Source organism: Microbacterium profundi (assembly GCF_000763375.1).
Taxonomy (GTDB): Bacteria; Actinomycetota; Actinomycetes; order Actinomycetales; family Microbacteriaceae; genus Microbacterium; species Microbacterium profundi.
The window spans coordinates 172,396-276,471 of the sequence record NZ_JPSY01000004.1 but is presented as its reverse complement, the minus strand read 5'-3'; the positions used below and the strand labels follow the sequence as shown (position 1 = coordinate 276,471).

Annotated in this window: 98 protein-coding genes, 2 tRNA genes and 2 pseudogenes; 27 read left to right on the top strand and 75 right to left on the bottom strand. The window is 66.1% G+C overall.

What is annotated here, in order from left to right:
- Nucleotides 1-46: 46 nt before the first annotated feature.
- The 4 genes and pseudogenes from JF52_RS0116035 to JF52_RS17105 form a co-directional block, all read left to right on the top strand.
- Nucleotides 47-388 (top strand): annotated as a pseudogene (locus JF52_RS0116035) (transposase); the annotation flags it as partial.
- Nucleotides 389-459: 71 nt separating this feature from the next.
- Nucleotides 460-849, top strand: a complete 390-nt coding sequence (locus tag JF52_RS0116030) for a hypothetical protein (RefSeq protein ID WP_052167130.1) — start codon at nt 460-462, stop codon at nt 847-849.
- 29 nt (nt 850-878) lie between these two features.
- Nucleotides 879-1,046, top strand: a complete 168-nt coding sequence (locus JF52_RS17540) for a hypothetical protein (protein ID WP_157732530.1) — start codon at nt 879-881, stop codon at nt 1,044-1,046.
- Nucleotides 1,043-3,562, top strand: coding sequence for an AAA family ATPase (locus tag JF52_RS17105; protein ID WP_033107574.1), 2,520 nt, complete (start codon nt 1,043-1,045; stop codon nt 3,560-3,562). Before JF52_RS17540 ends, JF52_RS17105 begins: the two co-directional genes overlap by 4 nt.
- Nucleotides 3,563-3,641: 79 nt before the next feature.
- Here the strand turns inward: JF52_RS17105 and JF52_RS0116015 are convergent, their stop codons facing one another.
- The gene (locus JF52_RS0116015; RefSeq protein ID WP_235272490.1) at nt 3,642-3,971 is read right to left on the bottom strand and encodes a hypothetical protein; all 330 of its coding nucleotides are present in this window, start codon (nt 3,969-3,971) and stop codon (nt 3,642-3,644) included.
- Between the two features lie 641 nt (nt 3,972-4,612).
- Between JF52_RS0116015 and JF52_RS0116010 the strand changes: the two genes are divergently transcribed.
- On the top strand, nt 4,613-6,286 hold the full coding sequence (locus tag JF52_RS0116010; RefSeq protein WP_052167141.1) for a sodium:solute symporter family protein: 1,674 nt from the start codon (nt 4,613-4,615) through the stop codon (nt 6,284-6,286).
- Complete coding sequence (locus JF52_RS17905) at nt 6,286-6,417, top strand: putative transporter small subunit (protein ID WP_033107573.1); 132 nt, start codon at nt 6,286-6,288, stop codon at nt 6,415-6,417. The genes JF52_RS0116010 and JF52_RS17905 overlap by 1 nt, the downstream gene beginning before the upstream one ends.
- Nucleotides 6,418-6,478: 61 nt before the next feature.
- Here the strand turns inward: JF52_RS17905 and JF52_RS0116000 are convergent, their stop codons facing one another.
- The 3 genes from JF52_RS0116000 to JF52_RS0115990 are packed head-to-tail and all read right to left on the bottom strand — an operon-like array spanning nt 6,479 to nt 9,643.
- The gene (locus tag JF52_RS0116000) at nt 6,479-8,056 is read right to left on the bottom strand and encodes a tripartite tricarboxylate transporter permease (protein WP_052167127.1); all 1,578 of its coding nucleotides are present in this window, start codon (nt 8,054-8,056) and stop codon (nt 6,479-6,481) included.
- Complete coding sequence (locus JF52_RS0115995) at nt 8,049-8,612, bottom strand: tripartite tricarboxylate transporter TctB family protein (RefSeq protein ID WP_052167126.1); 564 nt, start codon at nt 8,610-8,612, stop codon at nt 8,049-8,051. The genes JF52_RS0116000 and JF52_RS0115995 overlap by 8 nt, the downstream gene beginning before the upstream one ends.
- Nucleotides 8,609-9,643, bottom strand: coding sequence for a Bug family tripartite tricarboxylate transporter substrate binding protein (locus tag JF52_RS0115990; protein ID WP_033107572.1), 1,035 nt, complete (start codon nt 9,641-9,643; stop codon nt 8,609-8,611). Before JF52_RS0115990 ends, JF52_RS0115995 begins: the two co-directional genes overlap by 4 nt.
- Nucleotides 9,644-9,802: 159 nt before the next feature.
- Between JF52_RS0115990 and JF52_RS0115985 the strand changes: the two genes are divergently transcribed.
- Both JF52_RS0115985 and JF52_RS0115980 read left to right on the top strand, forming a co-directional pair.
- Nucleotides 9,803-11,398, top strand: a complete 1,596-nt coding sequence (locus JF52_RS0115985) for an ATP-binding protein (protein WP_235272488.1) — start codon at nt 9,803-9,805, stop codon at nt 11,396-11,398.
- Nucleotides 11,395-12,078: a response regulator gene (locus JF52_RS0115980; RefSeq protein ID WP_033107571.1), complete on the top strand. Its 684-nt coding sequence runs from the start codon at nt 11,395-11,397 to the stop codon at nt 12,076-12,078. Before JF52_RS0115985 ends, JF52_RS0115980 begins: the two co-directional genes overlap by 4 nt.
- Nucleotides 12,079-12,087: 9 nt before the next feature.
- Here JF52_RS0115980 and JF52_RS0115975 read toward each other — a convergent pair whose 3' ends face one another.
- From JF52_RS0115975 to rplU, 10 genes are all read right to left on the bottom strand, one after another.
- The gene (locus JF52_RS0115975) at nt 12,088-12,771 is read right to left on the bottom strand and encodes an SDR family oxidoreductase (RefSeq protein ID WP_234001491.1); all 684 of its coding nucleotides are present in this window, start codon (nt 12,769-12,771) and stop codon (nt 12,088-12,090) included.
- A gap of 8 nt (nt 12,772-12,779) precedes the next feature.
- Nucleotides 12,780-13,166, bottom strand: coding sequence for a ribosome silencing factor (gene rsfS / locus JF52_RS0115970; RefSeq protein WP_033107569.1), 387 nt, complete (start codon nt 13,164-13,166; stop codon nt 12,780-12,782).
- Nucleotides 13,166-14,251, bottom strand: a complete 1,086-nt coding sequence (locus JF52_RS0115965) for a hypothetical protein (RefSeq protein WP_033107568.1) — start codon at nt 14,249-14,251, stop codon at nt 13,166-13,168. The genes rsfS and JF52_RS0115965 overlap by 1 nt, the downstream gene beginning before the upstream one ends.
- The gene (nadD, locus tag JF52_RS0115960) at nt 14,248-14,850 is read right to left on the bottom strand and encodes a nicotinate-nucleotide adenylyltransferase (protein ID WP_033107567.1); all 603 of its coding nucleotides are present in this window, start codon (nt 14,848-14,850) and stop codon (nt 14,248-14,250) included. Before nadD ends, JF52_RS0115965 begins: the two co-directional genes overlap by 4 nt.
- Nucleotides 14,851-14,855: 5 nt before the next feature.
- Nucleotides 14,856-15,080 (bottom strand): hypothetical protein, encoded by a 225-nt coding sequence (locus JF52_RS0115955; protein WP_033107566.1) that lies wholly within the window; start codon nt 15,078-15,080, stop codon nt 14,856-14,858.
- Nucleotides 15,081-15,132: 52 nt separating this feature from the next.
- Nucleotides 15,133-16,458, bottom strand: coding sequence for a glutamate-5-semialdehyde dehydrogenase (locus JF52_RS0115950; RefSeq protein WP_084595907.1), 1,326 nt, complete (start codon nt 16,456-16,458; stop codon nt 15,133-15,135).
- A 48-nt stretch (nt 16,459-16,506) separates the two neighbouring features.
- Nucleotides 16,507-17,301: a glutamate 5-kinase gene (gene proB / locus JF52_RS0115945; protein ID WP_033107565.1), complete on the bottom strand. Its 795-nt coding sequence runs from the start codon at nt 17,299-17,301 to the stop codon at nt 16,507-16,509.
- Nucleotides 17,298-18,809 (bottom strand): GTPase ObgE, encoded by a 1,512-nt coding sequence (gene obgE, locus JF52_RS0115940; RefSeq protein ID WP_033107564.1) that lies wholly within the window; start codon nt 18,807-18,809, stop codon nt 17,298-17,300. The genes proB and obgE overlap by 4 nt, the downstream gene beginning before the upstream one ends.
- A 114-nt stretch (nt 18,810-18,923) precedes the next feature.
- Nucleotides 18,924-19,184 (bottom strand): 50S ribosomal protein L27, encoded by a 261-nt coding sequence (gene rpmA / locus JF52_RS0115935; protein ID WP_033107563.1) that lies wholly within the window; start codon nt 19,182-19,184, stop codon nt 18,924-18,926.
- 20 nt (nt 19,185-19,204) lie between these two features.
- The gene (gene rplU, locus JF52_RS0115930; RefSeq protein WP_033107562.1) at nt 19,205-19,513 is read right to left on the bottom strand and encodes a 50S ribosomal protein L21; all 309 of its coding nucleotides are present in this window, start codon (nt 19,511-19,513) and stop codon (nt 19,205-19,207) included.
- Between the two features lie 215 nt (nt 19,514-19,728).
- Between rplU and JF52_RS0115925 the strand changes: the two genes are divergently transcribed.
- The gene (locus JF52_RS0115925) at nt 19,729-19,998 is read left to right on the top strand and encodes a DUF4031 domain-containing protein (RefSeq protein WP_033107561.1); all 270 of its coding nucleotides are present in this window, start codon (nt 19,729-19,731) and stop codon (nt 19,996-19,998) included.
- Here the strand turns inward: JF52_RS0115925 and JF52_RS0115920 are convergent.
- On the bottom strand, nt 19,960-22,326 hold the full coding sequence (locus JF52_RS0115920) for an Rne/Rng family ribonuclease (protein ID WP_052167125.1): 2,367 nt from the start codon (nt 22,324-22,326) through the stop codon (nt 19,960-19,962). The two genes, JF52_RS0115925 and JF52_RS0115920, sit on opposite strands and share 39 nt — an antisense overlap.
- A gap of 298 nt (nt 22,327-22,624) precedes the next feature.
- Here JF52_RS0115920 and JF52_RS0115915 point away from each other — a divergent pair, with 298 nt between their 5' ends.
- Nucleotides 22,625-23,236, top strand: coding sequence for a vitamin K epoxide reductase family protein (locus tag JF52_RS0115915; protein ID WP_033107560.1), 612 nt, complete (start codon nt 22,625-22,627; stop codon nt 23,234-23,236).
- An 83-nt stretch (nt 23,237-23,319) separates the two neighbouring features.
- On the opposite strand, the gene ndk is transcribed toward JF52_RS0115915, so the two are convergent.
- The 5 genes from ndk to JF52_RS0115890 form a co-directional block, all read right to left on the bottom strand.
- Nucleotides 23,320-23,736, bottom strand: a complete 417-nt coding sequence (gene ndk / locus JF52_RS0115910; protein WP_033107559.1) for a nucleoside-diphosphate kinase — start codon at nt 23,734-23,736, stop codon at nt 23,320-23,322.
- Between the two features lies 1 nt (nt 23,737).
- On the bottom strand, nt 23,738-24,169 hold the full coding sequence (locus JF52_RS0115905; protein WP_152594923.1) for a DUF4233 domain-containing protein: 432 nt from the start codon (nt 24,167-24,169) through the stop codon (nt 23,738-23,740).
- Nucleotides 24,166-25,518 (bottom strand): bifunctional folylpolyglutamate synthase/dihydrofolate synthase, encoded by a 1,353-nt coding sequence (locus tag JF52_RS0115900; protein WP_033107557.1) that lies wholly within the window; start codon nt 25,516-25,518, stop codon nt 24,166-24,168. The genes JF52_RS0115905 and JF52_RS0115900 overlap by 4 nt, the downstream gene beginning before the upstream one ends.
- Nucleotides 25,515-28,889, bottom strand: a complete 3,375-nt coding sequence (gene ileS, locus JF52_RS0115895) for an isoleucine--tRNA ligase (RefSeq protein ID WP_033107556.1) — start codon at nt 28,887-28,889, stop codon at nt 25,515-25,517. Before ileS ends, JF52_RS0115900 begins: the two co-directional genes overlap by 4 nt.
- A gap of 354 nt (nt 28,890-29,243) precedes the next feature.
- Nucleotides 29,244-30,089 (bottom strand): type IV toxin-antitoxin system AbiEi family antitoxin domain-containing protein, encoded by an 846-nt coding sequence (locus JF52_RS0115890; protein WP_033107555.1) that lies wholly within the window; start codon nt 30,087-30,089, stop codon nt 29,244-29,246.
- A gap of 267 nt (nt 30,090-30,356) precedes the next feature.
- On the opposite strand from JF52_RS0115890, the gene JF52_RS0115885 reads away from it, so the two are divergent.
- Complete coding sequence (locus JF52_RS0115885; RefSeq protein ID WP_033107554.1) at nt 30,357-31,007, top strand: pentapeptide repeat-containing protein; 651 nt, start codon at nt 30,357-30,359, stop codon at nt 31,005-31,007.
- On the opposite strand, the gene JF52_RS0115880 is transcribed toward JF52_RS0115885, so the two are convergent.
- The 7 genes from JF52_RS0115880 to JF52_RS0115850 form a co-directional block, all read right to left on the bottom strand.
- The gene (locus JF52_RS0115880; protein ID WP_235272486.1) at nt 30,998-32,041 is read right to left on the bottom strand and encodes an ArsA family ATPase; all 1,044 of its coding nucleotides are present in this window, start codon (nt 32,039-32,041) and stop codon (nt 30,998-31,000) included. The two genes, JF52_RS0115885 and JF52_RS0115880, sit on opposite strands and share 10 nt — an antisense overlap.
- On the bottom strand, nt 31,984-32,268 hold the full coding sequence (locus tag JF52_RS0115875) for a cory-CC-star protein (RefSeq protein ID WP_234001486.1): 285 nt from the start codon (nt 32,266-32,268) through the stop codon (nt 31,984-31,986). The genes JF52_RS0115880 and JF52_RS0115875 overlap by 58 nt, the downstream gene beginning before the upstream one ends.
- Nucleotides 32,269-32,271: 3 nt before the next feature.
- Entirely contained in the window at nt 32,272-33,999 is a 1,728-nt protein-coding gene (locus JF52_RS0115870) for a carbon starvation CstA family protein (protein ID WP_033107553.1), read from the bottom strand.
- Nucleotides 34,000-34,096: 97 nt separating this feature from the next.
- Nucleotides 34,097-35,599, bottom strand: coding sequence for a dipeptide ABC transporter ATP-binding protein (locus tag JF52_RS0115865; protein ID WP_033107552.1), 1,503 nt, complete (start codon nt 35,597-35,599; stop codon nt 34,097-34,099).
- A complete protein-coding gene (locus tag JF52_RS0115860) occupies nt 35,599-36,462 on the bottom strand; it encodes an ABC transporter permease (RefSeq protein WP_234001483.1) in 864 nt (287 codons plus the stop codon). The genes JF52_RS0115865 and JF52_RS0115860 overlap by 1 nt, the downstream gene beginning before the upstream one ends.
- The gene (locus tag JF52_RS0115855; protein ID WP_033107626.1) at nt 36,459-37,415 is read right to left on the bottom strand and encodes an ABC transporter permease; all 957 of its coding nucleotides are present in this window, start codon (nt 37,413-37,415) and stop codon (nt 36,459-36,461) included. The genes JF52_RS0115860 and JF52_RS0115855 overlap by 4 nt, the downstream gene beginning before the upstream one ends.
- Before the next feature lie 7 nt (nt 37,416-37,422).
- A complete protein-coding gene (locus JF52_RS0115850) occupies nt 37,423-39,042 on the bottom strand; it encodes an ABC transporter substrate-binding protein (protein WP_033107550.1) in 1,620 nt (539 codons plus the stop codon).
- Between the two features lie 170 nt (nt 39,043-39,212).
- Between JF52_RS0115850 and valS the strand changes: the two genes are divergently transcribed.
- The 3 genes from valS (at nt 39,213) to JF52_RS0115835 (ending at nt 44,452) form a co-directional block, all read left to right on the top strand.
- Nucleotides 39,213-41,801: a valine--tRNA ligase gene (gene valS / locus JF52_RS0115845; RefSeq protein WP_033107549.1), complete on the top strand. Its 2,589-nt coding sequence runs from the start codon at nt 39,213-39,215 to the stop codon at nt 41,799-41,801.
- Nucleotides 41,801-42,016 (top strand): hypothetical protein, encoded by a 216-nt coding sequence (locus JF52_RS0115840; RefSeq protein ID WP_033107548.1) that lies wholly within the window; start codon nt 41,801-41,803, stop codon nt 42,014-42,016. Before valS ends, JF52_RS0115840 begins: the two co-directional genes overlap by 1 nt.
- A gap of 387 nt (nt 42,017-42,403) precedes the next feature.
- On the top strand, nt 42,404-44,452 hold the full coding sequence (locus JF52_RS0115835) for a M3 family metallopeptidase (RefSeq protein WP_033107547.1): 2,049 nt from the start codon (nt 42,404-42,406) through the stop codon (nt 44,450-44,452).
- Between the two features lie 20 nt (nt 44,453-44,472).
- Here JF52_RS0115835 and JF52_RS0115830 read toward each other — a convergent pair whose 3' ends face one another.
- The 13 genes from JF52_RS0115830 to JF52_RS0115770 form a co-directional block, all read right to left on the bottom strand.
- On the bottom strand, nt 44,473-45,423 hold the full coding sequence (locus JF52_RS0115830) for an epoxide hydrolase N-terminal domain-containing protein (RefSeq protein ID WP_033107546.1): 951 nt from the start codon (nt 45,421-45,423) through the stop codon (nt 44,473-44,475).
- 34 nt (nt 45,424-45,457) lie between these two features.
- A complete protein-coding gene (locus JF52_RS0115825; RefSeq protein ID WP_152594922.1) occupies nt 45,458-45,997 on the bottom strand; it encodes an NUDIX hydrolase in 540 nt (179 codons plus the stop codon).
- Nucleotides 45,994-47,262, bottom strand: a complete 1,269-nt coding sequence (gene clpX, locus JF52_RS0115820) for an ATP-dependent Clp protease ATP-binding subunit ClpX (RefSeq protein WP_033107545.1) — start codon at nt 47,260-47,262, stop codon at nt 45,994-45,996. Before clpX ends, JF52_RS0115825 begins: the two co-directional genes overlap by 4 nt.
- Nucleotides 47,263-47,445: 183 nt before the next feature.
- Nucleotides 47,446-47,751 carry a helix-turn-helix domain-containing protein gene (locus JF52_RS0115815; protein WP_033107624.1) on the bottom strand — a complete coding sequence of 102 codons (306 nt, stop codon included), beginning with the start codon at nt 47,749-47,751 and terminating at the stop codon, nt 47,446-47,448.
- A gap of 5 nt (nt 47,752-47,756) precedes the next feature.
- A complete protein-coding gene (locus JF52_RS17690) occupies nt 47,757-47,912 on the bottom strand; it encodes a type II toxin-antitoxin system RelE/ParE family toxin (RefSeq protein ID WP_200881043.1) in 156 nt (51 codons plus the stop codon).
- 229 nt (nt 47,913-48,141) lie between these two features.
- Complete coding sequence (locus JF52_RS0115805) at nt 48,142-48,993, bottom strand: aldehyde dehydrogenase family protein (RefSeq protein WP_033107544.1); 852 nt, start codon at nt 48,991-48,993, stop codon at nt 48,142-48,144.
- A complete protein-coding gene (locus JF52_RS0115800) occupies nt 48,990-50,432 on the bottom strand; it encodes an aldehyde dehydrogenase family protein (RefSeq protein ID WP_033107543.1) in 1,443 nt (480 codons plus the stop codon). The genes JF52_RS0115805 and JF52_RS0115800 overlap by 4 nt, the downstream gene beginning before the upstream one ends.
- A gap of 79 nt (nt 50,433-50,511) precedes the next feature.
- The gene (gene deoC, locus JF52_RS0115795) at nt 50,512-51,513 is read right to left on the bottom strand and encodes a deoxyribose-phosphate aldolase (RefSeq protein ID WP_033107542.1); all 1,002 of its coding nucleotides are present in this window, start codon (nt 51,511-51,513) and stop codon (nt 50,512-50,514) included.
- Complete coding sequence (locus JF52_RS0115790) at nt 51,510-52,445, bottom strand: sugar-binding transcriptional regulator (protein ID WP_033107623.1); 936 nt, start codon at nt 52,443-52,445, stop codon at nt 51,510-51,512. The genes deoC and JF52_RS0115790 overlap by 4 nt, the downstream gene beginning before the upstream one ends.
- 282 nt (nt 52,446-52,727) lie before the next feature.
- Nucleotides 52,728-53,375 carry an ATP-dependent Clp protease proteolytic subunit gene (locus JF52_RS0115785; protein ID WP_033107541.1) on the bottom strand — a complete coding sequence of 216 codons (648 nt, stop codon included), beginning with the start codon at nt 53,373-53,375 and terminating at the stop codon, nt 52,728-52,730.
- 19 nt (nt 53,376-53,394) lie between these two features.
- Nucleotides 53,395-53,988, bottom strand: coding sequence for an ATP-dependent Clp protease proteolytic subunit (locus JF52_RS0115780; protein ID WP_033107540.1), 594 nt, complete (start codon nt 53,986-53,988; stop codon nt 53,395-53,397).
- A gap of 219 nt (nt 53,989-54,207) precedes the next feature.
- Nucleotides 54,208-55,656 carry a trigger factor gene (gene tig / locus JF52_RS0115775; RefSeq protein WP_033107539.1) on the bottom strand — a complete coding sequence of 483 codons (1,449 nt, stop codon included), beginning with the start codon at nt 55,654-55,656 and terminating at the stop codon, nt 54,208-54,210.
- Nucleotides 55,657-55,716: 60 nt separating this feature from the next.
- Nucleotides 55,717-55,793 (bottom strand) — tRNA-Pro (locus JF52_RS0115770).
- A 108-nt stretch (nt 55,794-55,901) separates the two neighbouring features.
- Here JF52_RS0115770 and JF52_RS0115765 point away from each other — a divergent pair.
- Together JF52_RS0115765 and JF52_RS0115760 are read left to right on the top strand one after the other, a co-directional pair.
- Nucleotides 55,902-55,975: transfer RNA gene (locus tag JF52_RS0115765), tRNA-Gly, on the top strand.
- A gap of 133 nt (nt 55,976-56,108) precedes the next feature.
- A complete protein-coding gene (locus tag JF52_RS0115760) occupies nt 56,109-57,206 on the top strand; it encodes a hypothetical protein (protein WP_033107538.1) in 1,098 nt (365 codons plus the stop codon).
- 78 nt (nt 57,207-57,284) lie between these two features.
- On the opposite strand, the gene JF52_RS0115755 is transcribed toward JF52_RS0115760, so the two are convergent.
- The 11 genes from JF52_RS0115755 to JF52_RS0115705 all read right to left on the bottom strand — a co-directional run bounded on the left by JF52_RS0115755 (nt 57,285) and on the right by JF52_RS0115705 (nt 69,159).
- Entirely contained in the window at nt 57,285-57,641 is a 357-nt protein-coding gene (locus JF52_RS0115755) for an RNA polymerase-binding protein RbpA (RefSeq protein WP_033107537.1), read from the bottom strand.
- Between the two features lie 2 nt (nt 57,642-57,643).
- On the bottom strand, nt 57,644-57,892 hold the full coding sequence (gene secG, locus JF52_RS0115750) for a preprotein translocase subunit SecG (protein WP_033107536.1): 249 nt from the start codon (nt 57,890-57,892) through the stop codon (nt 57,644-57,646).
- Nucleotides 57,893-57,974: 82 nt separating this feature from the next.
- Complete coding sequence (tpiA, locus tag JF52_RS0115745) at nt 57,975-58,763, bottom strand: triose-phosphate isomerase (protein ID WP_033107535.1); 789 nt, start codon at nt 58,761-58,763, stop codon at nt 57,975-57,977.
- A complete protein-coding gene (locus JF52_RS0115740; protein WP_033107534.1) occupies nt 58,754-59,968 on the bottom strand; it encodes a phosphoglycerate kinase in 1,215 nt (404 codons plus the stop codon). The genes tpiA and JF52_RS0115740 overlap by 10 nt, the downstream gene beginning before the upstream one ends.
- A 7-nt stretch (nt 59,969-59,975) precedes the next feature.
- Nucleotides 59,976-60,986 (bottom strand): type I glyceraldehyde-3-phosphate dehydrogenase, encoded by a 1,011-nt coding sequence (gene gap / locus JF52_RS0115735; RefSeq protein ID WP_033107533.1) that lies wholly within the window; start codon nt 60,984-60,986, stop codon nt 59,976-59,978.
- A gap of 101 nt (nt 60,987-61,087) precedes the next feature.
- Nucleotides 61,088-61,714: a superoxide dismutase gene (locus JF52_RS0115730; RefSeq protein WP_033107532.1), complete on the bottom strand. Its 627-nt coding sequence runs from the start codon at nt 61,712-61,714 to the stop codon at nt 61,088-61,090.
- A gap of 151 nt (nt 61,715-61,865) precedes the next feature.
- Nucleotides 61,866-62,843, bottom strand: a complete 978-nt coding sequence (gene whiA / locus JF52_RS0115725) for a DNA-binding protein WhiA (protein WP_033107531.1) — start codon at nt 62,841-62,843, stop codon at nt 61,866-61,868.
- Between the two features lie 70 nt (nt 62,844-62,913).
- Nucleotides 62,914-63,786, bottom strand: a complete 873-nt coding sequence (rapZ, locus tag JF52_RS0115720; RefSeq protein ID WP_033107530.1) for an RNase adapter RapZ — start codon at nt 63,784-63,786, stop codon at nt 62,914-62,916.
- Between the two features lie 48 nt (nt 63,787-63,834).
- Nucleotides 63,835-65,739, bottom strand: a complete 1,905-nt coding sequence (gene uvrC / locus JF52_RS0115715; RefSeq protein ID WP_033107529.1) for an excinuclease ABC subunit UvrC — start codon at nt 65,737-65,739, stop codon at nt 63,835-63,837.
- Nucleotides 65,739-68,627 (bottom strand): excinuclease ABC subunit UvrA, encoded by a 2,889-nt coding sequence (gene uvrA, locus JF52_RS0115710; protein WP_033107528.1) that lies wholly within the window; start codon nt 68,625-68,627, stop codon nt 65,739-65,741. The genes uvrC and uvrA overlap by 1 nt, the downstream gene beginning before the upstream one ends.
- A 76-nt stretch (nt 68,628-68,703) precedes the next feature.
- Nucleotides 68,704-69,159, bottom strand: a complete 456-nt coding sequence (locus JF52_RS0115705) for a MarR family winged helix-turn-helix transcriptional regulator (protein ID WP_033107527.1) — start codon at nt 69,157-69,159, stop codon at nt 68,704-68,706.
- A gap of 45 nt (nt 69,160-69,204) precedes the next feature.
- Here JF52_RS0115705 and JF52_RS0115700 point away from each other — a divergent pair, with 45 nt between their 5' ends.
- Nucleotides 69,205-69,447 (top strand): hypothetical protein, encoded by a 243-nt coding sequence (locus tag JF52_RS0115700; protein WP_033107526.1) that lies wholly within the window; start codon nt 69,205-69,207, stop codon nt 69,445-69,447.
- A 31-nt stretch (nt 69,448-69,478) separates the two neighbouring features.
- Here the strand turns inward: JF52_RS0115700 and JF52_RS0115695 are convergent, their stop codons facing one another.
- The 11 genes from JF52_RS0115695 to rpsA all read right to left on the bottom strand — a co-directional run bounded on the left by JF52_RS0115695 (nt 69,479) and on the right by rpsA (nt 82,214).
- A complete protein-coding gene (locus JF52_RS0115695) occupies nt 69,479-69,805 on the bottom strand; it encodes a TfoX/Sxy family protein (protein ID WP_033107525.1) in 327 nt (108 codons plus the stop codon).
- Nucleotides 69,806-69,822: 17 nt separating this feature from the next.
- Nucleotides 69,823-71,898, bottom strand: a complete 2,076-nt coding sequence (gene uvrB / locus JF52_RS0115690; RefSeq protein WP_033107524.1) for an excinuclease ABC subunit UvrB — start codon at nt 71,896-71,898, stop codon at nt 69,823-69,825.
- Between the two features lie 209 nt (nt 71,899-72,107).
- Nucleotides 72,108-73,355 (bottom strand): MFS transporter, encoded by a 1,248-nt coding sequence (locus JF52_RS0115685; RefSeq protein WP_234001478.1) that lies wholly within the window; start codon nt 73,353-73,355, stop codon nt 72,108-72,110.
- On the bottom strand, nt 73,331-73,930 hold the full coding sequence (coaE, locus tag JF52_RS0115680) for a dephospho-CoA kinase (RefSeq protein ID WP_033107522.1): 600 nt from the start codon (nt 73,928-73,930) through the stop codon (nt 73,331-73,333). Before coaE ends, JF52_RS0115685 begins: the two co-directional genes overlap by 25 nt.
- A 32-nt stretch (nt 73,931-73,962) precedes the next feature.
- Nucleotides 73,963-74,544 (bottom strand): CoA-binding protein, encoded by a 582-nt coding sequence (locus JF52_RS0115675; protein WP_033107521.1) that lies wholly within the window; start codon nt 74,542-74,544, stop codon nt 73,963-73,965.
- Nucleotides 74,541-75,866 (bottom strand): O-acetylhomoserine aminocarboxypropyltransferase/cysteine synthase family protein, encoded by a 1,326-nt coding sequence (locus tag JF52_RS0115670; RefSeq protein WP_033107520.1) that lies wholly within the window; start codon nt 75,864-75,866, stop codon nt 74,541-74,543. Before JF52_RS0115670 ends, JF52_RS0115675 begins: the two co-directional genes overlap by 4 nt.
- Nucleotides 75,863-77,863 (bottom strand): acetate--CoA ligase, encoded by a 2,001-nt coding sequence (gene acs, locus JF52_RS0115665; RefSeq protein WP_234001477.1) that lies wholly within the window; start codon nt 77,861-77,863, stop codon nt 75,863-75,865. The genes JF52_RS0115670 and acs overlap by 4 nt, the downstream gene beginning before the upstream one ends.
- Nucleotides 77,864-77,865: 2 nt before the next feature.
- Nucleotides 77,866-78,726, bottom strand: a complete 861-nt coding sequence (locus JF52_RS0115660; protein WP_033107519.1) for an ABC transporter permease — start codon at nt 78,724-78,726, stop codon at nt 77,866-77,868.
- Nucleotides 78,723-79,763, bottom strand: coding sequence for an aliphatic sulfonate ABC transporter substrate-binding protein (locus tag JF52_RS0115655; RefSeq protein WP_033107518.1), 1,041 nt, complete (start codon nt 79,761-79,763; stop codon nt 78,723-78,725). The genes JF52_RS0115660 and JF52_RS0115655 overlap by 4 nt, the downstream gene beginning before the upstream one ends.
- Nucleotides 79,760-80,614, bottom strand: a complete 855-nt coding sequence (locus JF52_RS0115650) for an ABC transporter ATP-binding protein (protein WP_033107517.1) — start codon at nt 80,612-80,614, stop codon at nt 79,760-79,762. The genes JF52_RS0115655 and JF52_RS0115650 overlap by 4 nt, the downstream gene beginning before the upstream one ends.
- A gap of 145 nt (nt 80,615-80,759) precedes the next feature.
- Nucleotides 80,760-82,214, bottom strand: coding sequence for a 30S ribosomal protein S1 (gene rpsA / locus JF52_RS0115645; RefSeq protein WP_033107516.1), 1,455 nt, complete (start codon nt 82,212-82,214; stop codon nt 80,760-80,762).
- A gap of 244 nt (nt 82,215-82,458) precedes the next feature.
- On the opposite strand from rpsA, the gene JF52_RS16680 reads away from it, so the two are divergent.
- The 3 genes from JF52_RS16680 to JF52_RS0115630 are packed head-to-tail and all read left to right on the top strand — an operon-like array spanning nt 82,459 to nt 84,756.
- Complete coding sequence (locus JF52_RS16680) at nt 82,459-82,962, top strand: hypothetical protein (RefSeq protein WP_052167120.1); 504 nt, start codon at nt 82,459-82,461, stop codon at nt 82,960-82,962.
- Entirely contained in the window at nt 82,956-83,798 is an 843-nt protein-coding gene (locus JF52_RS16675) for a hypothetical protein (RefSeq protein ID WP_052167119.1), read from the top strand. The genes JF52_RS16680 and JF52_RS16675 overlap by 7 nt, the downstream gene beginning before the upstream one ends.
- A gap of 37 nt (nt 83,799-83,835) precedes the next feature.
- Entirely contained in the window at nt 83,836-84,756 is a 921-nt protein-coding gene (locus tag JF52_RS0115630) for a 5'-3' exonuclease (protein WP_033107515.1), read from the top strand.
- A 22-nt stretch (nt 84,757-84,778) separates the two neighbouring features.
- Here the strand turns inward: JF52_RS0115630 and JF52_RS0115625 are convergent, their stop codons facing one another.
- From JF52_RS0115625 to trpD, 3 genes are read right to left on the bottom strand one after another with little or no spacing between them, the layout of a single operon-like run.
- The gene (locus JF52_RS0115625) at nt 84,779-86,020 is read right to left on the bottom strand and encodes an MFS transporter (protein ID WP_033107619.1); all 1,242 of its coding nucleotides are present in this window, start codon (nt 86,018-86,020) and stop codon (nt 84,779-84,781) included.
- Nucleotides 86,017-87,003, bottom strand: a complete 987-nt coding sequence (locus tag JF52_RS0115620) for a PHP domain-containing protein (RefSeq protein ID WP_033107514.1) — start codon at nt 87,001-87,003, stop codon at nt 86,017-86,019. The genes JF52_RS0115625 and JF52_RS0115620 overlap by 4 nt, the downstream gene beginning before the upstream one ends.
- A 6-nt stretch (nt 87,004-87,009) precedes the next feature.
- On the bottom strand, nt 87,010-88,074 hold the full coding sequence (gene trpD / locus JF52_RS0115615) for an anthranilate phosphoribosyltransferase (RefSeq protein ID WP_033107513.1): 1,065 nt from the start codon (nt 88,072-88,074) through the stop codon (nt 87,010-87,012).
- A gap of 142 nt (nt 88,075-88,216) precedes the next feature.
- On the opposite strand from trpD, the gene ctaE reads away from it, so the two are divergent.
- The 4 genes from ctaE to qcrB are packed head-to-tail and all read left to right on the top strand — an operon-like array spanning nt 88,217 to nt 92,684.
- Nucleotides 88,217-88,909, top strand: a complete 693-nt coding sequence (gene ctaE, locus JF52_RS0115610; protein ID WP_033107512.1) for an aa3-type cytochrome oxidase subunit III — start codon at nt 88,217-88,219, stop codon at nt 88,907-88,909.
- A gap of 20 nt (nt 88,910-88,929) precedes the next feature.
- Nucleotides 88,930-89,730 carry a cytochrome bc1 complex diheme cytochrome c subunit gene (qcrC, locus tag JF52_RS0115605; protein WP_033107511.1) on the top strand — a complete coding sequence of 267 codons (801 nt, stop codon included), beginning with the start codon at nt 88,930-88,932 and terminating at the stop codon, nt 89,728-89,730.
- Between the two features lie 36 nt (nt 89,731-89,766).
- Entirely contained in the window at nt 89,767-90,843 is a 1,077-nt protein-coding gene (qcrA, locus tag JF52_RS0115600) for a cytochrome bc1 complex Rieske iron-sulfur subunit (RefSeq protein WP_033107510.1), read from the top strand.
- The gene (gene qcrB / locus JF52_RS0115595) at nt 90,840-92,684 is read left to right on the top strand and encodes a cytochrome bc1 complex cytochrome b subunit (protein WP_052167117.1); all 1,845 of its coding nucleotides are present in this window, start codon (nt 90,840-90,842) and stop codon (nt 92,682-92,684) included. Before qcrA ends, qcrB begins: the two co-directional genes overlap by 4 nt.
- A 59-nt stretch (nt 92,685-92,743) precedes the next feature.
- On the opposite strand, the gene JF52_RS17685 is transcribed toward qcrB, so the two are convergent.
- The gene (locus tag JF52_RS17685) at nt 92,744-92,929 is read right to left on the bottom strand and encodes a hypothetical protein (RefSeq protein ID WP_200881046.1); all 186 of its coding nucleotides are present in this window, start codon (nt 92,927-92,929) and stop codon (nt 92,744-92,746) included.
- A 61-nt stretch (nt 92,930-92,990) separates the two neighbouring features.
- On the opposite strand from JF52_RS17685, the pseudogene JF52_RS0115590 reads away from it, so the two are divergent.
- Nucleotides 92,991-93,362, top strand: a pseudogene (locus JF52_RS0115590) (RidA family protein); the annotation flags it as partial.
- 205 nt (nt 93,363-93,567) lie between these two features.
- Nucleotides 93,568-93,987, top strand: a complete 420-nt coding sequence (locus JF52_RS0115585; RefSeq protein ID WP_033107509.1) for a rhodanese-like domain-containing protein — start codon at nt 93,568-93,570, stop codon at nt 93,985-93,987.
- 152 nt (nt 93,988-94,139) lie between these two features.
- Here JF52_RS0115585 and JF52_RS0115580 read toward each other — a convergent pair whose 3' ends face one another.
- From JF52_RS0115580 to JF52_RS0115560, 5 genes are all read right to left on the bottom strand, one after another.
- Nucleotides 94,140-94,574, bottom strand: coding sequence for a cytochrome c oxidase subunit 4 (locus JF52_RS0115580; protein WP_033107508.1), 435 nt, complete (start codon nt 94,572-94,574; stop codon nt 94,140-94,142).
- 3 nt (nt 94,575-94,577) lie between these two features.
- Nucleotides 94,578-96,323 (bottom strand): aa3-type cytochrome oxidase subunit I, encoded by a 1,746-nt coding sequence (ctaD, locus tag JF52_RS0115575; RefSeq protein WP_052167116.1) that lies wholly within the window; start codon nt 96,321-96,323, stop codon nt 94,578-94,580.
- Between the two features lie 4 nt (nt 96,324-96,327).
- Nucleotides 96,328-97,242, bottom strand: a complete 915-nt coding sequence (gene ctaC / locus JF52_RS0115570; RefSeq protein ID WP_033107507.1) for an aa3-type cytochrome oxidase subunit II — start codon at nt 97,240-97,242, stop codon at nt 96,328-96,330.
- A 96-nt stretch (nt 97,243-97,338) separates the two neighbouring features.
- A complete protein-coding gene (erpA, locus tag JF52_RS0115565) occupies nt 97,339-97,701 on the bottom strand; it encodes an iron-sulfur cluster insertion protein ErpA (RefSeq protein WP_033107506.1) in 363 nt (120 codons plus the stop codon).
- Nucleotides 97,702-97,796: 95 nt separating this feature from the next.
- The gene (locus JF52_RS0115560; RefSeq protein ID WP_033107505.1) at nt 97,797-99,206 is read right to left on the bottom strand and encodes a dipeptidase; all 1,410 of its coding nucleotides are present in this window, start codon (nt 99,204-99,206) and stop codon (nt 97,797-97,799) included.
- 46 nt (nt 99,207-99,252) lie between these two features.
- Between JF52_RS0115560 and JF52_RS0115555 the strand changes: the two genes are divergently transcribed.
- The gene (locus JF52_RS0115555; RefSeq protein WP_033107504.1) at nt 99,253-99,816 is read left to right on the top strand and encodes a DUF3043 domain-containing protein; all 564 of its coding nucleotides are present in this window, start codon (nt 99,253-99,255) and stop codon (nt 99,814-99,816) included.
- Nucleotides 99,817-99,895: 79 nt separating this feature from the next.
- Here JF52_RS0115555 and JF52_RS0115550 read toward each other — a convergent pair whose 3' ends face one another.
- The 4 genes from JF52_RS0115550 to JF52_RS0115535 are packed head-to-tail and all read right to left on the bottom strand — an operon-like array spanning nt 99,896 to nt 103,984.
- Nucleotides 99,896-100,915 carry a quinone-dependent dihydroorotate dehydrogenase gene (locus tag JF52_RS0115550; RefSeq protein WP_033107503.1) on the bottom strand — a complete coding sequence of 340 codons (1,020 nt, stop codon included), beginning with the start codon at nt 100,913-100,915 and terminating at the stop codon, nt 99,896-99,898.
- 10 nt (nt 100,916-100,925) lie between these two features.
- Complete coding sequence (gene nrdR / locus JF52_RS0115545) at nt 100,926-101,402, bottom strand: transcriptional regulator NrdR (RefSeq protein ID WP_033107502.1); 477 nt, start codon at nt 101,400-101,402, stop codon at nt 100,926-100,928.
- A 4-nt stretch (nt 101,403-101,406) separates the two neighbouring features.
- Nucleotides 101,407-102,684, bottom strand: coding sequence for a histidinol dehydrogenase (gene hisD, locus JF52_RS0115540; RefSeq protein WP_200881042.1), 1,278 nt, complete (start codon nt 102,682-102,684; stop codon nt 101,407-101,409).
- A gap of 46 nt (nt 102,685-102,730) precedes the next feature.
- Nucleotides 102,731-103,984, bottom strand: a complete 1,254-nt coding sequence (locus JF52_RS0115535; protein ID WP_033107500.1) for a hypothetical protein — start codon at nt 103,982-103,984, stop codon at nt 102,731-102,733.
- Nucleotides 103,985-104,076: the final 92 nt, after the last annotated feature.

The window sequence follows — 104,076 nt, the reverse complement described above, 5'->3', positions numbered from 1 at the left end:
ACGAATCCTCGGCTTAACGAAAACCTCGGCATAATCCGAGTTAAGCCGAATTCGGCTTAATAGCGACGCGGGAAGTCAATATACCGCTGTGGCATATACCGAAAGGCTCGCCCTCGACGGCATCGCGCCATCGATCGGGAGCGTCGGCGATGCGTACGATAACGCCCTCATGGAGACGATCAACGGCCTCTACAAGGCCGAGTGCGTGCGCACGACGATCTTCCACGACGGCCCGTACAAGACGATCGCGGACGTCGAATTCGCGACCGGCGGCTGGGTCGACTGGTACAACAACCGAAGGCTCCACGGTAGCCTCGGAATGGTCAGCCCCGACGAGTTCGAGGCGACCTACTACGCGGCCATCACCCGAGAGCCGCAACCCGCATAGAAGCGGCACAGAACCTGGGACGGTTCATTCTGCCTCCTCGACGGAGTAACACGTGTGACGAGAGGCCCGTCATGTTCCGCCTTATCTGGACGATCAGCGTTCGCACCCGCGACTACCTGCACCGCTACATGCCGAGCAACCGACTGCTCGCTGCCATCCGCACACGTCGCGGACTCAAGTGGGGGATACCCGCGATGCTGGTCGCGCTTCCATACATCCTGATCGCCAGCATCTGCTCTAGCTCGGCAGCCGACGGCGGCCCCGGCTGGCTCAACCTCATCGTCCTGTGGGCATGCTGGAACGCACTCAAGTTCATCATCATGGGCCCCACGAGCCTCCTCCTGTTGGTGCGCGCGAGCATCGCTGAGGCCGCCGCGCGACACGGTGGGCGGCGAGACGACGATGCGAGCCAGTCGAGGGGCCACGCCGCAGCTGGTACCGAGCCGTTGCTTCACAGGTGAGTGCGGGTCCGTTCACTACACTGTTGTGGGTGTCCGAACTGTTGCCCAACCTGGAGCCGCTGACTGCGCTGCTTGGGCATGCCACGCCCGCGAAGGCAGACGCTCACGCGCTCCTCGATGCGGTCGCGACGGCCGCGTCGGTCGATCAGTTGGATGAGGCTATCGGCACGATTGTCGAGAGCTGGCGAACCCCATGAGCAGAACCAGCATCGTCTCGATCGACGTACGCGGTTTCAGAGCTTTCGGCACGGTGCCTGCCCACTTCGAACTGGACGCGCCCCTGACGGTGGCTCACGGCGGCAACAGCCAGGGTAAGACCAGCCTGGCCGAGGCTGTGGAGTTTTTGCTGTCGGGTTATAGCAGTCGCCGGGAGCTTCTTGGTGGTGCGAAGGCTGAGTACAACGACAGCCTACGAAATGCTCATCTCCCTGAGGGCGACGATGAGGTCTTCGTGGAAGCTGTAGTGCGTACTGCTGACGGTTCGCTCCACCGTGTTCGGCGGATCTTGACCGGTGACTTTGGCCGAGGGGCGGAATGCGAGAGTCGGCTCCTCGTCGACGGGAACGAGGTCAGTGACCTGTCGAGTGTCGGGCTCATGCTGGCCGACCCGCCGGTGCGCGCTCCCGTCCTGCTGCAGCACATCCTTCGCCACGCCCTTTCGACGGAACCCAAGCAACGAGTCTCATACTTCAAGTCGCTTCTGTCCCTCAGTGACCTCGACCTGCTACGTGCACGAGTCGCCGAAGCACGCAAGCACCTGGAACAAGAGCCCGATGGACCGTGGCTCCAGAGGGTGGCGACGCTACCTACGGACCTCTCTGACGCACGGAGTCGTCTCCAAACCATCGCCAGAACCGCATCCTCCGGTGCTGGCGCGGTCACGGACGCTTTGTCCGCAGAGTTACGTGAGGCGGCCGGAGCAGCTACGGGAGAGCACTACTCAACTCTTGCCGACGCCAAGACCGGACTTGAGACCCGCGCTAGAGCCAAGGCGGAGGCGCTCTTCCCGATCGCACAGTTTGTTGCAGCGCCGTTTCCCTCAGTCGAACTCGAGGTGCCCGACACAACTTCCTACAGGGAGGCGCTTGCCTCGATTGAGGAGGAAGTCGCCCGCCTGCTGCCCATCTTCGCAGCAGTCCTGCGAGTGCATGAGTTCGCGGAGCTAACTGCTCCCGCAGACTGTCCGGTCTGCGCGACGCCGGAAGCGCTGACACCAGCGCGCATTGACACGATGAGAGCCGAGCTAGGCCACGCTTCAAATCTTGATCAGACCGCCGCCACGACACTCGCATCCATTGACCGAGCAGGCGAGACGCTCACGGCCCTCGCAGAGTTCGTGCGTGCAGGCATGCCTAGCACTGGCAGCCTGTCGGAGACCGAGCTCAACGCGCTGGCGGCGAAACTTCAGGACTGGGGCCTTCGGCCCACACTCGTCCGAGACGCCTATGCCGCTGCGACAGCTCTGACCGATTCCACGCAGGCGCTCGTCACCGCGGGGCGCGAAGTCCGTGAAGCGATCGCCACTCTGCGACTTGCGATCGAGCGACGAGAGTACCCGACTGACATTGAAGCGGCCTTCGGCGGCCTGCGTACAACTCTCGATACTGTACGCACGAAGCGCGAGTTGCACGCGGAAGCCGCCTCCGCGCTTGAAACTGCAATCGCGCCGGTCATCGAGGAACGTGCTGGGATCGCTGATCATCGGCAGTTGCTGACGCTGCTCGACGGAGTGGCGGAGCTCGCAGGTGACGTGATCAGATCATCCGAGCGGCAACGCGCATTGGCCCGGGCGAAAGCGGCCGAGAAGGCACTTCAGGATGCTTCGGTCGAGCTGCTCGACGCGCGCTTCGCCGAGATGAGCGACACCATCAAGTCTTGGTGGCTGACGATCCGTCCTGACGAGTTGGTCGACTTCGTGGGTGCGCGAACACGTGCCGGCGGCACTCGCTTCGTAAACTTGATAGCCGCACTGCACGCCGAAGCGGGAACATCGCCGGTCGTGCGCGACGCGCTCGGCGTTTACAGTGACTCACAGTTGAACGCGCTCGGCCTGTCGATCTTCCTGGCACGCATCGAACTCCTTGACTCACCGGTAGTGGTCCTCGACGATCCCATCCCTGGAAGCGACCCTGACCACCGACTTACCTTCGTTCAGAACACCATTGCGAAGCTTCTCGATGATGGTGTGCAGGTCATCTTGACTACTTACGACAGCAGACTGGCTGACTGGACAATGAGCAATCACGACCATCGTGGACTGATTGCGTATGAACTGAATCTTGTCGATCCCAGGGCCGGTACTGTGCCGACACAGACGTCCGACATGTTTAGCCGACTGATGCTGGATGCTGAGGACAATCTCAACGCACCAACTGCACGCGGCCGCAGGGCCGCGTGCGGAAGCTATCGTTCGGCGGCAGAGCGCCTTGCGAAGCAGATCATCGCTACCGGGCGTACTCAGGCCGGTGCAGCCTGCTCGGTCGCGGACGTCGATGCCGAGGCATCAATGCTGGGGCAACTCGTCCCGCTCGTCCGCGGTTTCGCTCTTGATAACGGGGAGAAGGGTCAATGGAACACCTTTGCGACGGTCCTGAATCCTGGGAACCACGACGACGACGTGCCGTCGACGGCAGAACTGAGAGTCGTCCGAGGTAACCTGCGCAAGATCGCGAAGACACACCGGGAGCACTGGCCGAACGGCTTGGTCTCGTGATCCCCGGCTAGCAACCAAGAGTTGGATAGGAGCGCGGGTCGAACAAGTCCTGATCATCGCTCTCCGCTATCGAAGCCCCCTACGCAGTGATCCGGGAACCACGGCGCCCACCAGGACGGATCATTACGCCGTGCGAAGCGAGCGCTCGCCGGACTGCCTGAGGCCCCGCCCCGACCTTCACGCCGACCTCTACCAGCGTCAACCCGCTGAGGTAGAGGTCGGCTGCTTCGTGGATGCGGGAAGGATCGAACCGTCCACGGCGGATCGTCACCTCCCGCCGGGTGAGGTGGCTGGCGACCGTGCGGCGGTTCACTCCGAACAGGGACGCCAGCTCCACGAGCGTCGCGCCCTCGCGGTACTGCGCCACCAGGTCGTCGACCTGCTCGGGCCGTAGCAGGGTTTGAGCCATCTCAAGTGATCGCACCACTCGACCCCTGGAGTCGAAGACTGTAGGCTCCGATGAGCGCTGGTCATGGTCGTACAAGCCCCGTGACCTGCGCAAAGACAAGGTTTTCAGGTGTGGGCAGGGGTTCTCAAACTCTCTACGGAGGTCCACCATGAAGAAGCCCTCGGTTCCCGAGGGCTTCTTGCGTCTGAGACGCACGCCTGATCCTTCGGCATTCACCTGATCCGCCCGAAATCGGCAGTCCCCTGGGAACTTGCTATGGTGGAAAGGATGCTCGTGCATGCATGAGCAGGGAGCGCACTGTGCGCTCTCACGCGACGCGCGCCCGACTTGCGCGCCCCGCGATCATTCGACTCCCGCTGAGGATGCGCCGGCAATCGGCGTGCCCGAACGTGGACGACCGGAAAGGAGCCGCACCCCGGGCCTCTCGTCTGTGCGCTGCCATGCGCCTCAGTGGTCCAGGTTCGTTCGCCATGCTGACAGCATCAGATCTCTCGATGTCCACCCAACCTCTGACCTCCCTCTCCCCCACTTAGCGGGCACTTTCTCCTTCGACCAGCGGCCGTGCCGCATCAAAGACGAGAAAGTGAGAACACCCGGTGGGAGACCTCCAAACACTCTCAGGACCGATCGTGGTCCTGCTCATGCTGCTTTTCTTCGGCGGCAGCTTGTACATGTCGATCCGCATCTCCCGTAAGAAGGAGAACGCCGACGGCTACATGACCGGCGGCGGCAAGATCGGCTTCGGCATATCGGCCGCATCCATGACGGCGACCTGGATCTGGGCGTCATCGATGTACGCCTCGGCCACGTCCGGCTACACCTACGGGATCTCCGGCCCCATCCACTACGGGCTCTGGGGAGCGTTGATGATCCTGCTCATCTACCCCTTCGGCCGCCGCATCCGCAAGGTGGCTCCGAAGGCGCACACGATCGCCGAGGTCATGTTCGCGCGGCACGGCCGCTCGAGTCAGCTCATGCTCGCCGGCTCCAACGTGCTGGGCAGCCTGATCAGCCTCACATCGAACCTGATCGCCGGCGGTGCGCTCATCGCGATGCTGTCGCCGTTCACGTTCACCCAGGGCATCGTCGCGATCGCGATCGGTGTTCTGGCTTACACGCTGTGGTCGGGCTTCCGTGCGTCGGTGCTCACCGACTTCGCCCAGGTGCTGGCGATGCTCGGCGCGGTGGCGATCATCATCCCGGTGATCTTCTTCGCCGCCGGCGGCCCCGACCTGTTCGTCACCGGTGCTTCCAACCTGACACCGCAGCAGGGCGATTTCTTCTCCTCCGACGCGTTCTTCAACCAGGGCGCACCGTACATCGCTGCGGTGCTCGCCTACGCGATCGGGAACCAGACGATCGCACAGCGGCTGTTCGCTGTTCGTGAGGACCTCATCAAGAAGACGTTCATCACCGCGACCGTCGGCTACGGCGCGACCATCATCGGCGTCGGAATGCTGGGCGTCATCGCGCTGTACGCCGGAGTCCAGCCGATGGACGGCGACGTCAACAACCTGATCCCGCAGATGGCCGCGACCTACCTCAGCCCGCTGCTGATCTGCGTGTTCTTCGTCATGATCATCGGCTCGCTGTCATCGACGGCGGATGCCGACATGACGGCGCTCTCGTCGATCATGATGGCCGACATCTACGGTCAGAACATCGCAGGCAAGAAGAACGCGAACCCGAAGACGATGCTCCTGGTGGGGCGACTGACCATGGTCGGTGCAACAGCGGCAGCACTCGGCTTCGCGTCGATGCAGTTCAACATCCTCGACCTGCTGGTATTCGTGGGAGCCATGTGGGGCGCGCTCGTCTTCCCGGTGATCGCGAGCTTCTACTGGAACCGCGTCACCAACGTGGCGTTCAGCGTCGCCGTCATCGCCGCCCTCGCCGCGTTCCTCCCCGTGCGCTTCGAGTGGGTCGATCTGTCAGGCGGACTCGGCATCGTCAGTGATGTGCTGTCGGTGATCGGCATCGGTGTCGTGCTGGCACTCATGTCGTTCGGGTTCTTCGGGCTGAAGGTCGCCATCGGCGTCGGAGCCGTCTCGATCGTGGCATCCGCCCCGTTCGCGATCGGTTTCCTGCACACCTATCCGGTGCTTTCCGGATCGCTCGTGGCCTATGCGGTCAGCACGATCGTGTGCGTGGCGATCACGATGCTGAACAAGACGAGACGATTCGACTTCGAACTCATCAAGCAGCGCACAGGTGAGTTCGACACCGCGGAGACCGAGATCATGATCGAGACGGAGAGCGCGATCAAGAACGCTGAAGCAGCCGGAGACGGCGCACTCGCAGGAAAGGACGCGTGATGGAACTCATTCTCATGGCTGCGTACGTGCTCGTCTGGCCCGTGATCGTCATCGGCGTACTCGCCGTGATCATCCGCGCCTTCGTGAAAGACGCTCGCGAAGCGAAGCGGGAGGGCCGACAGATCATCTGATGGCCATCGCCTGAAAGAACGGATGGGCGCCGGCGGAGACCCCGCTGCCGCCCATCCGCATTCATCGCTGCCGCAACTGCTGCGCGATCTCCTCGTCCACGGTCCGGATCGTCGCGGTGTCGATATCCGACATCGCCGCCTCGAACCGCGCCTGGCGACGCTTGAGCCAGACGCCCAGCACGATGATCAGCACCATCGCGGAGTAGATCACTATCGAGATCGGGCTGTGCACCAGGTACAGCGCGTCGCCCTGACTGATCGCCATGGCCTTGCGCAACTGCTCCTCCGCCATCGGACCGAGGATCGCTCCGACGACCATCGGCGAAACCGGATAGCCGTGCCTGCGCATGAAGAACCCGATCACGCCGAGCAGCAGCAGCACGCCGATGTCGAAGATCGTGAAGTTCGCCGCGTACGCACCGAGCCCCGCGAACACCAGGATCCCCGCGTACAGGTACGGCCGCGGGATCTGCAGCACCTTGGCCCACATGCCCACCAGAGGCAGGTTGAGGATGATCAGCACGACGTTACCGATGTACAGGCTCGCGATCAACGCCCACACCAGCGCCGGCTGGCTGTCGAACAGCAGCGGGCCGGGGCGGATTCCGTAGGTCTGGAACGCCGAGATGATGATCGCGGCGGTCGCGGTCGTCGGCAGCCCGAGCGTCAGCAGCGGTACGAGCACACCCGCCGCGGCCGCGTTGTTCGCCGCTTCCGGCCCTGCCACACCCTCGATCGCACCCTTGCCGAACTGCTGCCGGTAGGGATCCTTCGCGAGCCGCTTCTCGGTCGCGTAGGAGAGGAACGTCGCGACGTCCGCGCCGCCGGCAGGGATCGCTCCGATGGGGAATCCGATCGCGGTGCCGCGCAGCCACGGCTTCCACGAGCGCTTCCAGTCGCTCTTCTTCATCCAGGAGCGCCAGTTGCCGGAGACGGGGATGATCGGCAGAGCCCCGCTGCGCAGCCGTGAGCCGACGTAGAGCGCCTCGCCGACCGCGAACAGGCCCACCGCGACGATCACGACGTCGATCCCGTCACCCAGGTTCGGGATGCTGAAGGTGAAGCGCGCCTGCCCGGTCAGCGTGTCTGTGCCGATCAGCCCCAGGAACAGACCGATCGACAGCGACACGATGCCACGGATCGGACTCGCTCCGAGCAGAGCGCCCACGGTGAGGAACGCCACGATCATCAACGCGAAGTAGTCGGCGGGTCCCAGGGTCACTGCGAAGTCGGCGATGAACGGTGCGAACAGCGTGAGCAGGACCGTCGCGATCGTGCCGGCGATGAACGATCCGATCGCGGCGGTGGCCAGCGCGGCCGTGGCGCGGCCCATCCTGGCCATCTTGTTGCCTTCGAGCGCCGTGACGATGGATGCCGATTCCCCTGGCGTGTTCAGCAGGATCGACGTCGTCGACCCGCCGTACATGCCGCCGTAGTAGATGCCGGCGAACATGATGATCGCGCTCGTGACATCCAGCGTGTACGTCAGCGGCAGCAGCAGTGCCACAGTCATCGCCGGCCCGATGCCGGGGAGCACGCCCACCGCGGTGCCGAGAAGCACGCCGACGAACGCGAACAGCAGATACTGCGGCTGCAGCGCTGTCGCGAAGCCGTCCATGAGCAGCTGCAGGCTATCCACCGAACACCCCCGAACTCTCGATGAGGCCCGGCAGGATCGCGCCGAACGGCGGCAGGGAGAGTCCGAGCAGATTGCCGAACAGCAGCTGCGTCAGCACTCCGAGTCCGAGTCCGAGCAGGAGCGCCTTCCACCAGCTCGATGAGCCGAGTGCCATCGACGCACCGGTGAAGAGCACGACCACCGCGGCCGGCCACCCGGCGATCGGGATCACGACCATGAGCGACGCGAACGCGAGAGCGAGGAAGATCACCGTCTTCCAGGACGTCCGCGCCTCGGTGTCGACGTCTTCACCCTCATCCGGAGCGCCCACGTCGCCGCGCAGCACCGCGACGAACGCCGCGAGCGACGACAGGAGCATGAGACCGGTGACCGCGTACGGCACCACACGTGCGCCGAGAACGTTCGAGGATCCGACCGGCTCGCGGATGAAGCCCGTCATCACGAGCGCGACCACCGAGAACACGATGATCACGCCGATGAAGGCGAGCTCCCCGAGCCTGCGCGACCGGGGAGCGCCGGCGATCGCCGACGCTCCCGTTGTGATCTGGCTCGTCATTCGATCAGGCCGATCGTCTTGAGCGTCTCCTTCGTCGTGGAGATGTCGCCTTCCAGGAACGTGGAGAACTCATCGCCCACGAGGAACGCATCGGTCCAGCCGTTGGTCTCGAGGATCTCGGCCCACGCAGCACTGTCGTTCACCGACGTCACCAGGTCCTCGAGCGCCTTCTTCTCGTCGTCCGAGATGTCGCCGGGCGCGATGAGTCCTCGCCAGTTGGTGACGACCAGGTCGACGCCTTCGTCGGTGAGTGTCGGAACCTCCGGCAGCAGCAGCGCCGGTTCGCCCGACGACACGGCAAGCGCCTTCAGATCGCCTGCCTCGACCTGCTGCGAGAATTCACCCACGCCCGAGATTCCGGCCTGCACCTGACCGCCCAGCAGCATCGTGAGCGCCTCGCCGCCGCCGGAGTTGGCGATGTAGTTGAGTTTGCTCGGCACGTCCGCAGCATCCACGCCCGCGTCGGTGAGCAGCAGCGCCGCGAGGATGTGATCGATACCACCGGCGGATCCGCCGGTGACGGCCATGCCCGCGCCTTCGTCCACCCAGGCGTCGATGAAGTCCTTCAGGGTGTCGTACGGGCTGTCCTTCGGCACGACGATGACGAGCGGCTCTTCGGTGAGCTTCGCGATCGGAGTCATGTCCTCGATCCGCACGTCCGACGCGTTCGTCTCGACCGCACCGACCATCACGCTGCCGGTGATCATGAGAGTGTTCGGGTTTCCCTCGGTGGCGAGCGAGGCGAGTCCGACGGTGCCGCCGGCCCCGCCGATGTTCGACACCGGCGCAGAAGAGACCAGCGACTCGTCGCTGAGCGCCTGTCCGAAGGCACGCGCGGTCTGGTCCCACCCACCGCCAGGATCAGCCGGCGCGATCACCGCGACGCTGTCGATGCTCGACCCGCCGCCATCACCACCGGTGTCGCCACCGCCCGCGGTCGGTGTTCCGGTGCATGCGGCCAGTCCCAGTGCGACGACCCCGACGACCGCGCCGAGCGCGAGCCGAGTACGCGTGCGAGTGTGCTGTGTCATGAACTCCTCCTCGAGTCCTTCCGCCCGACGCCGATGCCGGGAGCAGGTGACGCGAGCCTAGAACCGCAGGCATCGCTGGATCGGCTTGTGTTCACAACCGTGACTTCTGGTCATTTCGTAACCGACATCGACTGTCCGCCCCTCGCTTAGCATGGGTACGTGGTGAAGGCGATGACGCTCCGCACGCAGCTCGTGCTGCTGCAGGTCGTCATCGTGCTCGCGATCGTGCTCACGGCTGGACTCGCCGCGATGCTGATGCAGGAGCGGCAGATCCGCGAGGCGTCGCAGGAGCGCATGGTCGCGGTCGCGCAGTCCGTCGCCCAACTGCCGACGATCGTCGAGGCCTACCGCTCGCCCGACCCTGCCGCGGTGATCCAGCCGATCGCCGAGCTGATCCGCGATTCGTCGAACGTGGCGTACGTCGTGGTGACGGATGATCAGGGCATCCGCTATTCGCATCCGAACCCGGATCGCATCGGAGAACCGGTCTCGACCGACCCGAGCGTCGCACTGTCCGGCGAGACGTACGTCGGCACCCAGACCGGCACACTCGGCGAGTCGTGGCGCGTGAAGGTTCCGGTGTTCGGCGCCGACAGGATCGTGATCGGTCAGGTGTCCGTCGGAATTCTGGAATCAGACATCCGTGCGGATTTCCTCGGCGACATCACCGGATTCCTCCTCGCGCTCGGCGCTGCCACGGTGATCGGAGTGATCGCGGCGACCGGAGTCGCCCGGATGGTGCGCCGTCGCATCTACGGGCTCGAACCCGAAGACATCCGCGGGCTGCTGGAGACGCGAGAGGCCACGCTGCACGGCATCCGTGAGGGCATGCTCGCCCTCGACGAGCAGGGGATGGTCTCGCTCTGCAATGACGCTGCGGCCCGGCTGCTCGGGCTCTCAGGCCCCGCAGAGGCCGTCGGCCGCCCGGCGTCGGAGCTGCTGGACGGCCTCGCCGCCCTCATCGCCGAGACCGAGGCCGAAGACGACGCCGCCCCGCAGCGCCTCGTGCTCTCCGGAGAGCGCGTGCTGGTCGCTAGAGCCGCACCCGTGCGCGTGCAGGACAGACGCGTCGGCACCGTGGTGACCCTGATGGACCGTACAGAGCTCGATCGCGCGCTGCGGGAGCTCGCCGGTGCCCAGGGCCTCGCGGAGGGCCTGCGCGCCCAGCAGCACGAATTCTCGAACACGCTGCACACGATCGGCGGACTGATCGAGCTGGGTGAGTTCGAAGCCGCCCGCCGTGTGGTCGATCGAGCCGGCGACGGCGGCGCGCTGAGCCGCCTGGATGCCCCGGACGGCGTGCAGGACATCGAGCTGGCGGCGATCCTGCTGGCCAAGCGCGCACGGGCGCGCGAGCTGGGGGTGGCGCTCACGATCTCGGACGACAGCCACCTCCCCGCCCGGCCCGGCGACGGCGATCTGGGCACGGTGGTCGGCAACCTTCTGGACAACGCTCTGGATGCCGCTGGACGCGGCGGTCACGTCATCATCTCGATCGCGCAGACCGAGGACGGCGGCATCCGCATCTGCGTCGAGGACGACGGGCCGGGCGTGCCGATGGAACGGCGCGGCGACGTCTTCCGCCTCGGTTACTCGACCAAGAGCGATGACCGACAGCGCGGGTACGGGCTGACGCTGGTGGCACGTGTCGTCGAGCGTCTCGGCGGTTCCATCGACCTCGCACCCGCCGACAGCGGTGGTGCGCGCTTCACCGTGCGGATGCCCGCCTCCGCACTCGTGGCGGCACGGGCATGAGCCGGTTGCGCACCCTCATCGTCGAAGACGACTTCGCCGTGGCGCACGTCACTCGGGGCTTCGTGGAACGGCATCCGCACTTCGAGGTCGTCGGCGTCGCACCGACCGGAGCGGATGCCCTGCGTGCACTCGAAGAACTCGAACCGGACGTCATGCTGCTGGATGTGTACCTGCCCGACATGTCGGGCATCACCGTGCTTCGGCGAGCCCGCGCCGCGGGTGCGCACGTCGAGGTCGTCGCCGTCACGGCAGCGCGCGACCTAGAGACGGTCCGCCGCGCCCGCGCCCACGGTGTGCATCACTACGTGGTGAAGCCCTTTCCCATGCGAACTCTGCATGAGCGGCTGGACGACGTGTGGCGCGTGCTCGCACGTGACGCCGAGTACACCGACACCGGCGAGCTCGATCAGGCGAGCGTCGATGCGCTCATGCGACGCGATGCGACCGCCATGGCGGGTCAGCGCAAGGGCGTCTCGCCCGTCACTCTCCGGCGTGTCGTTCAGGCGATGCAGGAGGGCCAAGACCAGATGTCCGCCAGTGAGCTCGCCGAGATTCTCGGAATGTCGCGGGTCAGCGCGCGACGTTATCTCGAACGACTGGTCGAGTCCGGGCTCGCCGTGAGCTCCCCCACCTATGGCGGGGTGGGCAGGCCGGAACTGCGGTACGCGCTGCGCGGGTGACCGCGCATCTCACCTGCCCGGTCGCACCGAGAGGTCGACGATCTGCGCGTCACGCGGCAGATCGAGGGCGGTGAGGATCGTGGTCGCCACCGAGTCAGGATCGATGAAGAGCTCAGGATCGTAGTCGCGGCCCTCCTGCTGGTGCACGCGTGCCTGCATCGGCGTCGACGTGCGACCGGGGAAGATCGACGTCACCCGCACGCCGCTGTCCGCCTCTTCTGCACGCAGCGCGTCAGCGAGCGCCTTGAGTCCGTGCTTCGAAGCGGCGTATGCGGACCAGTTGGCGTGAGCGCGCAGGCCGGCGCCGGAGTTGACGAACACCACCTGACCGCGAGAGACCCGCAGCACGGGAAGGAGCAGTCGCGTCAGCTCTGCCGGCGCGACCAGATTGACGGCCAGCTGCCGCTCCCACAGCGTCGGCGAGAGGTCTGCGACGTTCCCGAGGTCCACGACACCCGCGACGTGCACGAGCGAATCGATGCGCTCGGGGAGGTTCTGCTTCGACAGCGCCCATGACAGACGACCGGGCTGGGCGAGATCGCCGACCAGCGTCGATGCGCCGGGGAACTGCGCCGCGATCTCACGCGCACGCCCGGCGTCCCTGGCGAAGAGCACGAGCTCGTCGCCGCGGTCCAGCAGCCGGCGAGCGAGAGCCGCACCGATGCCGGATCCGGCGCCGGTGATCAGGTGCACAGCCAAAGTCAGGCGCTGTCGGTCGTCGCAGCAGTCTCGGCGACGTCGATCGGGACGACAGGGCAGTCCTTCCACAGGCGCTCCAGGCCGTAGTAGACCCGCTCCTCGCCGTGGAACACGTGCACGATCAGGTCACCGAAGTCCAACAGCACCCAGCGCGCCTCCTGACGGCCTTCGCGACGGACGCGCTTGTGACCGGCTTCGAGGAGCGTGTCTTCGATCTCGTCGGCGATCGCGGCGACGTTGCGCTCGCTGTTGCCGGTGACGATCAGGAAGATGTCCACGAGCGGCAGCGGCTCCGACACGTTCAGCGCGACGAGGTCCTCTCCGCCCTTGGACACGGCGGCGGATGCTGCGAGCTGCAGCATCTCTTCGGCATTTACAGGTGATTGCATCAAGAGAATATATTCATGGTGAATGCGACGATGAGCGCCACCGCGAGGGCGAGCGCGAGCCCACCTGCCGTGATCGCCAGCGTCAGCATGAGCTTGTTGCCCTTTTCAGGCGCCGGTGGTCGGATGACCTCGCCGGCAGGTTTGATCGTGCTGATCGCGGAGCTTGCCGCGATCGGTGTGGGAGACGACGACGGAGGCAGTTCTCCGTCGATGAGGACGGCATCCGTCTCCTTGCCGTCTGCTGCTCCGTGGGCGTGCCCCTGCGAGCCGATCCCTCGCGGAAGCTCGTAGCTGCCCGTGACGAGAATCTCGCCGGTGGACGCGACGGGCCCGGAGAGCGATCCTCCGCCCGGCGAGGGGTTGAAGATCAGTGTGTTCGGAGCAAGGTGCTGCGACCCGCCGGAATCTGCGGTGATCAACTCGTCGAACGACGGTGCGAACGACGGCACTTCACTCTTGTCTGCCAGCAGAGCGTTGCCGAAGGTCGGGCTGACGACGTGGTTCTCGCCCGTCTCGACCGGCTCGGCGACAGGGAGCTCTTCGACCTCAGATTGTTCGTCGTCGCCGTCCTCATTCTCCGTTTCTTCGACGGCCGCTGCATCGAAGTCCTCGTCATCGTCGACGCCGGCATCGGTCGCGGGCGACTGCTCCGGCGTCTGCTCTTCGTCGGCGGCGGGCTTCGCGAAAGTGGGCACGCCGGAGACGAGTTCTTCAGCGGCGGTATCGTCTGTCGCGTCCGCCTCGGATTCCTCGGGCTTCGGGGTTTCCTCGGTTTGTGCGGTCTCCTCGGTTTCCTCGGTTTCCTCGGTGGAGATCACAGGAACGGATGCTGTCCGGATGCGCTCCTGCTCGCGCGCCTGGCGACGCGTGAGCGGTGTGCCCTCAGAGTCGGCGGCCACGGGCGTCGGCGGCATGTCGATCGGTTCAGCGGGGCGGGGCACCGGAACCGCCGGTACGGGCTGCGCTTCGGCGGCGGCTGCCGCCGCCTCTTCCTCACTGATCACCGGCGTGGTGCCGGTGAGACGAATCTCCCGCAGCTGTTTGCGGGTCAGCGGCGAGTTGCCCTGCTGATCCGATGTACTCATGCCTTGCTCCGATACAGATGATGCTTCGCTATGTACTGAACGACTCCGTCGGGGACGAGATACCAGACCGGCTGATCATCGCCCACACGCTCTCGGCAAGCTGTCGATGAGATCGACAGGGCCGGAACCTCCAGTTGGCTGACGTTCTCGCTCGGCAGTCCGTCTGTGCTCAGTACATGTCCTGGACGGGATACCGCGACGAAGTGGGCCAACTCCCACAACTCATCATGGTCCCTCCAACTGAGAATTTGCGCTACGGCATCCGCTCCGGTGATGAAGAAGAGCTCGGCATCGGGCCGGTCCTGCTTCAGATCACGCAGAGTGTCGATCGTGTAGGTGGGCCCCTCGCGGTTGATGTCGACCCTGCTCACAGTGAACTGCGGGTTCGAGGCGGTGGCGATCACGGTCATCAGATACCGGTGCTCGCTGGGCGTGACGTTCGATTTCTGCCACGGGTGACCGGTCGGAACGAAGACGACCTCGTCAAGATCGAAGGAGTGCGCGACCTCGCTCGCCGCGACCAGGTGCCCGTGGTGAATCGGGTCGAACGTTCCGCCCATCACTCCGATTCGCGGGGCGCGCGTGGTCGTGGTCTCCATACGCCCTAGTGGCCGTGCCCTGCCCCGTGGCCGTCCTTGCCATGCTTCTCAGCCCAGGCCTCTGCTTTGGCGGAGTGACGGTTCGCGACGTTGCGATACGAGAAGGTCACGAGACCGAGGAGCGCGAAAAGGCCTGCCGCGATGGCGCCGAAGATGAGCGTGTCCATCGCGACGTTCCCGGTGTGCTCCGTTTCGGCCGCAGCCATCGCAATCTGTGCGACGAGGTTCATCCTGACTCCGTTTCGTGACCGGTTGCGAGAAGACGCTCACCCATCCTATCGCTCAGGCGCGTGTCTGACCTGCCCCACGCGCCAGCCACTTCGTGCTCGTCAGTTCGGTGAGTCCCATCGGGCCTCGCGTGTGCAGCTTCTGCGTCGAGATCCCCACTTCCGCGCCGAATCCGAACTCGCCCCCGTCGGTGAACCTGGTCGATGCGTTCACCATGACCACAGCGGAGTCCACCTCGGCGAGGAACCGTTCGGCGTTGCGTGTGTCGGTCGTCACGATCGACTCCGTGTGACCGGTGCTGTAGCGGCGGATGTGAGCGAGTGCGTCGTCCAGGGTGTCGACGACCTTGATCGCGATGTCGAGGCTGAGGTACTCGGTCGCCCAGTCCTCCTCAGTGGCGGGGATGACGCCTGCGACCATGCCGGCGACGATGTCGTCACCGTGGATCGCGACGCCCTCGCTCTCCAGCGCGCTGGCGATCATCGGCACGAGACGAGGCGCCGCCTGTCGCAGCACCAGCACCGTCTCCACGGCGTTGCAGACGCTGGGTCGCTGCACCTTGGCGTTCACGACGATCTCCCGCGCCCAGCCATCCGGCGCGGATTCGTCGAGGACGATGTGCACGTTCCCTGCGCCGGTCTCGATCACGGGCACGATCGATTCGGTGACGACGGTCTCGATCAGTGATGCGCTTCCGCGCGGCACGAGCACATCGACGAATCCACGGCCGCGCATGAGCGCCTTCGCTCCGTCACGACCGAAGTCGTCGACGGTCTGGATCGCTTCAGGAGTGACACCCGCACCTTCGAGCGCATCGCGCATGACGCGCACCAGCACGGTGTTGGACTCGCGGGCGGCACTGCCGCCGCGCAGCACGCTGGCATTGCCCGAACGCAGCGCGAGAGCCGCGATGTCGACGGTCACGTTGGGCCGCGCCTCGTAGATCGCCCCGACCACGCCGAAGGGAACCCGCACCTGCTGGAGCGTCACGCCGTTCGGCATCCGGTGTCCGCCGACGACCTGGCCGACGGGGTCGGCGAGTCCCGCGACATCGCGCACGGCAGAGGCGAGGGCTGCGACGCGCTTCTCATCGAGGCGCAGTCGGTCGATCAGACCCTCGCCGATGCCGCTCTCGCGACCGCGCTCGATGTCGAGGGCATTCGCCGCGATGATCAGCGCGGCGTTCGCCTCGAGCGCCTGTGCGATGGCCTCGAGCGCGTGAGCCTTCTCGTCGCTCGTCAGCCGCGCCGTGGCACGGGATGCTTCCTTGGCCCTCGTGAGACGATCCTGCGGCGTCTCAGCCGTATCGGTCGCGGCAGGCGCGTGCGCCGACGCAAGAGCGTCGGTCGCAGCAGCGGTCTCGGAGGGAGCGTCGATCATCCGGTCATTCTATCGAGCGCGTCGCGCGCGGGGACGCCGGATGACGCGTCAGAGGGCGGTCGCCTGCGCAGGCTCGAACCACGTGCCGATCTCGCGACCGGTCAACGCGTCGGAGACGAGATCGGCGCTAGTGACGAGGACGCCGATTCCGGATGCCGCGGCGAGCCGTGCCGCAGACACCTTGGTCGCCGCTCCCCCGGTTCCGACGCTGTTCACGACCGTCGATCCGAACTCGAGGCCGGAGAGGTCCTGATCCGCCGCGATCAGCTCGATCGGCTCGGCGTCCGGCTCGGTCGGCGGCTTCGTGTAGAGAGCCTCGATGTCGCTGAGCAGCACCAGTGCATCAGCTTGGATGAGCTGGGCCACGAGAGCCGCAAGGCGATCGTTGTCGCCGAAACGGATCTCCTGCGTGGCGACGGTGTCGTTCTCGTTCACGATCGGAAGAATCCGCAGGCCGAGCAGTCGCTCCATCGCACGACGGGCGTTGCTGCGCGACATGGAGTTCTCGAGATCGCCCGTCGTGAGCAGCACCTGACCGGCGACGACCTTGAACGGGCGCAGCGCCTCCTGGTAGCGGTAGACGAGGATGTTCTGCCCCACTGCAGCCGCTGCCTGCTGCGTCGCGAGGTCGGTGGGCCTGGCATCCAGATCGAGGAAGGGGATGCCCGTGGCGATGGCGCCGGACGAGACGAGCACGATCTCGCACCCGCGCGCATGGGCGGACGCCAGGGCATGGACGATCATCGGGATGCGCCACGAGGACTCACCGCTGATCGACGAGGAACCGACCTTCACGACGATGCGCTCGGCTGTCGCCAGCTCCGCACGCGTGCGTGCGGTCATGCGTCGTCTCCGTCGAAGTCCTCCTCGACCGTGACACGACGCTTCAGGTCCTGCTCGGCACGGATCGCCGCCTTCGCGTCCATCCGCTCGTAGTACTTCTCGCGTCGCTCGCTCGTGGTGCGACGGGCGTTCGGTGCAAGACGCGGGTCGGTGCCGCGAGGTGCCGTCATGAGCTCCGCAGCCGACGACATGGCCGGCTCCCAGTCGAACACCAGGCCCTCGCCCTCGCCGATGACGACGGTGGCGCCCGGCGACGCACCGAGACGGAACAGTTCGGTCTCGACCCCGAGACGCTCGAGCCTGTCGGCGAGGTAGCCGACCGCCTCTTCGTTCTGGAAATCGGTCTGCTGCACCCAGCGCACCGGCTTCTCGCCGAGGATGCGGTAGTACGTGCCGTACGAACCGCCCTCGACACGGATGGTGAACGGCTTCTCCGACCCCCTGGGACGGATGACGACGCGTTCGGCAGGAGCCGCGACAGCGGTCTCGGCACGGTGCTTCTCGACGATCTCGCCGAGTGCGAACGTGAGCGGGCGCAGTCCTTCGTGCGACACGGTCGAGATGTCGAACACGCGGAAGCCGCGCGCCTCGAGCTCGGGACGCACGAGATCGGCGAGGTCGCGCGCCTCCGGCACGTCGATCTTGTTCAGAGCGACGAGCTGCGGGCGCTCCAGCAGCGGCGTCTGCCCTTCGGGCACCTCGTACGCCGCGAGTTCGGCCAGGATGACGTCGAGATCGGAGATCGGATCACGGCCCGGCTCGAGCGTCGCGCAGTCGAGCACGTGCAGCAGCGCGGAACAGCGCTCCACGTGGCGGAGGAACTCGAGTCCGAGACCGCGCCCCTCGCTCGCACCCTCGATGAGGCCCGGAACGTCGGCGACGGTGTAGCGCGATTCGCCGGCCTGAACCACACCCAGGTTCGGATGCAGGGTGGTGAACGGGTAGTCCGCGATCTTCGGACGAGCCGCCGACACTGCGGCGATCAGGCTCGATTTGCCGGCCGACGGGTAGCCGACGAGTGCGACATCGGCGACAGTCTTGAGTTCGAGCGTGACCTCACCCTCGAAACCGGGCGTGCCGAGCAGCGCGAACCCCGGCGCCTTGCGCTTCGTGGTCGCCAGGGCGGCATTGCCGAGACCGCCACGTCCGCCCTGGGCGACGACGATGCGATCGCCGGGGACGAGGAGGTCTGCGAGCACTTCGCCGCCGGCGTTCTTCACCACCGTGCCGACCGGCACGAGAAGTTCGAGCGACTCGCCGTCGAAGCCGGAGCGATGATCGCCCATGCCGAACCCGCCATTGGCGGACTTGCGGTGCGGTGAGTGGTGATACGACAGCAGCGTGCCGGTCTGGGAATCGGCCACGAGCACGATGTCGCCGCCGTTGCCGCCATTGCCGCCGTCTGGACCACCGAGCGGCTTGAACTTCTCGCGGTGGACGGAGACACAGCCGTTGCCGCCCTTGCCGGCGCGCAATTGCAGCGTCACCGTGTCGACGAACGTGACCATGTCGTGTCCTCAGATTCTCTTGCCAACTGGTCCCTGAGCCTGTCGAATGGCCCTCGGATACGCGGACGGGGCGAGCCGAAGCCCGCCCCGAACCGGATGTGTGCTGTGCTGCGATTACTCGGCAGCAGCGGCGACGATGTTGACGACCTTGCGGCCGCCCTTCGCGCCGAATGCGACCGCGCCCGCTTCAAGAGCGAACAGCGTGTCGTCACCACCACGGCCGACGTTGACGCCGGGGTGGAAGTGGGTGCCGCGCTGACGGACGATGATCTCGCCTGCGCTGACCTGCTGGCCGCCGAAGCGCTTCACGCCGAGTCGCTGGGCGTTGGAGTCACGACCGTTGCGGGTGGAGCTTGCGCCCTTTTTATGTGCCATGTCCTGAGCCTCTTCTGTGCTTACTTGATGCCGGTGATCTTGACGCGCGTGAGGTCCTGACGATGGCCCTGGCGCTTCTTGTAGCCGGTCTTGTTCTTGAACTTCTGGATGATGATCTTCGGGCCGCGGAGGTTGCCGATGACCTCGGCGGTCACCTTGACCTTTGCGAGCTTGTCGGCGTCGGTGGTCACCGTTGCGCCGTCGACGAGGAGCACTGCTGCCAGCTCGATCTTCTCGCCCTGGGCCGCCTTGACACGGTCGAGCTGAACGATCGTGCCGACCTCGACCTTCTCCTGCCGTCCACCGGCGCGCACTACTGCGTAAACCACTTCATACCTGTTTCGTTGGGGAGCTCACGGCTCCGTAAATCTCACGGGAAGACTGTGCCTGCGTTCGTCGCAAGTCCGACGGGTGCGAGCACAAGGCTGTACCGCGCCGACCCGTGGGGACGACTCAGCTCGCGCACCAAAGGACAACTTTACCGGATTGAGGGCCGAGTCGCAAAGCGAACCAGCCCGCGTGTTCCGCGCCGTAGGATCACGGAGTGACCGTTCTGATCGATGACCCCATCTGGCCGGCGCACGGACGGCTCTGGGCGCACCTGGTCAGCGAGGACAGCCTCGAAGAACTGCACGGTTTCGCTCACGCGAACGCACTCCCTGCGCGGGCGTTCGACCTCGATCACTACGACGTCCCTGCCGACGCACTCCCCCGGCTCATCGCCGCCGGCGCTGTCCACGTCGGCGGCAAGGAGCTCACGAGGAGACTGATCGCCTCAGGACTCCGTATCCCCGCCCGCGACAGACGTCGCTGACGAGTTCACAGAGATCGGGGTTCCGGTGAGCGCTGCCGTGGTGACACGGCGACGACCTCGCCCCTGCCCTGGTGCCTTCGGCTCGGGAAGAGCATCCAGCACAGAGTCGAGAAGCTGCTCGGCCTGCGTCTTCGGGGCTGACTTGCCCCGATCCGATGGACGCTTCTTGCGAGGCTTCTTCGGCCGCTCGGACGCCACCGGCTGCTCGGCATCCGCCGTCTCATTCGTCTCGGCGACGGCATCCGATCCGGCCTCCGCGCTCGGCGCGCGCGTCGAGGCTGCGATCTGCGCGAGCGCGGACTTGGCGCCTTCGGGGATGCTGTGCGTCGCCGTGCTGGAAGGCTGAGAGTTCTGACTCTGCTGGCCGTTCCCGCCGCGCTGACGACGATTGTTCGACGAGCCACCGTTGGTGGAGCTCGTACGGTGCTTGGTCACGGGATCGTGATGCACGACGACACCACGACCGGCGCAGACCTCACAGGGCTCGCTGAAGGTCTCCAGCAGGCCGAGTCCGAGCTTCTTGCGCGTCATCTGCACGAGACCGAGCGAGGTGACCTCTGCCACCTGATGCTTCGTGCGGTCGCGACTCAGGCACTCGATGAGGCGGCGCAGCACGAGATCGCGGTTCGACTCGAGCACCATGTCGATGAAGTCGACGACGATGATGCCGCCGATGTCGCGCAGTCGGAGCTGTCGGACGATCTCCTCGGCTGCCTCGAGGTTGTTCTTGGTGACCGTCTCCTCGAGGTTTCCGCCGGAACCGACGAACTTGCCGGTGTTGACGTCGACGACCGTCATCGCCTCGGTGCGGTCGATCACGAGGGAGCCGCCGGAGGGCAGCCACACCTTGCGGTCCAGCGCCTTCTCGATCTGCTCCGTGATGCGGAACGCATCGAACGGATCGGTCTCGTCCTCGTACGGTTCGACGCGCTCGAGCAGGTCGGGCGCGACGCTCTCCAGGTATGCACGGATGGTCTGCTGAGCATCCTCGCCCTGGATCAGCATCTTCGTGAAGTCCTCGTTGAAGACGTCGCGGACGATCTTGACGAGAAGATCGGGCTCGGCGTGCAGCAGTGACGGGGCCGACTGGTTCTCGACCTGCTTGCGGATGTGCTCCCACTGAGTGGTGAGCCGCTGCACATCTCGCGTCAGCTGATCCTCGGTCGCGCCCTCTGCTGCGGTGCGCACGATGACACCGGAGGACTCTGGCAGCACCTCCTTGAGGATGCGCTTGAGGCGAGCCCGCTCGTTGTCGGGAAGCTTGCGCGAGATGCCGTTCATCGACCCGTTGGGCACGTATACGAGGTAGCGGCCGGGGAGCGAGATCTGGCTGGTGAGACGAGCGCCCTTGTGGCCCACCGGGTCCTTCGTGACCTGCACGAGGACACGATCGCCCGGCTTCAGCGCCAGCTCGATGCGGCGGGGCTGGTTGCCGGTCTCGACACCGTCCCAGTCGACCTCACCGGAGTAGAGCACCGCGTTGCGACCGCGACCGATGTCGACGAAGGCCGCCTCCATGCTCGGGAGCACGTTCTGCACGCGACCGAGGTAGACGTTGCCGATCAGCGACGCGTCCTGGTTGCGGGCGACATAGTGCTCCACGAGCACGCCGTCCTCCAGGACGCCGATCTGGGTGCGCGAGTTCTTCGAGCGCACGACCATCTTGCGGTCGACCGATTCACGACGCGCGAGGAACTCGGCCTCGGTCACGACCGGGCGACGGCGTCCGGCATCGCGGCCATCACGGCGACGCTGCTTCTTGGCCTCGAGGCGGGTCGAGCCCTTGATGGCCTTCGGCTCGGTGATGTACTCGACGGCGCGCTGGCGCTGGCGAGGCTCTTCGCGCTGCTCGTCCGCATCGTTGCCGCCACCACGACGACGACGGCCCCGGCGGGCCGACGGCGATTCGTCCTCATCGCTGTCGCGGACATCGCGATCGCGACCACCGCGGTAGTCGCCCCGCGAATCGCTGTCGCGGCGGCCGGACAGTGCCGGCAGCGGAACGATCTCAGGAGCGTAGAAGCGCAGCTGGGTCGAGACCTGCGAGACGAACACCTCGGGGATGAGCCCGAGCGCGACCGCGGTGATCGGTTCGGGCTTCTTCGGCGCAGGCGGTGCTTCCTCTGCGACCGGCTCGGCCGCATCAACCGTCTCAGCCGCATCAACCGGCTCGGCCGCATCAACCGGCTCAGCCGCATCAGCGACAGGCGCGACCGATTCGGTCTCGACGACCTGATCCGGTGCGGGTACGTTCTCCTCCGGTGCTACCGGAGCCTCCGTGTCCGCCTCGAGGGTAGGTGTGTTGTTGTCATTGTTCTCATCGGCCATCTCTGGCTAACTCCCTGCGCGGGGCAACAGGTGCTCCGCGAAATCTCATGCGACACCCGCGGGTGTCGCGAACTCACTCGGTTTGCGACCGGCTCATGGCTCTGATCGCGAGGGGCATTGGACCCCGAAGTCTGCGGCGATGCGTTTTGCGGCGGCGCCGTTCGATGCATCAGATGTCATTATCGCACCTTGTTGAGCAGTTCGCGGCATCCGCTCACTTCTGCGCGGCGGACCGCGCTCGGGTTCTCCGGCGCGGCGGGCACGGGAATCCATAGGATCCGCTGAGATAATCAATCACATGAGCGAGCAGCGCACCCGCCCCGTCGGCTTCGGAATCTGGTTGATCGTCGCCAGTGTGATCGGCTGGTGGGCAGCCTTCCAGCTCACGATCGAGAAGTTCGCGCTGCTCGAGAACCCGCAGGAGGCGCTGGGGTGCGACCTCAGCCCGTTCATCCAGTGCAGCACGAACCTGCAGTCGTGGCAGGGATCCGTCTTCGGCTTCCCGAACCCGATCATCGGCCTGACGGGCTGGATGGCGCCGCTCGTCGTGGGCGTGGCCGTTCTCGCCGGCGCCCGCTTCCCTCGATGGTTCTGGGCCCTGTTCGGTGCCGGCATCACCTTCGCGTTCGGGCTCGTCTGCTGGCTGATCGCACAGAGCCTCTACGACCTGTTCGTGCTGTGCCCCTGGTGCATGACGACCTGGGCCGTGACGATCCCGACCTTCTTCGCGACAATCGTGCATCTGCTCCGCAACGGGACCTTCAGCCGTTCGGAGAACGTGAGCGACCGCGCGGGACGCCTGATGCCGTGGGTGCCGCTCGCGACGATCCTCGCGTTCGCGCTGATCATTCTGCTGGCACAGTTGCAGGGCCTCGACTTCCTCGGCGAGATGGCGAAGATCCTGTTCTGACGCGAGTCGGATCCGACACGACGAAGCCCGCCGGTTCCTGCAGCCGGCGGGCTTCGTGGTCGATCCCTGAGCCCGTCGAAGGGTCAGTTGAACCAGATTCCCAGTTCGCGCTGAGCCGACTCGGGGCTGTCGGAGCCGTGCACGAGGTTCTGCTGCACGGCGAGGCCCCAGTCGCGGCCGAAGTCGCCGCGGATGGTTCCGGGCGCTGCGCTGGTGGGGTCGGTGGTGCCGGCGAGCGAGCGGAAGCCCTCGATCACGCGGTTGCCGGTGAGGCGGATCGCCACGGACGGACCGGACATCATGAACTCGAGAAGGGGCTCGTAGAACGGCTTTCCCTCATGTTCTGCGTAGTGCTCGGCGAGCACATCACGGTCGGGCTCGACCAGTCGGATGTCGACGAGCGCGTAGCCCTTCGCCTCGATGCGGGCGAGGATCGTGCCGGTGAGGCCGCGGGCGACGCCGTCGGGCTTGACGAGGACGAGTGTTTCTTCGGTGGCCATGTCAATCGCTCTCTGTGTGAGTGTCGGTGGTTTCTTCAGTGAGTCGGCTCGGGTCGGCAGGACTTCGTGCGTCCAGGCGGGCCCCCATGATCGTCGCATACGCCCACATGCCACCGAAAACCAGCACGACGAGCAGGACGGCCGGCACGAAGAACGCCGACAGCGCGACGATCACCTGCAGCACCCACCCGGCGGTGATCGCCCAGGGCTTCGTGATCATTCCGGCGACGGCCACCATCGCGAGTGCCACGACGACGCCTCCGATGATCGCCCACCACTGCGGCAGCCCCCACGGCAGCGACTTGAGGCCGAAGATCGTGAGGCCCACGAGGAGTACGACGATCGCCTCGAATCCGAGGACGATCGGGGCAAGTTTCTGCACGAGGGTTCGCGGGGCGCGGGCGGGATGCGGGCGGGATGCGGCGTCGCTCATGCGCGCCACCCCGCCTTCCAGTCCTCTTCCTCTGCCAGCGCGATCGCCTCTCCCGCCAGCACGATCGATCCGGCGATCACGACGGCCCGGCGATCCGAAGACGCGGCCCATTCGCGTGCCGCATCTGCGGCGTCGGCGAGCGATGGATGCACCGTGGCGCGGTGCCCCGCGGCTTCGACGAGATCCGCGATGGTGTCGGCGTCGCTCGCGCGCTCTGTCTCCGGCGCGGTCGCGAACACGTGGGATGCCGCGGGCGCGAGCTCGGCGATGATGCCGGCCGCGTCCTTGTCGGCGAGGATCCCGAGCACGAGGCCCCACTCGTCGAAGTCGAAGCTGTCGTCGAGCGACTGAGCGAGCGCCTTGGCGCCGTGCGGGTTGTGGGCCGCGTCGACGACGACGGTCGGCGCGATGCCGAGCAGCTGGAGCCGCCCCGGAGACGTCGAACCCTGCAGGCCGTCCGTGATGATGTCGCCGGCGATGTGCTGCGAACCCGCGCCGATGAGCGACTCCACAGCAACCACCGCGAGTGCGGCGTTATGGCCCTGGTGCGCGCCGTACAGCGGCAGGTACTCCTCCACGTAGGTGCCGGCGAGGCCCCGGATGGTCAGCAGTTGTCCCCCGACCGCGAGCTTCTGTTCGGCCAGACCGAACTCGTCGCCTTCGAACGCGATGGTCGCGTTCTTCTCGGCTGCGACACGGCGCAGCACCTCGGCGGCTTCCTCGGGCTGTTGTGCGGACACCACTGCGGCGCCCTCCTTGATGATGCCGGCCTTGACCTCGGCGATCGCGGCGATCGTGTCACCGAGTCGATCGGCGTGGTCGATGGCGATCGGCGCGAACACCGCGACGTCACCGTCTGCGGTGTTCGTGGAATCCCACGAGCCGCCCATGCCGACTTCCAGCACGAGCACATCCACCGGGGCATCCGATGCCGCGACGAACGCCAGCACCGTGAGCAGCTCGAAGAAGGTCAGCGAAGCATCACCGGTCTTGTCGAACTCGGCATCCACGATCGAGACGAAAGGCTCGATCTCGTCCCACGCGTCGGCGATCGCGGCGTCGTCGACGGGCTCGCCGTCGATCATGATCCGCTCCGTGAAGCGCTCGAGGTGCGGGCTCGTGAACAGGCCGGTGCGCAGGCCGTGGGCCCGCAGCAGGCTCTCGATCATCCGAGCGGTCGAGGTCTTGCCGTTGGTGCCAGTGATGTGCACGACGCGGTACGTCTTCTGCGGGTCGTCGAGGAGCTCGAGGATGCGCGCGGTGCGCTCCTTGCGAGGCTGCACCCACCGCTCCCCTGCCCGGCTCAGGAGCGTGTCGTATACGGCGTCTGCGCGTGCGCGGTCGTTCATGCGGATGCTCCTTCGATGTTGGAGTCGATGGTCACGATGATCGCGGACTTGTCAGATCCGAGCGCAGTGGCGCCGGTGCGGAACACGCCGTCGCCGGGGTTGATGACGTCCTTCACCAGCTCTTCCATCTCTTCTGTCGCCTGCACGGCGAAGGCGATCGCGAGCGTCTCCCCTGCGATCAGGTCGGCGTGCGTGCGTAACGCTTCGGCGTTCTCCGTCGAGACGTTGAGCACCAACACGATGCGATCGCTCACGTCGAGCCCGGCGTTCTTGCGTGCCTCCTGCACGACGCGGATCGCATCGCGGGCCAATCCCTCGGATTCGAGCTCCGGCGTGGTCCGCGTGTCGAGCAGCACGAAACCGCCGCTCGGCACGATCGCGAGTGCCTCGCCCTCCGGCCTGCCGGTCGTCTCGAGCGCGAGATCGTACTCGGCTGGCTCGAGGGCGATGCCGTCGACGATCACCGTGCCGTCATTCTCCTCCCAGAGCCCGGCTCTGGCGCCGGCGATCACGTGCTGCACCTGCTTGCCCAGACGCGGTCCCGCGGCACGCGCGTTCACGCTCAGGCGGTGGCTGATCCCGTACTCGGCCGCCGCGGTGTCGGTGAGCTGCACGAGTTCGACCGACTTCACGTTGAGCTCGTCGCGGAGGATGTCCTCGAACTGGCCCAGCGTGTTCGCCAGAGGCGAGACGACGCTGAAGCGCGCTAGCGGCAGGCGCACGCGCAGCTTCTCCTTCTTCCGAAGGGCGTTGCCGACGCTGGACAGCTCGCGCACGGCATCCATCGCCTCGCGGATCTCGTCCGCAGCGGGGAACACCTCGGCATCCGGCCAATCGGTCAGGTGCACGCTGCGACCGCCGGTGAGTCCCTGCCAGACCCGCTCGCTGACCAGAGGCACGAGCGGCGCCGCGACGCGGGTCAGCGTCTCGAGAACGGTGTAGAGCGTGTCGAAGGCCTCACGGCTCTTCGGATCGTCGGTCACCCCGGTCCAGAAGCGATCGCGCGAACGTCGGATGTACCAGTTCGTCAGCACCTCGGCGAAGTCACGCAGGCGAGCGGATGCCGTGGTCGAGTCGAGTCCTTCGAGATCGGCACGGACCTCACGGATGAGGTCGCCGAGGCGCGCCAGGATGTACCGGTCGAGCACATCGGTGGAGTCCGTGCGCCAAGTCGCCTCGTAGGCGTTCGACGCATTCGCGTAGGTCGCGAAGAAGTACCACGAGCTCCACAGCGGCAGCATGAACTCGCGCACGCCGGCGCGGATGCCCTCTTCCGTGACGGCGAGGTTGCCGCCGCGCAGCACCGAGCTCGACATCAGGAACCAGCGCATGGCGTCGGAGCCGTCGCGGTCGAGCACCTCGGATACGTCGGGGTAGTTGCGCAGCGATTTCGACATCTTCAGACCGTCATTGCCGAGCACGATGCCGTGGCAGCTGACGCCGGTGAACGCGGGGCGGTCGAACAGTGCGGTCGACAGCACATGCATCAGGTAGAACCAGCCGCGGGTCTGTCCGATGTACTCGACGATGAAGTCCGCCGGCGAGTGCGAGTCGAACCACTCCTGGTTCTCGAACGGGTAGTGCACCTGGGCGTACGGCATCGATCCGGAGTCGAACCAGACGTCGAAGACGTCCTCGATGCGTCGCATGGTCGACTTCCCCGTGGGGTCATCGGGGTTCGGCCTGGTGAGCTCGTCGATGTACGGGCGGTGCAGGTCGACTTCGCCCTCCGGGTTGCGCGGCAACGTGCCGAAGTCGCGCTCCAGATCCGCGAGCGAGCCGTACGCGTCGACGCGAGGGTACTCGGGGTCGTCGCTCTTCCAGATCGGGATGGGCGAGCCCCAGTAGCGGTTGCGGCTGATCGACCAGTCGCGCGCTCCCTCGAGCCACTTGCCGAACTGCCCGTGCTTGACGTTCTCGGGCACCCAGGTGATCTGCTCGTTGTTCGCGAGCATCTTGTCCTTGATGTCGGTCACTCGGACGAACCAGCTCGACACGGCCTTGTAGATCAGGGGGTTGCGGCAGCGCCAGCAGTGCGGGTAGGAGTGCTCGTAGCTGGCCTCGCGGACGAGGCGCCCCTCCTCCTTGAGAAGGCGGATGAGCGGACGGTTCGCATCCATCCACAACTCGCCCGCGACATCGGTGACGTTCGGCAGGAAGCGTCCGCCATCGTCGATCGAGATGATCGTGGGGATGCCGGCCGCACCGGCCACACGCTGGTCGTCCTCACCATAGGCGGGCGCCTGGTGGACGATGCCCGTGCCGTCAGTGGTGGTGACGTAGTCGTCGGCGAGGATGCGCCAGGCGTTCTCGGTGCCGTAGGTCTCGGTGTCGGCGTAGTAGTCGAACAGCCGGTCGTAGGTGACATCCTGCAGCTGTGCACCCGTGACTGTCGCGTCGACGGCGGCCACGGCATCCGCTGCCGACTCGTAGCCGAGGTCCTTGGCGTAGCCGGCGAGCAGGTCGCGAGCCAGCAGGTAGCGGTGAGCCGATGCCTCGACCGTCTCGCCTTCGTTGTGGATGTCCGCTGCTCCGGCGGGGCCGGCGGGAAGCACGACGTACTCGATCTCCGGACCCACGGCGAGCGCGAGGTTGGTCGGCAGCGTCCACGGCGTCGTCGTCCACGCGAGCGCGCGCACACCGGTGAGGCCTAGCGACTCGGCCTTGGCGCCGGTGAGCGGGAACGTGACAGTGACGGAGGGATCCTGACGCATCTTGTACACGTCGTCATCCATGCGCAGCTCGTGCGCGCTGAGCGGCGTCTCGTCGCGCCAGCAGTATGGCAGCACGCGGTAACCCTCGTAGGCGAGGCCCTTGTCGTACAGGGTCTTGAACGCCCAGAGCACGCTCTCCATGTAGTTCGTGTCGAGCGTCTTGTAGCCGCGCTCGAAGTCGACCCACCGCGCCTGGCGGGTGACGTAGTCCTGCCACTGATCGGTGTAGGTGAGCACCGATTCCCGGGCCTTCGCATTGAAGACGTCGATGCCCATGGCCTCGATCTCGCTCTTCTCGGTGATGCCGAGCTGCTTCATGGCTTCGAGCTCGGCGGGCAGGCCGTGGGTGTCCCAGCCGAAGACGCGGTCGACCTTCTTGCCGATCATGGTCTGGAAACGCGGGAAGAGATCCTTGGCGTACCCGGTGAGCAGGTGGCCGTAGTGCGGCAGCCCGTTGGCGAACGGCGGGCCGTCGTAGAAGACCCACTCCTCAGCGCCCTCGCGCTGCGCGATGGATGCGCGGAACGTGTCGTCCTGCTCCCAGAAGTCGAGCACCTCGCGCTCGATCTGGGGGAACTTCGGGCTGGGGGCGACGTCAGCCGCAGGGCCGAAGGATGATGCGGTCCCTGAGCTTGTCGAAGGGCGGGGGTAGGTCATGTGTGCTCGCAGTGCTCGTGGCGGATGTGCGAGGACGACCCTCACGGACCGCGGTACCACCTCACGTGCTGCGCCTCACGGCACTGCCACTCTCACTGCGGCGATGACGGGCCTGCCCCGCTCGGTTCTACTGGGCCTTTCGGCTGTTCTTCCGAGAGCTCCCCGGTGATGGCCGGATCAAAGCGTGTGCACCCATTGTACGCGGCATGGCGCGGCGTGCGTCCAGTCCCCGGGTTGTGCGCTTCGCTCGGAGCTCTCGGCGTGCGCTTCGCTCGGAGAATTGCACGTTCTTCGGAGCCATACGCGGATTCGGCTCCGAAGAAGGTGCACTTCTCCGAAGTTAGTGCGCCGAGATCAGGCCGTGAGATGCAAGCCCTGCGCCACGGCGCGCATGATCAGATCCTGCACAGCGGGCCAATCGTGCATCAGCTGCTGATAGCTGACTCGGATCACGTGGTATCCCATGAGTCGGAGCTCGGCGTCGTGGCGGATGTCCTCACTTCGCTGGGCACCCACATGATGCTTGCCGTCGATCTGCAGCACGAGCCGGCTGCCGATGAGCACGTCGACCCGGTGCCCGGCAATCCACGTTTGGATCAGCAGCCTCAGTTTCAACCACCGCAAGCGCTCTCGGATGTATGTCTCGGTGCCCGAATCGGCGAACGGATTTGCCCGCTCGAGCAGATCGCGCGCTGCGTCCTTCCAGGGAAACTCGGCGAGGCCTGGAATGGTCACCAGGCCCTTGTTGAGTGCGGATTCCCAAGTAGCCAGCGCCTGTTCGAACGGCTCACAGTCCGCGACGAGCGCGAGCACGTTCTCGATCGGATCGACCAGGGCATCCGGATGCCGCGGCAGCATCGGTATCGACCAGTGCACGTGCGCGCGCTCGGTTTTGCCTCCTGCACCATGCGGATCTGCCCCGACATGAATCTTTTCGGGCTTCTCGTGGACCCACAGCCCGAGCCTGGCAGCCTGCGAGATGCAGGTGACGACGACACCGGCACGTGCTGCGGCCACCAGCACCGGGTCCGCGTCTTTCGTCGCCACCCACCCGCGTCGGAACCGGAGAAGTTCTCCGGCGGCCACCGCGCGCTCCAGGCTCGAGCGGCTCACTCCCTTTTTCTTCAGGCGCTGCGTACGCACGACACCTCCCAACTCGATCACGAGTTCGACAGGGTCAGGGGCAGTCGGATGCAGCATCCCGCGATTCTGCACTGAAGCTCGGAGGCGTGCCCGCAGCGATCGCACGAGCAGTGGACAGGTTTCGTGGTTCAGCTTATGTGCAGAACAGGTGTGCGGCGCGCTTCGCTCGGAGAACTGCACGTTCTTCGGAGCCGTTCATCCTTTTGGCTCCGAAGAAGCTGCAGTTCTCCGAAGGTGGTGCACTGGCTAGCCGCGGTGCACTGGCTAGCCGCGGCGCACTGGCTAGCCGCGCGGCATCCGCTCGGTTGCACGTACCCTCGGGATGTGGCCCGCACCCCTGACTCCCCCGCTGCTCCCCGCGTCTCCAACCCCGATATCCCGGCTCGCCTCGGCAACGCTGTTGCTGCGCGCAGCGCAGATCTCCTCGCTGACCGGCTCGATCTTTCCGGCCGCGTCGACCTCGCCTACGCGTCGCTGGAGCAGTGCGTCGTTGCTGCAGATGCCGACAGCGTCGACCTCGTCGGCGCCACGATCCTCGATGTCGACATGACTGACGTCCGCATCGCGTCGCTGAGCCTGCGGAATGCCGGGATCCGCAGGCTCCGCATCACTGGCGGCCGCATCGGCACGCTTGACCTCAGCGGCGCCCGCATCGATGAGCTCGAGATGCGCGACGTGCGCATCGACTACCTGAATCTCGGTGGCGCGAAAGGTACTGACATGCTGATCGCCCATTCCACGATCCGTACCCTCGACATGCCTCAGGCCCAGCTCGTGCGGGTCTTGTTCGAGGATTGCCGCAGCGACGAGGTCGACCCTCGCGGGCTACGTGCCACTGACGTCGATCTGCGCGGACTCGACGCGATGTCGTACGTCGACACGAACGGGCTGAAGGGCGTCACCCTCACGGGCCACCAGGTACAGCTGCTCGCGCCCGCGCTCGCCACGGGCGTCGGCATCCGCGTTCAGGACTGAGGGGTCCTCGGCCGGACGATCTCCTGCTGCAGCAACTCTGCGAGCACGCCCAGGGCCTCGACGCCCGTGAGCTCCCCCGCCACGAGCGGTACCTCGATCACGGGGATCTCCGGCAGGGCGGCATGCACAGCTCTCAGATGCCGATCCTCCACGTCGCGGCGCGCGCGAAGCAGGTCGCCGGCATCGTTCGGTGACCGTCGATTCGCGATCAGCGCGGCGACGTCGACGTGCATGCCGTTCAGCGACTCGACCACCTCGAGAGTCTCGGCCACCGGCAGAGCCTCGGCGGTGAACACCACCACGAAGCCGCAGGTCTCGGCATCCGTGATCGCGCGCTGAAGGTTCTCGAAGCGCGCGCGGCGCAGGTGCAGGGTGCGCCGCAGTTCCGCCTCGCTTGAAGAGCCCTGCTCGACCCTGCCGGTCAGCCCACGCATCGCGGCCGAGAAGCGTTCCGAGCGATCGCGATTGCGCAGCAGTGTGTCCGTCCAGCCCGCCAGCTGCCCCGGCAGCGCCAGCAACCGCAACGTGTGCCCTGACGGCGCGGTGTCGAAGATGACGAGGTCGTAGTCGCCGTCGATCAGTTCGGCCGCCTCAGCGATCCTCTCCAGCACCGCCGACTCGTGGCTGCCCGGCGCGACACGTGCACGTTCGAGATGCTCTCGCGCCTGAGCGTGCTGGCGCTCGGGCAGCATCCTGATCATGGTCTGCTCGACCGCAGCCAGGTGTCGCGCGATCGTCCGTTCGGGATCGATCTCCATCCCGTCGACGCAACCGCCGCTGCTATTTTCTGCCAGCCGCACCGGCTCATCCTCGACGTCGCGTTCCCAGAGGTGCCCGAGGTTGTGCGCAGGATCGGTCGACACGACCAGTACGCGAGCACCGCGCCGCGACCGCGCGAGCGCGATCGCCGATGCGAGCGATGTCTTGCCGACGCCGCCCTTGCCGCCCACGAACAGGATGCGCCGGCGCTCGTCCATCAGCAGCATGACATCTGATCCAGCGGTGAGCGCGGCATCCCCATCCGCCGATGCCACGCGTGGAAATCCTCGGCGAGCATGGGCATCAGCTCTGCACTGTAGTACGCGGCAGGATCCGGCACACCGAGCGCCTCACCGAGCACGACGAGAGTGAACAGGTCGTCCTCATCGCGCCTCTCGCGGGCGAGTGTCTGGCGGTACGGCCCGGCGTAGTACTCGGTCAGACCCTCCCGGAAGGCGGCCCAGCGCTCCGAGAAACGCAGGGCCGCCGTTCGATGCGTCACTGATCAGACCTCCTCGCGCACCGCCTGGATGCTGGCATCCTGATCCTCCGGTTCCGGCGGGTCGGCGGCCGCCTTGCGCATGGCGATGAAGGCCTCCACCGCCACCCAGATGCTCGCCACGATGATGATCACGTCGAGAACGAACAGCAGCCAGTCCGGCTCGGCCGGATCCGCGAACGACGCGAGTTGCTCGATCGCCGCCCAGAACGACATGACGAACACGAAGATCAGCGGCAGCAGCGCGGGCAGAGCATTGCGACGCTTCCGGATCAGCATCACCGCGAGTATCGAAAGGGTGAGGGCCGCCATCAGCTGGTTCGTCGTACCGAACAGCGGCCAGATCCGCAGGCCGCCATCTCCCGCGAACCCCTGCGAGAACGTCAGGCCGAGCCCGACGACCACGACGACGAGCGTCGCAGGGAACTTCTTGATCTTGATATGCATCGCGTCGCCGATCTCCTGCACGACGAACCGCAGCAATCGCATGCCGGTGTCCATCGTCGTCGCGGCGAACAGCACGGCCATGGTCGCGAGCACGGTGGCACTGAGGGAGGCAGGAAGCCCCAGGCCGTTCTCCATCAGCATTCCGCCGCCCTGGACGAACGCACCCACACCGCCGGCGCCGAACGAGCTGTAGACCTCTTCCCACTCGGCGACGGTGCGGAATCCGCCGATCACTGCGAGGATCGTGCCGAGCGAGAGCAGCCCCTCGCCGACCGCGCCGAAGTAGCCGACGAACCGCGCGTCCGGTTCCTTGTCGAGCTGCTTCGAACTCGTGCCGGACGAGACCATTCCGTGGAACCCTGAGATGGCACCGCAGGCGATCGTGACGAACAGGAGCGGGATCATGCTCGGCGTGCCCTCCGGCACGGACATGTTTATCATCGGCGCGACGATCTCCGGCTTGTCCGCCGCGAACAGCGTGGCGATGAGCACAGCACCGTACAGCAGGCCGAGACCGACGAACAGCTGCACGCCGTTGATATAGTCCCGCGGCTGCAACAGCACCCACACCGGCAGCAGCGAGGCGATCGCGCCGTAGATGAACAGCGCGAGGATCCAGAAGGTCGCCGGCCCCATGCCGAGGAAGTCGTCCGGCAGAGCGACGGGCACCTGGTCACCCAGCACGATCAACGCGTAGAGCGCCGCGACCCCGACGATCGTCACTGGCACGAGCGGCCAGCGCAGCCGGTAGACCGCGACGCCGACGAGCAGGGCTACGACGATCGCGCCCCACGTGGGGATGACGGCGCTCGGGGTGCTGATCAGGAGGTCCTTGATGACCACGGCGAACGCGGCGATCACCATGAGCAGCAGCAGGAAGATCACGACGAGGAACAGGTTCGCTCCGCGCTTGCCGATGTAGCGGGCCGACAGCGCGCCGATCGAGCGGCCCTTGTTGCGGGTGGATGCCCACAGCGCACCGAAGTCGTGCATTCCGGCGAAGAACACAGTGCCGAGCGTGACCCACAGGAAGGCGGGCAACCAGCCCCAGATCACGGCGATCGCGGGACCGACGATCGGCGCGGCTCCCGCGACCGAGGTGAAGTGGTGGCCCCACAGGATGAACTTGTTGGTCGGGACGTAGTCGACGCCGTCGTTCAGCTCGTGCGCCGGGGTTTTGAAAGCCGGGTCGAGCTTGTAGATCCGTTTGGCCAGGTACTTGGAATAGACGAGGTAGCCGAAGACGAACAGCGCCAAGCCTATGAACATCAACAGGACGGGACTCATGGGAGTTTCTTCCTCTCTCGCAGCGACAGCTCTGTCCCCACGTGACGACCCACCGTAGCAAAGCTGGGAGAATGCTGACAGAGGTGGGCCGGGGTGTTCAGACTCCGCCGGCTGATGCCGCGAGCAGCTCCTGAGTGAACGGATGCTGCGGAGCAGCGAACACCGCGGCGACAGGGCCCTGTTCCACGACCACTCCGTCCTGCATCACCAGCACGTCGTCTGACACCGCGGCGACGACATCGAGGTCGTGCGAGATGAAGATCATGGTCAGCTCGCGATCGTGCTGCAGGCGCCCGAGCAGCTGCAGCACCTTCTCGCGTACTGACGGGTCAAGCGCCGAGACCGGCTCGTCGAGCACCAGCACGTCGGGGTCTGCGGCGAGCGCCCGAGCGATCGCCGCGCGCTGCCGCTGACCGCCCGACAGCTCGGCGGGGCGGCGTCGAGCCAGCGCCGGTTCGAGACCCACCTCCGCCATCAGCGCCGCCACGCGCGCAGCCCGCACCGAGCGTGGCACGCCACCCGCCTCGAGCGCCTCGCGCAGCGACCGCCCGATCGTCCAACGCGGATCGAACGCACCGAGCGGATTCTGATGCACGAGCTGCACCCGGTGCGTGCCACCGCTCCAACGCAGCTCCCCCGAGTCCGGTCGCTCCACACCCACGATCATCCGCGCGAGCGTCGTCTTGCCCGAACCGGACTCCCCCACGATCCCCAGTGTCTGTCCCTGCAGCAGGGTGAACGACGCGTCATCGACGGCGGGAACCCCAGAGAACGTCTTGGACACCTCGACGGCGGTGAGCACGGCATCCCCGAGTCCGAACCGATCAGAACGCGGCTCATGCGTCGTGGCCGCGATCAATGCACGGGTGTACTCCTCCTGCGGCGCTGCGAAGACGTCGGCGACCGCTCCCTGTTCGATGACCCTGCCCGCCCTCATCACCATCACCCGGTCCGCGACCCTGCGTACCGCCGCGATGTCGTGGCTGATGAACACCACGGCGGTGCCGGCATCCGCGATCGAACGCAGCAGAGCGAGCACCCTCGCCTGCACAGTGGCATCGAGCGCCGTGGTCGGTTCATCCGCGACGAGTACGGCGGGCTGACCGGCGAGCGCCGAGGCGATCAGGGCACGTTGCCGGAGCCCGCCGGAGAGCTCGTGCGGGTATTGGCCCGCGCGGCGCGCGGCATCCGTCATCGACACCGCCTCGAGCAGCTCGATCACACGATCGCGTCGCTCGCTTCGGGAGAGCCGCGTGTGGATCGCAAGAGGCTCGGCCACCTCGGCGCCGACGCGCCGCAGCGGGTCGAGCGACACCAGGGCATCCTGCGAGACCAAGCCGACCTTGTCACCCCGCAGCTCACGCCAATCGGTCTCCGAGAAGCCCCGGGCGTCGACGCCGTCGACGCTCAGCACATCCGCGGTGACACGTGCGGCATCCGGCGTCAGCCCGAGAAGAGCGGATGCCGTGAGCGTCTTCCCTGCACCGGACTCCCCGACGATGGCCAGGCACTCCCCCGAGGCGACCTCGAACGAGACGCCGTCGACGAGCATCGTCCCCCGCATGGCCACCGAAAGGTTCTGCACGGCGAGCGCACTCATCACCCTCTCCCCTCTGCGCGAGCCCGCAGACCACGGCCGACGATGGTCGCGGACACCACGGTCAGCGTGATCGCCACCCCGGGGAACACGGCGATCCACCAGGCAGTACCGAGCACGTTGCGCCCGCCGGAGAGCATGAGACCCCACTCGGGCGATGGTTCGATCGGTCCGAGTCCGAGGAAGCTGAGGCCGGCTGCCGCGAGGATGCTGGAGCCGATCCCGATCGTCGCGAGCACGCTGAGCGAGCCGAGCACACCGGGAACCACGTGACGGACGAACGCCCGCATCCGGGGCACCCCGAGTATGCGAGCGGCCTCCACATGCTCAGCGAGCGCGAGAGATCGAGTCTGCACCCGCGCGAGTCGTACGTACACGGGTACCGCGGCGATCGTGACGGCGATCGCGACGTTCGTCGGTCCGGGTCCGAGGATCGCGACGACCACGAGCGCGACGAGGAACTCCGGGAAGGCGAGCAGCACGTCCGTGATGCGCATCGCCGTGGCATCCACCGCGCGCGGGGCGACACCCGAGAGCGCGCCGACGACGAGCCCGATAACGAGCGCGAGTCCTGTGGCGAGCAGCCCGATGCCCACCGAGCGACCCGCACCGTACACGACGCGGGAGAAGACGTCGCGTCCGCTCTGATCCGTGCCGAACAGATGCGCCGGGCTGGGCGCCTCGAGCGCCGCTCGCACATCAGTGCGCAGCGGGTCGTGAGTCGCTATCAGCGACGGAAACACGGCCATGACCGCCACGACGGCAAGCACGGCCAGCGCCGCCCACAGAAGCACCCGCCGCGACGCATTCGCCGGCCGCGAGACGCCCATGCGCCGCGCGATATCCGGACGAGCAGACGCACTCACGCACCTACCTCCCGCACGCGCCGGACGTCGATGCGGCGCAGCCGAGGGTCAAGCACTGGGTATAGCAATTCGACGATGAGATTCACGACCACGAACACCAGGGCGCTGAACAGGATGACCCCGGTGATCACCGGGAGGTCACGGTCGGTGATCGCCGACAGCGTCACGCGTCCGAGTCCTGGCCTGGCGAACACCGTCTCCACGAGCACAGCGCCGCCGAGCAGCGACCCGACCAGATAGGCGGCGAGGGTGAGAGCACCAGCGGCACCATGGCGCAGCGTGTGATGCGCGGTGAGCCGCACCTGCCCAGCGCCGCGCGCCCGAACGGTGGTCGCCCACGGCTGGCGCTCTGCCGCTTCGATGCCGTCGCGCAGCACCTGGCCGAGCAGCGCTGCGACCGGCAGCGCCAGGGTGATCGCCGGCAGGACGATCGTGGCGGGGTTGCGGGTACCGGAAACCGGGAACCAACCAAGGCCGAACGCGAACACGCTGAGCAGCAGGATGCCGATCCAGAACACCGGCGAAGACAGCACGACCAGTTCGACGCCTGCGACGATCCCACGCGACACCCGCCCGCGGGCGAACAGCGCCACGGCGAGCGCGAGCACCACCGCGATCACGAGAGCGAGCGACGTCAACTGCACGGTGGCGCCGAGCTGCCGCCCGATCACCTCGGTCACCGGCAGCCGCAGCTGATACGACTCCCCCAGGTTCCCCTGCAGCAACTGCCAGAGGTACGAGAAGTACTGCTCCAGCGGCGGGCGGTCCAGCCCCAGATCAGCCCGGATGCCGTCCTTGACCGCTTCGCTCACCTGGGCCTGCGGCCCGAGCATCACCGAGACCGGATCGCCGGGGATCACCCTGAATGCGAGGAACGCGAGCGTCGCCGCGCCCCACAGGACGATGACGACGGATGCTGCGAGCCCCGCAATCCGGATGAGAACAGGCTTCACGACCGGATCAGCGGACCGTGACCTCATAGAACAGCGGCCGGCCGTACAGGTCGTACTCGAGACCCGAGACGGTGTCGTTCACCGCAGTGATGAGCGACGGGCTGTAGAGCGGCACGATCGCAGTGTACTCAGCATTCCACTGCTGCAGCTGCTGGTAGATCGTGGCCCGCGCGTCGACGTCGCTGGTCGCGATGCCCTCTTCGAGCAGTGCATCGATCTCCGGATCGGTGACCTGCGAGGCGTTCTGGAAACCGTCGGTGTGCAGGTGGCTGCGCAGCAGATCGCCGTCGACGCCCGAGAAGCCCCAGTCGGTGAGGTCGAAGGTCTTGGGACCGTACTGTTCGTTGTAGGCGCCCGGTTCAAGCACCTCGCGCACGACCTCGAACCCGATGTCGGCGAGATCGGACTGGATGGCATTGGCCAGAGCCGCGTTGTCGTCGGACACCGGCGTGTAGGCGATCCAACGCACCGAGAGCCGCTTGCCGTCCTTCATGCGGATGCCGTCGGTGTCGCGTTCGGTCCATCCGGCCTCATCCAGCAGGCTGTTCGCCGCATCCTGATCGAACGGCCGGCCACCCTCGAGCGAGGCGTCGTATCCCGGGGTCGTCGAGCCGAGGATGCTCCAGGCGCGCGGGAACTGGCCGAAGAAGATCTCCTCGACCGCGGCGTCGACGTCGACGCCGCTGGCGAACGCCTGTCGCACCCTCTCATCGGCGAAGACGCCGTACTTCTCGTTCAGGTACAGCGAGTACGGAAGACCGGGGTACTCGTTGGCGTCGACCGTGAGCGTGTCGGGCAGCTCTACCGCGAGGTTCGGCGGGATGTTGCTGGCGAGGTCGGCCTCTCCACTCTCCACCACACCCGCGCGCACCGAGGCCTCCGGCAGGATCTCGACCCTCAGCGTCTCGAACTGCGCAGCTTCTGCGCCATCGGGGCCCCATGCATAGTCGGGGTTGCGGGTGTAGACGATCTCCTGGTCGGGCGTGTACTCGGTGAGCTCGAACGGGCCGGTGCCCACCGTGACGTCGGGTCCGCCGGCCTTGAGCTGATCGGCCGAGCTCTCCAGCACGGCCGGTGAGTAGAAGCCGAGCAGCGGAGTGCTGGCCGCCTGCAGGAACGGCGCGTACGGCTGGCTGAAGCTGACCTCGACCGTGTACTCGTCGATCACCTCTGTGCCGGCGTAGAAGTCGCCGCCGAGCATGCTGGCGGCCTGGGCGGATGCCGTCTCCGGGTCTGCGATGCGGTCGAAGTTCGCCTTCACCGCTCCTGCATCGAACGACTCGCCGTCGTGGAAGGTGACGTCATCGCGCAGATCGAACGTGTACGTCGTGCTGTCGTCAGACACCGTCCAGTCGGTGGCCAACCACGGCGAGAACGATCCATCCGATTCCTGGAACACCAGCGAGTCGAGGACGACGCGCTGAACCATGCTCGACACGTCGAGCTGGCTGGTCTGCGGATCCATGTGACCGGCCGAGAGGTTCGCGCCTTCGATGGCCCAGACCACTTCTCCACCGCCATCGCCGTCTGATGACCCTCCGGGGCCGGCGCAGGCGCTGAGCGCCAGAGCAGCGGCAGTCGCGATCGCGGTGATGGGCAGAATGCGGCGCACGAGCGGAGTGGGCATGCGAATCCTCAGGAAGAGTGAAGGGGGGTCTCTCGATTCTAGCGGGGGTTTGTTGGACTGGGTCGATCTACGTCGACGTCCGACCTCGACCGCCTTCGGTAGACTGGTTGTCACAACCCACACTCAGGCACGCTCACACAGTGCCGCATACATCGCGCAAGGAGACCTCCATGTCGGCACCCGCCCAGAACCAGATCCCCGACAAGCCCGTCCTCGAAGGTCTCGAAGCGAAGTGGGATGGTGTCTGGTCCGAGCAGGGCACCTACCTGTTCGACCGCGTCCGCGCCGCCGAGCTCGGCCGTGAGGGCGTCTACTCGATCGACACGCCCCCGCCGACGGCATCCGGATCTCTGCACATCGGTCACGTGTTCTCGTACACGCACACTGACGTCAAGGCGCGCTATGAGCGCATGCGCGGCAAGAGCGTCTTCTACCCGATCGGCTGGGACGACAACGGCCTGCCGACCGAACGCCGCGTGCAGAACTTCTACGGCGTGCGCGTCGACCCGACACTCCCCTACGACGCCGACTTCGTTCCTCCGTTCGAGGGCAATGCGAAGAGCCTGAAGGCCGCCGACCAGCAGCCCATCAGCCGGCGCAACTTCATCGAGCTGTGCGAACGCCTCACCGTCGAGGACGAGAAGCAGTTCGAAGACGTCTTCCGCCAGATGGGTCTCAGCGTCGACTGGACTCAGACCTACCGCACGATCTCCGACGAGACGATCCGGCAGAGCCAGCTCGGGTTCATCCGCAACCACGAGCGCGGCGAGGCGTACCAGGCTCTCGCGCCGACGCTGTGGGACGTCGACTTCCGCTCGGCGATCGCGCAGGCCGAGCTCGAGGATCGCGACCAGCAGGCCTCGTACCATCGCATCGCGTTCCACAAGACCGACGGCTCCGGCGACATCCACATCGAGACCACGCGGCCCGAATTGCTCGCGGCCTGTGTGGCTCTCGTGGCGCACCCCGACGATGAGCGCTACCAGCCCTACTTCGGCCAGACCGTGCGCACGCCGCTGTTCGACGTCGAGGTACCAGTGCTGGCGCACCACCTCGCCCAGCAGGACAAGGGCTCCGGCATCGCGATGGTGTGCACGTTCGGCGATGTCACCGACATGATCTGGTGGCGTGAGCTCGACCTGCCGATCCGCACGATCCTGGGTCTCGACGGCCGCGTGATCGCAGATGCCCCTGAGGCGATCGCCTCGGATGCCGGCACCGCTGCCTACGCGGAACTCGCAGGCAAGACCGTCTTCAGCGCCAAGAAGCGCGTCGTCGAGCTGCTCGAGGAGTCGGGCGAGCTGCTCGAGGTGTCGGCGCCCTTCAACCACGCAGTGAAGTTCTTCGAGAAGGGCGACCGCCCGCTCGAGATCGTCTCGACGCGCCAGTGGTATGTCCGCAACGGCGCCCGCGACGAGGCGCTGCGCGATCAGCTCATCGCGCACGGCAAGCAGCTGCAGTGGCACCCCGACTTCATGCGCGTGCGCTACGAGAACTGGGTCGGCGGTCTGACCGGCGACTGGCTCGTCTCGCGTCAGCGCTTCTTCGGCGTGCCGCTGCCGGTCTGGTACGGCCTGGATGAGAACGGCGATCGCGACTATGACCGCGTGCTGATGGCGTCGCCAGAGCAGCTGCCGATCGATCCGACCAGCGATCTCCCCACCGGTTACACCGAGGACCAGCGTGGCGTCGCAGGCGGCTTCGAGGCCGAGACCGACATCCTCGACACCTGGGCCACCTCGTCGCTGACCCCGCAGCTGGCCGGCGGCTGGCAGCGCGATGAGGAGCTGTGGAACCTCGTCGCCCCGTTCGACGTGCGTCCCCAGGCACAGGACATCATCCGCACCTGGCTGTTCTCGACCATGCTCCGCTCGACGCTCGAAGACGGCCGTTCGCCGTGGAAGCACGCGTCGATCTCCGGTTTCATCGTCGACCCCGATCGCAAGAAGATGTCGAAGTCGAAGGGCAACGTCGTGACGCCCGCCGACATCCTCGAGAAGCACGGTTCGGATGCTGTGCGCTACTGGGCGGCTTCCAGCCGCCTCGGAGTGGACGCCGCGTTCGACCCGCAGAACCCGACGCAGATGAAGATCGGCCGCCGCCTGGCGATCAAGGTGCTCAACGCCGCGAAGTTCGTGCTGTCGTTCCCGGTGCCTTCCGGAGCCGAGATCACGAATGCTCTGGATGCCTCGATGCTCGCGGCCCTCGACGAGGTCGTCCGCGAGACGACCAAGGCATTCGACGCGTTCGACCACGCTCGCGCGCTGGAGATCACCGAGTCGTTCTTCTGGGCGTTCTGCGACGACTACCTCGAGCTCGTCAAGGAACGCGCATACGACCAGACCGACGTCGGCCAGCCTTCGGCGGCGCTCGCGCTGCGGATGGCGCTGTCGACACTGCTCCGTCTGCTCGCTCCGGTGGTGTCGTTCGCCACCGAGGAGTCGTGGAGCTGGTTCGAAGAGGGCTCGATCCACACCGCATCCTGGCCGGAGCCGCTGGACGCCGAAGGCGACCCTGACGTGCTGTCTGCCGCGAGTGCGGCACTGATCGGCATCCGCCGGGCCAAGACCGAGGCGAAGGCCTCGCAGAAGACGCCGGTGTCGCGCGCAGTGATCGTCGCTCCTGCCGAGACGCTCGAGGCCGTGCGTGCCGCTGCCGACGATCTTCGTGCGGTCGGCCGCATCGCCGTGCTGGAGTTCGCGGTCGGCGACGAGCTCGCCGTCACCGAGATCGAGCTGGCTCCCGTGGAGGCGAGCTGATGCAGCTCGGCACGCGTTGGGCGACGGGTTCGGCTGTCCCGGCATCCGTTCCCGCCGCGCTGCGGCCCGCCATCGCCGAGGTCGAGGCGCAGGGCATCACCGGCATGTGGACCCTCACGTGGCTGGAGGGCCGGCCGATCGCCGAGCTGGATGCCGGATGGGAAGTGCTTCTCGCAGCATCCGGTGAGGTCATCGCCCGCCCCTTCCAGGACTGAGCCTGCCTCCGCTCAACGTCCCGCGCTGGTTCTGCTCCCGCGGATACTCCCCGCGGGTCGTTGAGCGAGCACCCCGAGACGAAACGGACCGAGCAAGCACAGCGAGACGAAACGGACTGAGCAAGCACCCCGCGGGTCGTTGAGCGAGCGCAGCGAGACGAAACGGACCGAGCAAGCACCCCGCGGGTCGTTGAGCGAGCGAAGCGAGACGAAACGGACTGAGCGAGCGCAGCGAGTCGAAGTCGCCCAGCACCGCCGTGCACCCAACTGTGCGAGCAGGTGGTCCGTAGCAAGGCGTATTGACGCGCGCTCGATCGTGGATGCGCCCCGCGATACCGGAATAGCCTGTGTGGCGGCTACTTTTTGCGTTGGCCATAGGCTCGTGAGATGACCGATGCCGCGAACCCGCTCCTGACGCCATCCGCTCTCCCCTACGCGCTCCCCGACTACGCCGCGATCCGGCCCGAGCACTACCTGCCGGCTTTCCGCGCGGCGTTCGACGAGCATCTCGCCGAGATCCGGCGCATCACGATGGTGCGGGCGATGCCGACGTTCGACAACACGATGGTGCCGCTCGAGCGGTCCGGCGCTGCCCTGGATCACGTCGCGCACGCCTTCTACACGGTGAGCTCGGCCGATGCCACGGATGAGATCCAGGCGATCGACGAGGAACTCGCTCCGTTGATGGCCGCGCACGAGGACGCCATACGCCTCGACGCGCAGTTGTACTGGAGAGTCAAGACCCTGCACGAGCAGCTCGACAACCTGGAGCTCGACGACGAGAGTCGGTACCTGGTTCAGCGGCACTTCCGTGAGATGACGCATGCCGGAGCCGCCCTCGACGACGATGCGAAATCGCGGCTCACCGCGCTCAACCAACAGCTGTCGACTCTGACCACGACGTTCGAGAAGAATCTGCTCGCCGACACCAATGAGCTCGCCGTGCTGTTCGAGAACGCCGAAGAGCTGGACGGACTCACCGACGGCGAGCTCTCGGCGTCCGCACGGGCGGCGAGCGAACGCGGTCACGAGGGCTTTCTCATCTCGCTGCCCCTGTTCACAGGGCATCCGTATCTCGCTTCGCTGACGAACCGCGAGAGCCGTCGTCTGATCATGAAGGCGTCCCGCTCCCGTGGGATGCGCGGCAACGCGAAGGACAACCGCGCCGTGCTGACGCAGATCGTCACCCTGCGTGCGGAGCGCGCCGCGCTGCTCGGCTACCCGTCGCACGCCGCATACGTGACAGCCGACGAGACCGCCGGCACGCCGGAGGCCGTGTCCGATCTACTTCACCGGCTCGCTCCGGCGGCAGCATCCAACGCCCGTGCAGAACAGGAGGCGCTCCAGGCGATCATCGACGAGACCGAGAAGGAGCCGTTCGCGCTGGAAGCACACGACTGGGCGTTCTACACCGAGAAGGTGCGCACCGCGAAGTACGCCATCGACACGGCTGCGCTTCGCCCCTGGTTCGAAGCGGAGCGCGTGCTGCAGGACGGCGTCTTCTACGCGGCAACGCAACTGTACGGCGTGACGTTCACCGAGCGCGCCGATCTGGCCGCCTACCACCCCGGCGCCCGTGTCTTCGAGGTGCACAACGCCGGTGGCGGTGCGCTCGGCCTGTACGTGCTCGACCTGTACACGCGCGACTCCAAGCGGGGCGGTGCGTGGATGAACCCGATCGTCAGCCAGTCCGCACTACGCGGCACAGCACCGGTCGTCGTGAACAACCTCAACGTGGCGCAGCCGGGTGATGGCCAGCCGACGCTGCTGACACTGGACGAGGTCACGACGTTGTTCCATGAGTTCGGGCACGCGCTGCACGGACTGTTCGCCACAGTCGACTACCCGCATTTCGCCGGCACCAACGTGTTCCGCGACTTCGTCGAGTTCCCCAGCCAGGTCAACGAGATGTGGATCCTCTGGGCCGATGTGCTCGACAACTATGCCCGTCACCATGAGACGGGCGAGGCTCTGGATGCAGGCGTGGTCGAGCGTCTGCGCGCGACCGAGTCCTTCAATCAGGGGCACGACACGAGCGAGTATCTCGCGGCCGCGTGGCTGGATCAGGCCTGGCATCGGGTGGAAGCTTCGGATGCCGTGACCGATGTCGCCGCCTTCGAGGCCGCGGCTCTCGCGGAGATCGGTCTCGACAACCCCGCGGTGCCGACGCGGTACTCGTCCACGTACTTCGCGCACGTGTTCTCGGGCGGCTACAGTGCCGGGTACTACTCGTACATCTGGAGTGAGGTGCTCGACGCCGACACTGTGGAGTGGTTCCGCGAGAACGGCGGCCTGACGCGCGAGAACGGCGACCGATTCCGGGCACGGCTGCTGGGCGTCGGCGGCTCGAAGGATCCACTGGAGGCCTACCGCGACTTCCGCGGCCGCGACGCCGAGATCACCCCGCTGCTGAAGCGCCGCGGTCTCGGTGGGTGAGAGCCGGAGCGCTTCGTTGGTCATGCGGACAGCAGCCCGAGTTCACGCGCGAAGTCGCGCATGCGCGTGGCGATGGCCTGCGGCACCTCTGCAACGGCGAAATGTCCGCCCTCCGGCATCCGATCGAACGAGCGCAGGTCGCGGTAGAAGCTCCGTGCGACGCTCTCGGGGTAGTCGTGTTCATGCCGCTGGATCGCCACCGCGGCCGGCACCTCGACGGGCGGTATCCGCTCGTCATCTTCGGAGTCGAAGTAGCGCCGGAACGACGTGGCGATGCTCTGCGTCGACCAATAGATCATCGCCTCGGTGAGGATGCGGTCACGAGAGATTCTTCGCTCGAGCATCTCGGGCTGTCCCGTCGGCGTATCCCTCCACTCCACGAGCTTCTCCACGAGCTTCTCCACAAGCTTCTCCACAAGCCACGCCAGCAATCCGGCCGGAGAGTCGTTCAACCCAGCGGCGAGAGTGTCGGGACGGGTTCCCTGGATATGGCCGTACGCACCGTCCGGCCCGCCGCTCGCCGAGAGCCGATCGAAGAACGCGCGAGCCGCCGGGTCTTCCACGCCGGCACGCTCCTCGTCGGTGCCGAAGTGGGCATGCGTGGCGAGGATGCCGTGCACGTGATCGGGGTACGTCGCCGCGATCAGATCGCTCACGTTCGCAGAGATGTCTTCGCCGTACGTGAGATACCGCTCATAGCCGAGCTCTTCGGTCATCAGCGAATGCATCAACCGGGCCATGACGGTCTCTGTCATGGTGCCGTCGTATGCGGCCGAGAACGCGAATCCCGGCCACTCCGCGCGCGCTCGCCAGTCGAACGCGCGCCACGAATCGACCAGGTCACGAAGGTATGCCGCATTCATGCCCGTCTCGGGGCGGCGCGGCGAGTCGGGCAGCAACCGTGAACGTGAGAGTCGCTCTCGCAGATCGGCGATGACGTCGTCGGGAACGGAGACTCGAAAGCTTCGCATGCGCTCACCATAGAACGCCCCTCGGACATCGACGTCAGAGGTGCGGCAATGCCTTGTACCAGGTCAGCTGGTGATAGCTCTGCGGCAGGCGCTCCCCCAGCCCGGCCATCGGAAGGACGCGAACGGTGATCAGCTCACCTTCGTCGAGCGATTGACCTGCCACGCGCGTGCAACCGACCGCGAGGAAGTGGTGGACGCGGTTCGTGTGATTGCCGAAGTTCGCCCAGGTCGCGCCGAGATCAATGACCTCCGCAGCGGCATACCCGGTCTCCTCGAGGAGTTCCCTCGTCGCAGCATCTTGCGGCTCCTCGCCGGTTTCGACAGCACCGCCGATCGTGCCCAGCGCGATGATCCCCGCACCGTGGCGGTACTCCTCCACGACGATCGCGTTGCCGTCGACATCGACTGCGAGCAGCGAGATCCATTCGCTCGGCTCGAGCACGTAGAACGGCGAGATCGTGCGCCCCGCAGCATCCACGCATTCGTCTGCACGCAGACGGATCCAACGGTCTGCGACGATCATCCGGCTGGATGTCGTCTTCCACGGCTCGGGGCTGCGCCCCGCAGCACTCACGCGCTCTTGCGCTTGCGCTCCATCACGATGGTCGGCGGTGCACCGTCATCGACGGCGGCACGCGTGACCACGACCTTCTTCACGTCTTCGGCCGACGGAATCTCGAACATGATCGGTCCGAGCACATCTTCGAGAATCGCACGGAGCCCTCGCGCACCCGTCTTTCGCTCCACCGCAAGGTCGGCGATCGACCGGAGCGCGTCTTCCTCGAACTCGAGTTCCACGCCGTCGATCTCGAACATGCGCTGGTACTGCTTGACCAAGGCATTGCGAGGTCCGGTGAGGATCTCGAACAACGCGCTCTGATCGAGCGGCGACACCGACGCCACGATCGGCAGTCGCCCGATGAACTCCGGGATGAGACCGAACTTGTGCAGGTCTTCCGGGAGCACCTCACTGAACAGGTCGAGGTCCTTCGTCTTGTCGTGCAGCGGTGCGCCGAAGCCGACACCGTGCTTGCCGACACGCGACGAGACGATGTCTTCCAGGCCCGCGAAGGCACCCGCGACGATGAACAACACGTTGGTCGTGTCGATCTGCAGAAACTCCTGGTGCGGATGCTTGCGTCCGCCCTGCGGCGGCACCGAAGCGACCGTGCCTTCGATGATCTTCAGCAGCGCCTGCTGCACGCCTTCGCCCGACACATCGCGCGTGATCGAAGGATTCTCGGCCTTGCGGGCGATCTTGTCGATCTCGTCGATGTAGATGATGCCCTGCTCGGCGCGCTTCACGTCGTAGTCGGCAGCCTGGATGAGTTTGAGGAGAATGTTCTCGACATCTTCACCGACGTAGCCGGCCTCGGTGAGCGCCGTAGCATCGGCCACAGCGAAGGGCACGTTCAATCGCTTCGCCAGCGTCTGTGCGAGGTACGTCTTGCCGCAGCCGGTCGGACCGATGAGCAGGATGTTGCTCTTGGCGATCTCGACCTCGTCGGCCTTCTGCTCTGCGAGCTGCAGCGTGCCGTGCGCGCGGACGCGCTTGTAGTGGTTGTACACCGCGACGGCCAGGGACCGCTTCGCCGGCTCCTGACCGACCACGTACTCCTCGAGGAACGAGAAGATCTCACGAGGCTTGGGCAGATCGAAATCGGCGACGCCGTCGGCGGACGATTCCGCCATGCGCTCTTCGATGATCTCGTTGCACAGCTCGACGCATTCGTCGCAGATGTACACACCGGGGCCAGCGATCAGCTGCTGCACCTGCTTCTGGCTCTTTCCGCAGAATGAGCACTTGAACAGGTCAGCGCTTTCACCGATTCGGGCCATGCGCGTCCTCCTTGGGGAGACTGAGAAACTCCTTCGAGCCTAACCTCTCCCTCAGACACTGGGCCGCATTGGCGCGGTCCGGCTCAGATCATGCTCTAAGCCGCATATCGTGCTCGGTTAGCCGACGGATAGACATTCGCCGCAAGCGAGCCACGAGAGCGAGTGGTCCGGCGGGCCAATCCTTTATGTCACCTGAAGGCGCTGGTCGCCCGAGACGTACTCGACGACGAGTTGACCACCGACAGCCTCTAGGTACTTTCGAACAGTCCCGACCTTCGCGTTGTCGAGGTCGCCGCGCTCTATCTTCGAGACCTGACGTTGGCCGACGCCGATACGCTCGGCGAGGTCCTCCTGCGTCAGCCCAAGCGCCTCGCGCAACTCGCGTAGTTGATATGCCCGGACCTCGCTGAGCATCCGCTCCTTGTGGGCGTCGACACGCTCACGGTTGACGCCGCGTTTCGCCAACATCTGCTCACGTGTCAGAGCCATCGCAATCACTTTCCTTTGGTCTTCTTCAGTTGGCGAATGTGAGCGTCGAACAGCTCGTCCGCCACCGGGATGTTTTTCTTGTACCAGCTCTTCCAGTTGCCGGCCTTGTCACCCGCCACCAGTAGCATCCCTCGCCTCTTGGGGTCGAAGGCGAACAGCACCCGCAGCTCAGATTTTCCCGACGAACCAGGTCGGCAACTCAATCGCGGCCATCACCTGCTCATATGAGTCCTCATCGAGAGACTCCAGCCACTCCTCGATCAGCCCGAGCTCGACATCCCACATGACCAAGTGTAGACCCCACAAGGTCTAGACGCAATCTGCTGACGTGCGTGGACGCAACGAAAGCCGAGCTCTCCGTCGGCGGAAAGACGCAAAAAATGACTCGTACTAGATCATGCTCTTCGGGTGCCACACCGTCTTCGTCTCGGTGAAGGCCGCGATCCGCTCCGGCGAAGCCGTCACCTCACCGGGAGTGAGCACGCGCTTGAGCGTGTCGGCCGCGGCGATCTGCAGGTCGACCCATTCGAGCGCGTCTGCACCGGCAAGATCGAGTGCGTTGACGTCCGCGTGCGAGGCCAGCCACGGCGCGATCTCCGCCGGAGAACCGGTGAGCACGTTCACGACTCCCCCTGGCACATCGCTCGTCGCGAGCACCTCGGCGAAGCTGATCGACGAGAGCGGATGCTGTTCGCTCGCGATCACGACGACGGTGTTGCCGGCAACCAATGCGGGAGCGATCACGGAGACAAGGCCCAACAACGCGGAGTTCTGCGGCGCGATGATCGCCACGACACCGGTCGGCTCCGGCACCGAGATGTTGAAGTACGGGCCGGAGACCGGGTTCGCGTTTCCTGCGACCTGCGCGTACTTGTCGCACCAACCCGCGTACCAGACCCACAGATCCACGGCCTCATCGACCTGCGCACCGGCAACGGTGGCAGAGACGCCCTCCTGGGCGACGATCTCGTCGACGAACTGGGCACGACGCCCCTCGAGAACCTCGGCGACCCGGTAGAGCACCTGACCGCGGTTGTACGCCGTCGCCCCCGACCACCCCTTCACGGCTGCACGAGCGGCGACCACGGCATCCCGAGCATCCTTGCGGGAGCCCTTGGATGCGTTCGCCAGGAACGCGCCCTTCGCCGAGAGCACCTCGTAGGTGCGTCCCGACTCGCTGCGCGGGAACTTTCCGCCGATGGCGAGCTTGTAAGTCTTCGGAACAGTCAGTCGCTTGCTCATGCCGAAGCCCCCTTCAGGTATGCGGTGAGACCATGTCGGCCGCCCTCGCGGCCGTATCCGGATTCCTTGTACCCGCCGAACGGGCTGGCGGGGTCGAACCTGTTGAAGGTGTTCGCCCACACGACACCGGCGCGCAGCTGGTCGGCGACGGCGAGGATGCGCGATCCCTTGTCGGTCCAGATGCCGGCCGAAAGGCCGTACGGCGTGTTGTTGGCCTTGGCGATGGCCTCGGCGGGCGTGCGGAACGTCAGCACCGACAGCACCGGTCCGAAGACCTCGTCGCGGGCGATGCGGTGGGACGCTTCGACACCCGTGAAGATCGTCGGAGCGAACCAGAATCCCTTGTCGGGGATGGCGCAGTCCGCCGTCCAGCGTTCCGCGCCTTCCGCCTCGCCGATGTCGCTGAGCTCGCGGATGCGTGCCAGCTGGGCGGCGGAGTTGATGGCGCCGATGTCGGTGTTCTTGTCGAGCGGGTCGCCGAGACGGAGGGTCGACAGTCGCGTCTTCAATCGGTCGATGACCTCCTCGTGGATCGATTCCTGCACGAGCAGACGGCTGCCTGCGCAGCACACATGGCCCTGGTTGAAGAAGATGCCGTTGACGATGCCCTCGACGGCCTGATCGATGGGCGCGTCGTCGAACACGATGTTCGCCGCCTTGCCGCCGAGTTCGAGCGTGACCTTCTTGCCTGTGCCTGCCACCGCGCGCGCGATGTCGCGTCCGACGCCGGTCGAACCTGTGAAGGCGACCTTGTCGACGTCAGGGTGACGCACGAGCGTCGCACCGGTCGAGCCTGCACCGGTGACGATGTTGACGACGCCGGCGGGAAGGTCGGCCTGCTGCAGGATCTCGGCGAAGATGAGCGCGGTCAGTGGCGTCGTCTCGGCGGGCTTGAGGACCACGGTGTTCCCGGCCGCGAGGGCCGGTGCGATCTTCCACGCCAGCATGAGCAGCGGGAAGTTCCAGGGGATGATCTGACCCGCCACACCGAGCGCACGCGGGTTCGCGCCGAGGCCGGCGTGATCGAGCTTGTCGGCCCAGCCGGCGTAGTAGAAGAACCAGGATGCGACGAGCGGCACGTCGACGTCGCGGCTCTCCTTGATGGGCTTGCCGTTGTCGAGGCTCTCGGCCACGGCGAGCTCGCGGGCGCGCTCCTGCACGAGACGTGCGATGCGGAAGAGGTACTTCCCGCGGTCGCGGCCGCTCATCTTCGACCAGACCTTGTCGTACGCACGGCGCGCTGCGGTGACCGCACGGTCGATGTCCTCGTCGGACGCGCCGGCGATCTCGGCGATGTGCGATTCGTCGGCCGGGGAGATCGTCGTGAAGCTCTTGCCGGAGCCGTCGACGAACTCGCCGTCGATGAACAGGCCGTAGCTGTCACGCAGGTTCAGGATCGCCTTGGATTCGGGCGCCGGGGCATATTCCAGGAATGACATATCTATCCTTATCCTTTCACCGCGAAGCGGCGTCCAACTGGTTGCTGACACTTCGACAGGCTCAGTGGTCGAAGCATCCTCAGTCGATCGTGACGTAGTCGGGGCCGGAGTAGTGGCCGGTGGTCATCTTCTGACGCTGCAGCAGCACGTCGTTGAGCAGGCTCGACGCACCGAAGCGGAACAGGTGCGGCTGGAGCCACTCCTCCCCCGCGGTCTCGGCGACTGTGACGATGTACTTGATGGCGTCCTTGGATGTGCGGATGCCGCCGGCGGGCTTCACGCCGATCTTCTCGCCGGTCGCCCGGTACCAGTCGCGCACGGTCTCGAGCATGAGCAGCGTGGTGGGCAGCGTCGCCGCGGGCTGCACCTTGCCGGTGGACGTCTTGATGAAGTCGCCGCCCGCGAGGATGCCGAGCCATGACGCACGCTTGATGTTGTCGTAGGTGTTGAGCTCGCCGGTCTCGAGGATGACCTTGAGTGAGGCATGGCTGCCGTCCTCGCGGCGGCACGCTTCCTTCACAGCGGCGATCTGGTCGAACACGAGCCCGTAGCGTCCCGAGAGGAACGCTCCGCGGTCGATCACCATGTCGATCTCGTCGGCGCCGGCCGCGACAGCCTCGGCGGTGTCCGCGAGCTTGATCGCGAGCGATGAGCGGCCGCTGGGGAACGCCGTCGCCACTGCAGCGACGGAGATCTTCCCGTCGTCAGGGTCGCCATGCAGCGCGCCGAGCGCATCGACGGCGTATCCGACCATGTCGCCGTAGACGCAGACGGCCGCGACGAGCGGAGTCGTCTGGTCACCGGCATCCGGCGTCTTCGCCTTGGCGACGAGCGAACGCACCTTGCCGGGAGTGTCAGCGCCCTCGAGAGTGGTGAGGTCGATCAGCGAGATGATCTTATCGATCGCCCACGCCTTGGACGTCGTCTTGATCGAACGCGTGCCGAGGCCTGAAGCGCGCTGCTCCAGTCCGGTCGCATCCACTCCCGGGAGTCCGTGCAGGAAGCGACGCAGCGTGGCATCGTCGGGCTCTCCGCCCAGCACATCCACCGCGGTGCGGCGGGTGAGTTCTTTGGTCGTCATCGTTCCTCCAACAATGCTCGGGCTGTGTTCTCGTCGGTCACCAGAACGCTGCACAGGCCGCTGGTCACGACTGTACGCGCGATGTCATGCTTCAGGGCACCGGCGGTGACGAAGATCGCCTGCTTCGCCGATCGCAGGCGCTCAAGACTGACGCCGACCGTTCGTGCATCGAGCTGCGAATCGACGATGTTGCCGTCCGCGTCGATGTAGCGTCCCAGCACATCGCCGACAGCGCCGCGACGAGCGAGTTCCTCGACGTCTGCGGGCGTCAGGTAGCCGTTCTCGACGTGAGCGGATGACGCGTCGGCCGGGCCGGCAGAGTACAGATAGGCCTGCGCCTCGGCAGCCTGCTCCAAGATGGCCGAGACAGTCCGATCAGCCTCGATCGCCTGCTTCGTCTCGACGCGTTCCAGGATCGCGGGGCTGGGCAGAAGTGTCGCCTGCCCGCCGGCGCGCTGAGCGATCGTCATGGCGAGGCTCGCCGCCCCACCAGAACGTCGATTGACGCTGACGCCGCCGTTGAGCTGCACGACGGTCACGCCGCTCGCCCATCCCTCCGGCAGCGCTTCGGCGACGGCGGTGAGCGTGCGGCCCCAGCTGACGCCGAGGGTGCGGGGTACCGGGCGAAGGGCCGTCAGATGATCTGCTGCGGCCTGGGCGACTCGATCGAGAGTCGTGCTCTCGTCATCCGGCATCGGCACCACGACCGCGTCAGCGAGACCGAAACGCTCGGTGATCTCACGTTCGAGATTGAGCTTGCGGGCACGCGGATGCACGATCTCGATCCGCACGATGCCCTTCTCCCGCGCCTGGGTGAGCAGTCGCCCGACCTTCCAGCGTGAGATCTTGAGGAGGGCGCCGATCTCGTCCTGCGTCTTCGCCTCGTCATAGTAGAGCTCTGCGACTCGCACGGTGAGCAGATCTTCGTCCACGGCATCCTCCCTTCCGTTTCCGAGTCTACGCATGAGCACACGGTCGCGCATGCCGCTGCTCACATGCGCATAGATCGCAACTGTGGGCGCGCATTCGCTGTCGCCATCGCGTCCTCGCCGTGCACGTGCTTCGGAGAAATGCTCGTTCTTCGGAGCGAAACCTCGGATTTCATCCGAGCCAAGCGCATTTCTCCGAACGAAGCGCACTCTACGGGTGAACCACCGCATCCGGACACGACAAAGGGCTGCAGTCCGAAGACTGCAGCCCTTTGAGGAACCGAGTTACGAGGAGATGCGCTTGCGCGTGGTGAGCACCTGGTCGACGATGCCGTACTCGAGTGCCTCGGCGGCGGAGAGGATGTTGTCGCGGTCGATGTCGCGGTTGACCTGCTCGACCGGCTTGCCGGTGTGCTTGGCCATGGTCTCTTCGAGCCAGGTGCGCATGCGGAGGATCTCCGCAGCCTGGATCTCGATGTCGGATGCCTGCCCCTGCCCAGCCTCGCCCATCGCGGGCTGGTGGATGAGGATGCGTGCGTTGGGCAGCGCAAGGCGCTTGCCGGGTGCACCAGCAGCCAGCAGTACTGACGCAGCCGAGGCTGCCTGTCCGAGTACCACGGTCTGAATGTGCGGCGCGACATACTGCATCGTGTCGTAGATCGCCGTCATCGCGGTGAACGAGCCACCGGGCGAGTTGATGTACATCGTGATGTCACGCTCAGCATCCTGGCTCTCCAGGACGAGGAGCTGCGCCATCACGTCATCTGCTGACGCATCGTCGACCTGCACGCCCAGGAAGATCACACGGTCTTCGAAGAGCTTGTTGTACGGGTCCTGACGCTTGAAGCCGTATGCCGTGCGCTCCTCGAACTGCGGAAGCACGTAGCGGCTGGAAGGCAGGTTGCCTGCGGATTGGAAAGTGGGAGTGTACATATGCGGCCTTTCGAATCCGTTACTTGGCGTCCTGGTCGGTTCCGCCGCCACCGATGACGTCGGCAGCCGATTCGCGGATGTGGTCGACGAAGCCGTACTCGAGGGCCTCGTCAGCGGTGAACCAGCGGTCGCGGTCACCGTCGGCGTTGATCTGCTCGACCGTCTTGCCGGTCTGGCCTGCCGTGATCTCCGCGAGACGCTTCTTCATCGAGAGGATCAGCTGCGCCTGCGTCTGGATGTCGCTGGACGTTCCGCCGAAGCCGCCGTGCGGCTGGTGCAGCAGCACACGCGCGTTCGGTGTGATGTAGCGCTTGCCCTTCGTGCCGGCGGTCAGCAGCAGCTGTCCCATGGACGCCGCCATGCCGATGCCGACGGTCACGATGTCGTTCGGGACGAACTGCATCGTGTCGTAGATGGCCATGCCCGCGGTGATCGAGCCACCGGGTGAGTTGATGTAGAGGAAGATGTCTTTGTCCGAGTCTTCTGCAGCAAGAAGAAGGATCTTCGCGCAGATCTCGTTGGCGTTCTCGTCACGCACCTCGGATCCAAGCCAGATGATGCGATCCTTCAGCAGTCTGTCGAAGACGCTCGTCGCGACTAGGGGTTCAGCCATTTCAGCTCCTGTTTCCGTGTTCGGTGATTCGAATCTACCGGCGCACACTCGGCGGTCAGGCCGTGTTCGCCGTCGGCATATCAAGGTGTCGCGCTCGCCGATCTCCCGAGCGTAGGCGGTCATCGAGCGATGCGGTTTTCCCACTTCTTCATGTCGTCTCCTCATACGCGAAAGGACGGATGCCGCAGCATCCGTCCTTTCGTCACGATCGGGGTGCGATCACTCGGCCTTGTCGGCAGCCTTCTTGGCCGGAGCCTTCTTGGCTGCCGGCTTCTTGGCGGCGGGCTTCTCAGCGTCGTCGTCCTTCTTGGCCGAAGCCTTCTTCGCCGCAGCCTTCTTCGCGGGCTTCTCCTCGGCGGCAGCCTCGGTCTCAACGGACTCGGCCTCGTCGTCGACGGCGACGAAGCCAGACAGGTCAACGGTTTTGCCGTTGGAGTCGACGACCTTCACCTTGCCGAGTGCGACGGCGAGAGCCTTGTTGCGGGCGACCTCTCCGGCCAGGGCGGGGAGCTGGTTCGACGACTGCAGAGCCTCGACGAACTCCTGGGGAGCCATGCCGTACTGCGCTGCGGACTGGATGATGTACTGGCTGAGCTCCTCCTGCGAGACCTGCACATCGGCCTGCTCGGCGATCGTGTCGAGCAGCACCTGCGTGCGGAACTGCTTCTCGCTCGCCTCGGTGACCTCTGCGCGGTGCACGTCGTCCTCGAGGCGGTTCTCACCCTCGAGGTGGTTGTGCACCTCGTCTTCGATGAGCTTCGGCGGCACGGGGATGTCGATCTTCTCGAGCAGCGTCTCGATGAGCTGGTCGCGAGCAGCCGAACCCTGGCCGAAGACGGCCTGCTCGCTCACGCGCTCAGCGAGGCTTGCACGCAGCTCTGCGATCGTGTCGAATTCGCTCGCGATCTGAGCGAAGTCGTCGTCGGCCTCGGGAAGCTCGCGCTCCTTGACAGCCTTGACGGAGACGGAGACCTCAGCCTCGGAGCCGGCGTGGTCGCCGCCCACGAGCTTGGAGTTGAAGGTGGTGTCCTCGCCTGCGGTGAGGGACTCGATCGCGTCGTCGATGCCTTCGAGCATCTCACCGGAGCCGACCTCGTAGGACACGCCCTCGGCGCGGTCGATCTCGGCGCCGTCGATCGTAGCGACCAGGTCGAGCTCGACGAAGTCACCCTTCGCGGCGGGGCGGTCGACGGGGATGAGTGTGCCGAAGCGTGCACGCAGCGTGTCGAGTTCCGCATCGAGCGCGGCCTCATCGGTCTCGACGGCATCGACCGTCAGGGTGATGTCGTCGAACGAGGGAACCTCGATCTCGGGACGCACGTCGACCTCGACCTCGACGATCAGATCGCCGGAGAAGTCCTTCTCGTTCGGCCACTGGGTGATGTCAGCGGAGGGACGACCGACGACGCGAAGGTTCTGCTCGTTCGCAGCCTCGCGGAAGAACTTGTCGAGGCCCTCGTTGACGGCGTGCTCGATGACCGCGCCGCGGCCGATGCGCTGGTCGATGATCGGAGCCGGGACCTTGCCCTTGCGGAAACCGGGGATCTGGACGTCCTGGGCGATGTGCTCATACGCGTGCGCGACGCTGGGCTTGAGTTCGTCCGGGGTGACCGTGATGGTGAGCTTGGCCCGGGTCGGGGTCAGCTTCTCAACGGTGCTGTTCGCCATGCTTGTGTGTTCTCCTTGTGATTTCCGCGTGATCATGCGGTCGTGAGGTATGGAGGGCCGTGGTCGGGGCGACAGGATTTGAACCTGCGACTTCCCGCTCCCAAAGCGGGCGCTCTACCAAGCTGAGCTACGCCCCGTGACCCCGCGCGCGGGAACGGCCTCGTCGAGTCTAACGGACAGGAGCTGCCTCATCGTCCGCTATGATTGTCAGGTCGGCTTCCGCGCCCTCCAGAGGGTCGGATTCCGGGGCTGTAGCTTAGTGGTAAAGCCTCTGTCTTCCAAACAGATGATGCGAGTTCGATTCTCGTCAGCCCCTCCACTTCTCCTCAGGAGGATTCGTGACCGCACCGTCAGTTCCTCCTCGAGGCGGTCACGCCCTCGGCACAGCCTTCGGCGCACCAGTCGCTGCAGTACCGGCACCCGCGCCGAGATCGCACAGAAGGCGAAGCTCTGTGATCTGGGGCGCTCTCGGCATCGTGTTGGTGGCGGGCGGATGCGCTGCCGTGCAGATCGGAGCGAACCTCGGTTACGACGACGCCCTCACCGGCTTCGAGGATGCGATCGATGACGCCGAGGACGGCGTCCGCCTTCTCGACGATGAACTGGCTGCGCTCGAAGGCACTCTCGCCGTCGCATCCGGAATCGCGGGCCATGACGCCAGCGTCCTCATGGATGCCGCCTCGAAGGAAGTGCTGATCAAAACTGTCGGCGAAGCGGAGACAGCAGTCGCGGACGGAACGGCGGTCCGAGAGCAGCAACTCCCAGCAGCCGACGAGAAACCGACCTGGGCATGGGAACTTTTCGGCGAGACTACTCAGTTGAACGCCGACCGCGATGCGACCGACGAACTCGTCGATGACTTTGACACCGCCAGCCAGTCGGCCGACGAAGCGGCACGCACGCTCGAAGACGCAGGTGTCACCGCGATCGCATCGGCCGCGGATGCTGCCTCGGGGTTCGAGGCAGCACACGTGTCGGCCCGAAACCTCGACATCATCGCGCTGCGGTCGGCTGCGGAGCGGCTGCAGCAGAGCAAGGGATCCTTCGATGAGACCGCCGCTGCGGCCTACACCGATCTCGAGACGGCCGCATCGCAGATGCTGACATCTGAGCAGGCAGAGCTCGCTGAGAAGAGCGGACCGCTCTACGAAGCACGCCTGCAGATCGAGGCCTTCGCACGTTCCCTCTCCCCAGGCGTACTGCTCGACTTCGATTGGTCCGAGCTCGTGAACGGTTACGGCTACGCCGACAGCATGGGTGGCTACGCCACCTGGTGGTATGCCGATCCTGGCTACGCGACGATCGAACTGTCGAACTCGGTCGCCGCGTACTGGCCAGGTGCGCGCAGCGAAGCGCTCGTCGCGCACGAGGTCGGTCATGCGATCAGCGTCAAGTGCGACGAAATGTACGACGACTCGGATCAGGCGAACATCGAGGCGTGGGCGACCGCCTGGGCCATCAGTATGGGCTACACCGACGTCGCCAACGGTACCTCCGCATACGGTCCTCCCCCGCAGTCGCTGATCGACACGGCGACCGGGTGCCGCTGAGCTGATTCAGCCGGGACGACGAAACCGCCGCGACGGGTGCGTCGCGACGGTCTCGTCAAGGGTTGAGGAAAAGCTGGTTCACGCCTGCCCGCGACGCTCACGCAGCTGCGTGAGAGCGTCATCGAGAAGCTGTGTCGCCTCATCGTCGGTACGACGCTCCTTCACATATGCGAGGTGCGTCTTGTACGGCTCGTTCTTCGCAAGCGACGGCGGGTTCGCCTTGTCGCGGCCGGCTGGAAGCCCGGACTGCGGGTGGTCGATCGTCTCGGGGATCTCCTCTTCAGGGAGCCCCGCAGCGAAGTGGCGGACCGTCTCGTTCCCGAGCGCATCCCAGTACGACACGGCGGTACGGTCGGCGTGGTAGCCGTGGTCCTGCTCCCCCATGGGGCCTGAGCCCACACGGGTTCCGCGGATCGCGTTTCCTCCACTGGCCATGGTCAGATCACCTCGAGCTTCGTGATGAGTCCGAGCGCGACGATGGAGATGAACCACACGAGCGCAAGGACGATGGTGAAACGGTTGAGGTTTCGCTCCGCGAGACCGGACGAGCCGACCGCAGAGGTCATCCCACCGCCGAACATGTCGGACAGACCGCCACCGCGGCCCTTGTGGAGAAGGATGAGGAGTGTCAGCAGGACGCTGGTGATGCCCAGCAGGACCTGAAGGACGAACTCAAGAATTGCCACGAAGAAGAGCCTTTCGAAGGGGCTGTTGTCTGCCCGTAAGGGTCAAGTATACGCAGTGACGGGGCCGCAGCCCCGTCACCACTTACACTCCGACGTGCTTTTCGAACCGGATGATCGCGGCGAAGTCGTCGACGACGAGACTCGCCCCGCCGACCAGTGCGCCGTCCACGTCGGGCTCACGCATGAAGCTGGCGATGTTCGCCGCCTTCACCGATCCGCCGTAGAGGATGCGGGTGCGCGCAGCGGCGTCCTCATCGAGCGACTTCGCGAGGACTCCGCGCAGCGCGGCGCAGACATCCTGCGCCTGCTGCGGGGTCGCCGCCTGGCCTGAACCGATCGCCCACACGGGCTCATAGGCGACGACGATGTCAGCGGATGCCGGAACGCCCTTCAACGCTGCCTCCAACTGGCCAGCGGGCACGGCGCTCGCGCCGAACTTCTCCAGGTCCTCTGCGGTCTCGCCGACGCAGATCACCGGTACGAGGCCGTGCTTGAGCGCCGCCTGCACCTTGCCTGCCACGACGTCGTCCGACTCTGCGTGGTACTCACGGCGCTCGGAGTGGCCGATGATGACGTATTTGGCGTCGAGCTTCGCGAGGAACGCACCCGAGACCTCACCGGTGTATGCACCGGAATCGTGCGCCGAGACATCCTGCGCACCGAGAGCGAAGGGGATCTTGTCCGCGTCGATCAGCGTCTGCACGCTGCGGATGTCGGTGAACGGCGGGAAGACCGCCACCTCGACAGAGCCGTCCTCGTGCTTGGCGTCCTTGAGCGCCCAATGCAGCTTCTGCACGAACGCGACCGCCTGCAGGTGGTCGAGATTCATCTTCCAGTTGCCCGCGATCAGCGGGGTACGGGTTATGCCCATCCGAGCACCTCCAGGCCGGGTAGCTTCTTGCCCTCGAGGAACTCGAGGCTTGCGCCTCCGCCCGTCGAGATGTGACCGAACTGGTCATCAGCGAAGCCGAGCTGACGCACGGCGGCCGCTGAGTCACCGCCACCGACGACTCCGAGGCCGTCGACCTCGGAGAGCGCCTGCGCGACGGCCTTGGTTCCTGCGGCGAACGCCGGGAACTCGAACACGCCCATCGGGCCGTTCCAGAACACGGTCTTCGAATCGCGGATCGCGTCGGCGAACGCCTTCGCGGTCGCCGGCCCGATGTCGAGTCCGATGCCGGATGCTCCGAACGCGGTCTGCTCGATGGCATCCGCCTCCGTCACCTCGTGCGCAGCATCCGCCGAGAACGACTCCGCCACGACGACGTCGGAGGGCAGAACTATCTCGACGCCGCGCTCAGCGGCCTCGGTGATGTAACCGCGCACGGTGTCGAGCTGGTCCTCCTCGAGCAGGCTGGCACCGACTGCGTGCCCCTGCGCCTTCAGGAAGGTGAACAGCATCCCTCCGCCGACGAGGATGCGATCCACGCGCGGAAGAAGGTGCGAGATCACACCGAGCTTGTCGCTGACCTTCGAACCGCCGAGGACGACCGTGTACGGCCGCTCGGGGTTCTCGGTGAGACGGTCGAGCACGTCGAGCTCGGTCGCGATCAGCAGCCCTGCCGCGGACGGCAGCAGCTCGGCGAGCTCGTACACGCTCGCCTGCTTGCGGTGCACGACGCCGAATCCGTCGGAGACCAGGGCATCGCCAAGCTCTGCGAGTTCCGATGCGAACGACTTGCGCTCCGCGTCATCCTTCGCGGTCTCCCCCGCGTTGAAACGCAGGTTCTCGAGCACGACGACGCCGCCGTCTTCGAGAGACGCCACTGCTTCCTTCGCCGACTCGCCGACGGTGTCGCGAGCGAACGCGACCGGCTTGCCGAGCAGTTCAGACAGTCGCTGTGCGACGGGCGCGAGGCTGTACTGCGGGTCGGGTGCCCCGTCGGGGCGGCCGAGGTGCGAGCACACGATGACACGTGCGCCGGCGTTGATCAGTGCATTCAGAGTCGGCAGCGAAGCGCGCACACGCCCATCGTCCGTTATGACGCCGTCCTTCAGGGGGACGTTCAGGTCACAACGGACGATGACGCGCTTGCCTTCGAGCGAACCCAGCGATTCCAGGGTGCGCAGAGTCATGACGAGCTCAGATACGCTCTGCGACGTACTCGGTGAGGTCGACGAGGCGGTTCGAGTAGCCCCACTCGTTGTCGTACCAGCTGGAGACCTTCACGAGGTTGCCGCTGACGTTGGTCAGCGTCGAGTCGAAGACCGACGAGTGCGCGTTGTGCTGGATGTCGCTGGAGACGATCGGGTCCGCGTTGAACTGCAGATAGCCGGCGAGGCTTCCGTCGGCTGCCGCCTTGCGGTAGGCCTCGTTGATCTCATCGACAGTGATGTCGGTGCGCTCGGTGACGAGCGTCAGGTCGACGATCGAGCCGGTGGGAACCGGAACGCGGTAGGAGGAGCCGCTCAGCTTGCCCTCCAGCTCCGGGAGGACCAGGCCGATGGCCTTCGCCGCACCGGTGGACGCGGGGACGATGTTGATCGCCGCAGCGCGTGCGCGGTGCAGGTCGCCGTGCGGGCCGTCCTGAAGGTTCTGGTCGGCAGTGTAGGCGTGCGCGGTCATCATGAAGCCGCGCTCGATGCCGAAGGCGTCGTTGAACACCTTGGCGAGCGGGGCGAGCGCGTTCGTCGTGCATGAGGCGTTGGAGATGATGTGGTGGTTGGCCGCGTCGTACGTCTCCTCGTTCACGCCCATGACGAACGTGCCGTCAGCACCGGTGGCCGGAGCCGAGATGAGGACCTTCTTCGCGCCTGCATCGATGTGCTTCTTGGCGAGTTCGGCCTTGGTGAAGAAGCCGGTCGACTCGATGACGATGTCGACACCCAGCTCGCCCCAGGGGAGGTTGGCAGGGTCGCGCTCGGCGAACGCCTTGATCTGCTTGCCGTTGACCGTGATGCTGTCGTCGTCGAAGCTGATGTCGGCATCCAGGACGCCGCCCACCGAGTCGTACTTCAGCAGGTGCGCAAGCGACTTGTTGTCGGTGAGGTCATTGACCGCGACGATCTCAAGGTCTGCTCCCTGCGCAAGAGCTGCGCGGAAGTAGTTGCGTCCGATACGGCCGAAGCCGTTGATGCCGATCTTTACAGACACTCAGGTCTCCTGTTTCTCGTGCGCTCTCGCGCGTTTTCATTAGAGAATTCGTGGACGACGGCGTCCCGACGGGCTGTTGTCCGTCGGGACGCCCGTCTTGATTACGACAGTACCAGCAGGCCGTTCGTCTGCTTACGGGCGGCGTCGAGGCGCTGGGCCACGTTCTCCCAGTTCGCGATGTTCCACGCGGCCTTGACGTAGTCGGCCTTCACGTTGAGGTAGTCGAGGTAGAAGGCGTGCTCCCACATGTCGAGCTGGAACAGCGGAATCGTGCCCTGTGCCGAGTTGGACTGCTGATCGAACAGCTGCTGGATGATCAGACGCTGTCCGATCGAGTCCCAGCTGAGCACTGACCAGCCAGAGCCCTGAATACCCATGGCGGTGGCGGTGAAGTGCGCCTGGAACTTCTCGAAGGAGCCGAAGAACTCGTCGATGGCGGCCTTCAGCTCGCCTTCCGGCTCGCCTCCGCCGTTCGGGGAGAGGTTGGTCCAGAAGATCGAGTGGTTCACGTGACCGCCGAGGTTGAACGCGAGGTCCTTCTCGAGCTTGTTCACGTTCGCGAGGTTGCCGCTGTCGCGGGCCTCAGCGAGTCCGTCGAGTGCCGCGTTCGCACCCGTGACGTACGCCTGGTGATGCTTGTCATGGTGCAGTTCCATGATCTTTCCGCTGATGTGCGGCTCAAGAGCTGCAAAGTCGTAGGGAAGGTCGGGGAGCGTGTAGATCGCCATGTCGCTTTCATCCAATCCGCGCCGCGCCGCGGCGCTTGTCGGTCCCCCGCACCACCCGTGTGCGGTGCGGAGCAGACGTTTTCATCCTACTGACGTCAACGGCACAGCGGTGCGGATCCTTCCTCGGATGACGAGAAAAGACGATGTCTGTTCAGGCGTCGAGCCCTGCGGGTACGGCGTCCTCCGTGCTGGGGATGCCCTCCTGCTGCGCACGCTTGTCGGCCATCGCCAGAAGGCGGCGGATGCGTCCTGCGACAGCATCCTTCGTGAGCGGCGGATCCGCGTGGTGACCGAGTTCGTCAAGGCTGGCGTCGCGGTGCGCGAGACGCAGCTCGCCCGCCACGCGCAGGTGGTCGGGCACATCCTCCGCGAGGATCTCGAGAGCACGCTCGACACGTGCGCACGCAGCGACGGCAGCCTGCGCCGAGCGACGCAGGTTCGCGTCGTCGAAGTTCACGAGTCGGTTGACTCCGGCGCGCATCTCACGGCGCTGGCGCATCTCCTCCCATGCGGCCGCGGTCTTCTGGGCACCCATCTGGCTGAGGATCGAGCGGATCGCTTCGCCCTCTCGCACGACGACGCGCGGCAGACCGCGCACCTCGCGCGCCTTGGCTGCGACGCCGAGCCGGTGCGCTGCACCGACGAGCGCCATCGCGGCCTCGGAGGTCGGGCACGAGACCTCGAGCATCGCCGAGCGGCCGGGCTCCGAAAGAGAACCGGCTGCGAGGAACGCACCGCGCCACAGACCCGCGATCTCTTCGCGGGATCCGGTGGTGAGTCTGTTGGGGAGCCCGCGCACAGGTCGGCGGCGCTGGTCGAGCAGACCGGTCTGGCGTGCGAGCGTCTCGCCTGCCGCGATCACACGGACCGCGTAGCGCGCGCCATCGTGCGAGCTCGCGGACTGCACCTGGGCGATCTCAGGACGAACCCCGTAGATCTCGGCGAGATCGCGGGCGACGCGGCGGGCCAGCAGATCAGCGTCGACCTCGGCCTCGACGGCGACACGACCGGCGATCGAGTGGAGCCCGCCGGCGAACCGGAGGATCGCGGTGACTTCCGCGACGCGAACCGTCGGGGGTGCGTTACGGATGCTGACGAGTTCAGCCTTGACGTCGGTGGTTAGTGCCACGGGACTCCTTGTAAAGCGTCATGCGCCGGATCGCGACGCAAAGGAACAGTTTACCGGGCGCCGCGCCGTTCTATTCGCGGCCGAGGTCTCGGTGACGGACATTGACCGCGACACCTGGGATCGAGGCGAGGCGCTTAGCGAGTTCCTCCGCCGTCGCCACCGACCGATGCTTGCCACCTGTACAGCCGACCGCGACGGTCGAATGCCCCTTGTTCTCGCGCTGATACCCCTCCAGCACTGGAACCAGCGCCGTGGCGTAAGCATCGAGGAACTCCGTCGCGCCTTCGCGTGAGAGCACATAGTCGCGCACCGGAGCATCCTGACCGGTGAGCCCGCGCAGTTCATCGATCCAGAAGGGGTTGGGCAGGAAGCGCATGTCAGCGACGAGGTCGACGTCCGTCGGCAGCCCGTACTTGAACCCGAAGCTCAGGATCGTCAGCCGGTGCCGCGCCGCACCCTCCTCGGAGAAGGCCTCGAACACCTGCGTCGCAAGCTGATGGATGTTCAGCTCGGACGTGTCGATGACGATGTCGGCCGCCTCGCGCACCAGCGTCAGGCGCGAACGCTCAAGCCGGATGCCGTCGAGCAGGGTGCCGTCCTCCTGCAGGGGATGCGGGCGCCTGACCGACTCGAACCGCCGCACGAGCACATCATCGGATGCGTCGAGGAAGACCACGCGCACGCTACCGCGCGAACGCAGCGCACGAGCCACCTCGGGGAAGTCGTTGAACAGATTGCGACCTCGCACATCGACGACCGCCGCGACCTTGGGCAGTGCTCCCCCACCGAGATCGGTGAGATCGAGCAACGGGCGCAGCATCTGCGGTGGGAGGTTGTCCACCACGTACCAGCCGAGGTCTTCAAGGGCGTTCGCCACGGTGGAGCGCCCCGCACCGGACATGCCGGTGACGATGAGGAACTCGTTCTTCTCCTCGACGGTCATCGACGGTTCCTCTCCATGTGTAGATCAGCTCCCGCTGTGAAGACCAGCCTATCGAGTCGCGAGGTGCGTGTGGATGCTCTGGGCGAGTGCCGGTCCGATCCCCTGCACCTGCTGGATCTCCTCCGAGCTCGCGCCGCGCAGCGCGGTCACCGACCCGAAGTGCTTCAACAGCACCTTGATGCGCGACGCACCGAGTCCGGGCACCTCTTCCAGCACCGTGGCGATGTCGCGTCTGCGGCGCTTGCGCTGATGGATGATGGCGAAGCGGTGCGCCTCGTCACGAAGACGCTGCAGAAGATAGAGCGCCTCGCTGGTGCGCGGCAGGATGACCGGGAAGTCCTCGCCGGGCAGCCACACCTCCTCCAGCCGCTTCGCGATTCCGCACAGCCCGATCTCGGTGTGGCCGGCATCGCGCAGGGCGCGTGCCGCCGCCTCGACCTGCGGCTTGCCGCCGTCGACGAGCAGAAGCTGCGGCGGGTACGAGAACCGGGGCTTCCTCCTGGGCACGGCCACGACCTCTTCGCCGTCGGAGAGCGGGTCGGCGGGAAGTTCCGCGACCGGGTCCTCCTCCGGCCTGTCGAGGTATGCCAGTCGCCGCATGAGCACCTGGTACATCGAGTCGGTGTCGTCGGTGGTCTCGGCGATGTTGAACGAGCGGTACTGGTCTTTGCGCGGCAGTCCGTCTTCGAACACCACCATCGACGCGACCACGTTCGTGCCGCCGAGATGCGAGATGTCGAAGCACTCGATGCGCAACGGGGCCGTCTCGAGATCGAGCGCCTCCTGCAGATCGGTGAGCGCCTGCGTGCGTGCGACGTAATCGCTCGTGCGACGGGTCTTGTGACGGATGAGCGCCTGCGTCGCGTTGAGCGTCGCGTTGCGCATGAGCTCCACGCGCTGACCGCGCTGGGCGACCGCGATCTCGACCTTGCGTCCGCGGCGCTCGCGCAGCCACACCTCGAGTTCTGCGGCATCGTCGGGCAGCGAGGGAACAAGGATGCGACGGGGCACATCCACGCCCTCACCGTACGTGCGTTGCAGCACCTGCTCGACGAGATCGGCTCCGGAGATGTCGATCTCCTTCTCGATCATCGTGGCGCGCACGCCGCGCACGCGCCCTCCGCGGATCACGAAGTGCTGCACGGCTGCCGCGAGCTCGTCCTCCGCGATGCCGAAGAGGTCGGCATCCTCGTCAGACGGCAGTACCAGCGAGCTCTTGCCGAGCACGGCCTCGATCGAGGCGAGCTGGTCGCGGTACTTCGCAGCGGCCTCGTAGTCCATGGCTGCGGATGCCGACAGCATCCGCTTGCTGAGTTCCTTCGTGAAGCGCTCGTCGCCCCCGGCCATGAACGCGACGAAGTCGTCGACCATCGCCCGATGCTCCTCAATCGTGACCTTCATCGAGCACGGGCCACCGCACTTGCCGATCTGGCCGGGGAAGCACGGCCGTCCCGTTGCCATCGCACGCTTGTAGCTCGCATCGCTGCAGGTGCGGATCGGGAACGCCTTGATCATCAGGTCGATGGTCTCGTGCACCGCCCACACCTTCGGGTACGGACCGAAGTACCGTGCCCGCGGGATCTTGCGGTTGCGGGTGACGAGCACACGCGGCGCCTCATCTCCCAGCGTGACCGCCATGAACGGGTACGACTTGTCGTCCTTGTAGCGCACGTTGAACGGCGGATCGTATTCCTTGATCCACATGTACTCCAGCTGCAGCGAATCGACGTCGGTCGGCACGACCGTCCATTCCACGGACGCGGCAGTTGTGACCATCCGCCTCGTGCGCTCGTGAAGGGTGCGCAGCGGCGCGAAGTAGTTCGAGAGCCGCTGGCGCAGGTTCTTCGCCTTGCCGACGTACAGCACGCGCCCCTCGGCATCCCGGAAGCGGTACACACCGGGATCGGTCGGGATCTCGCCCTGCGAGGGCTTGTACGGGAGGACGTCGGCCATCAGCCGGCCTTCCGCGCCCCGCGTCCTGCGCCGAGGATCTCACCGAGGAACATGCCGGTGTGGCTCTCCTCCACGCGCGCGATCTGCTCGGGCGTGCCCGTGGCGAGGATCTCGCCGCCGCCGGAGCCGCCCTCTGGACCCAGGTCGATCACCCAGTCAGCCGACTTGATGACGTCGAGGTTGTGCTCGATCACGATCACCGTGTTGCCCTTGTCGACCAGCCCGTTCAGCACCTCGAGGAGCTTGCGGACGTCTTCGAAGTGCAGACCGGTGGTCGGCTCGTCGAGCACGTAGATGCTGCGGCCGTTGCTGCGGCGCTGGAGCTCTGTCGCGAGCTTGACGCGCTGCGCCTCGCCACCGGACAGCGTCGTGGCCGACTGGCCGAGTCGCACGTAGCCGAGGCCGACGTCGACGAGCGTCTTCATGTACCGGTGGATCGCCTGGATCGGCTCGAAGAACTCGGCGGCCTCCACGATCGGCATCTCGAGCACCTCGGCGATGTTCTTGCCCTTGTAGTGCACCGCGAGCGTGTCGCGGTTGTACCGCTTGCCGTGGCAGACCTCGCAGTCGACGTACACGTCGGGCAGGAAGTTCATCTCGATCTTGATCGTGCCGTCGCCCGAGCATGCGTCGCAGCGGCCGCCCTTGACGTTGAAGCTGAATCGGCCCGGCTGGTAGCCGCGCACCTTCGCCTCTGGCGTCTCACTGAACAGCGTGCGGATGCGATCGAACACGCCGGTGTAGGTCGCAGGATTCGATCGTGGAGTGCGGCCGATCGGCGCCTGATCGACGTGCACCACCTTGTCGAGGTTGTCGAGTCCGGTGACGCGGGTGTGCTTGCCCGCGAGTGTGCGTGCACCGTTGAGCTTGGATGCGAGCACCCGGTAGAGGATGTCGTTGACCAGCGACGACTTGCCCGAGCCGCTCACGCCGGTGACGGCGGTGAGTACACCGAGCGGGAACTCCGCCGTGACGTTGCGCAGGTTGTTCGCGCGGGCGCCGACGACGCTCAGCATCCGCTTCTTGTCGATCTTGCGGCGCTTCTTCGGCGTCGGGATCTCGCGACGGCCGGCCAGATAGTCGGCGGTCATCGACTCGGTCTCCGTGAGGAGCGCAGAGTAAGGCCCGGAGTGCACGACGGCACCGCCGTTGACGCCGGCACCGGGTCCGATGTCGACGACCCAGTCGGCGGCCTCGATCGTCTCCTCATCGTGCTCGACGACGATCAGAGTGTTGCCGAGGTCGCGCAGAGTCTGCAGCGTCTCGATCAGACGACGGTTGTCTCTCTGATGCAGCCCGATCGACGGCTCGTCGAGCACGTAGAGCACGCCGGTGAGCCCGGAACCGATCTGGGTCGCGAGCCGGATGCGCTGAGCCTCGCCGCCGGACAGCGAGCCGGCCGCACGGCTGAGGTTCAGGTAGGCGAGTCCCACCTGCAGCAGGAAGTCGAGCCGCAGCCGGATCTCGCGCAGCACCTGCGCCGCGATCTTCGCCTCGCGCTCGGTGAGCGTGAGCGTCTCCATGAAGCCGCGGGCGTCGGCGAGGCTCAGGTGGGAGACCTCGGCGATCGAGTGACCGTGCACCTTGACGGCGAGCACCTCGGGCTTGAGGCGGTTTCCGTCGCACGCGGGGCACGGGACCTCGCGGAGGTACTCCGCCCAGCGCGCGCGCTGGTTGTCGCTCTCAGCCTGGGCGTACTGGCGCTCGATGTAGGGCACGACACCCTCGAAGCCGGATGCGTAGCGCATCTCACGGCCGTAGCGGTTCTTCCACTTGACGGTGACCTTGTAGTTGTCGCCGCGCAGAATGGCGTCCTGCACATCGACGCGCAGATCTTTCCACGGGGTGTCAAGGTCGAACTTCAGGTCGCGCGCCAGACCTTCGAGCAGCCGCTCGTAGTACTGGAAGAGCCCCTTGCCCTGCGTGGTCCACGGGATGATGGCGCCCTCGCGGATCGAGAGCTCCTCATCGTCGAGCATCAGATCCACGTCGACCGACATGCGCGTGCCGAGGCCCGAACACGTCGGGCATGCGCCGAACGGCGCGTTGAACGAGAAGGTACGGGGTTCGATCTCGGTCAGCGTGATCGGATGCCCGTTGGGGCAGGCCAGCTTTTCGGAGTACGACTGCCACGCGTCGTCGCCGTCTTCGTCCACGAAGTTGACCTGTACGACGCCGCCGGCGAGCCCGAGCGCGGTCTCGACGGAGTCGGTGACGCGACCGAGGATGTCGTCGGACGCGACGAGCCGGTCGACCACGACCGCGATGTCGTGCTTGTAGCTCTTCTTGAGAGTCGGCGGCTCGGCCAACTGGATGAGGTCTCCGTCGACGATGGCGCGCGAGTACCCCTTGGCGCCGAGTTCGCGGAACAGATCGACGAACTCGCCCTTCTTCTGGGAGACGATCGGAGCGACGATCTGGTAGCGGGTGCGCTCTGGCAGCTCCATGAGCTGATCGGCGATCTGCTGCACCGTCTGCCGCTGGATCTTCTCACCGCACTCGGGACAGTGCGGAATGCCGATGCGCGCCCACAGCAGACGCATGTAGTCGTAGATCTCGGTGATCGTGCCGACGGTCGACCGCGGGTTGCGGTTGGTCGACTTCTGGTCGATCGAGACCGCAGGGCTCAGCCCCTCGATGAAGTCGACATCAGGACGATCCACCTGACCGAGGAACTGCCGCGCGTACGCGCTCAGCGATTCGACGTAGCGACGCTGCCCTTCGGCGAAGATCGTGTCGAATGCGAGGCTCGACTTTCCGGACCCGGACAGGCCGGTGAACACGACCATCGAGTCGCGAGGGATGTCGATGTCGACGTTCTTGAGATTGTGTACGCGGGCGCCGCGGACACTGAGTTTGCTGGGGGTGGCAACGGGGACAATGGGCACCGCACAAGTCTACGAGGGGCCACAGACATCGGCTCTGTATCCGTCCTCAGGAAGCATCGCGGCTCTCCCTCAGCGGCTAGGACGTACGTACACTCTCGACCGGACTGCGACCCGCGAATGGGGACAACCCGTCGCGCAGGGTGGCTACCTGCTCGATGTCCATGTGCACAGCTGCCATCACCTGTCGCGGAACGTCGAGTGCCCGCTGCCGCAGCTGCTGCCCGATCGGGGTGAGTCGGATGTCGAGACGTCGCTCGTCCTCACTGCTGCGCTCACGCGCGATCAGCCCTTCCTTCTCGAGACGCTTGACCAGCGGCGATGCCGTCGCCGGATCCAGCGCGAGATCCGCGGCGAGATCGTTGAGCGTGCGCGGTGAACGCTCCCAGAGCGCGAGCATCACGAGGTACTGCGGATGCGTGAGCCCGAGCGGCTCGAGGATCGGGCGGTAGATCGCCACGACGTTGCGCGCCGCGGTCACGAGTGCGAAGCACAGCTGGTTCTCGAGTTTGAGGAGGTCGTCGGAATCCGTCACGACGTTGATTATACGTGTGGCCTAATCATTAGTACACTAAGTGATATGGCGAACAGTTCAGACCGGATCCCGCTCCGCACTCGCATCCGTGAGGCCGGAGGGCTGTATCGCTGGTTCAACACGAACCTGATCCGCCTCGCCGGTCCGGCCGCGGTCGGGCCGTACGAATCCACTCCCCCTCCGTCGGCTGCGCAGCGCGCCGAGCGTGCATGTCCGCTGTGCGGACATCCCATGACGGAGCACGAGATCGACCGCACCGGACCCAAGCCGCTGATGCACTGCCCCTGACAGGCGCCTTCTGCGCACGCGTCGCTCGTCGCTAAGCGCCGGCGCTCTCCCGCGCCGCGTCGATCCATGACATCAGCGCGTCGTCGTCGTCGATCGCCGTCGGTGCGACGTCCAACCAGCTCGGCCCCATCGTCTTCGCACCCATCACGGCGACTGAGACGCCCGGCTCGGTCAGCAGCGCAGCGCCCCTCTCTTCGGTGACACGCACGAGGAGCACACCCTCATTGCGCGTGCCGACGAGGATACGGCCGTGCAGCAGGAACGCACGCGTGCCGAACATCCGCTTCTCTTCGAGCCCTGGCTCGGACATCAGCAGTGCCCTGACCCGATCGGCGAGCTCAGTGGCGGCAGCATCCATACTCGACCGCACCGCCCCTACGCATGCCCTGCGCGCTCCATCGCGCGCAGTTCCTTCTTGAGATCCTGCACTTCGTCGCGAAGACGACCAGCGAGCTCGAACTTGAGCTCTGCCGCCGCGGCGAGCATCTGATCGGACAGATCCTTGATCATGTCCTCCAGCTGCTCGGCACCCTCGGCCGCGATGCCCTCACGGCGCAACTGGGGCGTCGGGCTCTTGCCGCGCCCGGACTTCGTCCTGTTCTTGCTTCGCAGCAGGTCTTCGGTGTCGGATGCCTCGCGCGCGAGAACGTCGGTGATGTCGGCGATCCGCTTGCGCAACGGCTGCGGGTCGATGCCGCGTTCCTTGTTGTACGCGACCTGCTTCTCACGACGACGATCCGTCTCCTCGATCGCCCTCGCCATGGAGTCGGTCATCCTGTCGGCATACATGTGCACCTGGCCGGAGACGTTTCGTGCAGCACGGCCGATCGTCTGGATGAGCGATGTCCCCGAGCGCAGGAAGCCCTCCTTGTCGGCATCCAGGATCGCGACCAGCGACACCTCCGGAAGGTCGAGGCCCTCGCGCAGCAGGTTGATGCCGACCAGCACGTCGTAGACGCCGGAGCGGAGTTCGCTGAGCAGCTCGACCCTTCGCAGCGTGTCGACGTCGGAGTGCAGGTATCGCACCCGCACCCCGTGCTCGCCGAGGAAGTCGGTGAGCTCTTCCGCCATCTTCTTCGTCAAAGTGGTGACGAGCACACGCTCATCCCGCCCGGCACGCAGGCGGATCTCTTCCAGCAGGTCGTCGATCTGACCCTTGGACGGCTTGACGATGATCTCGGGGTCGACGAGACCGGTCGGACGGATGATCTGCTCGACCACGCCATCGGCGATGCCCATCTCGTACTTGCCTGGGGTGGCAGAGAGATACACGGTCTGACCGATGCGGTTCTTGAACTCGTCGAATCGCAGCGGCCGGTTGTCCATCGCACTGGGCAGGCGGAAGCCGTGATCGACCAGGGTGCGCTTGCGCGACGCATCGCCCTCGTACATGGCGCCGATCTGCGGCACAGTGACGTGCGACTCGTCGATCACCATCAGGAAGTCGTCGGGGAAGAAGTCGAGCAGCGTGTGGGGCGGCTCGCCAGGAGCGCGGCCGTCCATGTGGCGTGAGTAGTTCTCGATCCCGGAACAGAAGCCGAGCTGCTGCAGCATCTCGAGGTCGAACGTGGTGCGCATGCGCAGCCGCTGCGCCTCGAGCAGCTTGCCCTGGCGCTCGAACTCCTTCAGCCGCTCTGCCAGCTCGTCTTCGATCGTGCCGATCGCCCGCTGCACGACATCGGTGCCTGCGACGTAGTGCGACGCGGGGAAGATCGGCACGGCGTCGAGCTTCTCGATGACCTCACCGGTGAGCGGATGCAGTGTGTAGAGCGCCTCGATCTCGTCGCCGAACAGCTCGATGCGGATCGCGTGCTCTTCGTAGACCGGGATGATCTCGATGGTGTCGCCGCGCACCCGGAAGTTCCCGCGCGAGAAGTCGACGTCGTTGCGGTTGTACTGCATGGCGATGAACTGGCGGATGAGGGCGTCGCGGTCGTACCGCTCCCCCACCTGCAGCGCCACCATCGCACGCAGGTACTCCTCGGGAGCGCCGAGGCCGTAGATGCATGAGACGGTCGACACCACGATCACGTCGCGTCGCGACAGGAGCGAATTGGTCGTGGAGTGACGCAGCCGTTCGACCTCGGCGTTGACCGAGGAGTCCTTCTCGATGAAGGTGTCGGTCTGCGGCACATAGGCCTCTGGCTGGTAGTAGTCGTAATACGAGACGAAGTACTCCACCGCGTTGTTCGGCATGAGCTCTCTGAACTCGTTCGCCAGCTGCGCCGCGAGGGTCTTGTTGTGCGCGAGCACCAGCGTGGGTCGCTGAACCTGCTCGACCAGCCACGCAGTCGTGGCGGACTTTCCGGTACCGGTGGCGCCGAGCAGCACGACGTCGGTCTCGCCGGCGTTGATGCGCGAGGCGAGGTCGGCGATCGCCTGCGGCTGGTCACCGGCCGGCTCGTACTCGCTGATCACCTCGAACGGACGGACGCTTCGCGTGGGTTGCATCCCTCAAGCGTATGCGGAGCCTCGGACATCGGGGTCGCCATGCGGTCGCGCAAGCACGCGGTGCGGAAGTGCCGCCCTGCAGTGGGGCCGTGATCGAGTTCCTGATCGGCTCCAGCCTCGCGGCATCGTCGTGCTCAACGCCTGATGCCGCTCTTCCTGCTGGGCCTCGCCGACCGCTTCCTTCCGGCGTCGTCGCCGATGGGAAGCAGTCAAGGACGATCAGGCCAGCGGTTCGGTCGCAGCGCCACCGTCGCGATGACTGCGGCGACGAGTCCCATGAAGATCACGGCGCCGAGGAACCAACCCCAGCCGGCCTGACCGAACACGATTCCCAGCGCCCATCCGAACAGGCTGGAGCCGGCGTAGTACGCGAAGTAGTACAGTGACGGCGCCTGCGCGCGACTCGTCGGATCGGCGAGGACAGGCGCCCAGCTCGAGGCGATCGCGTGCGCGCCGAAGAAGCCGCCGGTGAACACGACGAGGCCGATGAGGATGACGATCGGCGATGGCACGTACATCAGAGCCGCCCCGGCGATGAACAGCCCGATCGCCGCGAGCAGTACCCAGCGACGCCCGTACCTCACCGCGAGCGACCCTGCCCATGGCGACGACAGCGTACCGGCCAGGTATGCGAGGAACAGCAGCGTCACCAACCAGACGGGCAGCATGAACGGCGGCGCGATCAGGTGGAAGCCGAGATAGTTGTACACCGCGACGAACGCGCCCATGAGCAGGAAGCCCTGCGCGTAGAGCGCGAGCAGACGCGGCGAACGCAACGCGCGGATGAGACGCGCGAGCTTGCCCGGACCCGCATCCGCCCGCATCCGCCCTGGCACGAATCTCCGCGCGCGCGGCACGAGCCAGAGGAAGAGCACGGCAGCGACGGTGCACAGCACGGTGACGCTCCATACGCCGATGCGCCAGTCGAACGCCTCCGAGAGCGGGCCGGCGACCAGTCGTCCCGTGAGCCCGCCGACGGTCGTCCCCGCGGTGTAGCTTCCCGCGGCTGCGGCGACATGCCGTGCATGCACCTCCTCGCTGAGGTACGCGAGCGCGACGGCGGGTACGGCTCCGAGCGCGAGACCTTCGCCGAGGCGCAGCACCAGCAGCACGGTGATCTCGGTGCTGAGCGGTGCCGCGAGTCCGAACGAGGTGGCTGCGATGATGCCGATCGCCATCGCGGGGATCCGGCCGATCCGATCGGCGACCAGAGACCACGGGATCACAGCGACCGCGATCCCGAGCGTCGCTGCGGAGACCGTCAACGCCGCCGTCGAAGCCGCAACCTCGAGGTCACCTGCGACCTGCGGCAGAACCGCCTGCAGAGAGTACAGCTGCGCGAATGTCGCGACGCCCGCGAAGAAGAGTCCTGCGATCAGCCGTCGATACGACCGGGTCCGGGGAATGTGACCGGCGAAGACGTCGTCCTGGCTCACTCTTGCGTCAGACGCTGCCACAGCGCGTCCACCTGCTGCTGGGTCTGCGCCAGGGAACCTGCGGTGTCGATCACGACATCGGCGATCGCGAGGCGCTTCTCGTCCGGAACCTGGGCATCGATACGATTCTGCGCCTCCTGCGGCTGCATACCGCGCAGCTCGATCAGCCGTTGCAGACGCACGGCGGCGGGAGCATGCGCGACGATGATGGCGTCCCAGGGATCATCGACGCGGGCCTCCACGAGCAGCGGTACGTCGTACACGACGAGTGCTTCCGGATCCTCGGCGAACGCCGCTTCGAACCGGCGCTGCGACTCCCGCCGTACGGCGGGGTGCACGATGCTGTTCAGCCGCGCGAGCGCGTCGGGGTCGGAGAACACTCGCGAGCCGAGTGCAGCACGATCCAGCGCGCCGGATGCATCGATCACGTCATCACCGAACGCCGCGGCGATCTCGGCGAGCACTGGCGTGCCAGGAGCCTGCACGTCGCGCACGATCTGATCCGCGTCCACGACCACAGCTCCGTGTGCTTCGAGCCGACGGGCGATCGTCGATTTTCCCGAGGCGATTCCCCCGGTCAGCGCGATGAGAGGCATGTCGCCAGTCTAGGGTTCGAGCCGCCCGCGACTCAGCGCGCGAGCAGCTGCCTCTTGGAGCTGATCACGCCGGTGTCGAAGCCCGCGAGGTGCAGACCGCCGTGGAAACGCGCGTGCTCGATCTTGATGCACCGGTCCATGACGACGGCGAGCCCTGCGGATTCCGCGAGGGCAGCAGCCTCCTCGTTCCAGGATCCGAGCTGCAACCACAGGGCGTTCGCGCCCACGTCGATCGCCTCCTGCGCGACGCCGGGAAGGTCGTCGTGCTTGCGGAAAACGTCGACGATGTCCGGCACGACCGGCAGATCGGTGAGCGATGCGTACACGGGCTGACCGAGGATCTCGTTCTCACGCGGGTTGACGAGATACACGTCGTACGGCGAGCTGGAGAGCAGGTACGTCGTCACGAAGTACGAGGCGCGCGCGGGGTTGTTGGACGCCCCGACGATGGCGATCGACTTCGACCGGCGCAGCAGCGCGAAGCGCTCCTGTTGATTCGGGCCCACCCAGGCGCGCTCGGATGCGACGGCGTCGACCGCGCCGGGCAGAGCGCAGGCGACAGCATCCGTCGGCGTCGGGAGGGCGCAGGAGTCCGTGGGGATCGAAGTGCTCATCGGGTCTCTCCTGTCGCTGCGGTCAGTGCCTGATCGAGGTCCCAGATGATGTCGTCCGCGTCTTCGAGGCCGACCGAGATGCGGATCAGGTCTGGACGCACACCGGCGGCGTCGAGCTGCGATTCCGTCAGCTGGCGGTGCGTCGTGGATGCCGGGTGGATGACGAGCGTGCGCGCGTCGCCGATGTTCGCCAGATGAGAGGCGAGCTGCAGGTTCTCGATCACGGCCTCCCCCGCGGCGCGACCGTCCTCCCCCGCCGCACGTCCGTCAGGAACTGCGACGCCGAAGGCGAACACAGACCCTGGACCGAGTGGCAGGTACTTGGCGGCCCGCTCACGGTGCGGGTGGCCCTCGAGGCCCGCCCACGTGACGTACGACACCCGCGAATCAGTGGAGAGCCACTCCGCGACGATCCGTGCGTTGGCCAGATGCGCGTCGATGCGCTGCGGAAGCGTCTCGACGCCCTGCAGCAGATTGAACGCCGACTGCGGGCTCAGCGCCGGACCGATGTCACGCAGCTGCTCCGAGCGGAGTTTGGTGAGAAAGCCGTACTCGCCGAAATTGTCCCACCATTTGATGCCACCGTACGATTCCACCGGCTCGGTCATCTGCGGGAACTTCCCATTCCCCCAGTCGAACGTGCCCTTCTCGATCACGATGCCACCCAGAGTGGTGCCGTGGCCGCCGAGGAACTTCGTCACCGAGTGGATCACGATGTCAGCACCGTGCTCGAGCGGTCGTGCGAGATACGGCGTGGCCAGCGTGGCATCGACGACGAGCGGTACGCCCGCTCCGTGCGCGACCGCCGCGAGTCCCTCGATGTCGGCGATCTCACCGGAGGGATTGCCGATCATCTCGACGTAGACGACCTTGGTCTCCGGTCGGATCGCCGCGGCGTAGTCGGCCGGGTCGCTCGACGGCACGAAAGTCGTCTCGACGCCGAAGCGGCGCAGCGTCACATCCAGCTGCGTGACCGTTCCGCCGTAGAGCTGCGCGGAGGCGACGACATGGTCACCGGCGCCGACAAGAGCGGCGAACGTGATGAACTCGGCGCTCATGCCGGATGCGGTCGCCACAGCCCCGATGCCGCCTTCCAGCGACGCCAACCGTTCTTCGAGCGCAGCCACTGTGGGGTTGCCGATGCGCGAGTAGATGTTGCCGTACTTCTGCAGCGCGAAGAGGTTGCCGGCATCCGTCGCGTCGTCGAAGACGAACGAGGTCGTCTGATAGATCGGCACGGCGCGTGCGCCGGTGGATGCGTCGGGCGTGCCGCCCGCGTGGAGTGCTCGGGTGCGGAACCCGAAGCGGTGCTCTTCCGTCATGATGTCCTCGAGTAGGCCGCGGCCAGCACGTCGGCGATGCCGTCGACGGCCCACGGGTTCTGCAGTGATGTCGTGTCTCCGAGCGCCTTCGGCTCCCGGTCGGCGCGTCGATCCTGTTCAGCCTCCCATAGCTGCGCGAGCAGGCGGCGCATGATCTTGCCCGATCGCGTCTTGGGCAGATCGGGAACGACGATGATGTGCTTCGGCTTGGCGACCGGCCCGATCGCCTGCGCGACCTGATCGCGAAGAGCGGATGCCGTCACCGCCGCCGCACCGGACGGCGTCACGAAGGCGACCACCGCCTGTCCTGTGACCGGATCGGACACTCCGGCGGTACCGGCCTCCCCCACGCTCTCGTGCGCGACGAGCGCGGATTCGATCTCGATCGTGGAGAGCCGATGGCCGGAGACGTTCACGACGTCGTCGAGGCGTCCGAGGAGCCAGATGTGGCCGTCGGCATCCTTCGTCGCGCCGTCGCCGGCGACGTAGTAGCCGCCGAAGTCGCCGTGGCCGGCGAAGGTCGCCCAGTACGAGTCGCGGTAACGCTGCGGGTTGCCCCAGACAGTCCTGGCCATGCCTGGCCAGGGGCGGCGCACGACGAGCGTTCCGGAGCGTCCTGGTGCGACCTCGTCGCCGTTCTCGTCGACCACGGTCGCGTCGATGCCCGGCAGCGGCACGGTCGCGGATCCTGGCTTCAGCGTCGTGATGCCGGGCAGCGGCACGATCATCGCGGCGCCCGTCTCGGACTGCCACCAGGTGTCGACGATGGGCAGCTCGTCACGGCCGAAATTGCGGCGGAACCAGATCCACGCCTCCGGGTTGATCGCCTCACCCACCGTGCCGAGCAGACGCAGGCTGGAGAGATCATGCCCGGTCGGGAGTTCCGCGCCGAACCAGGTCATGAACGTGCGGATCAGCGTGGGCGCGGTGTAGTAGACCGTCACCCCATAGCGCTCGATGATCTCGAGGTGCCGCTCCCGATTCGGGGTGTCCGGCGTGCCCTCGTAGATGACCTGCGTCAGCCCGTTCGAGAGCGGTCCGTAGATCTCGTAGGTGTGCGCGGTGACCCATGCCAGGTCGGCGGTGCACCAGTGCACGTCGTCCGGCTTGGCGTCGAAGTGAGCCCAGTGCGCCCAGCTCGTGTGCGTCAGGTAGCCGCCGGAGGTGTGGACCAGCCCCTTCGGCTTCCCCGTGGTGCCTGAGGTGTAGATGATGAAGAGCGGATGCTCGGCGTCGAACGGCTGCGCGTCATGCGTCGACGACGCGGTGTCCACGACGTCGTGCCACCAGAGGTCGCGGCCCGCGGTCCATGGCACGTCCTGCCCCGTACGCCGCAGCACGAGGACATGCTCGAGTTCGGGCAGGTCGGCGGCCGCGGCATCCGCCGTCGACTTGACCTCGGTCGCTGCTCCTCTGCGGAACTGACCGTCGCTCGTAACAAGCAGCTTCGCACCGGTGTCCTCCAGCCGGAAGCGCACGGCCTCTGCGGAGAATCCACCGAACACGAGCGAGTGCACGGCGCCGATGCGCGCGCAGGCGAGCGTGATGACGATCGTCTCGACGAGCACAGGGAGGTAGATCACGACGCGGTCGCCCGGCTCGATGCCGAGCGAGAGCAGGGCGTTCGCCGCCTGCGAGACCCGCCTCTGCAGATCGGCGTAGGTCACTTCGGTCCGGTCCCCCGGTTCGCCTTCGAAGTGCAACGCGACCTTGTCGCCGCGGCCGGCGTCGACGTGGCGGTCGACGCAGTTGTACGCGACGTTCAGCTTTCCGCCGACGAACCAGCGTGCCGCGGGGATCGCCCCGTCTGTGGGCGGCTCCCATTCATGAGCGGTGTGCCACGGCTCGACCCAGTCGAGTCGCCGGGCCGCCTGCTCCCAGAAAGCAGTGGGATCGGCATCCGCCTCGGCATAGATCTCTGCCGTGACGTTCGCCTGCGCGGTGAATGCGGCCGGAGGTGCGTACTCGCGCGTCTCCAGCAGTCGTACTTCCGTCACTCTCAGGCCCACTTCTTGAGCAGGTACTTCTCGACAAGCGCGAGAATCCCGTTCGTGATCGTTCCGAGCAGCGCGAGCAGCACGATCGACAGCAGGATGCGGTCGACACGGCCGCTGTTCTGCGAGTCGGTGAGCAGGAACCCGAGCCCCATCGACGAGGCGATGAGCTCGGCGGCGACGAGGAACAGCCATGCCTGAGCGAGTGCGAGCCGCAGACCAGAGACGACCGAGGGCACGACGGCCGGGAGCTGCACGGTGCGGAACAGTGACCAGCCGCGCAGGCTGAATGAGCGCCCCGCTTCGACCAGCTGTGGGTCGACGTGACGCAGCGCCGAGGCGACCGTCGTGTACACGGGGAAGAAGGCACCGATCGCGATCAGCGTGACCTTGGATTCCTCACCGATCTGCAGCCAGAGGATGAGCAGCGGCACCCAGGCGAGCGACGGCACGGCGCGGAGTGCGGCGAGCGTCGGGCTGAGAAGCACATCACCGAGGCGGGACAGACCGACGAAGCCGGCGAAGGCGAGGCCGATCACGGATCCGATCGCGAAGCCCAGCAGCACGCGCTGCACCGAGATCGCGATGTGCGTCCACAGCTGGCCGGCCTCGGCCAGCTCGACTCCCGCGGTGAACACGGATGCCGGCGTGGGCAGGCGGTACGGCGGCACCAGACCGCTCGTGGTGACGACCTGCCACGCGACGAGGATGATGACGGGCAGGATCAGACCTGCCGCGACACGGACGCCGGTGCGATCCCAGAGGCCTCGCGTACCGGCATCCGCTCGTCGGCGTTTCCCCTTGGCGAAATCGAGGGCATCCCGCGAATCTGCCGGGACGACGACTCGCTGGTCGGGGATGATCATTCGCCCTTGGCCGCCTTCTCGGCGAAGGTGGCGTTGATGATCGTCTCGAGCGCCTTGTCGACCGACTCCTGGCCGCCCTGCACATCGCCGGAGTCGACGAGCACGGGAGCGATCTTCTCGAGAACCTCGAGCTGCGCGTCGCCCGGGATGCCGTTCACGTCGAGGTTGGAGCGCTCTTCGATCACGGTCGTCGCGACCTCGATGTCGATGCCCGCGACCTCGGCGAGCAGCTCGGCTGTCTCTTCCGGGTTCTCAAGAGCCCAGACGCGTGCCTGCTCGTAGGCATCGACGACGGCCTGTGCGAGGTCGGCGTGGTTGTCGATGAAGTCCTCGGTGGCGTTGAGGAAACCGTAGGTGTTGAAGTCGACGTTGCGGTAGATGAGCTGATCGCCGGACTCGACCTCGGCTGCGGCCATGATCGGATCGAGGCCCGCCCAGGCATCGACGGAACCGCCGTCGAGGGCCGCGCGGCCATCGGCGTGCTGGAGGTTCTGCACCTCGACGTCGTCGAGCGAGAGACCGCCCTCTTCGAGAGCCTGCAGCAGGAAGAAGTAGGGGTCGGTGCCCTTGGTGGCGGCGATCGAGGTGCCGGCGAGGTCCTCGAGCGACGTGATGCCGCTGTCCGGCCCCACGACGATCGCCGACCACTCGGGCTGGGAGTAGATGTCGATCACCTGGATGGGCGATCCGTTCGCGCGAGCGAGCAGCGCGGCGGATCCTGCCGTCGATCCGACATCGACCGAGCCGGAGCGCAGCAGCTCGTTGGCCTTGTTCGACCCGGCGGACTGCACCCACTCGACGTCGACGTCGTCACCGAGGATCTCTTCGAGGATGCCCTGGTCCTTGATGACGAGGCTGAGCGGGTTGTAGGTCGCGAAGTCGACGGTGAGCGTGTCGGAGGACCACTCTCCTGTTGCGGCGGAGCCGTCGGACTCGGAGGCTCCGGCGTTCTCTCCGGCGACGCAGCCGGTGGCGACGAGCATCATCGTTCCGGCGATGGCGATCGCAGGGACGATTCGGCGGGTGATGGTGCTCATCGGGTCTCCTCGGTGGAAATGCGGTGGTGGGTGTCGACGCCGAGTCCTTCGAGAAGGTCGGCGCGAAGGTCCGCGAGGCCGCGATCGGCGCGGTCACGCGGGCGGATGCCTGGCACGGTGATGGTGCGTGCGACGGATGTCGCGCCCGTGCCGGACCCGCCGACGAGCGAGCGCAGCAGCAGCACGCGGTCGGCGAGGTAGAGGGCCTCCTCGACGTCATGGGTGACGAGGAGGACAGTGGTGGGCTCGGCTTTGTGGATGTCGAGCAGGAGGTCCTGCATCCGGAGCCTGGTGAGTGCGTCCAGGGCGCCGAACGGCTCGTCGAGCAGAAGCACGCCCGGGTTCCGGGCCAGGGCCCTGGCGAGAGAGGCGCGCTGCGCCATCCCTCCTGACACCTCACGGGGATGCTGGTCGGCGGCGTGGTCGAGACCGACCAGGTGCAGCAGCTCGCGCACGCGCTCGCGTCCTTCGCGGCGGCGAGTGCTCCGGGGCAGGCCGAGTTCGACGTTCTGCGCGAGCGTGCGCCACGGGAGCAGCCGGGGTTCCTGGAACGCGATGGCGGTGCGCTCATCGGTGTCGGTGACGCCGGTGCCGTCGAGGCTGATGTCTCCACTCGTGGGAGCATCCAGCCCTCCGACGAGGCGGAGAAGTGTCGACTTGCCGCAGCCGGACGGACCGACCACTGCGACGATCTCGCCCGCAGCCAGCTCGACGTCGACGCCGCGCAGGACTTCACGACGGCCGTCCGGCATGGGGAACGAGCGCTCGATGCTCTCGAGGCGGACAGCGTTCGCCGCACCCGGGGCGACCGGCGCGGTGGTGGTGCGCGGGGCGAGGAGTGCGGAGGTCATACTCCTATCGTCGCGGAGGCGCACCCATGTTACGAAAGCGAGCGTAATCTTCCGTCACGTAACAGCATTCGGCGGTATACGCGGAACGGGCCGCCACCCGCTGCCTGTGAAGGCGGGGTGACGACCCGTTCCGTGAATGGCGTGCTTACGCGTTGCCGCCCGAGAGCTTCTCGCGCAGAGCCGCGAGAGCCTCGTCGTCAGCAAGCGTTCCGGCGCCGGAGTCGCTCGTGAAGGACTGTGCAGCGGCGAAGTCGTCGCCAGCAGCGGCCTCGGCCTCGGCTGCCTTGGCAACCGTGACCTTGTGAGCCTCCCAGCGGGTCTGGGCTGCAGCGTACTCCTGCTCCCAGGCCTCGCGTGCGGAGTCGAAGCCTTCCTTCCACGCACCGGTCTCGGGGTCGAAGCCCTCCGGGTACTTGTACTCGCCGTTCTCGTCGTACTCGGCGAGCATGCCGTACAGTGCCGGGTCGAACTCGGTGCCGTTGGGGTCGACCGACTCGTTGGCCTGCTTGAGCGACAGCGAGATGCGACGACGCTCGAGGTCGATGTCGATGACCTTGACGAAGACCTCTTCGCCGACGGACACGACCTGCTCAGCCAGCTCGACGTGCTTGCTGGAGAGCTCGGAGATGTGCACGAGGCCCTCGATGCCGTCTGCGACGCGAACGAACGCACCGAACGGAACGAGCTTGGTGACCTTGCCCGGTGCGATCTGGCCGATCGCGTGGGTGCGGGCGAAGACCTGCCACGGGTCTTCCTGCGTCGCCTTGAGCGACAGGGAGACGCGCTCGCGCTCCAGGTCGACCTCGAGGATCTCGACAGTGACTTCCTGTCCGACCTCGACGACCTCAGAGGCGTGCTCGATGTGCTTCCAGGACAGTTCGGAGACGTGCACGAGGCCGTCAACGCCACCCAGGTCGACGAACGCACCGAAGTTGACGATCGACGAGACCTGGCCCTTGCGGACCTGGCCCTTGTGCAGGTTGTTGAGGAAGTTCGAGCGCGACTCGGACTGCGTCTGCTCGAGCAGCGCGCGGCGGCTCAGCACGACGTTGTTGCGGTTCTTGTCCAGCTCGAGGATCTTCGCCTCGATCTCCTGGCCCAGGTACGGGGTCAGGTCGCGGACGCGGCGCAGCTCGATGAGCGATGCCGGCAGGAAGCCACGCAGGCCGATGTCGACGATGAGTCCACCCTTGACGACCTCGATGACCGTACCGGTGACGACGCCGTCGTCTTCCTTGATCTTCTCGACGTCGCCCCACGCACGCTCGTACTGCGCGCGCTTCTTGGACAGGATCAGACGGCCTTCCTTGTCCTCCTTCTGGAGAACAAGAGCCTCGACCTCATCGCCGACCTTGACGACCTCGTTGGGGTCGACATCGTGCTTGATGGAGAGTTCGCGCGAGGGGATGACACCCTCGGTCTTGTATCCGACGTCGAGCAGGACCTCATCGCGGTCGATCTTGACGATCGTTCCTTCGATGATGTCGCCGTCGTTGAAGAACTTCAGAGTCTTCTCGACCGCGGCCAGGAAGTCCTCAGCAGATCCGATGTCGTTGATGGCGACCTGCTTGGTGGCCGGGGCGGTCGTTGCGGTAGTCATGTAGTGGGTTGTCCTTGTGGGTGGGTACTCGGGCCACAGACGCTCATGCACGCATGAGTGATCGCCTGAAGCGAATGGATTTGGATTTTCAATCGCCCGGGCGTGCGAGTGCACGCCACGAGTGACACTTCAGATTATCAGAGAATCGTCGCGAATGCTGCTGTGGATAACTCCGGCGAGTGCCGGCGCTTCGCGTTACCGTGAACGGGTGACTCTCCCCCGATCGAAGACGAGCCGGTTCCGGATGCTGGCACTGCTCGCACTCGCAGCGTCGACGTTGAGCGCCTGCACGCCGACTCCTGAGCCTACGCCGACACCGACCGCCGCTTTCGCATCGGAAGAGGAAGCGTTCGCCGCGGCGGAGGAGGTCTATCGGGCTTACAACGACGCGGTAAATGCTCAACGCAATGGCGACAATGATGCGGATCCGTACGACTACTTGACTGGCAAGATACTCGACTCGGAACTGGCGACCGCGCAGGAGCTTGACGCCGCAGGGATTCGCATTGTGGGCGCGACAAAAATCGTTGGTTTCGACGGTCGGGTCAGTAGTCACTCACAGAGCGTTGCTCGCGTTGTGGCAAACGTGTGCCTCGATATCACGGAAGCGCGCGCCGTAGATGATCAGGGTACTGACGTTACTGCGGCCGATCGAAGTGACACTTACACGATCTCTGTCGAACTAACGGGCACCGCAGATCACCTTCTAATTAGTGAGTATGAGGTTGCTCCGGGTGAGACATGCTGACTGCGATCCTCGTTGCCGGGCTGATTCTGGCGCCTGCGGCCACCGGTTCCGCAAGTTCCGGCACGAACTGCAGCGACACAGATCTCGTGATTGGTGGATGTGGGATTGCAAATGACGGCACCGAGATCATCATCGACGGCACCCAGGACACTCCCGGCGACCCCGGCACCTCGCCGATCGGCGACTCGGATCCGGGAACCGACGGGGGCTGGACCCCACCGGCAGACTGGACGCCACCGCCGGAGTTCGACTTCGCTCAGTGCCTGAACAACTGGGATTCGTACATCCGCTGCTTCCGGGCGACTGAGGAAACCGAGGAGGAGACGCCGGAGACCACCACAGAGCCGACGATCCCGGCCATCACGATCAATGACGTCGCCCGATTCGCTCCGGCCGGTCCCGTCATCACCGGAGAGCCTGACAACGTGGGCGTCGTCGGCCTGCCGACGAACTTCGTGGCGACGGCATCCGTCCACACCGTGAACGACTCGCTCTTCGGCTTCCCGGTCACCGTACGCTTCACGCCGTCCGGCTACGACTTCCGCTTCGGCGACGGCACGACCGCCACCACCAGCACGGGCGGTCGGTCATGGGCCGACCTCGGCCAAGCGCAGTTCACCCCGACTCCGACGAGCCACACCTACAAAGAGCGCGGTATGTACTCCGCACAGGTCGACGTGCGCTACACAGCAGAGGTCGACTTCGGCGTCGGATGGTTCCCGATCGCCGGCGAGGTCACCGCTGCAGGGCCACCGCAGGAGATCCGCATCTTCGAGGCGCACACCGCACTGGTCGCGCACACCTGCCAACAGGCACCGGACTCCCCCGGCTGCTGACCCCGACGTCGTCGGCGCCCTGTGCCATGCTGATCCCATGAGCGACAGGCTGATGCTGCTGGACACCGCGTCCCTCTACTTCCGGGCGTTCTACGGCGTGCCCGACAAGGTGAAGGCTCCCGACGGGTCCCCCATCAACGCAGCGCGCGGGCTCCTCGACATGATCGCCAAACTCGTCTCCCTGTACGAGCCGACCCACATCGTCGCCTGCTGGGATGACGACTGGCGTCCGCAGTGGCGCGTCGACCTCATCCCCAGCTACAAAGCGCATCGTGTCGTCGAGATCGTGCCCGCTGGCCCCGACGTCGAAGAGGTGCCTGATCCGCTCGAGGCTCAGATCCCGCTGATCCGCGAGTCGCTGACGGTACTCGGCATCCCGATCATCGGCGTCACAGCGCACGAGGCCGACGATGTGATCGGCACCCTCGCCGCGCTCGCGACGATGCCGGTCGACATCGTCACGGGTGACCGTGACCTGTTCCAGCTCATCGACGACGAGCGCAGCATCCGTGTCATCTACACCGCCCGAGGAATGAGCAACCTCGACAATCTCACCGAGCAGAGCGTCGTGGCCAAGTACAGCGTGCTCCCCTCGCAGTACGCCGACTTCGCGACCATGCGCGGCGACGCCTCAGACGGACTCCCGGGGGTTCCCGGCGTCGGAGAGAAGACCGCGGCGACCCTCCTGCAGACGCACGGCGACCTCGCCGGCATCCGCGCGGCCGCCGAGGCCGGCGAAGGCATGAGCGCGGGTCTGCGGGCGAAGATCCTCGCGGCAACCCTCTATCTCGACGTGGCGCCCACAGTGGTCGAGGTTGCGCGCTCACTCGATATCGCGCCGCCCACAGATCCGGTGCGTGCGCTCGATCCGTCCGAGGCGGACGCCGCCATCGCGCTCGCGCAGAAGTGGAATCTCGGCTCGTCGATGGACCGCGCGATCGCTGCGCTCGGGCGCTGAACGCGACGAAACTCTCAGTGATTCAGCCGCGGCGCAGCGCGACGAACATCGCCGACACGAGTGCCGTCGAATAGACAGCCGTCGCAGCGATCACCGCGAGCATCGGCACCTGCCACCCTCCGCTGATCTCGTTCAGCGCACCCAGGAGCGGGGCGCCGAGCGCAGCGAGCACGTATCCGCCACCCTGCACGAGCGCCGACATCGTCGCCGCCTCGGCGTCGGAGCGCGACACGCGGACCATCGCCGTGAAGATCAGGACGAAGCCGCTCGAATGCGCGATCGCTCCGAACGAGGCCCACACGGCCGCCACCTCAGGGGCGAACAGCATCCCGATGACCATCGTGCCGAAGCACGCACCCATCAGCACGCCGGCCGGCACGGCGCCGAGGTACTTCAACAGCACCGGGGCGAGCAACGCCCCGACGATCGCCACGCCCTGGAAAAGCGATGCCAGTGCGCCTGCGGTCGCGGCATCCGTGCCTGTGGTGTCGATCAGCATCGTCGGCAACCAGGTCGACATGCCGTAGTAGATCGCCGACTGCATACCGAACGCGGCGAAGAGCATCCAGACGATCGGGCGGCGCACGATCGCTGCGACACGGTTGTCGACGATGACGGGCAACGGCCCCGTGATGTTCTCGCCGGTGTCGCCACTCTCCCGCTTTCCCGCCTCGCCCGATGCGCGTTCCGCACTTCGCCACGACTTCGAGCGGACGATGTGGACGATCCACAACGCGAGGCCCACGACGGTCACCGAGCTCCAGACCAGCAGAGCGAGCGGCCAGCCCATGAGTTCTGCGAGCGGCACTGTTCCCAGGGCGGTCACGAGCGATCCGACGTTCAGCGTCGCCGAATACGCTGCCGTGGCGACCGCGGTGCGCTCGGGCGGAAGGTCGCGCCGGATGATCACCGGGACGACGACGTTCCCGATCGTGATCGCGGCGCCGATGATGAACATGCCGGCCAGCATCGAGCCGTAGCCGGGCAACGCGCGCACGAACGTGCCGAAGAGCACTCCGCTGAGCGACAAGAGCAGTGCGAGCTCGGCGCCGGCCCGTCGGATCAGAAGCGCGGCAACCGGCGTGATCGCCGCGAACATGATGACGGGAGCCATCGTCAGCAGGCCGGCGGATGCTGCGCCGATACCCAGGTCGCGCACGATGTCCGGCAGCACCGGAGTCACGGCGATGATGGGCGCGCGCAGGCTGAGCGCCGCGACGAGCACGCCCGCGACGACAAGCCACGGGATCGATCGGCGGCTCACTCCGCCCACGCCCTCAGACGCTCAAGCCCCCATGTGGTCACGACCCGCTCGGCCGGTACTCCGGCCTTCTCGGCTCGCTCCGCCCCGTAGTCGAGCAGTGACAACTGCCCCGGCGCATGGGCGTCGGAATCGAGCGAGAACAGACAACCGGCATCCAGCGCGATCGCGATCAGCTCATCCGGCGGGTCCTGCCGCTCGGGTCGCGCATTGATCTCGACGGCGACTCCGTTCTCGGCGCATGCGTCGAACACCGCACGCGCGTCGAATTGCGAGGGAGCTCGCGTGCCGCGCTCGCCCTGCACGAGCCGGCCGGTGCAGTGCCCGAGCACGTTGACATGAGGACTCCTCACCGCGGCGATCATGCGGGCTGTCATCGGCCTCGATTCCATGCGCAATCTGGAATGCACGGATGCCACCACGATGTCGAGCGCACTCAGCAACTCGGCGTCCTGGTCGAGGGCGCCGTCTTCGAGGATGTCGACCTCGATCCCGGCGAACATCGTGAAGCCGTCTGTCGATTCGCCGCGCACGAGCGGCATCTGCTCACGCAGCCGTTCGGCGGACAGCCCCCGGGCGACCCGGAGGCGGGGAGAATGGTCGGTGATCGCAAGGTACTCATGCCCGAGAGCGCGTGCCGCCGCGGCCATCGTTCCGATCGAGGTCGTCCCGTCGGACCAGTCCGTGTGCGCATGGAGATCGCCTCGCAGCTTTCCGCGAAGCACCGATGCGCGTTCAGGCTCGACCTCACCACGCAGCTCCACGAGGTAGTCCGGTGTCTTCCCTGCCTGGACCTGACGTATGACCGCGAAGGTCGACTCGCCGATGCCCTTGGTGGCACGAAGACGGGTCGGATCGTTCAGCACGTCGTCGGGCAGACCCTGCACCGTGGCCGCGGCCTGACGAAACGCCTTCGCCCGGTACCGTGATGCGCGTTCCCGCTCGAGCAGAGTGGCGATCTCCAGCAGTGCGACGACGGGATCCATGATCGTTCAGGCAGAGGCGAGCTCGCGCGTCGCGCCCACCCATGCCTCCAGCTTCGCTGCAGCGCTGCCGTCGTCTACAGCCGCTTCCGCGCGTGCATAGCCGTCGCGAAGGCGGTCGAGGATCGGACGCTGCACCTGCGTCGAGTCCTGGGAGAGTTCGAATGCGACGATCCCGGCCGCCGCGTTGAGCAGGACGATGTCACGCACCGGCCCCTTGGTGCCCGCGAGCGTGTCGCGCAGCACTCCTGCATTGTGCTCGGGAGATCCGCCGATGAGGTCCGCGAGATCGGCGGTGGGGATGCCGAGATCGCGAGGGTCGAGATCGTGCTCGTGGATGTCTCCGAGGGTGACCTCCCAGATGCGGCTGTGGCCGGTGGTCGTCAGCTCGTCGAGGCCGTCGTCTCCGCGGAACACGAGGGCCGTCGCACCGCGAGTCCGGAACACGCCGGTGATGAGCGGAACGCGTTCGAGCTGCGCCACACCGACGGCATTCGCCTCGGCGCGCGCCGGGTTGCAGAGGGGGCCGAGCATGTTGAACACGGTCGGAACGCCGAGTTCCCCACGTGCCCCGCCCGCGTGCTTGAAACCGGGATGAAATGCTGCCGCCCACGCGAAGGTGATGCCCGTGCGATCCAGCACAGCAGCGACCTTGTCCGGAGCAAGCGAGAGCTCGAGGCCGAGCGCACCCAGAACGTCGGACGAACCGGAAGCCGAACTGGCGGCGCGGTTGCCGTGCTTGACGACGGGGATGCCGGTCGCGCCGATGATGATCGCCGCCGTGGTCGAGACGTTCACAGTCCCGACGCGATCTCCGCCGGTGCCGACGATGTCGAGCACATTGGAAGAGACGGGCAACGGGACGGCCGCCTCGAGGATGGCATCACGGAACCCGACGATCTCATCGATCGTCTCGCCCTTGGCGCGCAACGCGATCAGGAAACCCGCAAGCTTGGCATCGGAGACCTTGCCCTGCATCACCTGGCGCATCGCCCACGTCGACTCCCAGACGCTGAGATCGCGTCGCTCCAGGAGAGTCGTGAGCACATCGGGCCATGTCAGGGAATCAGGCATGTCTGCGATCCTATCGGCGCGAACAAATTACCTGCGCACAGCAGTGCAGGCGTACAACCTTGATTTCCCTTGGATTCACCGAGGATTCGCAGTGTCTTCTTAGGGTTCCCTAAGTCAAGGAACAGCGAATCGGGTGCCATGGATGCAAGAATCACGCTCGCAGATCGGCCATAATGGAGACGTGACCACCTCAGCGACTCATGCCCCGGCGGCAAGAACGATCAAGCGGCCCAATCCGGTAGCTGTCGGCACCATCGTGTGGCTCGGCAGCGAGGTGATGTTCTTCGCGGGACTGTTCGCGATCTACTTCACCCTTCGCAGCACGTCTCCCGAGCTCTGGGCAGACCGCACGGAGCTGCTGAACGTCACCTTCGCCGGTGTGAACACAGCGATCCTCGTGCTCTCCTCCGTGACGTGCCAGATGGGCGTCTTCGCCGCTGAGGACCTGCAGCCGTACCGCCTCGCCAAGGGCCAGCTCAACCTCGCCGGCCGCCGCCGCCTGTTCGGCTGGGGAATGGTCGAGTGGTTCTGGCTGACCTTCGCGCTCGGCGCCATCTTCGTATCCGGTCAGGTCTGGGAGTACGCCCAGCTCGTCGCCGAGGGCATGCCGATCCAGGCAGACGCCTATGCCTCGGCGTTCTACCTGACCACGGGCTTCCATGCCCTCCACGTCACCGGCGGACTCATCGCATTCCTGCTCACCATGGGGCGCGCGTTCGCAGTGAAGAACTTCACGCATAAGGAGGCGACCTCCTCGATCGTTGTGTCCTACTACTGGCACTTCGTCGACGTCGTCTGGATCGTGCTGTTCTTCGTCATCTACTTCCTGAAATAAGAGCGGAGCTGAGCTGAGAAATGGTACGAGAGAAGAAGCGTCGCTCGAACGGACGCCGCAGCCCACTGGCGGCCGCGGCACTGATCGGTGCAGGACTCCTCATCACGGGAGGCATCTACGCCGGGGCGTCGGCGGCGATCGCCGCCACTGACACCCGGACGAGCGCGAGCACCATGAGCGTCGAAGACGGCCAGAAGCTGTTCCAGGCGAACTGCGCGACCTGTCACGGACTCAACTTGCAGGGCACAGACAACGGACCGAGCCTCTACGGCGTCGGTGAACTGTCGGTGGAGTTCCAATTGGCGACCGGACGCATGCCGCTCCAGATGCAGGGGCCTCAGGCGCCGCAGAAGAGTCCGCAGTTCACTCAGCCTCAGATCGATGCGATGGCCGCATACGTGCAATCGGAGGCACCAGGGCCGACGTATCCCGCAGATAGGATCCTCGATGGCGGAGGGGATGTCGCAGAAGGCGCTCAGCTCTTCCGCATCAACTGCGCGATGTGCCACAACGTGTCGGCCGCCGGCGGAGCGCTCACCGAGGGCAAGTACGCTCCGGCGCTGACCTCGACGAGCGCACTGCACATCTATGCGGCCATGGTCACCGGCCCGCAGAACATGCCGGTGTTCGGGGACATGAACCTGTCCGACGAAGACAAACGCGACATCATCTCCGCGCTGCTGTTCCAGCAGGAGTCGGTCTCGGTCGGCGGATTCTCCCTCGGGAACCTCGGCCCCGTCTCCGAGGGTCTGTTCGTCTGGATCTTCGGTATCGGCGGTCTCGTCGCCATCACCGTGTGGATCACGGCGAAGTCCAACTGACGCTTAGTCATCGAAGAGGAACGTACGAGGAGCACCATGGCAAACGACGACGACTCGAAGGCCCTTGACCGGGCCTACCAGCCCTCTCCGGGGCTGGGTGTCGCAGTCAGCGATCCCGTGCAGAACCCGGGGCTGCCACCGCACCGTGAGCGGATGACCGACAAGGACCCGAAAGCTGAGAAGCGCGCGGTCCGCACGGTGTACACGCTGTTCTATCTGTCGCTGGCCGGCAGCATCTGGGCAGTCGCGGCGTACATGCTGTTCCCGATCGAAGACGGCTCGCTGGTCGCGATCCGCTACAACAACTTGTTCATCGGGCTCGGCATCGCTCTGGCGCTGCTTTCACTCGGCCTCGGCGCCATCCACTGGTCCAAGGCCCTCATGTCGGACAAGGAGTTCGTCGAGCACCGTCACCCCACGCGTGGGAAGGACTCGACCCGCGAAGCGGCCGTCCAGGCGTTCGCGGACGCGAACGAGGAGTCCGGGTTCGGCCGCCGCACGATGATCCGCAATTCGCTGTTCGCAGCCGTTGTCGCGTCGATCATTCCTGGCGTTGCACTGTTCCGCGGGCTCGCACCGCACAGCACTCCTGAGGACCCCACAGCGGGCGACCCCGTCGTGCTGTTGAAGCAGACCATGTGGGCAGAGGGGCAGCGTCTCGTACGCGACCCCGACGGCACCCCGATCCGTGCGGCGGATGTCACTCTCGGTTCCGCCTTCCACGTGATCCCCGAGGATCTCTCGGAACTGAGCCACGCCGACGGTTATCTCGAGGAGAAGGCGAAGGCTGTCGTGCTGATGATGCGCCTGCGTCCTGAACAACTCATCGAGGCAGAGGACCGCAAGGACTGGTCGTACGACGGCATCGTCGCGTACTCCAAGGTCTGCACGCACGTCGGCTGCCCCGTCGCCCTGTACGAGCAGCAGACGCACCACCTGCTGTGCCCGTGCCACCAGTCGCAGTTCGACGTGACCGATCATGCCAAGGTCATCTTCGGCCCGGCTGCGCGCCCATTGCCGCAACTGCCGATCACCGTCGACGAAGAGGGCTACCTCGTCGCGCGCAGCGACTTCACCGAGCCTGTCGGCCCGAGCTTCTGGGAGCGCTATTGAGTACCGCAACGCTGTCCAAAGAGGACAAGGACACCAAGGCGCCCCTCGGCGGTCGATTCGTCGGCGCCGCGTCGAACTATATCGACGAGCGCACCAGCCTCTCGGGCTTCGTCAAGGAGCTCGGTCGTAAGGTCTTCCCCGACCACTGGTCGTTCATGCTCGGCGAGATCGCTCTGTGGAGCTTCGTCGTCGTCTTCATCTCCGGCTCGTTCCTGACGTTCTTCTTCCAGGCGTCGATGGTCGAGACCTACTACACGGGCGCCTACGCCCCTATGCGTGGCATCGAGATGTCGGCAGCGCTCGAGTCGACGCTGCGAATCTCCTTCGATCTGCGCGGTGGCTTGCTGGTCCGCCAGATCCACCACTGGGCGGCCCTCGTGTTCGTCGCCGGCATCGGCATCCACATGCTGCGCGTGTTCTTCACCGGCGCATTCCGTAAGCCGCGTGAGCTGAACTGGGTCATCGGTTTCGTGCTGTTCATCCTGGCTCTGGCAGAGGGCTTCACCGGCTACTCGCTGCCTGACGACCTGCTCTCTGGCAACGGCCTGCGCATCATCGACGGCATGGTCAAGGGCCTCCCGCTGATCGGCACGTGGACCTCCTTCCTGATCTTCGGTGGAGAATTCCCCGGCACCGACATCGTCGGCCGACTCTATTCGCTGCACATCCTGCTGCTGCCGATGCTGGTCATCGCCCTGATCGTCGTGCACCTGATGCTGATGGTGATCAACAAGCACACGCAGTTCGCCGGCCCCGGCCGCACGAACGACAACGTCGTCGGCTACCCGATGATGCCCGTCTACATGTCCAAGATGGGCGGCTACCTGTTCATCGTCTTCGGCTCGATCGTGCTGATAGCGACGTTCGTTCAGATCAACCCGATCTGGGCGTACGGACCGTATGACCCGTCCCCCGTCTCGGCCGGCACCCAGCCGGACTGGTACATCGGATTCGCTGACGGCGCGCTGCGCCTCGCACCATCGAACTGGGACATCGTGTTCCTCGACCGCACCTGGTCGTTCGGAATCATCGTTCCCGTCCTTGTCCTCGGCCTGTTCATCGTCGCCGTCGCGATCTACCCCTTCCTCGAGGCGTGGATCACCGGCGACAAGCGTGAGCACCACCTCGCCCAGCGTCCGCGCAACGCCGCGACCCGCACCGCGATCGGGGCCGCCGGTGTGATCTTCTACGCGGTTCTGTGGGCGGCTGCGTCCTCCGATCTCATCGCGACGCACTTCATGCTCACGATGGAGGGCGTGATCCACACGCTTCAGGCGCTGCTGTTCCTCGGCCCGATCCTCGGTTACTTCATCACCAAGCGCATCTGCATCGCGCTGCAGAAGAAGGACCGCGAGATCGTGCTGCACGGCTATGAGTCCGGTCGCATCGTCCGTCTTCCCGGCGGCGAGTACATCGAGGTGCACCAGCCGGTCGACACGTACGACCGCTGGAAGCTCATCGATGTCGACGGATATGAGCCCCTCGTCGTGCGACCGAACGACAAGGGCCGCATCCCGTGGACTGAGAACCTGCGCTCCTCGATCTCTCGTTGGTTCTTCGAAGACCGTCTGGCCCCGCTCACGCAGGCGGAGGTCGCCGCCGCAGATGCCCACCAGAGTCACGTCACGACCCAGATGGACGAGTCCGAGGCTGCGGAGATCCAGGGTGCTCACGAGCGCGCCGGGGTTCCTGACGCGCCGCTCAACCCGCCGGCGGAGACCCACATCGACGAGACCGCCAACACGCCGAGTTCCGTGATCGCCACTGATCCGGTGAAGCGCCGTACTGATCGAGCGGAGCGAGACGAAGTGAAGCCCAAGAAGTCGGACGAGAGCGAGTAACGCTCCTCTCCCCTGGGCCCCGTCCAGCGCTCCTCGAGCGCGGACGGGGCCCTTCTTCGTCACGCTCGATCAATGGTGCCTTCCCCAGAGATCCGGAGCGCCGAAGCAGCTGACTTCGGCCGGCTCGAAGAGATTGAGAGCGCCGCGGACACAATGTTCATCGTCCACTTCTCGGCCGAGAACTGGCCCACATCGCCCACCTGGAGCAGCTTTCCGTCCTTCCTGAGTACGGCAAGCAGGGTCACGGACGCATGCTGGTCACGGCAGCAAAATCCCAGGCATGCAGGCGTAGGCACGGGGAGCTCACTCGCCGCGGCGCCGTACGCGTACGCGGCGACCGCCCCGGCGGGCTCGCGCCTCATCTTCCTTGCCGGCGCCTGCCCACTGAACGAAGACGGAGCGACAGACTTCCCGGGCGACTATGCCGCTCAGGCTGCGCGTTGCGTGGAGACGTTGACAAGGGCGCTTGCGGCGGCGGGGGCCTCATTGACTGATGTCATCAGTACCCGGAGGCTGGTGGCCTCCTCTATACGGCAGGACCTCGTGGATGCCTGGGATGTCGTCAGCGCCGCCTTCGGAGACCACGACGTTCCGAGTACGCTCCTCGGCGTCACCGTGCTCGGGTACACTCACCAGCTCGTCGATATCGAGGCGATCGCCGCGGTTGATGCTGCCTGAGTCGGGCGCTCGCTCGACCTGCTGACCGCACGCGATCCGCCCAGCACCCGTGCAAGAAGGTTTTGCCGGCCTCCAAGACATCTGAGCCCGTGAACTTCTTCTTCCACCCCGCCACCAGGCCGCCAGTCGCGATGCCGGTGGAAATCGGATGCTATGCGACCGCAAGAGCGCGCCGTACCGACCGCGAGTTCCATAGGCTGAGACCATGATCGATCGTGCCGACTACTTCGCCGCCAAACTCGCCTACGAAACAGACGCGAGCGACCTGTACGCCCGCCAGAAGGCCTCTGACGATGTCGTGGTGATCGATGTCCGCTCAGACGAGGCGTGGGCGCAGGGACGCATCCCAGAGGCCGTGCACATGCACTACAGCGAGATCGCGACTCGGGCGCCGTCGGAGATCGCCACAGGAAGGGAAGTCGTCGTGTACTGCTGGAGCCCGGGCTGCAACGCTGGGGCGAAAGGTGCTCTGGAGTTCGCGAAGCTCGGCTACACCGTGCGAGAGCTGATCGGCGGTTTCGAGTATTGGGTCCGCGAAGGGTATCCCGTCGCAGACGCCGACGGCATCCATCGGCGTCCCGTCGACCCGCTCACCGGTGTCGCCCGCATCCGCACGCAGGCCTGACCCGCCCTCCGAGCATCAGAGGCCCGGAGCATCTCAGAGGCCCAGCGCATCAGAGGCCCAGCGCATCAGAGGCCCGGAGCATCAGTGGCCCAGCACAGCAGAAAGCCCCAGGACCGAAGTCCCGGGGCTTTCTCAGAACGAGTGAGAGCGGCTCAGCGTGCGAAGTGACCTCGGTAGTACTCGTACACCCAGCCGACGATCGCGACAACGAAGATCGCAACACCGATCGGCAAGAGAAACTGTCCGACGGCCAGTCCGACCAAGAACACCGCTGCAGAGGCTGCGAGCACGATCGGCCACCACGACCACGGGCTGAACTCGCCGAGCTCAGGATCTCCGTCGTCGATGTCTGCCGTCAGAATATCTTCGGGCAGCTCGCCGCCCTGCGCCTTGTGCGTGCGCGCGAGGTAGACCGCGATCATCGCCGACATACAGGCCGCGAAGAGAAGAGCGACGGAACCCACCCACTCCACCTTCGCCGCACCGACCAGTTCGGGATACGCGAGGATGTGCCAGATCGTGTAGGTGATGGCGACGACCAGGAAGAAGCCGGCGAGAATCCACCAGAGAACGACATTGGATCGCATGGCTTACTTGCCCTCTCCGGTCACGCCCGACATGGCCGGCTGAGGTGCGGCGACAGGATGCTCGGCGGCCTCGGGATGGTTCAGGTCGAACGCAGGACGCTCGCTGCGGATGCGCGGGATCGACGTGAAGTTGTGACGCGGCGGCGGGCAGCTGGTAGCCCACTCGAGCGATCCACCGTACCCCCACGGGTCGTTGACCATGACCTTGGGCGCCTTGCGCGCGGTGATCCAGACGTTCAGGAAGAACGGCAGCATCGAAGCGCCGAGGATGACCGCACCGATCGTCGACACCTGGTTGCCCCACGTCCAGCCGTCGGCTTCCGAATAGTCCGCGTACCGACGCACCATGCCGTCGACACCCAGCCAATGCTGGATGAGGAACGTCATGTGGAAGCCCACGAACAGCATCCAGAAGTGCACGTAGCCGAGGCGCTCGTTCAGCATGCGCCCTGTCCACTTGGGCCACCAGAAGTAGAAGCCGGCGAACATCGCGAACACGACCGTTCCGAACACGACGTAGTGGAAATGGGCGACGACGAAGTATGAGTCACTGAGTGCGAAATCCAGCGGGGGCGCTGCGAGGATAACCCCAGTCAGACCGCCGAAGACGAATGTCACGAGGAAGCCCAACGCAAACACCATCGGTGTCTCGAACGTGACAGAACCTCTCCAAAGCGTTCCGATCCAGTTGAAGATCTTCACACCGGTCGGCACGGCGATGAGCATGGTCATCAGCGCGAAGAACGGCAGCAGCACCGAACCGGTGACGTACATGTGGTGGGCCCACACAGCCACGGACAGAGCGGCGATCGCGATCGTCGCGTAGATCAGGGTCTTGTATCCGAAGATCGGCTTGCGGCTGAACACCGGGAAGATCTCCGAGACGATGCCGAAGAACGGCAGCGCGATGATGTAGACCTCCGGATGGCCGAAGAACCAGAACAGGTGCTGCCACAGCAGCACACCGCCATTGGCCGGGTCGAAGATGTGTGCACCGAGGATGCGGTCTGCGGCAGCAGCGAAGATCGCCGCGGCGAGCACCGGGAAGGCCATCAGAATCAGGAGGCTCGTGATCAGCGTGTTCCAGCTGAAGATCGGCATCCGCCACATCGTCATGCCGGGAGCACGCATCGTGATGACCGTGGTGATGAAGTTCACCGCACCGAGGATGGTCCCGAATCCGGACATGCCGAGGCCGACCATCCAGAGGTTCCCACCGGCACCGGGGGTGAACGTCGCACTCGCCAGGGGCTGATACGCGAACCAGCCGAACGATGCGGCGCCCTGCGGGGTGAGGAAGCCGGCGACCGCCATGATGGAGCCGAACGTGAACAGCCAGAAGGCGAACGCGTTGAGTCGCGGGAACGCCACATCCGGCGCTCCGAGTTGCAGCGGCAGGATCGCATTCGCGAAGCCGGCGAACAGCGGAGTCGCGAACATGAGCAGCATGATCGTGCCGTGCATCGTGAACAGCTGGTTGTACTGCTCCTTGGTGGGGACGATCTGCATCCCCGGAGCGAACAACTCGGCACGGATCACCAGCGCCATCACTCCGCCGAGGAGGAAGAACAGCACGGAGGTGATCAGGTACATGTACCCGATGGTCTTGTGGTCAGTGGAAGTGATCCACTTGACGACGATGTTGCCCTTCTGCTCGACGCGGGAGGAGCTCATCAAAGCTGCCTGGCGTGCGGGAACCGCCGTGGGGCGAGCGCCAGCGGGCTGGCTCGGGGCCTCAGTAGTGGTCATGAGGTTACTCTCCCTCTTCTTCGGAGTCCGTCTCGGACGTCGTACCTGTGGTGCCGGGGAGGTTGCTGAGACGGTCGTATGCATCGGTGATGTCGCCCGTGTTCCCCTCCTCACGAAGCGACTCGACGTATGCGTCGTACTCGTCCTGCTCTACGACCTTGACGTTGAAGAGCATCATCGAATGGTACTCCCCGCACAACTCAGCGCACTTGCCGGCGTACTCCCCGACGCGTGTCGGGATGAAGGACCAGGAGTTGTCCTTCCCGATGTACATGTCCTTCTTGTAGAGGAAGTCGATGATCCAGAACGAGTGGATGACGTCACGCGACTGAAGGTTGATGTGCACCTTCTGGTCGACCGGAAGCACCAGGGTCGGCAGCTTCTCAGTGTCGATGTTGCCTTCGGCATCAGGCTGCGCCTGCACGCCCATGGTCCAGACTGCGTCGGAGAGGGCGTCGTCTTCACCGGCGTACATGAAGTCGAACGCCCACTGCTTGCCGATCGCGGTGATCTCGACGTCTGCCTCGTCACCCCACTGCGTCTCGATCGCGGCCTGGTCTCTCGCGGTGAAGAAGAACATGCCCATGACGAGGATGAGCGGGATCACCGTGTAGAAGATCTCGATCGGCATGTTGTAGCGCATCTGCACCGGCAGGCCGGTCTGGCCCTTGCGGCGACGGTACGCGACGGCGGCCCATCCCATGAGGGCCCAGGTGATCATGCCCACGGCGAGAAGGACGATCCAGGAGTTGACCCAGAGCGCTGCGACCCGGTCGGTCTGGTTCGTGGCGGCAGTGCCGTCTTCTACGAAGCCCGGGAGGAATCCGTTGAGTTCGGTGGGAGAGCATCCCGCCAGAGCCACGGCTGCCGCGATTCCCAGGGGAATGGCGGCCCAACGAAGGCGGCGTTTCGAGGGCACGATGCACCTTTCAAGATGACGGACAAGGCATGGTCAAGTCTAGGGCAACCTCACACCTGATTCATGCCAACCACGCAGGTCGAGCACGGCCGACTTTCAGTGGAAGCTGTCTCCGCAGGCGCAGCTTCCGGCTGCGTTCGGGTTGTCGATGGTGAAACCCTGCTCGGAGATCGTGTCCTTGAAATCGATTGCCGCGCCGTCGAGGTACGGGACGCTCATGTTGTCGATGATGACCTCGACGCCGTCGAAATCGACGGTCTCGTCGCCGTCGAGGTAGCGCTCGTCGAAGTAGAGCTGGTAGATCAGGCCGGAGCATCCACCGGGCTGCACGGCGACGCGCAGACGCAGGTCGTCGCGTCCCTCCTGCTCGAGGAGGTTCTTCACCTTGGTCGCCGCCGCGTCCGTCAGTGTGACGCCGTGTGCGGTCGCGGTCTGTGTGGTCAGTGTGGTGTCGCTCATGTCGCTCCTTGTGACAGGCCGCGCGTGCAGGCGGCGTTTCGTTCTGATTCTACCTTCGAGCACCCGGATGGGCGCTGATCAGTTCGCGAAGGCGATCAGCCGGTGATCTCGTTCATACGTGTCAGCAGCAGCGCCTCGGTCGCGACGGCATGACGGAACGTGTCCAGGTGCAGCGACTCGTTGGGGCTGTGGGCACGTGCGTGAGGATCCTCCACTCCGGTGACGAGGATCTGCGCCGCCGGGAATTCCCGCACGAGATCTGCGATGAACGGGATGGACCCTCCGACTCCGAGATCGACCGGGTCTGCGCCATAGCCGTCCGCCATCGCCTGGCGCGCGAGGCTCACAGCCCAACCGCTGGTGTCGACGAGGAATCCGTCGCCGAGATCGACGTCCGAGAACGTCAGCTCCGCGCCGAACGGCACGTGGGCGCGCAGGTGCGCCTCGAGCGCCTCGTACGCGTCCTCACCGGACTGCCCCGGCGCGACGCGCGCGCTGATGACGACGGTCACCTCCGGAAGCAGCGTGTTCGATGCCGAGGCCACGTCTGTCGCGTCGATGCCTATGACCGTGATGGCCGGTTTGTTCCAGATCCGGCTCAGGATGCTGCCCCGCCCGATCGGCGAGGTACCCGGTAGCAGTCCGGCCTCGTCGCGCAGCGTCTCCTCGCTGTAATCGGGAGTCTCGGTGTCGGTCTCGGAGAGTCCTTCCACGGCGACGGCGCCGTCCTCGTCCCAGAGCGTGGCGAGCAGGCGGACCGTCGCCATCATCGCGTCGGGCACCGCTCCCCCGAACATGCCGGAGTGCGACGCGTGATCGAGCGTGCGCACTTTCATCGTGAAGCGTGCGTTGCCGCGCAGGGACACGGTCAGCCCAGGAGTCGTCGAATCCCAGTTGCCGGAGTCGGCGACCACGATCGCGTCCGCACGGAGTGCCTCGGAGTTGTCGCTGAGGAACTGGGCGAACGAGCGCGATCCGTACTCCTCCTCGCCCTCGATGAACAGCGAGACTCCCAGGTCGAGGTCGTCACCGAACACCTCGGATACCGCACGCAGTGACGCGATGTGCGCCATGATGCCGGCCTTGTCGTCGGCGGCACCGCGCCCGTACAACCGCCCATCGCGGACGGTCGGTTCGAAGGGCGGCGTATCCCACAGCTCGTCTGAACCCGGAGGCTGCACATCGTGGTGCGCGTAGAGCAGGATCGTCGGCTTGCCGTTGCGTGCGGCCCGCGTCGCGAGAACAGCGGGCTGACCGTGCTCGTCAGTGCCGGGGATCGCGGCACGCAGCACCCTGACGTCGTCGAAGACGCCGGTGCCGGTCGCAAGCGATGCCACGCGCTCGGCGCTGCGCTCGAGCTGCGTCTGATCGAACGACGGCCATGCGATGCCGGGAATGCGGACGAGGTCGCCGAGGTCGGACAGCGCGGAGGGGATGCCGATGGCCACCGCTTCTGTGACGGCGGATTCGATCGCGGGGTCGACGTTCTGCGTCTGTGAAGTCATGCGAGTAATCTTAAGGCTGAACACCGATCCCTATCCGAGGAGCCTCGTGGCCACTTCCACCCCACCGACGAACGACGACGCGGCCGAGACGCCCGTCGCCGGCAAGGGACGCCCGACGCCGAGCCGCGCCGAGCAGGAAGCCGCACGTCGACGACCGCTGGTGGCCGACACCAAGGAAGCCCGCGCCGCAGCGAAGCTGCAGATGCGGGAGCAGCGCGAGCGTGCGCAGGCGGGCATGGCCGCCGGTGAGGACAAGTACCTCCCGCCGCGCGACAAGGGTCCGCAGCGTCGTTGGGTGCGCGACTACGTCGACGCCGGCTGGCACCTCTCCGAGTGGGTCATGGCCCTGATGGTCATCGTCATCCTGGTCTCCCTCGTCCCGGATCCCAGCTTCTCGTTCTTCGCCTTCATCGGCCTGTGGGCGTTCATCGTCATAGCCGTCATCGACATGGTGCTGCTCGGCATCCGCGTCAAGCGCAAGGTCGCCGCCAAGTTCGGAAAGGACCGCATGGAGAAGGGCCTCGGCTGGTACGCCGCGATGCGTGCGCTGCAGATGCGTTTCATGCGCCTGCCCAAGCCGCAGGTCAAGCGCGGCCAGTACCCCGACTGAGCCCGGTTTCGACTCGTCGCTGACGCTCCTTGCTCAACCCGTTTCGTCTCGCTCCGCTCGCTCAACGCCCCGCACCCAGTTATGCGCGCAACCCGCGGTTGATCTGACGCGCCCAGAGCGGTCCTCGGTAGAGGAACGCCGTGTAGCCCTGCACCAGCGTCGCACCGGCATCCAGTCTTTCCTGCACATCTGTCGCGGTCTCCACTCCGCCGACCGAGACGACGCAGAAATCACTCGGAACAGCCGCGCGAACCACGTGCAGCACCTCCATCGAGCGTGCGCGCAGCGGTGCGCCCGAGAGCCCGCCCGCGCCGGCTGCCTCGACGACTTCGGCATCCGACTCGAGACCCTCGCGGCTGATCGTGGTGTTGTGCGCGATGATGCCGTCGAGGCCCTCTGCGACGGCGAGCTGCGCGATCGCCGTGATCTCATCGTCGGGGAGATCCGGGGCGATCTTCACCAGCAGCGGTGTCGCACCGGCGGCCGCCTTGACCGCGCGCAGCAGCGGCGCGAGAGTCTCGACCGCCTGGAGTCCGCGCAGTCCGGGTGTGTTCGGGGAGGACACGTTGACGGCCAGGTAATCGGCGAGCGGTGCGAGTCGCTCCGTGCTGGCGACGTAGTCGGAGCTCGCGTCAGCGACGTCGACGACCCGGCTCTTGCCGATGTTCACGCCTATGACGGTCTTCGGGCGGCGCCGGCGGAGCTTCTCGAGGCGGCGCGACGCAGCTTCGGCTCCGTCGTTGTTGAAGCCCATCCGGTTGATCAACGCACGATCGGGCACCAGACGGAAAAGTCGCGGCCGGGGGTTGCCGTCCTGGGCGATGGCCGTGATCGTGCCGATCTCGACATGACCGAAGCCGAGAGCAGCCAGCCCGCGCACACCGACGGCGTTCTTGTCGAACCCGGCGGCGACGCCGAACGGCGAGTCGAACGTGAGGCCAAGTGCCTGCACCTGCAGCTGCGGGTCTGGCGCTGCGATCGCACGCGTGGCCCACGAGAACGGCGGCGCACCGAGTACGCGGATCACCGCCATGCCGGCATGGTGGGCGAACTCGGAGTCGAAGCGCGACAGGACGACGCGGAAGAGCAGCGGATACATCCCTGCCAGATTACCGGTCGACGGACTCCGGTTCGGACGGCGAATGCTCGGCTCGGAGGTCGGTGATCGCGCTCTCGAAGTCCTCCAGCGAGTCGAACGCCTGATAGACGCTCGCGAAGCGCAGATACGCCACCTCGTCGAGATCTCGCAGCGGACCGAGGATGGCGAGGCCGATCTCGTTGGCATCGAGCTGCGAGACGCCGGTCTGGCGTACCGCCTCCTCCACACGCTGCGCGAGGATCGCGAAGTCGGCTTCGGTCACCGGCCGCCCCTGACAGGCTTTGCGCACACCCGAGATGACCTTCTCCCGACTGAACGGCTCCATGACCCCCGAGCGCTTGATCACGTTGAGGCTGGCCGTCTCGGTGGTCGTGAATCGTCCTCCGCATTCCGGGCACTGGCGACGCCTGCGGATCGAGAGTCCGTCGTCGCTCGTGCGGGAGTCGATGACGCGGGAATCCGGGTGACGGCAGAAGGGGCAGTGCATGGTGTTACAGCGTAGCCGCTCCCCCGGCCGCTCCCTGGAAGCGAGCCTCGATCGCCTCGCCGTGTGCGGGCAGCACTTCGGCGTTCGCGAGGGCGACGACACCTGCGCGTACTGCGGCGAGGGCGGCGTGGTCGTATGAGATCACCTGCTGCGGACGCAGGAACGTGTAAGCGCCGAGGCCCGGCGCATAGCGGGCCTGGCCTCCGGTGGGCAGGACGTGGTTGCTCCCGGCCATGTAGTCGCCGAGGCTCACCGGCGTCTGGTCGCCTACGAAGACGGCACCTGCGCTTGTGAAGGCGGATGCCGCAGCCTCGGCATCTGTCAGGTGCAGTTCGAGGTGCTCGGGGGCGTACGCGTTGCTGAAGGCCGTCGCCATCGCGCGGTCGTCGACCAGGACGATCGCGGACTGCGGTCCGGCGAGTGAGACTCCGACGCGCTCACTGTGTCTCGTGCGTGCGGCGATCTGCTCGACCTCGGCGGCGACGCGCTCAGCCAGCGCCGGGTCATCGGTCACGAGAACCGCAGAGGCCTGCTCGTCGTGCTCGGCCTGGCTCACGAGGTCTGCGGCGATCAGGCGCGCATCGGCCGCAGCGTCTGCGACGATCAGGATCTCGGTCGCACCTGCTTCCGAATCCGTGCCGACGACACCGGCGACGGCACGCTTCGCCGAGGCGACGTAATTGTTGCCAGGTCCGGAGACGACGTCGACGGGGTCGAGGCCGATGGCGGCCACGCCCCAGGCGAGAGCACCGATCGCACCGGCTCCGCCGATCGCGTACACCTCTGAGATGCCGAGGAGGCCGGCGGCCGCGAGGATCGTCGCGTGCACCCGTCCGTCGGACTGCGGCGGGGATGCGAGCGCGATGCTCGTGACGCCCGCCACCTGAGCGGGGACGACGTTCATGACGACGCTCGAGGCGAGCGGGGCCTTGCCGCCGGGGATGTAGACGCCCGCCCTGGTGACAGGCTGCCAGCGCTGGACGATCTGGGCGCCGGGCCCGATGGCCGTTGTCCGGGAGTCGGGCACCTGCGCCGCGGAGCCCTGACGAACGCGGAGGATCGCTTCCTCCAAGGCTGCGCGCACGACGGGATCGACGGAAGCGAGTGCCTCGGCGATGTGCTCGGAAGGGACGCGGATCGCGTGGTCGGTGACCCTGTCGAATCGCTCGGCCTGCTCCCGCAGCGCATCCTCGCCACGTTCGCGGACGTCGTCGACGATCCGCGCCGCGGTCTCGAGGGCTTCGGCTCGCGCCTGAGCGGCCCGTGGTACGGCAGCGAGCATGTCTGCAGGCGAGAGTTTCTGCCCTCGTAGATCGATCGTTCGCACTTCAGCCCCTCGTGATGTCTGCGATGTCGTGCAGGTAGCCGATCCGGCCGTCGTCGTGTCGGACCACGAAGGCTCCGCCCCGGTCCTCGGCCACGAGCGCCCATGCGGTCGGGCCGATGCGGAACAGGGGCTCACCGCGCTCATCGACGACGTCGCGCTCGGTCGGGGCCAGGGCCCAGAACGGTTGCGAGGATGTGGAATCCACCGTTTCCTCGACGGGTGCTTCCGTGGGCCTCGCAGTCGGAGCCGTGACCTCGCGCGGTGCCGTCGCGTCGAGATCTTCGATGACGCCCGTCTGGTCATCGACCGCTCCAGGCTCCGTAACCTCCGAGCGGGTCGAATCGGCATCTTCTGCGGGGTCGGAGGCGACGGCATCCTGCTCGTCGTCAGGGCTGAGCTGCCCTCGCGACGTCCGCGCATAGGCGGGAAGGTAGTCGCTGTCGTCGGCGCCCACGGTGGTTCCGAGGCCGATGTCGGCTTCGAGCCCGGGCGCGGTGCCGAGGTCGCGACGTGACGCGTGCGCCGTGGACGACACTCGGTCGCCCAGCCCGAGATCCGCGATCTCGTCAGTCGTGTGCTCACCCGACAGTTCGGAGTCGATGACCGGGGCCTCGTGCGGAACCGGAGCGGGCTTCTCGGCTCGCGGGCGTGCGATCACCGGTCGGACCGGGTTGGCGTTGCGATGCGCGAGCGTTACCAGACGTCCGTGGAAGTCGTCGCGCAACCCGGGGATGAGCGGTGCGAAGACCGTGATGATGACGAGCGCGAGCGCAGCGACGAACTGAATGATCGTGACCCAGGTCAACGCGAACTCGTCGGTCGCGGCCGAGACCGTGACGAGGTCCCAGTTGACGGTCGCCCAATACAGGGCGCTGACCGAGAACGAGACGGAGGCGAACTGGTCGATCCCCAGCGAGCCGACCCGGCGGATGCCGTCCGGGGAGAAGCGGCGGAGAACGATCAGGAAGACGGCCGCGGTGGGCAGGCCCAGCGCGAGAACCCACTGGATCCCCTGTCCCCACAACGAAGTGCCGCCAGCCTGGGCGTACACGGGGAAGAACGACGTCACGAACGCGATGAGCCAGACCCCGACGATGAGCAGCTCCCGCAGCGTGAACCCGAGGATGCCGGGTTGCGGTGCGACCTCTTCGTCGTAGAGCACACCGTCGTCTTCTGCGAACGGCGCAGAGTCGGCGACGTTCTCCGGGTCACCGAGGGGCTCCGGGTCACCGGCGAAGGGGGATTCCGTGCTCATGAGCGTGGTCCTTTCAACGTGGCGCGCTCGGACTCATCGTGTGCGCCCAACGCGTCCCGATACTACCTGTTGCATCCGAGTGACGCATGGTG

Excerpts from the sequence above, each read along its gene's own strand:
- JF52_RS0115990 (WP_033107572.1), bottom strand. The coding sequence starts at position 9,643 with ATGACACAGCACACTCGCACGCGTACTCGGCTCGCGCTCGGCGCGGTC.
- JF52_RS16675 (WP_052167119.1), top strand. The coding sequence starts at position 82,956 with ATGCTGACTGCGATCCTCGTTGCCGGGCTGATTCTGGCGCCTGCGGCC.
- JF52_RS0115950 (WP_084595907.1), bottom strand. The coding sequence starts at position 16,458 with ATGATCGACGCTCCCTCCGAGACCGCTGCTGCGACCGACGCTCTTGCG.
- valS (WP_033107549.1), top strand. The coding sequence starts at position 39,213 with ATGTCGGCACCCGCCCAGAACCAGATCCCCGACAAGCCCGTCCTCGAA.
- rpsA (WP_033107516.1), bottom strand. The coding sequence starts at position 82,214 with ATGACTACCGCAACGACCGCCCCGGCCACCAAGCAGGTCGCCATCAAC.
- JF52_RS16680 (WP_052167120.1), top strand. The coding sequence starts at position 82,459 with ATGCTGGCACTGCTCGCACTCGCAGCGTCGACGTTGAGCGCCTGCACG.
- proB (WP_033107565.1), bottom strand. The coding sequence starts at position 17,301 with ATGACCGCACGCACGCGTGCGGAGCTGGCGACAGCCGAGCGCATCGTC.
- rapZ (WP_033107530.1), bottom strand. The coding sequence starts at position 63,786 with ATGACCGTCGAGGAGAAGAACGAGTTCCTCATCGTCACCGGCATGTCC.
- JF52_RS0115800 (WP_033107543.1), bottom strand. The coding sequence starts at position 50,432 with ATGTCATTCCTGGAATATGCCCCGGCGCCCGAATCCAAGGCGATCCTG.
- JF52_RS0115815 (WP_033107624.1), bottom strand. The coding sequence starts at position 47,751 with ATGGCTCTGACACGTGAGCAGATGTTGGCGAAACGCGGCGTCAACCGT.
- JF52_RS0115755 (WP_033107537.1), bottom strand. The coding sequence starts at position 57,641 with ATGGCCAGTGGAGGAAACGCGATCCGCGGAACCCGTGTGGGCTCAGGC.
- JF52_RS0116030 (WP_052167130.1), top strand. The coding sequence starts at position 460 with ATGTTCCGCCTTATCTGGACGATCAGCGTTCGCACCCGCGACTACCTG.
- JF52_RS0115730 (WP_033107532.1), bottom strand. The coding sequence starts at position 61,714 with ATGGCGATCTACACGCTCCCCGACCTTCCCTACGACTTTGCAGCTCTT.
- ndk (WP_033107559.1), bottom strand. The coding sequence starts at position 23,736 with ATGGCCACCGAAGAAACACTCGTCCTCGTCAAGCCCGACGGCGTCGCC.
- JF52_RS0115670 (WP_033107520.1), bottom strand. The coding sequence starts at position 75,866 with ATGACGGAAGAGCACCGCTTCGGGTTCCGCACCCGAGCACTCCACGCG.
- uvrC (WP_033107529.1), bottom strand. The coding sequence starts at position 65,739 with ATGGCCGACGTCCTCCCGTACAAGCCCTCGCAGGGCGAGATCCCGACC.
- JF52_RS0115840 (WP_033107548.1), top strand. The coding sequence starts at position 41,801 with ATGCAGCTCGGCACGCGTTGGGCGACGGGTTCGGCTGTCCCGGCATCC.
- JF52_RS0115915 (WP_033107560.1), top strand. The coding sequence starts at position 22,625 with ATGAGCGAGCAGCGCACCCGCCCCGTCGGCTTCGGAATCTGGTTGATC.
- ctaE (WP_033107512.1), top strand. The coding sequence starts at position 88,217 with ATGCAAGAATCACGCTCGCAGATCGGCCATAATGGAGACGTGACCACC.
- obgE (WP_033107564.1), bottom strand. The coding sequence starts at position 18,809 with ATGGTCACGTTCGTCGACACGGTGACGCTGCAATTGCGCGCCGGCAAG.
- nadD (WP_033107567.1), bottom strand. The coding sequence starts at position 14,850 with ATGGAGACCACGACCACGCGCGCCCCGCGAATCGGAGTGATGGGCGGA.
- erpA (WP_033107506.1), bottom strand. The coding sequence starts at position 97,701 with ATGAGCGACACCACACTGACCACACAGACCGCGACCGCACACGGCGTC.
- JF52_RS0115805 (WP_033107544.1), bottom strand. The coding sequence starts at position 48,993 with ATGAGCAAGCGACTGACTGTTCCGAAGACTTACAAGCTCGCCATCGGC.
- ileS (WP_033107556.1), bottom strand. The coding sequence starts at position 28,889 with ATGACCTACCCCCGCCCTTCGACAAGCTCAGGGACCGCATCATCCTTC.
- deoC (WP_033107542.1), bottom strand. The coding sequence starts at position 51,513 with ATGACGACCAAAGAACTCACCCGCCGCACCGCGGTGGATGTGCTGGGC.
- JF52_RS0115630 (WP_033107515.1), top strand. The coding sequence starts at position 83,836 with ATGAGCGACAGGCTGATGCTGCTGGACACCGCGTCCCTCTACTTCCGG.
- JF52_RS0115675 (WP_033107521.1), bottom strand. The coding sequence starts at position 74,544 with ATGAGCACTTCGATCCCCACGGACTCCTGCGCCCTCCCGACGCCGACG.
- JF52_RS0115655 (WP_033107518.1), bottom strand. The coding sequence starts at position 79,763 with ATGAGCACCATCACCCGCCGAATCGTCCCTGCGATCGCCATCGCCGGA.
- JF52_RS0115620 (WP_033107514.1), bottom strand. The coding sequence starts at position 87,003 with ATGGATCCCGTCGTCGCACTGCTGGAGATCGCCACTCTGCTCGAGCGG.
- ctaD (WP_052167116.1), bottom strand. The coding sequence starts at position 96,323 with ATGACCACTACTGAGGCCCCGAGCCAGCCCGCTGGCGCTCGCCCCACG.
- JF52_RS0116015 (WP_235272490.1), bottom strand. The coding sequence starts at position 3,971 with ATGGCTCAAACCCTGCTACGGCCCGAGCAGGTCGACGACCTGGTGGCG.
- qcrC (WP_033107511.1), top strand. The coding sequence starts at position 88,930 with ATGGTACGAGAGAAGAAGCGTCGCTCGAACGGACGCCGCAGCCCACTG.
- JF52_RS0115835 (WP_033107547.1), top strand. The coding sequence starts at position 42,404 with ATGACCGATGCCGCGAACCCGCTCCTGACGCCATCCGCTCTCCCCTAC.
- JF52_RS0115650 (WP_033107517.1), bottom strand. The coding sequence starts at position 80,614 with ATGACCTCCGCACTCCTCGCCCCGCGCACCACCACCGCGCCGGTCGCC.
- JF52_RS0115830 (WP_033107546.1), bottom strand. The coding sequence starts at position 45,423 with ATGCGAAGCTTTCGAGTCTCCGTTCCCGACGACGTCATCGCCGATCTG.
- JF52_RS0115700 (WP_033107526.1), top strand. The coding sequence starts at position 69,205 with ATGGCGAACAGTTCAGACCGGATCCCGCTCCGCACTCGCATCCGTGAG.
- JF52_RS0115900 (WP_033107557.1), bottom strand. The coding sequence starts at position 25,518 with ATGAACGACCGCGCACGCGCAGACGCCGTATACGACACGCTCCTGAGC.
- nrdR (WP_033107502.1), bottom strand. The coding sequence starts at position 101,402 with ATGCACTGCCCCTTCTGCCGTCACCCGGATTCCCGCGTCATCGACTCC.
- JF52_RS0115560 (WP_033107505.1), bottom strand. The coding sequence starts at position 99,206 with ATGACTTCACAGACGCAGAACGTCGACCCCGCGATCGAATCCGCCGTC.
- JF52_RS0115905 (WP_152594923.1), bottom strand. The coding sequence starts at position 24,169 with ATGAGCGACGCCGCATCCCGCCCGCATCCCGCCCGCGCCCCGCGAACC.
- JF52_RS0115890 (WP_033107555.1), bottom strand. The coding sequence starts at position 30,089 with ATGCTGCATCCGACTGCCCCTGACCCTGTCGAACTCGTGATCGAGTTG.
- JF52_RS17905 (WP_033107573.1), top strand. The coding sequence starts at position 6,286 with ATGGAACTCATTCTCATGGCTGCGTACGTGCTCGTCTGGCCCGTGATC.
- JF52_RS0115965 (WP_033107568.1), bottom strand. The coding sequence starts at position 14,251 with ATGAGTACATCGGATCAGCAGGGCAACTCGCCGCTGACCCGCAAACAG.
- JF52_RS0115955 (WP_033107566.1), bottom strand. The coding sequence starts at position 15,080 with ATGAACCTCGTCGCACAGATTGCGATGGCTGCGGCCGAAACGGAGCAC.
- hisD (WP_200881042.1), bottom strand. The coding sequence starts at position 102,684 with ATGCTCGCTGCCGTACCACGGGCCGCTCAGGCGCGAGCCGAAGCCCTC.
- JF52_RS0115780 (WP_033107540.1), bottom strand. The coding sequence starts at position 53,988 with ATGGCTGAACCCCTAGTCGCGACGAGCGTCTTCGACAGACTGCTGAAG.
- JF52_RS0115850 (WP_033107550.1), bottom strand. The coding sequence starts at position 39,042 with ATGCCCACTCCGCTCGTGCGCCGCATTCTGCCCATCACCGCGATCGCG.
- rsfS (WP_033107569.1), bottom strand. The coding sequence starts at position 13,166 with ATGCAATCACCTGTAAATGCCGAAGAGATGCTGCAGCTCGCAGCATCC.
- JF52_RS0115980 (WP_033107571.1), top strand. The coding sequence starts at position 11,395 with ATGAGCCGGTTGCGCACCCTCATCGTCGAAGACGACTTCGCCGTGGCG.
- JF52_RS0115870 (WP_033107553.1), bottom strand. The coding sequence starts at position 33,999 with ATGAGTCCCGTCCTGTTGATGTTCATAGGCTTGGCGCTGTTCGTCTTC.
- JF52_RS0115785 (WP_033107541.1), bottom strand. The coding sequence starts at position 53,375 with ATGTACACTCCCACTTTCCAATCCGCAGGCAACCTGCCTTCCAGCCGC.
- JF52_RS0115740 (WP_033107534.1), bottom strand. The coding sequence starts at position 59,968 with ATGACTCTGCGCACCCTGGAATCGCTGGGTTCGCTCGAAGGCAAGCGC.
- JF52_RS0115920 (WP_052167125.1), bottom strand. The coding sequence starts at position 22,326 with ATGGCCGATGAGAACAATGACAACAACACACCTACCCTCGAGGCGGAC.
- trpD (WP_033107513.1), bottom strand. The coding sequence starts at position 88,074 with ATGCCTGATTCCCTGACATGGCCCGATGTGCTCACGACTCTCCTGGAG.
- clpX (WP_033107545.1), bottom strand. The coding sequence starts at position 47,262 with ATGGCCCGAATCGGTGAAAGCGCTGACCTGTTCAAGTGCTCATTCTGC.
- tig (WP_033107539.1), bottom strand. The coding sequence starts at position 55,656 with ATGGCGAACAGCACCGTTGAGAAGCTGACCCCGACCCGGGCCAAGCTC.
- JF52_RS0115535 (WP_033107500.1), bottom strand. The coding sequence starts at position 103,984 with ATGAGCACGGAATCCCCCTTCGCCGGTGACCCGGAGCCCCTCGGTGAC.
- uvrB (WP_033107524.1), bottom strand. The coding sequence starts at position 71,898 with ATGCAACCCACGCGAAGCGTCCGTCCGTTCGAGGTGATCAGCGAGTAC.
- coaE (WP_033107522.1), bottom strand. The coding sequence starts at position 73,930 with ATGCCTCTCATCGCGCTGACCGGGGGAATCGCCTCGGGAAAATCGACG.
- JF52_RS0115995 (WP_052167126.1), bottom strand. The coding sequence starts at position 8,612 with ATGACGAGCCAGATCACAACGGGAGCGTCGGCGATCGCCGGCGCTCCC.
- JF52_RS0115865 (WP_033107552.1), bottom strand. The coding sequence starts at position 35,599 with ATGAGTGCGCTCGCCGTGCAGAACCTTTCGGTGGCCATGCGGGGGACG.
- JF52_RS0115580 (WP_033107508.1), bottom strand. The coding sequence starts at position 94,574 with ATGCGATCCAATGTCGTTCTCTGGTGGATTCTCGCCGGCTTCTTCCTG.
- JF52_RS0115660 (WP_033107519.1), bottom strand. The coding sequence starts at position 78,726 with ATGATCATCCCCGACCAGCGAGTCGTCGTCCCGGCAGATTCGCGGGAT.
- JF52_RS0116010 (WP_052167141.1), top strand. The coding sequence starts at position 4,613 with ATGCTGCTTTTCTTCGGCGGCAGCTTGTACATGTCGATCCGCATCTCC.
- JF52_RS0115695 (WP_033107525.1), bottom strand. The coding sequence starts at position 69,805 with ATGGATGCTGCCGCCACTGAGCTCGCCGATCGGGTCAGGGCACTGCTG.
- tpiA (WP_033107535.1), bottom strand. The coding sequence starts at position 58,763 with ATGGGCATAACCCGTACCCCGCTGATCGCGGGCAACTGGAAGATGAAT.
- JF52_RS0115585 (WP_033107509.1), top strand. The coding sequence starts at position 93,568 with ATGATCGATCGTGCCGACTACTTCGCCGCCAAACTCGCCTACGAAACA.
- qcrA (WP_033107510.1), top strand. The coding sequence starts at position 89,767 with ATGGCAAACGACGACGACTCGAAGGCCCTTGACCGGGCCTACCAGCCC.
- JF52_RS0115550 (WP_033107503.1), bottom strand. The coding sequence starts at position 100,915 with ATGTATCCGCTGCTCTTCCGCGTCGTCCTGTCGCGCTTCGACTCCGAG.
- JF52_RS17105 (WP_033107574.1), top strand. The coding sequence starts at position 1,043 with ATGAGCAGAACCAGCATCGTCTCGATCGACGTACGCGGTTTCAGAGCT.
- rpmA (WP_033107563.1), bottom strand. The coding sequence starts at position 19,184 with ATGGCACATAAAAAGGGCGCAAGCTCCACCCGCAACGGTCGTGACTCC.